The following is a 115,343-nucleotide window of genomic DNA, read 5'->3' as shown; positions in this document are numbered from 1 at the left end:
GACGTCACCATCAGGGTCAGCACCAGAATGATTTCATCGGTCAGCGACAGGTCAATACCGTACAACTGGGCGATAAAGATCGCCGCAATGCTCTGATACAGCGTTGAACCATCCAGATTGAACGAGTAGCCGGTTGGCACCACGAAGCTGGTGATCGCCTTCGGCGCGCCGTAGGCTTCCATCTTCTGCATGATGCGCGGCAGCACGGTCTCTGAGCTGGAGGTGGAATACGCCAGAATCAGCTCATCTTTCAGAATGCGCATCAGGGTCGTAATACGCAGCTTGCAGAAGCGCGCAACCGCACCCAGCACCACGAACGCAAAGAACAGAATCGCCACGTACACCAGCAGCACCAGCTTGGCCAGCGGGTAGAGCGAGGCAAAACCGAAGTTAGCAATGGTGACGGCAATCAGTGCAAACACCCCGACCGGCGCATAGCGCATGATCATGTGCGTCACTTTAAACATGGTTTCGGAAATGGAACGGAATACAGTCACCAGCGGATCGCGATGCTCCGACGGCAGCGCCGACAGTCCCATGCCAAACAGTACCGAGAAGAAGATAATCGGCAGCATGTCGCCTTTGACCAGCGAGGCGAAAATATTCTGCGGGATCAGCGACAGAATGGTCGTCACCAGGCCATGTGGCGCACCCTGCACGGCTTCCGTTGTGGCTTCGTATTTAGAGATGTCCACCGTTGCCAGCGTTGACATATCAATGCCGCTGCCGGGTTGGAATACGTTGGCCAGCGTGATGCCGACCACAATGGCAATGGTGGTAATCACTTCAAAATAGATGATGGTTTTCACACCAATCCGCCCGAGCTTTTTCGCATCCCCCACGCCGGCGATGCCGACAATCAGTGAGGAAATAACAATCGGCACCACAATCATCTTGATCAGATGAATAAAGATGTCGCCGGCAGGAGTAAGAATGTTAGTGATTAACCATTCACGATCGTCTGGCTGATTATGCAGCACGGTTCCGACGATAACGCCGAGAATCAGGGCAATCAGAATCTGCCACGCGAGGGTGAGTTTAAAACCTTTCATAACGCGTTATTTCCTCAGTTAAAACCCCTTTGCTCTGCTGCGAAGGTGCAGAAGACATTACACACAGGGAAGTGAGCAAAAGCCCGATAAAATAGAGGGTTATAATGGACTGCATCGGTTACCGCTGCGCCGGCATTATGCGCCCGCGCGATGATGCAGCCTGAGTTGATACCTGCTGAACAGGGCCGAGATAAGTACCATTTTCACTACGGTAAATGCAACCCCTGGGGCGATAGCTTAAATCCTGCACAGCCAGGCAGCATAAAATGCTGCTGACATGTGTCTGTCATAACTCGCTGTTATGAAAAGTGTTAATTCGATAATTTTCCGCATAGCTATTCAGGATTGCTGAAAAAATGCGCCGGTCTGTTTGCTGCTTATTTAACCGGCTGGTTCATAATTTTATTGATCCAGCCAGTGGTTTTGCCTCATTTCCTGCGCCGGTAAACAGATTGAATTGGGTGACTTTTCAGCCTTACACAAGGTCGTGATCCAGACTGCAAAACAGAAACAAAGCCCGGCCCCACTCTTCAATTAACCTTTGATTGACATATGATTAACATCTTCAAGGAGGTCAGCCATGAGCCAAATACACAAGCATCCCGTACCCGCTGCCATTGCAGCGAATGCCCTGATAAATGCCGATCAGTATGCGGCGCTGTATCAACAGTCGGTTGACGATCCTGAGGCCTTTTGGGGCGAACAGGGCAAAATCCTCGACTGGATGACGCCCTACAGCAAAGTGAAAAATACCTCGTTTGCCCCCGGCAATATTTCGATTCGCTGGTATGAAGATGGCGCGCTGAACCTTGCCGCCAACTGTCTCGATCGCCACCTGGCTACGCGCGGCGATCACCCGGCGATTATCTGGGAAGGCGATGACGCCAGCGAAAGCAAAACCCTGACCTTCCGTGAACTGCACGCCGACGTCTGCCGCTTCGCCAACGTGCTGACCGGCCTTGGCGTGAAGAAAGGCGATGTGGTGGCGATCTACATGCCGATGGTGCCGGAAGCCGCGGTCGCCATGCTGGCCTGCGCGCGCATCGGCGCCGTGCACTCGGTCATTTTTGGCGGCTTCTCACCTGAAGCGGTGGCCGGACGCGTAGTGGATTCCAGTGCAAAACTGGTGATTACCGCTGACGAAGGCGTACGTGCCGGACGCAGCATTCCGCTGAAGAAAAATGTGGATGATGCGCTGAACAATCCAAACGTCACCAGCGTGAAAAACGTGGTGGTGTTCCAGCGCACCGGCAAAGAGACCGGCTGGCGCGAAGGCCGCGATCTGTGGTGGCATGAACTGATGGCGAAAGCCAGCGATCAGCATCAGCCGGTAGCGGTCGAGGCCGAACATCCGCTGTTTATCCTTTATACCTCCGGCTCCACCGGCAAGCCGAAAGGCGTGCTGCACACCACCGGTGGTTACCTGGTGTATGCTGCCACCACCTTCAAATATGTTTTTGATTATCATGACGATGATGTGTACTGGTGCACCGCCGACGTGGGCTGGATTACCGGGCACAGCTATCTGATCTACGGTCCGCTGGCCTGCGGGGCCACCACGCTGATGTTCGAAGGCGTACCCAACTGGCCTCAGCCCAGCCGCATGGCGGAAGTGGTGGATAAACATAAGGTCACGCTGCTGTACACCGCGCCAACCGCTATCCGCGCGCTGATGGCTGAAGGTGATAAAGCGATTGCCGGCACCCAGCGCAGCAGCCTGCGCATCATGGGATCGGTCGGCGAGCCCATCAACCCGGAAGCCTGGGAGTGGTATTACAAAAAGATTGGCGACAGCCGTTGCCCGATCGTCGATACCTGGTGGCAGACCGAAACCGGCGGCTTTATGATTACGCCGCTGCCCGGTGCCACCGAGCTGAAGGCCGGCTCGGCCACCAAACCGTTCTTTGGCGTCCAGCCGGCGCTGGTGGATAACGAAGGTAATACGCTGGAAGGCGCCACCGAGGGTAACCTGGTGATCGTCGACTCGTGGCCCGGCCAGGCACGCACGCTGTTTGGCGATCACGATCGCTTTGAGCAAACCTACTTCTCGACGTTTAAAAATCGCTACTTCAGCGGCGACGGCGCGCGCCGTGACGACGATGGCTATTACTGGATCACCGGCCGCGTCGATGACGTGCTGAACGTCTCCGGCCACCGGCTTGGCACGGCGGAGATCGAGTCCGCGCTGGTCTCGCATCCGAAAATTGCCGAAGCCGCGGTGGTGGGGATTCCGCACAGCATTAAAGGCCAGGCGATCTATGCTTATATCACGCTGAATCACGGCGAAGAGCCGTCGCCAGAGCTGTACAGTGAGGTGCGCAACTGGGTGCGTAAAGAGATCGGCCCGATTGCCACGCCAGACGTGTTGCACTGGACCGATTCGCTGCCAAAAACCCGCTCCGGCAAAATCATGCGCCGCATTCTGCGCAAGATCGCCGCCGGCGATACCAGCAACTTTGGCGATACTTCAACGCTGGCCGATCCGGGCGTGGTGGAGAAATTGCTCGAGGAGAAACAGTCGATCACCATGCCATAACCGGCATTGACCCGGCGGAGAGTATCAGCCTGTCCCCGGCAGGCAGCTCTCCGCCCTTCCATCCTTACGCCGTATGCTTTTCACCATCGCACAACCTTTATAACTAGAATATTCAGCCAGTTAAATCACGTTGCCGTGAGTTTTCTGTCTGCCTTGCCTCTGGAGAAAATGTGATGAACGAAGCCCTGAACCAACAGGAAGCCGTCTGGCAACAAATCGAAAGCAATCCGCGTTTTCAGGAGCTGGTGCACAAACGTCAGTCGTTTGCGCTGCTGCTCAGCCTCATCATGCTGATACTGTACGTCGGCTTTATTCTGCTGATTGCCTTCGCGCCCGGCTGGCTCGGCACGCCCTTGCACGCCGGCACTAATGTGACGCGCGGCATCCCCATCGGCGTCGGCCTGATTGTGGTGTCGTTTCTGCTGACCGGCGTTTATGTCTGGCGCGCCAACGGCGAGTTTGATCGTCTGACCAAACAGATTGTCAGCGAGGTGAAATCATGAAGCGCCTGCTCTCCGCCTCGCTGGCTATCGTACCAGCCAGCGTATTTGCCGCCGATGCCATTACCGGCGCGGTGCAAAAACAGGCCACCAACTACGAAGCGATCATCATGTTCGTGGTCTTCGTGGCGGCCACGCTCGGCATCACTTACTGGGCCTCCAAACGCACCCGCTCGCGCAGCGATTACTACACTGCCGGCGGCAACATCACCGGTTTCCAGAATGGCCTGGCGATGGCCGGTGACTTTATGTCGGCCGCCTCGTTTCTCGGTATCTCCGCGCTGGTCTACACCTCCGGCTACGACGGGCTGATCTACTCGCTCGGCTTCCTCGTCGGCTGGCCTATGATTCTGTTCCTGATTGCCGAACGCCTGCGCAACCTGGGCCGCTATACCTTTGCCGATGTGGCGTCCTATCGCCTGCAGCAAAAGCCTATCCGCACCCTTTCCGCCTGCGGTTCGCTGGTGGTGGTGGCGCTGTATCTGATTGCGCAGATGGTGGGTGCCGGTAAGCTGATCCAGCTGCTGTTCGGTCTCGACTACCACATCGCGGTGGTGCTGGTCGGCATTCTGATGGTGTTGTACGTGCTGTTTGGCGGCATGCTCGCCACCACATGGGTGCAGATTATCAAAGCGGTGCTGTTGCTGTTTGGTGCCAGCTTCATGGCCATCATGGTGATGAAAGCCACCGGTTTCAGCTTTAATAGGCTGTTTACCGAGGCGATGGCGGTGCATCCGAAAGGAAGCGCGATCATGCAGCCGGGCGGTCTGGTGAAAGACCCGATCTCCGCGCTGTCGCTCGGTCTGGGCCTGATGTTTGGCACCGCCGGCCTGCCGCATATTCTGATGCGTTTCTTCACCGTCGCCGATGCGCGGGAAGCACGCAAAAGCGTGTTCTGGGCTACCGGCTTTATGGGCTACTTCTACTTCCTGACCTTTATTATCGGCTTCGGCGCGATTCTGCTGGTCGGCGCTAATCCGGCCTTCAAAGACGCCAGCGGCGCGCTGATTGGCGGCACTAACATGGCGGCAGTGCATCTCTCCAATGCGGTCGGCGGCAGCCTGTTCCTCGGCTTTATCTCGGCGGTAGCCTTCGCCACCATTCTGGCGGTGGTGGCCGGACTGACGCTGGCCGGCGCTTCGGCGGTGTCGCATGACCTGTATGCCAGCGTGATCCGCAAAGGTCAGGCCACCGAGCGAGAAGAGCTGCGTGTGTCGAAAATTACCGTGCTGGTGCTGGGCGTGGTGGCGATTGCGCTGGGCATTCTGTTTGAGAAACAGAACATTGCCTTCATGGTCGGCCTGGCGTTCTCTATTGCCGCCAGCTGTAACTTCCCGATTATTTTGCTGTCGATGTACTGGTCAAAGCTGACCACGCGCGGCGCCATGGTGGGAGGCTGGCTGGGCCTGCTGACGGCGGTGGTGCTGATGATTCTCGGCCCGACCATTTGGGTACAGGTACTGGGACACGCAACGCCAGTCTATCCGTATGAGTATCCGGCGCTGTTCTCAATGCTGGTCGCGTTTGTCGGCACCTGGCTGTTTTCCATTACCGATCATTCCCAGCAGGGGGCGCTGGAGCGGGCGAAATTCCGCGGACAGTTTATCCGTTCACAAACGGGCGTCGGCATTTCGCAGGGGAAAGCGCATTAAGATTGAAGCAGTGAGGTGATTGACCAGGTCGCCATTGAAGCGGTGCGGTAATTGACCAGGTCGCCATGAACGTAGTGCGGTGATTGACCAGGTCGCCATAAATGGCGACCCTACGGAATTTCGTAGGGTGCGCATTCATGCGCACCTGGTCCCGTCATCAGAAACGCAGCGATGCACCGACGTACGGGCCGTCGACCAGTACGTTATCTTTACGGTCGCCTTTGTTGTTCAGCTCAATGTACTGATAGCCAACACGCAGGTTCAGCAGCGAAATCGGCGTAAAGCTCAGGCCGCCTGAGGCTTCTTTATAGCTGTCCAGACGATCGGAGAACGCTTCCGGCGCATAGTAATATTCGCCGTACAGGCCCCACATGCTGTTGAAGTTATACTGCGCACCGGCACCCAGCGCCACGGTGAAGCCATCACGGCCATCTTCCGGATGGGTGAACAGCGCTTTCGCCGTTGGTGCCACGCGGAAATCACCCACATCCAGGTTATACCCCATACCAAGGCCGTAGGTGCTGCCGTCGTGATCGCTGCGCAGCCAGTTGCCTTTCAGAAACAGACCCGGTGAAGCGGTGCCGAGGCCAAGGTTCAGGTTGGTGCTGTGCTCACCCACGTCAACACTGCCCTCAATCGCCTGCGCGCCGCCGCTCAGCAGTGCCAGACCTAAAACGCTTCCCGTAACAAGTTGCTTAAACATAACAATCCACTCCATGAAGGACACATAATTCGGCGCAAAGGGTAAACAGCGCGGCGACGTGACACAACTTTATTTGGAAAGCTTTACGTAAAAATGGGTTACAGCGGGCAGAAACTGACCGCATCCGATAACACGCAGGACGATGCGGGCGCAGATTTGCTCGTCAGGCATGCCACAACAGCTGTCCCAGCAGCGGGGCCAGCAGCACCGTGAGCACGCCGGAGAGCATCATCACCAGGCTGGAGACCACGCCCTCCTGCTGGCCGAGCTGATAAGCGCGTGCCGTGCCGGCTCCGTGCGAGGCGGCGCCAAAGCCGGCGCCCTTCGCCACGCCCTGCTTAATCGCGATGCGTAAAAACAGCACGTCGCCCACCGCCATGCCAAACACGCCGGTAATCACCACGAACAGCGCGACCAAATCGGGCTGGCCGCCAATCGGCTGGGCCGCTGCCAGCGCAAAAGGCGTGGTGATGGAGCGCACCGCCAGGCTACGCTGGATGCTCTCCGGTAATGTCAGCAGCCGCGCCAGCCACACCGAACTGCACACGGCCACCAGCGTGGCGGTGATCACGCCCACGCTCAGCGACAGCCAGTGGCGACGGATAATGTGCAGGTTTTCGTAAACCGGCACCGCAAAAGCCAGCGTCGCCGGACCCAGCAGCCACAGCAGCCAGTGGCTTTCGGCGATGTAATCCTGCCAGCTGACGTGCGTCAGCAGCAGCAGCGCCACCAGCACCAGCGGCGTTAACACCAGCGGCATCAGCAGCAGCGTGGGCCTGCGCCGGTACAGGCGTTTGTTGAGGTAGTAAACCAGCAGCGTTAGCGCCAGACACAACAGGCTAATGATAAAGTCAGTCACGATTGCCCTGCTTACGCGCCGCGCGCGCCAGTTCGAAGCGGTATAAGCGATCGACCACCAGTGAGGTGGCCGCCAGCACCATCAGCGTACTGACGGCGATCACCACACAGATACGCCAGCCTTCACTGCGCAGCAGGTCGCTGTAATTCACCACCGCGACCACCGCCGGAATAAAAAACAGCAGCATTTCGGCCAGCAGCCAGTTGGCACCGGCTTTAACCCAGCGCAGCGGCACGATACCGCTGACGATCAACAGTAACAGCAACACCATACCCACGACGTTGGCCGGTAACGGCAGATGCAGCCAGCTCACCAGCTGACCACTGGCAATGAACAGGGCGATATACAGCACCAGCTGCAGCGGCACCGTGACGCGTTGCAGGATATCCGTGGTGCGCGGACGAAGCGCGGACGCCATTTCTCTCTTCCCGTTAAAAATTCAGAGTTTCAGTATAAATCCGTGCCAGAGTGTGAAAGAAATGAATTAAAATTATTCAAACTATGCCAAAAAGGAATGTTTATGGACGTGCGTGCCCTGCGTTACTTCACCGAAGTGGTGCGTCAGCAGAGCTTTACCCGCGCGGCGGAGAAGCTGTTCGTGACGCAACCCACCATCAGCAAAATGCTGCGCCAGCTGGAAGAAGAGCTGGGCTGTACACTGCTGCTGCGCGAGGGACGCAAGCTGCATCTCACCGACAGCGGCCAGGCGGTGTATCAGCGTGGTCTGGCGATTTTGCAGGAGTTTCATCAGCTGGAGGCGCAAATCAGTGACATCAACCAGCTGAAAACCGGTGAGCTGCGGCTGGGCATTCCGCCGATGGTCGGCATGCAGATTGCCGGATCGATCTCAGCGTTCCGCCGCCGCTATCCCGGCGTACAGCTGAAAATCTCCGAATTTGGTGGCCTGACGGTGCAGCAGGCGGTGCTGAGCGGCGGGCTGGATATTGCGCTGACCGCCCTGCCGATTGATGCGGAGCTGCCGCTGAATACGCTGGAACTGATGCGCCATCCGCTGTGCGTGCTGCTGCCGCGCAGCGCGCGCTGGCTCAACCGCACCAGCCTGACGCTGGCCGAGCTGGCTCAGCATCCCCTGCTGATCCTCAACGAAGAGTTTTCGCTTAACCGCCAGCTGATGAAAGCGTTTCAGCGCCAGGGAGTGATGCCGGATATCGCGCTGCGCAGCGCGCAGTGGGATTTTCTTGCCGCGATGGTGCAGGCGGATATGGGGCTGGCGATCCTGCCGGAGCCGATTTGCCAGCGGCTGGATAAACAGGCCTTGCTGTGGCTGCCGCTGGAGTCGGAGCTGCAGTGGCGTCTGGGGCTAATCTGGCGCGAAGGCAGTTATCTGTCGCGCAGCGCGCAGGCGTGGATTGCCTGCTGCCGCGAACACTGGCCGGATAACGCGCCACGGCTATCGCTGTAGCAAAGCGGCCGCCCTGTAGGTCAGGCGGCCGCGGGATCGGAGAGCAGCAAAACGCGGCGGCTATTCCTCTTTCTCTATCAGCAACGCTTCCAGCAGGTCGAGATCGCGCAGCAGGCGCTGCATGGTCTCGTTGGAGATCTGCTGGGTGGCGCGCAGATGATAAACCTCGGCACGTTCGGCGCGCAGCGCGGTCAGACGGAAACGGCGCTCCAGATTTTCCGCAAACAGCGCCTGCTCCATATCATCTTTGCCATCGACGCGACGACGCAGATTACCAATCACCCGCAGGCTGACCTCTTTCAGCAGCTCAGGATCGATGTTCTCTTCAGCGTCGTTTTCCAGCCGCTGCTCCATTTTGTGCAGGCTCTCGATCGCCACGCCGGCCATCGCAGCACGCGCACTCTGGATTTCGCGACGGTGCCCCACTTTGTCGTGGCTCTCCATGCCGCGCAGCAGAATCGGCAGCAGAATCACGCCGACAAACAGCGAGAACAGAATCACGCCGGTGGCGATAAACACCAGTTCGTAGCGCGCCGGAAAAGGTTCGCCGTTGCTGAGGAACAGCGGGATCGACAGCACACCGGCCAGCGTGATAGCACCGCGCACGCCGGCAAAAGAGGCGATCAGCAGTTCACGTAGCGAGTAGCTGGAAAACTCCAGCGGCTTCTTCTTCAGCAGGCGCAGGCTGGTGCGCTTCATGATCCACAGCCAGCCGAAGCGCACGATCATCAGCGCCGCATAGACCAGCCCGACGTCGGCGAACAGCATCCACAGCTCGACGTTAGGATCGGCGTTCGCCTGAGCAATCGAGGTGGAGAGAATGTCCGGCAGCTGCAGGCCCAGCATCAGGAACACCATGCCGTTGAACACAAACTCCAGCATCTGCCATACGCTGTTGGCGCGCAGGCGCATTGCCAGCGGTGCCTGACGGATGATGCCGGAACGGGTGATGGTCATACCGGCCGCTACCGCCGCCAGAATGCCGGAGACGCCGAGATGTTCAGCAATCAGGTAAGAGGCGAACGGCAGCAGCAGCAGCAGTACGGTTTGTGTTGCCGGATCGTCACCGCTCCAGCGGCTGAGCAGGCGCAGCGAACGACCGTACAGCCAGCAAACTGCGACACCGGCCACCAGGCCGCCAATCGCCACTTTAAGGAATTCGACGCTGGCGCCGCCCCAGGTGAACACCATGGTGCCCATCGCCACCGCGACGGCAAACTTGAGTGACACCAGGCCCGACGCGTCATTCATCAGCGCCTCGCCCTGGACAATCGACATGATCTTTTTCGGGATGCGCCCTTCGCCGACGATGCCGGAGAGCGCCACCGCATCGGTCGGTGACAGCACCGCCGCCAGCGCGAACGCCGGAATCAGCGGAATGCCCGGCACCAGCCAGTAAATCAGGTAGCCGATACCGACCACGGTAATCAGCACCAGCACCAGCGCCAGGCCGATAATTTCACGGCCGTGATGCAGAAACTCGTTGATCGGCGTTTTCCAGCCATCGGCAAACAGCAGCGGCGGAATAAACAGCACGAGGAACAGTTCGGGGTCAAAATCGACGTGCAGACCAAAGGTTGGCCAGGCCAGCAGCGCGCCGGCCGCGATCTGTACCAGCGGTAGCGGGATCTGAAACGGCAGGATACGTGCCGCAACGCCGGACAGCGAAACCACCAGCGTCATGATGAGAATAGTAAAGAAGATTTCCATGCTTTCCTTAGGCGAATCATATTAATCGAAGCGATGTTGCGTCGGAAAGTGTAAAACAAAACGCCGCCCGGCGGGGCTACCCGATGTGCGGCGTGTGCGATAAAGAGAATAATCCGGACTGACGCCCGGATTGCGGTCAGATAGCCCAGCCGCCCGCGTAGAACGCCACCAGCGCCACAGCAATCACCACCGTGCCAGCGTTGAGCTTGCGCCACTCGCCGGCAAACAGACGGCCAATCACCAGCGCGGCAAAGCCGAGCATGATGCCGGTGACGATGTTGCAGGTCAGTACGATGAATACCGCCGTCAGCAGGCCAGACATCGCATCGACGAAATCATTGAAGTCGATTTTGGCCACGTTGCTCAGCATCAGCAGGCCGACATACATCAGCGCGGGTGCGGTGGCATAGGCCGGAACCAGATAAGCCAGCGGCGACATAAACAGAATCAGCAGGAACAACAGACCCACGACGATCGCCGTCAGGCCGGTTTTACCGCCGGCGGCAGTACCCGCAGCGGACTCGATATACACTGCGGCGGGCGAAGCACCCACCAGTCCGGCAAACAGGCTGCTGATAGAGTCGGTGGTCAGCGCGCGACCGCCATTGATAATCTGGCCCTCTTTATCCAGCAGGTTCGCCTGCCCGGCCACCGCACGAATGGTGCCGGTGGCGTCAAACACCGCGGTCATCACCAGCGCCAGCACGCTCGGCAACACCACCGGCTGCAGCGCGCCCATGATATCCAGGCTAAACATCGCCGACTGGCCGCTGGCATCACGCAGGCTTGGCATGGCAAACAGCCCCTGCCACTTTACCGCCGGGTCGAAAATCAGCCCAAGCAGCGAAATCGCAATGATGGTCAGCAGAATGCCGCCCGGTACCCGCCGTTTTTCCAGACCAAAAATCGCCGCCAGCCCGATCAGCGCCATGATCACCGGGAAAGAGGTGAAGTGACCAAGCGCCACCGGCAGGCCTGCCGCCGGGTTTTTTACCACCAGACCAATGCCATCGGCGGCAATCAGCAGCAGAAACAGGCCGATACCGACGCCCGTGCCGTGCGCCACGCCCATCGGCAGGTTACGCAGAATCCACGCGCGAATGCCGGTCACGGAAATCAGCGTGAACAGCAGGCCCATCAGGAAGACCGCGCCCAGCGCCACCGGCACGCTAATGTGCTGGCCCAGTACCAGACTGAACGCGGTGAAGGCGGTCAGGGAGATGGCACAGCCAATCGCCATCGGCAGGTTGGCCCACAGTCCCATGATGAGGGAGCCAAAGCTGGCCACCAGACAGGTGGCGACAAACACCGCCGTCGGTGAGAAGCCCGCTTTACCGAGCATGCCAGGCACCACGATGACCGAATAGACCATCGCTAAAAAGGTGGTGAGGCCAGCCAGCACTTCCTGCCGCACGCTGCTGCCGCGTGCTGAAATGTGGAACCAGGCGTCCAGTTTTCCCCTGGCCGGGCGTGATTCGCCAGACATAGTTATTCCTCTGTGTTTTTTAAGATATAGGTCACCGCGCGGCTCGCGTTTGCGCATCATCCTGGTGAAGATGTCTCAGAGAGAAAAGCAGGCAAACGATTACGTGGCCGCGTATTCCAGGTCAAAAAGGGGTGCCGCAGAAAAAAGGCAAACGATTATCTGGCGTTTGGGGTGGCGTTTTCAACTGCTAATCACCTGGCAGGCAGGATAATGCGCAGCTCTGGCGCCATTATGGCTGGTGTTACGCTAGCGGGAGCAGGAAATCATGGAGGAAAAAGGCTGGCATTTCAGGTGGTTTGCTGCGGTGCCGCGACAGCGCGTCGCGGCATCCTGTATCGTCGCGTTACCGCTGCGCCTCAACCGTTATTGAACTGAATCGGGCCGCCCTGCTCCAGCGCGCGCTGCCACGCGGCCCGCTGCTGCATATTCTCCAGCCAGCGCGCCGTGGCGGGCATCTCACCCAGCGCGCCGCGCATCTGCAACGCCAGCAGCGGAAAACTCATCTGCACATCGGCAATGCTGAAGCGTGAACCGGCAAAAAAGCGCTGCTGGCTCAGATGCTGCTCAATCACGCGCCCGTGGAGCGCCAGCTGCTTGTTCAGCCACGCTTTCTGAATGCCTTTACTCAGCGCCACGCCAGCCGGGCGCAGCAGCCATGGCACCGGCTTTTTGCCCAGTTGCGCAAACACCAGCTTCATCACCAGCAGCGGCATCAGCGAACCTTCAGCATAGTGCAGCCAGTAGCGCGCCTGAATTTGCTCCTCTTCCTCATGCAGCGCCAGCAGATGCTCACTGTCGTACTTCAGCTGCAGATATTCGAGGATGGCGCCCGATTCGGCGATCACCCGATTGCCATCGGTAATCACCGGCGATTTCCCCAGCGGATGCACTTTCTTTAATTCGTCTGGCGCCAGCAGGGTATTTTCCCGCTGATAGCGTTTGATTTGATACGGCACCGCCAGCTCTTCCAGCAGCCACAGCACCCGATGAGAACGGGAGTTTTCCAGATGGTGAACGGTAATCATGCGCGATTCCTTGCTGCTAAGGGTTGGCATCTAGTATAGCGGATTAACGCTGCGGCTCGTCCTGTTGCGGATCGAGCAGGACCGCTCCGGAGCCCTGCTGCCCCAGACGGTCACCCGGATTGCGCAGTGGACAGTCGCGCATCGACAGGCAGCCGCAACCAATGCAGCCGTCCAGATCGTTGCGCAGACGCGTCAGGGTTTCGATGCGTTTATCCAGCTCTTCGCGCCAGTGCTGCGTCAGCGCGTCCCACTCCTGCGTCGACATGCGCTTATTCACCGGCACATGCATCAGGCTGTCGCTGACCGTCGCCAGCGGAATCCCGATGCGCTGGGCAATTTTGATGATCGCCACGCGGCGCAGCACATCACGGCTGTAGCGGCGCTGATTACCGCCATTGCGCGTGCTGCTGATCAAGCCTTTGCTTTCATAAAAGTGCAGCGCCGATACCGCCACGCCGCTGCGTTTCGCCACTTCGCCCGGCGTCAGCACCGGTTTCGGGTAATTGCGTTCTTTTTTCATTTAGGGCCTTTACCTCAAGTTAACTTGAGGAATTATACTCGCACCCCAGCAAAACAGCGAATTTCAAACCAGGCGATAACCTTGCAGAAGGAACAGGCTATGATGCAACAGGAAATCATCCATTCACTGACTAACTGGATCGATCAGAATCTGGATAAAACATTGTCGATTGATGAAGTGGCGGCAAAATCGGGTTACTCGAAATGGCACCTGCAGCGTATGTTCCGTACAGTTACGAAACAAACGCTGGGTGGTTATATTCGTGAACGCCGTCTCACGCTGGCCGCCGAGGCCTTGCGTCAGACGCAGCGTCCGGTATTCGACATTGCGATGCAGTACGGCTACGACTCGCAGCAGACGTTTTCACGCGTGTTCCGCCGTCAGTTCTCGCAAACCCCTACCGCTTACCGTCACAGCATGCGTCGCCAGGCGATGGTGCAGCGTCCGCGTCTGGTCAACTTTGACTGCAGCGAAGGCATGAACAGCTTTGCCCAGCGCACCACCGGCGAGTGCTGCCCGGTACGCTGAAGTCAGTGCGCCCCGCGCGGGCGCGCCTTTCCCCTTCTCTTCATCTTCCTCCAGCCCTTTCCTAGCCTGCCATACCAGGTCTAAATTTTGTTCAAATTTTCAAATCCAGTGATATAATGTGATCCAAGTCACAGATTCAAGCTGTATTAAGACGACAGAAGGGCTTCCCTGACCTCCCTTGTCTGCCGCCAGTGATGTCCGATGAATGTCAGGGATATTACTGATTTCAAGAGGTTTTTCGCCGATGGCTACGTTAACTACCAGTCTGATCGTCATGCGTTGGGAACTGCTCAGCGCGGTAATGATGTTCTTCGCCAGCACCATGAAAATTAAATTGCGGCAGAACAGCCACCACGTGATGGCGCTGATGTGCGGCGGCGTGGGCGTAGCGATGTCATGCTGGTTCGTTACCGGTCTGCTCGGCATTACGCTGAGCATGGAAAACGTGCATAACTTTATGTCCATCACCAAAGAGGCGTTTATTCAGGTGATGAGCCAGACACCAGCCGACTGGCCAATGCCGTAAACGCGGCGCATAAAAAACCCCGCTAAGCGGGGTTTTTTATTTTGCTGTGTGATTTCAAATTTTCTTCAATACGGCTGGAAGTGGTACTTCCGGCACCGTGACGTCCGATCTCTGCGTATCGCGACGATCCTGAATCCACATATCACCCATCATCTGATTGAGCCCCCGATCCAACCCGGTGACCAGCCCGGCGCCTGGCGTGAACGTCAGCTCACCGAAGTAGATCTGTTCGCCATCGATATACCAGTCCACACGCACATAATCGAAGTCGCTGGCCAGCGTTTTACTCAGCGCCAGCGCGTGCTGCAGCTGTGGCAGCAACGGTGACACATCCAGCCCGGTATCACGGATTTTGTGATACGCCTCGTTAAGATTGTTGACGTAAAAGTTCATCGACAGCAGCGGATTACAGCGGTTGTAGATCACCTGCAGCACATATTCAAAATTGCCGTCGCGCTTGTTGAACATGTGAAACTTGTAATCGATCGGCGCGGTTTTGCCATCGCCGATGTACTTCTCCACCAGAATGCGCGGCTTAATATAGCGATAGTGAATCTCGCGCGCCTCGTTGGCGAAATCGGTCTTCAGCCAGCGCTGGCAGTCGCTGATAATTTGCTGTTTTTTCAGCGCATCCGGTTCTTCCAGCAGGATCTCGACCATGTTGGAGCCGTGATTCGGCTTGATAACCGTGTTCTTCCAGCTCGGCAGCGTATGCAGTGAGTGCGGATCGCTGGTCTCATAAACCAGCGGAATCAGATACTCACTGCCCACCTTTTCGGCAATGTACTCACGCACCGAAAACTTGTCCGACAGGCGGCCATAGCACTGGTAGTCGCCGTAGACGAATTTGCGATACAGCACTTTCTCATTGAACACCTTCGGCTGACGCAGGTTCGGCAGCTTACGGAATTTGTGAAAGTAGTAAATGCGATCCTGGTACGCCCAGGGCATCTTTTTGATGAAATACTGTACGCTTCTTCTGAGTTCGTCTTTCAACCTGATCATATCTGACCTCATTTGTAGGTTTTGTAGTTGAGTGAGGAAACCTGAATTTTTTGGATGACGCCGTTTTTGAAGAAGTAATTCATTACAGTCAGGGACAGTAACTCCGTGATGAAGACGCTCCAGGCGGCACCCATGATGCCGTAGCCCTGGATCAGCCACCACGACAGCGGCAGGCTGATGACCATCAGACAAATGATCTTCTTCAACAGATAGTTAAACCCGCCCTCTTTCACCATGTAGCGATAAGCGACGGTCCCCATTGCCGAAAAGCAGGTTGCTAACGACAGTAACGTAATGAGACTTCCGGACTGTGTGTACTCGTGACCATATAAAGCGATGATGATTTTTTCGCCGTACAAGGCAATCACCGCTAATAACAGCAATGAAACTCCCATGACATAGCCGTTCAGCCGCGCGGTGAGCTTGATCGCGGCTGCTCCACGCTCGCGGAAAATCTCCGAGAAGCAGGAAGTGATGATGGCAACCGGGATAAAAATCCAGGAAGCCGAAATGGTATTCGCGGCGGCGAACAGGCCAAGGTCGCGCGCTGAGGCGATGCCCGCGAGGAACATCTGTGCGGCTTTCACCTGCACCGAGATAAAGATGCTGGAGATAGCCAGCGGCAGGCCGGCATACATCAGGTAGCGCAGGTAGGTGGTGCGCTTGTCCTGCGGCGGCGCCAGATCCTGATGTTCGCGATAGAAATTGACGCGCTTGATGGCGTACGGCACCAGCGTGACGGCCACAATCGAGGCGGTGAGCCACAGTGGATTGAGGTGCAGCCAGGCGATGGTGAAGCTCATGGCAAAGCCCAGCAGCAAGCCGGCCGAGTTGGCAATGGTATTGAGCCGCGACGCCAGCCGCGCATTGTTATACACGCTGAACGTGTCCTGGGTAACAAACACCGACGAGATAAACGAGGCCAGTGCAAACGCAAGGAAGTTTTCCTGCATGTTGTACCAGACCCAAATCAACACCGGGATTGATGTCAGCAACAGCAGCACCAGGCGCATGGTCCGCGCCACGGCCATCAACCGCAGGCCTTTCGGCGCACTTTTGCTGATGCGCTTGAACAGGATGGTTTCGGTACCAAAAATCGCCACGGTTTGCACCATGGAGAACAGCGAGGTCGAAAACGCCATTTGACCAAACACCGTTGGGCCAAAGGATTTTGCCACGTAGGAGGTCACAAATATGACGCCGAATACCGAGACGATCTTCTCAGACATCATCCAGGCGGCATTAGACATTACGCTCAATTTCATTGACTGGTCCTTAGTATTACGTACAGCAACTGCTTTTCGGTACAACGTCCTTGAAATGAATTAACAAGCGCTCAGTGGGCCTGACACAATTTAATAACTTCAAACCAGGCTGGTCCGAAAAATGAGACTCGCGTCAGAGTTTAGCGATTAAATTCAGGAAAATTCCGATTAAACCTGGTGCGAAGCCCGATGGATGTAAACGATTTCAACCCGAATTCAGGACAAAAGTTCACAGGCATATCCTGAGTTTTTTGCAAGCAGGCTATGCCGAATTTCCAATGATTGTCGTATTTTTCTGCATTTGGGATGGAATGAATCTATATCAAAAACCCAGCACCAGGAAGGCGTTCAATGGCATTCAGAATAAAATAAGATTTATCCCATGATGATATTTATTCTAAATAACTTAATTTAACCCTCGCAATTCTAATCGCGCACTTTAATACTGCATTAATACCGTTTTTGCAGTACCAGATATTAATACAGTAATTCTCATCCACTAATTGATAAGAAAGGTAAGAGCATTTATGAGAAAGTCACGATATAGCGAAGAGCAAATCACAAATGCCATTAAAGCTTCTGAAACGGGAGTGAAAGTCAGGGAGATTTGTGAGGAGCTGGGCATTTCCGAGGCCACCTTCTATAGCTGGAAGAAGAAGTTCTCCGGACTTTCTTCAGAGGAGGGTAGAAAAATCAAGGAGTTGGAGGATAAACTGCAGAACCTTACGCGCGAACTGCAGACCCTGAGCTCCGACAAGGAGATGCTGCAAAGCGTGCTGAAAAACTTCTTCACTACGAATGAAAAGCGTCAGGCGGTCAACTTCCTGCAAACCACTTTCGACATCGGTACCCGTCGCAGCTGTCGTTTACTGGATATTAGCCGTAGCGTTTATCATTACCCTTCCGGTTCCGATAATCGCTAATACCATTGAGGCCGATGTTATATGACTTAATGCTGAGATTTGTTCTTACCAGAAGAGATGAAGATCATTAAATTCGGCATTCGCTACATAACAATTCGAACCACTTTTTCCTGATGAATGCCATCACGGAATCACTTCCTTTTTTGCGGTAAAATTGATTCACACCAGCAAAAGCCTCGCGTTTCAAGCCATTTAGACTTAGCCCAATCTCATTTCGGTGAGATTGGTGCTTAGTCTATTACTTCACGATTACTAATAATCAGACCTGATCACAGACAATTCTGTTAAGCGTTAATGAACAACACGGTGTAACCGCTCACACATTGGCTCAGTTTTAAACTGGATCTGGCCGCTGCGTTTATGATCGCTTTGGCGATCAGCGCTAGTCGGCTAACTCTTAAACCACACCAGGAATACTCCGGTTCAAAAACGTTATGATGTTTAAACTATAAAGCCGAAAAACGGTTATCCACGGTAAATACTGCGCTTAAATCCATCGTCATCTTTAATCTTTTTTTCTGGCAGCTGTTGGGAATCATTCTTAACAATGCCGGTAACGCTTAAGGCTAAGGTGGCTTCTCACGCTGGATTTTCAGTGCCACAGCCGGGTAAAAATCCGACTGGCGGAGAGTTTTTTACGCGCTAAACCGGCGAATTGTTGCCCGATATGCGCTTTTTTTATCCCACCGGAATGCTAAAAGGCAGCTAAAGTCGACCTTTTACCGTGCTGACGGCAGGGAGTTTTATAGCGGAAGAGAATGAAAACCGGGCAGCCGTAGCGCTGCTCGGTTATATAGCGTGCGCGTGGCGGCCAGTATCAGGTCACTGAGGCGGGATTATCGGCTGGTCAAATTCCTAAAATATCAGAGGAAAGCGCTGCTGAGTGGATGACTCAGCAGCAGGGCAGGGTTAAGGAAGTGCGGTCAGCCGCTGCGGTTTAATGCGCATGGCATAGATCACGCCAACGATCAGACAGCCGATACCGATGCTGGTGAGCAACGGTGGCCAGCTCTGGCGGTAAATAAAGGTCCACAGCAGGCCAGAGAGCGTTTCGAATACGATGAGCGGCCCCATCACTACCGTTGGCAAACGCTGACTGGCGGCATTCCAGCACAGCGCCGCCAGCCATGAGCAGAACAAACCAATCGCCAGCATCAGCCAGATAAAGCGCGCCGGCTGCGGGCCGAACGGCAAAGCGAAATCGGGCTGCTGCCAGTGAATCTGCAGGCTCACCAGCCCATAAAACACCAGCGCCAGCGGCAATGTCACCAGCCCCTGCGCGGTGGCCCAGCTCGACGGTTTGTGCTGAGGATGTTCGCGCAGCCAGCGCGCATTGCGCAGCGGATACCAGGTCCAGCACACCACTGCCAGCACCGCCAGCAGCAGGCCACTCAGGTAGCCCCAGAGATCAAATGCCGGCCCCTGCCCGTGCAGTTCCGCCGCGTTGACGCAGCCCAGACCGGCAGCAATGATGACCAGCGCGGGCATCAGCCGGCGCCATGGCAGACCTCCTTCGAGATGGCCGTAACAGAGGTTAGCGGTGACGGTGATCACCACCGGCAGCGTGCCGATGATCATGGTGGAGACCGGTGCGCCGGTGCGCTGAATCGCGCTGGCGAGGCAGGCATAATAGAGCAGATTGCCCACCAGCGACAGCTTCACCGCCTCCGTCCAGTCCGGACGCGTCAGCTGTTTTAGCCGGCGCCGGCTGAGCCACGCCAGCGGCAGCACCACCAGACCAAAGGCAACATAGCGACCCGCTGATTGCAACGTGCCCGGATAATCGGGTATCAGCAGCGGCCCGACAAAAATCATGCCCCACATCAGCCCTGCCGCGAGGGCAAACACTATTCCTGCAAACATACACCTTTCCTTTATCTTTAATGCGCCACAGTGTGGCGCAGGAAAAGGTGAAAGGCTTGTAGCAGATTGCGGTTAACGTCCGCTGAACACCTGCTTTTGATAGCGTCCCGGCGTGATGCCGTAACGATGGGCAAACGCCCGCGTCAGATGCGCCTGGTCGGTGAGGCCAACCGCCGCCGCCACGCTCGCGGCGCTCTCGCCCTGCGCCAGCCGCTGCTTGGCCTCGAACAGGCGGAAGGCCATCAGCATTTGATGGGGAGTGACGTGAAAGTGTTGTTTGAAACTGCGCAGAAAATGCCACGGCGACAGCGATACCAGCGCCGCCAGCTCCTCCAGCCGCACCGGCTCTGCCAGGTTATCGCGCAGCCAGGCTTTTACCACATCAAAGCGGTGGGCGCCTTCGCGCGGCCGCGCGACGCCCTGCTGCGCCAGCGGACGCAGCCACTCCAGCAGATCCAGCAGCGCGCCCTGCCGCTCCAGCGCACTTTGCGCCTGCCACATCTGTGCCAGCGCGTGAGAGAAAGGTTGTGCCAGACGCGCATCGGTGCGCAGCGCATCGCTAAACCACCAGTTGCGATCGCCGGTCAGCCGATCCATCTCCGCCGGATCGATATAGATCATGCGATAACGCCAGCCTTCAGCGCAGGCCGATTCACCGGTGTGCAGTTCATCGGGATTCATCATCACCAGCGAATGCACCGGCGCGACATAATTGGTGCCGCGGTAACGAAAGCGCTGCGCGCCGGATTCAATGGTGCCAATCCCGAAGGCTTCGTGGGTATGGGGCTCAAAAGCGTAGCGGGAGATGTGCGCCTGATAAAGCTCAATGCCCGGCAGCTCAGCAAAGTGCTGAAACTGCGCACGATCCTGCTCACAGGGAAAGACTTCGGGAACCACCGTCACCACACACCTCCATACGCTATCAGGCAGTAAGCATGCGCGGCGCGCACAAAAAAAGCAAAGCCCAATCGCTTTACGCGCCTGGCCCTTCAGCGCGACACTGGGGCCTGACCTATAAAGGAGGCGACAATGGCACAACGGGTGGTAATGGTAGTGGATATGCAAAATGGCGTGCTGGCAACGCCGCGTTACGACCGCGCCGGACGCTGCGCGCGCATTAATCAGCTGATGGCCGCCGCCGATCAGGTCATTTTTATTCAGCATAGCGGGCCGGATTTAGCCGCTGACTCCGCAGACTGGCAAATAGTCGCCGAACTGGAACAACCCGCCGGCGCGCTTTACATCACCAAAACCGCCTGCGACAGCTTCTGGCAAACCGGGCTCGCGGCGCAGCTTGAACAGCATCAGATTGAAAGCTTTGTCATTTGCGGCTGCGCCACCGATTATTGCGTCGATACCACCATCAAAGTCGGGGCCAGCCTTGGCTATCACGTCACCGTGGCGGCCGATGCCCACACCACCGCCGATCGCACACATGTGTCGGCGCAGCAGCTTATTAATCAGCACAACGAAGTGTGGGCGGATTTGATCATGCCGGGCAATCCGGTGCGGGTTAAAACCACGGAAGAATTACTGCGGGAGTGGCGCGCGCATTAAGGGTTGCGCTATTGAAATAATCTGACAAGTGTCAATAATAGAGCATGACACTTGTCTGTATGGAGTTTCTCACATGCGAGCTTATATTCCTCAGCCTGGAGCCAATGACAACACGCTGTGGCGGGTTGCAGGCCTGCCTCCACGTGGTATTGAGTTAACGCGTATGCTGGAAGCCGGTTTGCCGGTGGCCGTCATTGATGATATCCGTCACTGGTCGGCCATGACGCGCGCCGAAATCATGAAGGTCACAGGGATTAATGAACGCAACATTGCCCGTCGTAAAAGCACGGGTAAAAGTCTGTCACCCGACGAGAGTGAACGTGTCGCCCGCTTCGTCCGCGTGATGGATGCCGCCGTTCAGCTTTTTGCTGGTAATAAAGAAGAGGCCACCCAGTGGCTGAGCCGGCCGGTGAAAGGGTTAGGCAATGTTGCGCCCATCACCTTACTGACGACGGAGAGCGGTGCGCTGGATGTGCTCGATCTGATCGGCCGTCTGGAGCACGGTGTTTTCTCGTGATTTTTTATCGGCTGACGAAGAGCCAGTATGCGGCTGAAGCCTGGTCCGGTTATGGGGCAAAACAGTATGGTGGACGCTGGAATCATAAAGGCTATCCCACCGTTTATGTTGCCACGTCGGTGTCACTCGCAGCACTGGAAGTGCTGGTCCATATCGGAAGAGAGTCGGTGCTGGATGAGTACACCTTACTCAGTATCGACATCCCGGATGCAGAAGTTGCCTATCTTGCTGAAGCATTTTTGCCGCCGGACTGGCGTCATGATCCAGCGCCACTGTCGACAATGGATCTCGGCACCGGCTGGCTGCAATCCGCTGAAGGTGCCGCGCTGATGCTACCTTCCACGATTATCCCGATGGAAAACAACGCCATCCTGAACCCTCTCCATCCTGCATTTAGTGACTATCTGCCGGGTGTGAAAGCGTTACCGTTTATGTTTGATCGCCGGCTTATCAGGACATAAAAAAACCCTCGCAGAAGCGAGGGCTGGATAATGCGTGGATCGGTACGCCAATCAGAACGGGATATCGTCGTCGAAATCCATTGGTGGTTCGTTGTTCGCCGGTGCGCTCTGCTGCTGTGGACGCTGCTGCGCGCCGCCGCTGAACTGGTTGCCCCCACCCTGTGGCTGCTGCGGCTGGCCCCAGCCGTTATTGTTGCCGCCGCCCTGGCCGCCCATCGGTGCGCCACCGCCGTTGCCGCCCTGCTGACGACCACCCAGCATCTGCATGGTGCCGCCCACGTTCACGACCACTTCGGTGGTGTATTTGTCCTGACCGCTCTGGTCCTGCCATTTACGGGTGCGCAGCTGGCCTTCAATGTAGACCTGCGAACCTTTACGCAGATATTCGCCGGCGACTTCAGCCAGCTTGCCGAACAGCACGACGCGGTGCCACTCGGTGATCTCTTTGTTTTCACCGGTTTGCTTGTCGCGCCAGCTCTCTGACGTGGCCAGCGTAATGTTGGCTACCGCGCCACCATTCGGCATGTAGCGCACTTCCGGATCCTGACCCAGATTCCCGACAAGAATCACTTTGTTTACGCCACGACTGGCCATGTTGCTGTCTCCCGATGAGTTAATGCTAAAAGTCTAAGCGAAAAATTGTATCACGTCACAATGACGCTTCCCACTTTCGAGCGGGATTCCAGTTTTTCGACCGTGACAGGATAGCAAAAACACTGGATATTTATTCAGTTTATTTTTTGTGCCATAATGATGCGTTTCTGCTGGTCGTGCTGGCAAGGCATGGCGAGCGTTGCCTAATCCGGGAAAGGTGAATGGATAAGATTGAAGTCCGCGGTGCTCGCACCCATAATTTGAAGAATATCAACCTGATCATCCCACGCGACAAGCTCATTGTAGTGACCGGTCTGTCGGGTTCCGGTAAGTCTTCGCTGGCGTTTGATACGCTGTATGCCGAAGGCCAGCGCCGCTATGTTGAATCGCTTTCTGCCTATGCGCGCCAGTTTCTTTCCTTAATGGAGAAACCGGACGTAGACCACATCGAGGGGCTGTCGCCTGCCATTTCCATTGAGCAGAAATCGACGTCACACAACCCGCGCTCGACCGTCGGCACCATCACTGAAATTCATGACTACCTGCGTCTGCTGTTTGCCCGCGTGGGTGAACCGCGCTGTCCGGATCACAACGTCACGCTGGCGGCACAAACCGTCAGCCAAATGGTCGATCAGGTCCTGGCGCAGGAAGAGGGTCGGCGCCTGATGCTGCTGGCGCCGGTGGTAAAAGACCGCAAAGGCGAGCACACCAAAACGCTGGAAAATCTGGCGGCGCAGGGCTACATCCGCGCACGTATTGATGGCGAAGTGTGCGATCTGTCGGATCCACCCAAGCTGGAGCTGCAGAAGAAACACACCATTGAGGTGGTGATCGATCGTTTCCGCGTGCGTGACGATCTGGCGACGCGTCTGGCCGAATCCTTTGAAACGACGCTGGAACTGAGTGGCGGCACGGCGATCGTCGCGGATATGGACGATCCCGATACCGAAGAGATGCTGTTCTCAGCTAACTTTGCCTGCCCGGTATGCGGTTACAGCATGCGCGAGCTGGAGCCGCGCCTGTTCTCGTTCAATAACCCGGCCGGTGCCTGCCCGACCTGTGACGGCCTCGGCGTTCAGCAATATTTCGATCCCGATCGCGTGGTACAAAATCCGGAGCTGTCGCTGGCCGGTGGCGCCATTCGCGGCTGGGATCGCCGTAACTTCTACTATTTCCAGATGCTGCGCTCGCTGGCGGAACATCTGGATTTCGATGTCGAAGCGCCGTTCAATAGCCTGAGCGAGAAAGCGCGCGAAGTGATTCTGTACGGCTCCGGCAAAGAGAACATTGAGTTCAAATATATCAACGATCGCGGCGATACCTCGGTGCGTCGTCATCCGTTCGAAGGCGTGCTGCATAACATGGAGCGCCGCTACAAAGAGACGGAATCCAACGCGGTGCGCGAAGAGCTGGCGAAGTTTATCAGCAACCGCGCCTGCGCCAGCTGCGAAGGGACGCGCCTGCGTCGTGAAGCGCGCCATGTGTTCGTGGAAGACACCAACCTGCCGACCATCTCGGATATGAGCATCGGCCACGCTATGGACTTCTTCCGCAATCTGAAGCTGAGCGGCCAGCGCGCCAAAATCGCCGAGAAAGTGCTGAAGGAAATTGGCGACCGTCTGAGCTTCCTGGTCAACGTCGGCCTGAATTATCTGTCGATGTCGCGTTCAGCGGAAACACTGTCCGGCGGTGAAGCACAGCGTATTCGTCTGGCGAGCCAGATTGGTGCCGGTCTGGTTGGCGTCATGTACGTACTGGATGAACCGTCCATCGGTCTGCATCAGCGCGACAACGAACGCCTGCTGTCGACGCTGATTCACCTGCGCGATCTCGGTAATACCGTGATCGTGGTTGAGCATGATGAAGACGCGATTCGCGCCGCTGACCATATTATTGATATCGGTCCGGGCGCTGGCGTGCACGGCGGCCAGGTGGTAGCCGAGGGCGATGTGCATGCCATCATGGCGCACGAAGATTCTCTCACCGGTCAGTTCCTCAGCGGCAAGCGTGAAATCGCGGTGCCGGCAGAGCGGGTGAAAGGCGATCCGTCCAAAGTACTGAAACTGAGCGGCGCGCGCGGTAATAACCTCAAGGATGTCACGCTGACGGTTCCGGTTGGGCTGTTTACCTGTATCACCGGCGTGTCCGGTTCCGGTAAATCGACGCTGATTAACGATACGCTGTTCCCGATTGCGCAGCGCCAGTTGAATGGTGCCACCAGCGGTGAAGCTGCGCCGTATCGCGAGATCGCCGGGCTGGAGCACTTCGATAAAGTGATCGACATCGATCAGAGCCCGATCGGCCGTACCCCGCGCTCAAACCCGGCCACCTACACCGGGATTTTTACCCCGGTGCGTGAACTGTTTGCCGGCGTGCCGGAAGCGCGTTCGCGTGGCTACAATCCGGGCCGCTTCAGCTTTAACGTGCGTGGCGGGCGCTGTGAAGCCTGTCAGGGCGACGGCGTAATCAAGGTCGAAATGCACTTCCTGCCGGACATTTATGTGCCGTGCGATCAGTGCAAAGGCAAACGCTATAACCGCGAAACGCTGGAGATTAAATACAAAGGCAAGAGCATTCACGAAGTGCTGGAGATGACCATCGAAGAGGCGCGTGAGTTCTTTGATGCGGTACCTGCGCTGGCGCGTAAGCTGCAAACGCTGATTGATGTCGGCCTGTCGTATATTCGTCTTGGCCAGTCGGCAACCACGCTGTCCGGCGGTGAAGCGCAGCGCGTTAAACTGGCGCGTGAGCTGTCGAAGCGCGGTACCGGTCAGACGCTGTACATTCTCGATGAACCGACCACCGGCCTGCATTTTGCCGACATCCAGCAGCTGTTGGAAGTGCTGCATCAGCTGCGCGATCAGGGCAATACCATCGTGGTGATTGAGCACAACCTCGACGTGATCAAAACCGCTGACTGGATTGTCGATCTCGGTCCGGAAGGCGGCAGCGGCGGTGGTGAAATCCTGGTGGCCGGCACGCCGGAAACCGTTGCACAGTGCGAAAAATCGCATACTGCACGCTTCCTCAAGCCGATGCTGAAAAAATAGGTTTAACGCGCCGCACCCGCTGTTGCGGCGCGTTTTTTCTGATCTCGCCACGGCTCACCGCTCCGGTTGCTTACCAGCCGGTGCCATTGTCTGAATGCCTTAGCAAATGCAGAAACAGGCAAGAAACAGACAACTTCAGGCATATACGCATCGCGTCCCGCTGACTATTCTTACTGCGTTCCTTTTGGCGCCGCTGACGCGCCTCTATCCTTCAGTGTCATCACTGAACGGACCCCTCGCAAAAAATACTCACGACACATCTGACTGGAGACACCATGAATATTACGCATGCCTATGCCGCACAGGACGCGAAAGCCAAACTCGCCCCGTTCGATTATAAGCCGCGCGAACTGCGCGCTCATGATGTGCAGATTGAAGTGTTGTACTGTGGCGTCTGCCACTCGGACCTGCACCAGGCGCGCAACGAATGGCGCAACACCGTATTCCCGGTGGTGCCAGGCCATGAAATCGTGGGTCGCGTCACCGCCGTTGGCGCGCATACGCACAAATATAAAGTGGGCGATTTAGTCGGCGTCGGCTGTATGGTCGACTCCTGCCGCAGCTGCCCAAGCTGTCAGGAAGGACTCGAGCAGTACTGTGAAAACGGCTTTGTTGGCACTTACAACGGCCAGGATCGTGAAACCGGCGCCATCACCTACGGCGGCTACTCCACCAGCATGGTGGTTGATGAAAGCTTTGTGCTGCGCGTACCGGAAAACCTCGATCTGGCAGGCGTTGCGCCGCTGCTGTGCGCCGGTATCACCACCTATTCCCCGCTGCGTCACTGGAATGTCGGTCCCGGCAAAAAAGTCGGTATCGTTGGTCTGGGCGGCCTCGGCCATATGGGCGTGAAGATTGCGCATGCGATGGGCGCGCACGTGGTGCTGTTCACCACTTCACCGTCAAAAATTGAAGACGGCAAACGCCTCGGCGCTGACGAAGTGGTGATTTCGAAAGAGGCTGACCAGATGGCACAACATACCAACAGCTTCGACTTCATCTTAAATACTGTCGCCGCGCAGCACGATCTCAACCCGTTTATCGCCCTGCTGAAGCGCGACGGCAACATGACGCTGGTCGGCGCGCCGGAGCACGATCACCCGGCGCCACAGGTATTTAACCTGATCCTAAAGCGTCGCAGCATTGCCGGTTCACTGATTGGCGGTATCGCCGAAACCCAGGAGATGCTGGATTTCTGCGGCAAGCACGGCATCACTTCGGATATCGAGCTGATCGCCATGAACCAAATCAACGACGCCTACGAGCGCATGCTGAAAAGCGACGTGAAGTATCGCTTCGTGATTGATATCAACACCCTGCGTGAAGAGTCTGCGGCTTAATCAGCGCGTCTCATCATCATGGCTGACGCCCGCCGCGCGCGTGGCGTCAGCCTGTTGCCATGACGCATCAACCAGATAGTAAATCTGCGAATCCTTCAGCGATCCATCCAGCCACAGCGTGCTCCAGTGCGACTTATTGAGATGTTCACTGGGAAACACATCGTGGTGTTCATCGCGCAATAACTCCGCCAGCGCGGGCGAGGTCTTCAGCGACAACGCCGGTCGCCCTTCAACGTCATGCACCATGGCAAACAGCACGCCATCGCTCTTCACCTGGGTTGCGTCCCACTCATCTTTATAACTTTGTGAAGCGCCCGGTTTGCTCATGCAGTAGGTCAGTAAATCCGACGTGTTCATGTTTTATTCCCCTTGTAAGGTGGCGACGATGCGCCGCGCGCCGCCGTGTACCCGATGTTCGCCCAGCCAGATCCCCTGCCAGGAGCCGAGCAGCAGTTTGCCGCGGCTGACCGGGATCAGCAGCGATACGCCAAGTAGTGACGATTTGATGTGCGCCGGCATGTCATCAGCGCCTTCATAGTCGTGCTGGTAGGGCGCATCCTCTGGAACGTGCCGCAGAAAGTGCTGCTCCATGTCGCTGCGCACCGTAGGATCGCAATTTTCATTGAGCGTCAGCGACGCTGAGGTGTGCTGCAACAGCAGATGCAGCTGGCCGATGCGCAGGTCCGTTAAGCCATTAAGCTGGCCGACAATCTCGTCGGTAATCAGATGAAAGCCGCGCGCCTTCGCGCTCAGCGTGAGAGTTTGTTGCTGCCACATGCCACATTCCTGGGTTAAACCGTTTACTTAAGTGTGCAGCATGTCGGCGAAAGGTAAACCCTTCAGCGGGAAAAAGCGGCAGAGCGCTTGCTCTGCCGCCGGCACATCAGTCGCTTAGCTTGTCAGCCAGCGCTTTTACCGTGGTGATATCGTCCTGCGTTACCGCCGCCAGACGCGTGCCGTACTCGCTATCGGCCTTATAAAAGAACGAGAGCATCGCCAGCCGGCTTTGCGCGTCGGCGCTTTTCAGCGCGCCACCGAGCGAGGTGATCAGATCGCCACGCTCTTTCGCGTTAAAGGTACGATACAGCTCCCCTGCCTGGCGGAAATTCTGCGGTTTGGCGATCATCGCCTGCTGCGTACTGCCGCTAAGCGGTGTATGGCTGTAACGCGCGCTTTGCAGCTCTTCACGCGGATAGATGCGGCTTGGCTGGTAATTAACGCCCTTGTCATCGGCGTTACCGCTGTCCATCAGGCCATCCTGATTGCCGTTGCTGACCGGTACACGCGGCGCATTGACCGGCAGGCTGAGGCCGTTAGCGCCCACGCGGTACAGCTGGGTATCAGCATAGGAAAACAGGCGGCCCTGCAGCAGGCGATCTTCAGACGGCTCAATGCCCGGCACCAGATTGGACGGCGCCATCGCCACTTGCTCGGTTTGCTGGAAGAAGTTGTCGACGTTGCGATTCAGCACCATCTGCCCGATTTTCACCTCTGGCACGTTCGGCCAGATTTTGGTGGAGTCGAGCGGATTGAAATCGAACTTATCCAGTTCGCTGGCTTTAATGGTCTGAATGTAGAGATCCCACTTCGGAAACGCTTTGCGGTTAATCGCCGCCACCAGATCTTCAGTCATGTGGCTGTAGCTGCGGCCCTGGATCGCTGCCGATTCAGCCGGATCGAGGTTGCGTTCGCCCTGCAGCGTTTTCCAGTGAAACTTCACGTAGTGCACTTCGCCCTGGCTGTTCACAAACTTGTAGGCGTGCACGCTGTTACCGTCCATTTCGCGATAGGTCGCCGGCGTGCCCATGTTGGAGAACAGCATGGTGAGCGCGTGCGTGGCTTCCGGTACGTGGGAGAAGAAGTCGAAGGTGCGCGCATCGTTATCGAGGTTAGTGCGCGGATCCGGTTTAAAAGCGTGCACCATATCCGGGAACTTGATCGCATCGCGGATGAAGAACACTGGCAGGTTGTTGCCCACCAGATCCCAGTTGCCCTGGCTGGTATAGAATTTGGTGGCAAAACCACGCGGATCGCGCAGCGTTTCCGGCGAATGCTTGCTGTGCACCACGCTGGAGAAGCGCACAAAGACCGGCGTCACCGTTCCCGGTTTAAACACCTCAGCGATAGTCAGATCGCTGATATCTTTGCTGGCGCGAAATTCACCGTGCGCGCCGGTGCCACGTGCGAGCACCACACGTTCCGGAATACGTTCACGATCAAAACGCTGCAGCTTTTGAATCAGCTGCACGTCCTGTAACAGCACCGGGCCATTGGCGCCGGCAGTTTGTGAATTCTGGTTATCGCCGACCGGCGCGCCGTTATCACGCGTCAGCTCAACGGCCGCAGCAGGCAGTGCGAGCGCCAGCGTCATGGCAATGCAGAGGGGTTTCAGTGCGGAAGGGAAATAGCTCATGGGCGGTTCCTTATTGTGATTGGCGAGCGCTCTGGCAGTGCGCCAAAGCGCGCCGGCAAAAAATAGCGCCCTCACTAACAGGAACACACAAGACCCGTCCCGATTACCCGGGGTTAAGGTGTTATACCCATGCGGAATGCGGCCGCCAGCCAGCATGGCCGGCAAAGAGAAGCGTGGAAAAGCGGGGTGCGGCAGAAGGTACAGCGGGAACAGACAATGCGTGGATGGCTGAACGAGTGCCTGCCAGCCGCGTGGCTGACAGGCACCGCGACAATTACATTACGGCAGCAAACGCCTCAGCCACCTGATTGACGTTGCGGCTGTTGAGACCGGCGACACACATGCGGCCGCTGGCGATCAGGTACACGCCGAACTCTTCGCGCAGGCGGTCCACCTGCTGCGCGCTCAGGCCGGTGTAGCTGAACATGCCGCGCTGCTTCAGCAGATAATCAAAGTTTTTGCCGGGCAGTTTACTGTTCAGCACATTGACCAGCACCTGGCGCATTTCGATGATGCGCAGGCGCATCGCTTCCACTTCCGCCAGCCAGTTGTTCAGCAGCGCTTCGTCGTTCAGCACGCAGGAAACCACCTGAGCACCGAAGTTCGGCGGGCTGGAGTAGTTGCGACGCACGGTCGCTTTCAGCTGACCCAGCACGCGTGCCGACTCTTCTGCGCTGTCGCAGACAATCGACAGGCCGCCAACGCGCTCACCGTACAGCGAGAAGATTTTCGAGAAGGAGTTGCTCACCAGCGCCGGCAGGCCCGCCGCGGCAATCACGCGAATCGCGTAAGCGTCCTCTTCCATACCGGCACCAAAGCCCTGGTAGGCGATGTCGAGGAACGGAATCAGCTCCTGCGCTTTCAGGACCTCAACGGTTTGATCCCACTGCGCGTTGGTCAGATCCGCACCGGTCGGGTTGTGGCAGCACGGATGCAGCAACACGATGGATTGCTTCGGCAGCGTTTTCAGTTTGGCGATGAAGGCATCGAACTTCACGCCGTTGGTGGCGTCGTCGTACCACGGGTAGGTGTTAACGTTAAAACCGGCACCGTTAAAGATCGCCACATGGTTTTCCCATGTCGGATCGCTGACCCATACGCTGGCGTCCGGGAAGTAACGCTTCAGGAAATCTGCGCCCACTTTCAGCGCGCCGGAGCCGCCCAGCGTCTGGATGGAAGCAATGCGCCCCGCCTGCAGCATCGGGTGCTCTTTACCAAACAGCAGCGGCGCAATGGCGTTACGGTACGGACCCAGCCCTTCCATTGGCAGATAGAGCGAAGCCTGATGTGGCTGCGCCTGCAAACGCTCTTCCGCGGCGGCCACCGCCTGCAGCTGAGGAATGATGCCGGCTTCGTTGTAATAGAGGCCGATGCTCAGATTCACCTTGTGGTCACGCGGGTCCTGTTTGAAGGTTTCCATCAGCGACAGAATCGGATCGCCAGCATAGGCATCAACGTTTTGAAACACGGTGCAGATCTCCATGATTATTCATAAATGTGTGGGTCGACGTCATCAAACAAAATAGCGGCCGGGACGGTGATTCATGGCGATGATGAGATTGAGCATCACCGCGCCGGCGATGGAGGCCAGCAGCATCGGCAGCGATACCACAAAAAGCGAGGCCAGTACCACACAGGTATCCAGCGCCATTTGCAGTTTGCCGGCGCGCAGACCAGAGCGATCCTGCAGCCAGAGCGCCAGAATATTGATACCACCGAGGCTGGCTTTGTGACGAAACAACACTATAAACCCAATCCCCATCACCACGTTACCGAACAATGTCGCATAAAACGGATTTAGCGCAGAAAAATGGATAAACAGCGGGTGCAGATGGGTGAACAGCGATACCAGCCCCACCGCACAGAAGGTTTTCAGGGTAAATTCCCAGCCCATGCGACGAATGGCCAGCCAGTAAAACGGCAGGTTAATCAGAAAGAAGGCGCTGCCGAACGAGAGCGGCGACAGGTAGCTGATGAGAAAAGCCACGCCCGCCGTACCGCCGGTCAGCGCGCCCGCCTGTTTCAGCAAAATGACGCCAAACGACACCATCAGCGTGCCAAGCACGATAGCCAGCGCATCTTCTGTACGGGTGTGGGGAATGCGGGAAGGTTGTACAGCGTTATCCATGGCGCGATCTCTTTGCAAATGATGGCGTTCATTTGCAAAAAACGCACCACATCGGCGGCTTCCTGTCGCCGCCGATGGGTGCCAGCGATTATCCAATTGATAACTAAGGCGCTTTATTGCAGGTTTATGTGCATCAATCTTCCGTAAAATAATCGATTCATGCACAAATTCGGTTTCTGGTGCGCGCTTTACGCGAAAAATGGCAGGAATCTGCACCACACTGGCACATCATGCACTCTTTTGGCGCACTTTGTGCTCGGGGATCATCATCAAACCGTTCTCTTTTAAACGATTGAGTACCACCGAGGTTTTCACGTGCGCCACGCTTTGATGGCCAGCGACGAGCTGACTGATCAGCGCGCTCAGCGCCGCTAAATCGGCCACCGCGACTTTTAACAGATAGTCGGCGTCGCCGGTGGTTTTGAACGCGTCGACAATCGCCGCTTCCTGCTCCACCATGCGGTGAAAACTCTCTTCGTAATCGGGCGTGTGATTTTTCAGTCGCACCTCGATCAAGCCGACCATGCCCAGCCCTACCGCGTCCGGCGAGAGCCGTGCGTGATAGCCGAGAATAAGATTTGCCTGTTCGAGATTAATGCGCCGGCGTGAACATTGCGACGCCGAAAGTCCGACTAAATCACTGAGTTCCTGGTTGGTAAGGCGGCCGTTAGATTGTAGTAGTGTCAGTATCTTAAGGTCGTAATCGTCTACCTGAGTCATTCTGTGTCCACAGCGTTATAGGATTCGCTTTGCTACAGATAACCTGATAATTGACGAGGTTGTCCAACACTATTTTCTGATGACGTGAAATGCATGCACAAATCGTGCATGCAACTGTGGAAGCGCGATTATTCGTCGTCGTATTGCGGTCCGGCGTAGTTATCAAAGCGTGACCACTGGCCGTTGAACGTCAGACGTACTGTGCCGATCGGACCGTTACGCTGTTTACCGATGATGATCTCGGCGATGCCTTTCAGATCGCTGTTTTCGTGATACACCTCGTCACGATAGATGAACATGATCAGGTCCGCATCCTGCTCGATCGATCCCGATTCACGCAGATCCGAGTTAACCGGACGCTTATCGGCGCGCTGCTCCAGCGAGCGGTTAAGCTGCGACAGCGCCACCACTGGTACATTGAGCTCTTTCGCCAGCGCTTTAAGCGAGCGTGAGATCTCGGCGATCTCCAGCGTACGGTTGTCGGAGAGCGCCGGTACGCGCATCAGCTGCAGGTAGTCGATCATGATCATGCTCAGGCCGCCGTTTTCACGGAACACGCGGCGCGCGCGTGAACGCACTTCGGTAGGCGTCAGGCCGGACGAGTCATCGATGAACATGTTCTTCTTTTCTAACAGGATGCCCATGGTGGCCGAGATGCGCGCCCAGTCTTCATCCTCCAGCTGACCGGTACGGATACGCGTCTGATCAACGCGCGACAGCGAGGCCAGCATACGCATCATCAGCTGTTCGCTGGGCATCTCGAGACTGAAAATCAGCACCGGTTTGTCTGTCAGCATGGCGGCGTTTTCGCACAGGTTCATGGCGAAAGTGGTTTTACCCATCGACGGACGCGCCGCGACAATGATCAGATCTGAACCCTGCAGACCGGCGGTTTTCTTGTTGAGATCCTGATAGCCGGTATCGACGCCAGTCACGCCATCGTGCGGCGTTGACACCAGCGCTTCAATGCGCGATACCGTCGCTTCGAGGATCTGCTCGATATTTTGCGGGCCTTCATCCTTATTGGCGCGCTGTTCGGCAATTTTAAAGACGTTGGATTCAGCAAAATCCAGCAGCTCTTCGCTGCTACGGCCCTGCGGATCGTAACCAGCATCAGCGATCTGGTTAGCCACCGAAATCATCTCACGCACCACCGCACGTTCACGCACGATGTCGGCATAAGCACCGAGGTTTGCCGCACTTGGCGTATTTTTTGCCAGCTCGGCCAGATAGGCAAAGCCGCCGGCCATCTCCAGCTCACCGCGCGTTTCCAGCGACTCTGACAGGGTGATCAGATCGATGGGCTGACCGGCTTCCAGCAGGCGCTGCATTTCAGAGAAAATCATGCGGTGCGAGCGATTGAAGAAGTCTTCCGCGACCACGCGCTCGGAGACGTTATCCCAGCGTTCGTTATCCAGCATCAACCCACCGAGCACCGACTGCTCCGCTTCGAGAGAGTGCGGCGGCATTTTCACGCCTTCGAGCTGCCGATCGCGGGGTTCGTTCGATTTGTTGGTGGGTTTATTTCCTGCCATAGTGAATGCATTACCGATCGTGAAAGGGACGCGCAAGTATACCGTCCCAGGATGAACAATCACAGGAGTCAGAATGGCAAAGCGAATTCAGTTCAACCAGCACGGCGGCCCGGAAGTATTGCAATGGGTCGATTTCACACCAGCCGATCCCACCGACCATGAAGTTCAGGTGGAGAACAAGGCGATTGGTATTAACTATATCGATACCTACGTGCGCAGCGGATTGTATCCGGTCTCCTCGCTGCCGTCCGGCCTCGGCACTGAAGCGGCAGGCATCGTGAAAAAAGTGGGCAGCGCGGTTTCGCGTTTCAAGCCGGGCGATCGCGTGGTGTATTGCCAGGCCGCGCTGGGTGCCTACAGCGAGCTGCACAATGTGGCAGAAGATCGGCTGGTGATTCTGCCGGACAGCATCAGCTTTGAGCAGGCTGCGGCCTCTTTCCTCAAGGGCCTGACGGTGCAGTATCTGCTGCGTCAGACGTACAAAGTAAAAGCCGATGAAATTTTCCTGTTTCATGCCGCCGCGGGCGGCGTGGGCCTGATTGCCTGCCAGTGGGCGAAAGCGCTGGGCGCGCATTTGATTGGCACCGTCGGGTCTGCGGAGAAAGCGCAGATCGCCAAAGATGCCGGCGCCTGGGCCACCATCAATTATCGCGAAGAGGATATCGCCCAGCGCGTCAGCGAACTGACCAACGGTGAAAAAGTGGCGGTAGTGTACGACTCAGTGGGCAAAGATACCTGGGAACCGTCCCTCGACAGCCTGCGCCGCCACGGCCTGATGGTGAGCTTTGGTAATGCCTCCGGCCCGGTGACCGGCGTTGACCTCGGCATTCTTAACAAGAAAGGCTCGCTGTTTGTCACCCGCCCTTCCCTGTTTGGCTATATCACCAACCGTGAAGAGCTCGATCGCGCCAGCGGCGAACTGTTTTCGCTTATCGCCAGCCGCGCTATACAGCTTAACGTGCCGGAGCAGCAGAAATTTGCTCTGAGCGATGCAGTGCGTGCGCATCAGGTGCTGGAGAGTCGTGCCACTCAGGGTTCCAGCCTGTTAATTCCCTGATAGCAGAAATGATGAAGGGCTTCCCGAAGGAAGCCCTTTTCTTTCTTTTTTATAGTTCGCGCTGGTGTAGGGACAGCGGCGATGAATTCGTCTGAATTTCTTTACCTATCCTGACAGAAAACATAAGTAAAAAATATGTTTAATTGCGAATTCGTACTAAGCAATCACCAACTCTGTGATCGTAACCGCATTTAGCGCCAGCTTCTCTTCTCTAAGTCGCTGATTTTCCTTTTCAGCCGGTTAAGTTTCACCTCTCCCTGCGGCGTGGTAAATGCGCGATACAGCCACACGGCGACCACCGCCAGCACCAGCCACGGCAACAATTTTATAACAAGCGCAAACAACCCGCCGAGAAACATCACCACGGTGGCTACCAGCAGCGCGGCGATCACGCCCAGCAGCGATACGCCTGTCAGCAGCAGCATCATAAAAAAGCCGATAACGAATAATATTTCCACGAGCGCTCTCCTGCATCAGTAATGCAGAAGGTATTACAAGATACGTGCCAGGTCGTAACGATCGCTAAGCCATTGAATTATCGCTTTGATGCAGGACAGAGGGGACGTTGATTTGGTGAAATTGACTAACTGGTGGTGAATTAAAAACCGCACGATGAAACCGTGCGGCTTAAACCGTCCTGTCAGCCTGACCAGGCCGGCTCGCGGGATCAGGCTTCCTGCACGATGCGGTCGGCCACCAGCGCCAGCGCCGCTTCCAGCACGCGGACGTCGGCGCCCGGTTTGTGGGCATTTTCGCTCAGATGACGGCGCCACTGGCGCGCGCCGGGAATGCCCTGGAACAGGCCCAGCATGTGGCGCGTAATGTGTCCCAGATAAGTGCCCTGAGCCAGTTCGGCTTCGATGTAAGGATACATGGAACGCACCACGGCGACCGGATCGGCCACCGGTGTCTCGCGGCCAAACAGCTGGCGATCAACCTGCGCCAGAATGCCGGGATTTTGATAGGCCTCGCGCCCCATCATCACGCCGTCCAGGTGCTGCAGATGCGCTTTGGCCTCATCGAGCGTCTTAACGCCGCCGTTGATCGCCATGGTCAGCGCCGGGAAATCCCGCTTCAGCTGGTAAACACGCGGATAATCGAGCGGTGGAATTTCACGGTTCTCTTTCGGGCTGAGACCCGATAGCCACGCTTTACGCGCATGAATAATGAACGTATCACAACCGCCCTGCTGCGCCACGGTGCCGACAAAATCGCACAGGAAGGCGTAGCTATCCTGGTCGTCAATACCGATGCGGGTTTTCACCGTGACCGGAATGCTGACCACATCGCGCATCGCTTTGATACAGTCCGCGACCAGCGCCGCCTCACCCATCAGGCACGCGCCAAAACGGCCGTTCTGTACCCGATCGGACGGACAACCGACGTTCAGATTGATCTCATTGTATCCGCGCGCTTCAGCCAGCTTTGCACAGGTTGCCAGCGCGGCCGGATCGCTACCGCCCAGCTGCAGCGCCAGCGGATGCTCCGCCTCGCTATAGGCCAGATAGTCGCCTTTGCCGTGGATGATGGCGCCGGTGGTCACCATTTCGGTGTACAGCAGCGTGTCGCCGCTCAGCTGACGGTGAAAATAGCGACAGTGACGGTCGGTCCAGTCCAGCATCGGGGCGATGGAGAAACGTTGCGAAGAGAATGTATCGGTCATGAAACGCAGTAAATCCGCAGTTAAGTGATGAGAAACTGCGCAATGATATCACAGCTGTGACGGGCGACACAGCCGCCCGTCATCGTGTGGTCAGAAGTTAAACCCGAGCTGCACCATGGCGCCCCAGGTATTGTCTTTGCCGACCGAACCGGCCAGGTCCAGATGCACCGCGTTGTTGAACGGCGACACGCCGAGACCGGCCGTAAACACATCGGTGTCATTCGACTTCATATCCGCGCGATAGCCGGCACGCAGCGCCAGCCAGTCCAGCACGCGATATTCACCACCCACGCCAGCGTACTGACTACTCTCCTGCGATTTAAAACGTTTGGTTTCCGTCAGATCAACATCGCCGGTCAGGGTAAAGGGTCCGCGATTCCACGCCAGGCCGGTGGTTACCAGTGGGCGAATCTGATACGTATCGCGATAGCCGTTAACCTCTTTGGTGTCGATATCGCGCGAGACCAGGTTCTGCCCGGTCACGCCGAAGGTCCAGTTCTCCGCGAAGTCGGTAGCGATACCGGCATCGACGTTGAAACCGGTATCGGTGCTGCGATAGCGGCTGTCGTTAATATCATTCTTGTCGTAGTTATAAACGCTGGCGGTGTAGTTATACAGCCAGGTTTTCTGCAGCTTTGGCGTGACGCCAACGGAGACCGGGTGACCGGCGATGGTGAACTCGTGCGCCATTGCGACGCCGTAATCGGTGATCAGGGCAGCCAGGCCGTTGGCACTGGAGCGCAGATTATTTTGGTCGCCCGGCAAGGGAATGCGGCCATTTGCGACCTGATCCAGATAATCAATATCGCTCTGTACCACGTTAGCGCGGATGTGTGCTGTGCCGTAGGCTTTGGTGATGAAGGCGAAAGGAAGGGTCTCGTTAGGAATGCTGACGGCTAACGCCACGCCTGCGGTGCCATTCGCTTTATCACCGCGCAGATCGCGCAGCTGATTGGCCATATCACCTGCCGCCGCTCTGACCTGAGGCGCGCCATTGATGATCTCCGGCAGCGTGATGTTGTTGATCACGTCACGATAGCGGTCCACCGTATCAGTAATTTCGTCTACGCGATCCACTAATTTGTCTTTGTCAGTAATCTGCACACCGGCTGAAGGAAAAATGATGCTGACGTTATCTTCAGGCTGCGCTTTGGTCATCAATGCCGGGTTAGCCAGCACTGCCGAGCTCCAGGTTGAGGAAGCGACACCGGTTCCCCCCATGGCATCGTTACGCGCATCGTACCAGGTGCCAGCAGCAAATGCTGATGTGGTAACAAATACCGCATTAAAACCAACAACATAAGCAATTTTCTTGCGTCTGAATAATGTCTTCACCATGAGTCTGCCATCACCTTTTAATTGTCGTGGACTGTCTCTACGACTGAATAGTTTATTAGCCCTATTCTGAACGCTGGCTAACGCTTTATTGCTGTGAATTGAAAGGAATTAGCATTGCTATTCGCAGAATTGGTCACGCCCGCACCATTCTGCTGTTGTTTTATGCAGAAATATGAACGTCAGCTAAATTGATGCCAGAAATTACTTAAAACCTTTTGAACCATAGCCACTAAGTCAGTGAGTTGCAAAGCAAAAAGATGGGTTAACCTGTGAGAAAAAACTCAGGAAGGAAAAACATGGCTTAACAGAAGGAGGTACCAGGACGTAACGCGGCAGATAAGTGGCTGAAAGCCGGACATTTCCTGGATGATATAAGGTAAAAAAGCAATGGCAGCAGCGTAAAAGTTTGTGTGATAAAATAACATCACCCATCACCTGGAGAATGCTTATGCCAAACCTCACGCCCGAACAACTGCTCACGCAGGCTGAATCTCTGTGCCTTGACCGTGGCGTGCGCCTCACTACGCAGCGCGCAGAAGTGCTGCGCCTGATGGCGGAGCAGAACGGTTCCATTAGCGCTTACGATTTGCTGGACCAGCTGCGCATCAGTGAACCCCAGGCGAAACCACCGACTATTTATCGCGCGCTGGATTTCCTGCTGGAGCAGGGATTTATTCATCGGGTGGAGTCAAATAACAGTTATGTGGTGTGCCACCATTTCGACGAGCCGGCGCACACATCGGTGATGCTGGTGTGCGACAACTGTGCCGCCGTCAGTGAGAAGCACGCGCACGGCGTGGAAAAGATCATCGCCGGGTTGGCCGATCAGGCAGGTTTTACCTTACGTCATAGCGTTATTGAGGCGCACGGCCTGTGTGAAAACTGCGCCGAAGTGGCGGCCTGCACGCAGCCGGGTAGCTGTCATCACGATCATGAAGTGGAAAGTAAGAAGAAGGTGCGTAAAGGGTAACTGGCACCTCCGTGTGCCAGGCCGATCGTAACGATCAGCGGGTAGGAGCATCATCCTTAAAGCGGGAGACTTACCAGCGGTAATCTTTGTTTTGACTTTCCCAGTCTTTCAATTCACGTTCAGCTTCATCTTTGGCGTAACCGTAACGTTCCTGGATTTTACCCACCAGCTGATCGCGTTTCCCTTCGATCACGGTCAAATCGTCATCGGTCAACTTGCCCCATTTCTCTTTAAACTTCCCTTTAAACTGCTTCCAGTTTCCGCTCGCTTCGTCTTTGTTCATAACAATCCTCCACGTCTTCCTGAGTGAGATGGTGTATTTCTCATGTAATGCCGGAAATAACCATATAACGCGCTACTTATCTGCGCCGCTTGAGATAATTATAGTAGCCGCTTCGGATTGTGCACGGAATTACAGATTATTCTGGTGCCTGCGCTGCGCTTATGGCTGACTGAACCAGCTGTCACGCTGCCAGTGGCGGCGCCACATCCATCCCAGAGTCAGGCCGCGCAGCGCCAGAAACACCGTGATCGCCAGCCATAAACCGTGATTCCCTAACCACGGCAGCGTTAGCAAAGTGATACCGAAACCGGCTGCTGCCATGATCATGCTGTTACGCATTTCGCGGCCGCGCGTAGCGCCAATGAACATGCCGTCCAGCAGATAACACCAGACGCCGACCAGCGGTAAAATTACCTGCCACAGCAGAAAGCGATCGGCCATCTCACGCAGCGGCTGCAGCGAGGTAAGCAGCGCAACAATGTGCGGCCCGCTGAGCGCATAAATAAGCGCAAACAGCAGCGCAACGATACCCGCCTGGCGACAGGCGGCATGCCAGATCAGCAGCAGCCGGCTGCGATCTTTTGCCCCTACCGCTTCACCCGAGCAGGCTTCCACCGCGTAAGCAAAGCCGTCCAGCGCATAGGCAGTAAACGTCAGGAACATCAACAGCACCGCATTAACCGCGACCACATCCGGTCCGATGCGTGCACCCAGCAGGGTCAGCGAGGCGAAGCAGATCTGCAGCATGAGCGAGCGCAGCATGATGTCGCGATTAAGGCGAAATAACCGCGCCGCGTCACCGCGCCAGCTGTTTTTCAGTAGTTTGAAATCGATGCCGCGCAGTTTCAGCACGCGCGCCACCATCCATAATCCCACTGCCAGCGTCACGTATTCGGCCAGCGCCGTGGCGGCGGCGGCACCGGCAACGCCCCAGTGCAATTTCAGCACCAGCAGCAGATCGAGCAGGATGTTGACCAGGTTTCCGACAATCAGCAGAACCATCGGCGCACGCGCATACTGCACGCCCAGCAGCCAGCCGAGAATCACCAGGTTAGCCAGCGTAGCCGGTGCGCTCAGCCAGCGGATTTCAATGAAGATCTGCGCCTGCTGCTGGACTTCCGCGCTGCCGCCCATCAGCGTTGCCGCCAGGCTACTGGCAGGAGAACGCAGCAGCGCCAGCAGCAACCCGGCGGCCAGAGCGATCAGCAGCGGCTGCATCAGTGCGCGCGCCAGTGCCTGTTTATCGCCGGCCCCGAACGCCTGCGCGGTTAAACCGGTGGTGCTCATACGCAGAAACAGCAGCAGCATAAAGATGAAGCTGGTTGCCGTGGTGCCTACGGCCACGCCGCCGAGGTAGATCGGGCTATCAAGATGGCCAATCACGGCGGTATCGACCACGCCGAGCAGCGGCACGGTGATATTGGAGAGGATCATTGGCAACGCCAGTCGCCACAGCGCTTTATCAGAAGAGGAAAATAGCTGCATCAGCCCCATCCCGAGGGTTACGGTAGTCGGCCTGAGCGAGCGCCTTACGGGCCGGGAACAAAAGTATGATTAAAGCAGACTGCGGCCAGCGCGCGTGCGCCGCCGCAGCGGGGGAGATCAACCGGGTTTCAGAGCCACTCGCCGTTGCGCACGATGCCTACGGCCAGCCCTTCCACGGTCAGCGACTGTTCACGGGTATCCACGACAATCGGCTGGAAATCATTGTTTTCCGGCAGCAGCTGGACAATCGCGCCCTGCTTCTTCCAGCGTTTCACCGTGACTTCATCATCAATACGCGCAACCACCACCTGGCCATTGCGCACTTCCTGTGTTTTATGCACCGCGAGCAGATCGCCGTCCATAATGCCGATATCTTTCATCGACATACCGCTGACGCGCAGCAGGAAATCGGCAGAGGGTTTGAACAGGTTGGCGTCGACCTGATAGTGGGCTTCGATATGTTCCTGCGCCAGCAGCGGTTCACCGGCGGCAACGCGACCGATCAGTGGCAGCCCTTCACTCGCCTCTTCTTCCATCAGCAGGCGGATACCGCGCGATGCACCGGAGACGATTTCAATGACACCTTTACGCGCCAGCGCTTTCAGGTGCTCTTCAGCAGCGTTAGGCGAGCGGAAGCCCAGTTGCGAAGCAATTTCAGCACGCGTTGGCGGCATGCCGGTCTGATTAATATGGTCGCGAATCAGGTCATAGACCTGTTGCTGCCTGCTGGTTAACGCTTTCATCCCGCCCCCTGGTTGTTTATACAGTCGCTGTGAGTATATACAGGTATTGGCGAAATGAAAACCGAAACAGAGGGAAAAATCAGCGGCTTGATGAATGTGGAATGTTTATCGCAAATGCGACCAAAGCAGCGCGATCCAGACAAACAGAGCCAGTAAGATAGCCAGCAGTACCGCCGCCGAGCCCATGTCTTTGGCGCGTCCCGCCAGCGGATGGCGCTCCTGACCGATGCGGTCCACCACGGCTTCGATGGCACTATTAAGGATCTCAACAATGACCACCAGCACCACCGAGCCAATCAGCAACACACGCGTGATGGCATCGACATCCAGCCAGCAGGCAATGGCAACCGCGACCAGTGCGGCAACCGCCTCCTGGCGAAAAGCGGCTTCATGCTGCCAGGCGGCGCGCAGCCCCTGCCAGGAATAACCGGCGGCTTTAATGATTCTCAGGAAACCGGTGACGTTATTTGCCATGTTGTGGAACCCTTAACTGTTTTTGACGTCAATGTCTGGGCGCGCGAGGTGGCACAGCCACAGATCTTCGCCGCACTTTCTGGTATGCTTGCCGCGCTTTGCTAACAAGAGGCTTCAAGTTGTCTATGTCAGGTTGGCGTAAACTCTATTACAAATTGTTGAATTTACCACTCTCTATTTTGGTAAAAAGTAAGGTCATTCCGACCGATCCGATCTCGGAACACGGTATCGATCCGACCCGTCCGGTGATGTATGTTTTGCCTTATGATTCAAAGGCGGACCTGCTCACGCTACGCGCACAGTGCCTGAAGCACGACCTACCGGATCCGCTGGCGCCGCTGGAGATTGACGGCACCCTGCTGCCGCGCCACGTATTTATTCACGATGGGCCGCGCGTCTTCCCCTATTTCGTGGCGAACCCGGAGTCGGTCAAGCTGTTCCATGACTACCTCGATCTGCACCGCAACAATGCGGCACTGGACGTACAGATGCTGCCGGTTTCCGTGATGTTTGGCCGTGCGCCAGGCCGTGAAATTCAGGGCGAACCGACGCCACATCTGCGTATTCTTAACGGTATACAGAAGTTCTTTGCCATCCTGTGGCACGGTCGCGACAGCTTTGTCCGCTTCTCGCCCACGGTTTCGCTGCGTCAGATGGCCACCGAACACGGTACCGATCAGTCGATCGCGCAGAAGCTGGCACGTGTCGCGCGCATTCATTTTGCCCGCCAGCGGCTGGCAGCCGTCGGCCCGCGTCTGCCGGCACGCCAGGATCTGTTCAATAAGCTGCTGCAATCCAAAGCGATTGAGAAAGCGGTTGAAGACGAAGCGCGCAGCAAGAAAATTTCGCATGAAAAAGCGCAGCAGAACGCCATCGAAATGATGGAAGAAGTGGCGGCGGATTTCTCGTACGAAGCGATCCGCGTGACTGACCGTGTGATGGGCTGGCTGTGGAGTCGGCTCTATCAGGGCATTAACGTGCACGGCGGCGAACGCGTGCGCCAGCTGGCGCAGGATGGTCACGAAATTGTTTACGTGCCCTGCCACCGCAGCCACATGGATTATCTGCTGCTGTCCTACGTGCTCTATCATCAGGGCCTGGTGCCGCCGCACATTGCTGCCGGTATCAATCTCAACTTCTGGCCAGCCGGACCGATTTTCCGTCGCCTCGGTGCCTTCTTTATTCGTCGCACCTTTAAAGGCAACAAGCTCTACTCCACGGTGTTCCGCGAGTATCTGGGCGAGCTGTTCAGCCGCGGCTATTCTGTTGAGTATTTTGTTGAAGGCGGGCGCTCGCGTACTGGCCGTCTGCTCGACCCGAAAACCGGCACGCTGTCGATGACGTTACAGGCGCTGCTGCGCGGCGGCAGCCGTCCTATCACCTTTGTGCCGATCTACATCGGTTACGAGCACGTGATGGAAGTCGGCACTTATGCCAAAGAGCTGCGCGGTGCCGCAAAAGAGAAAGAGGGCTTCATGCAGATGGTGCGCGGCCTGCGCAAGCTGCGTAACCTCGGCCAGGGCTATGTGAACTTCGGTGAGCCGCTGTCGCTGGTTAACTATCTCAACAAACAGGTACCGGAGTGGCGCGAAGCGATTGACCCTATCGATCCTCAGCGTCCGGCGTGGATGACGCCGGTAGTGAACGATATCGCGGCACGTCTGATGGTACGCATCAATGAAGCCGGCGCGGCCAACGCCATGAACCTGTGCGTGACCGCGCTGCTGGCATCGCGTCAGCGTTCGCTGACGCGTGAACAGTTGACGGAACAGCTGGAGTGCTATACCCAGCTGCTGCGCAATGTGCCGTACTCACCCGAGTCAACCGTGCCGGATCTCAGCGCTGAAGCGCTGCTCGATCACGCCATGGGCATGAACAAGTTCGAGACCGAGCAGGACAGTATTGGCGAGATCATTATTCTGCCGCGCGAGCAGGCGGTGCTGATGACCTACTACCGCAACAACATCCACCATATGCTGGTGATGCCGTCGCTGATTGCCGCTATCGTGCAGCAGCATCGGGAGATCAGCGAGGCGGAACTGCTGCGTCAGGTCAGCCTGGTCTATCCGATGCTGAAGAGCGAACTGTTCCTGCGCTGGGACAGTGCCGAACTGCCGGCCCTGCTGAATGCGCTCTGCGCCGAAATGGCGCGGCAGGGGCTGATCACCGTGCAGGAAGGCCAGCTGAAAATGAGTGCGGCACGTTATCGTACGCTGCAGCTGCTGGCGGCCGGGATCCGTGAAACGCTGCAGCGTTTCGCCATTACCTTCGCCATTCTCAGCGCCAAGCCGACCATTAACCGTGGCACGCTGGAGAAAGAGAGCCGCACGCTGGCTCAGCGTCTGTCAGTGCTGCACGGTATCAATGCGCCGGAGTTCTTCGACAAGGCGGTCTTTACCGCGCTGGTGCTGTCGCTGCGTGATGAAGGCTATATCAGTGATTCCGGTGATGCGGATGCTGAACGTACCAATATGATGTGGCAGATGCTGGCCGAACTGGTCACCAGCGATGTCCGTCTGACCATTGAGAGTGCCGTAGCGCACGACTAATGGGCGACTGAAAACCGCGGCTCATCTGTCACACGCCAGATTGCGCCGCGGTTTTTGTTGTCAGAATTCAGGCGTGAAAAGAACGCGCTTCCCACTACGGCGACCGGCGCGCCGCCGGGGTTAATCACCCCATCATCAGAACAGCGCAACAAACGGCTGGGTATTAAGCAGCACGCCAATAAACAGCACCAGGCCAACGTAGTTGTTGTTGAGGAATGCCTGGAAGCACAGCTCACGTTCACGCCCGGCAATCAGTTTCTGCTGATGCACAAACAGCCCGCCCGCCAGCAGCAGCGACCAGTAAAACGCACCGTTCAGATGCAGTAAAATGCCCACCAGCGCCATCAGGCCCAGCGCGGCCAGCTGTAACAGCCCGATAATCAGCTTGTCGTAACGCCCAAACAGAATCGCCGTGGATTTCACGCCAATCTTCAGATCGTCGTCGCGGTCAACCATGGCGTACTGGGTGTCATAAGCCACCGTCCAGCAAATATTGGCAAGAAACACCAGCCAGCAGACAAAAGGTAAGGACTCACTAACCGCCGCCCAGCCCATCGGAATCGCCCAGCCAAACGCTGCGCCCAGCACCACCTGCGGCAGATGGATATAGCGCTTCATAAAGGGATAAACCCACGCCAGCGCCAGCCCGCCAAATGACAGCAGAATGGTCATGCGGTTCATGGTCAGCACCAGCAGGAACGCCAGCAGACCGAGGCCGGCGAACAGCAGCTTCGCCTCTTTCTCCGTTATCGCGCCGCTGGCTAACGGTCGCGCGGCGGTGCGTTTCACGTGGCCGTCGACGTTACGGTCGGCATAATCGTTGATCACGCAGCCCGCCGCACGCATCACAAACACGCCGAGGACGAACACCACCAGCACCGACAGCGGCGGAATCGCCATGCCGGATAGCCACAGCGCCCACAGCGTCGGCCACAGCAGCAGCAGCGTGCCAATCGGTTTATCAATACGCATCAGGCGACTATAGGCCTGCCATTTGCTCATCGTTAAAGTCTTTTGCACGGGGCGTTATCCTTGCTTCAGCGCGCGGTACAGCGGCGACGCCGGTAAAAACAGTTCAGTTAACAGCAGCGGTTTTCCGGACAGGCGCAGCCGCGAGCGGCGTCCCCACAGGTCATCAATCTGGCCCGGATCGATAAAATCGCGGCTCAGCGTCGAGGAGGAAAACAGATAGCGTCCCAGCGGTCGCGTGCCGAGATTTTGCAGCATCTGTTCCGGGCCGTTCAGCGTGCTCTCCGGCACCACGGTACGGCCAATCAGCCAGGGTTCATTGTCACCGCACAGCACGATTTCACGCAGCCAGAAGCGCGTGTCGGCAGGCAGAAACGCCGCTTCCTGCGGCATCTCATCGGCGGTAATGAACGCTTCCCGCAGCAGTTGTACGGTAACCTGCTGGCAGTGCTGCTCAAAGCGGCGCGTCATTGAGTCTTCTTCCAGCAGCCAGTCAAGCAGCGGCGGTGAAAGTAACGGGGAAGAGGCTGGCAGCCAGTGCAGTGCGCGTAACTGGCGCAGCGCGTCATGCGACATCAGGACATCTCCGGTAAAAAAGTTGCCCTAGTGTAGCGCACCGCGCTCAGCGTGACACATCTGCTTGTGCCACGCTGGCGTCGCGGGAGGAATTACTCGCGTTTCAGGCGGTTACTGTTGGCCAGCCACAGCGTCACCACCAGAATCAAAATGGCCGCCGAGTAGCACAACGTATCGAAAGGATTTTTATGGTCGACAATGATCAGACGAATAATCGCCGTGATACCGATATAGACGAAGTAGCGCAGCGGAAAGTGAAAGCCGGACTGAAAATACTTCACAATCAGCGCGATAAACTCGAAATAGAGAAAGTAGATCACAATGCCTTCGATCAGCAGATACGAGGACGCCTGCTCACCGGTGCTGAACAGCACATTCGCCAGGTGAATGGTCTCTTTACCAAGAAACACCACCAGAATAACGGCCAGAATCACCAGGCCAATGTTCAGTACCCACTGTAATACCGAAGCAATAAGCTGCCCCGCCGCTGGTTTTGTTGTCATTATTTTGCGCCTCAGATGACGAGATTCTTCTGGCGCTATCATGCTGTAATGTGATCTAAATCACAATACATCACACCTCAACATCAACGCACAGCGCGTCATAACGCCAGTACTCGCAGTCGCAGTCAATCACCCGCTTATGCTGGTCACGGTTGATACGCGTAATCAGCAGGCCGGGCGTACCGCTCGCCACATTGAGTGCTGGCGCCGCCCGTGCCGGTAGCGGGCCGGGTACAATAGTAAATCGCGCACCGCCGTAGTGAATGCCGTAGCGCTGGTCATACAGATCGGTCAGCGAGCGGGTGAGATCTTCACGCAGCAGACCGGGAAAGAAGGCCGGATTGAGGTAATGCTCGACGTACAGCACTGCGCGGCCATCTATGCGGCGCAGGCGGCGAATGCGGTACACCTGATCGCCTTCCAGCAGTTGCAGATGGCGCGCAATTGCCAGCTGCGCCGGCACCTCGCGCGCCTCCATCACCTCAGTGCTGGCAATGCGCCCCTGCTGCAGCGCCATGGCGTGAAAGTGGCTGTGATGTGCCGGGTTATAGATGAGGCGCGGCGGCGCAATAAACCAGCCGCGCCGTAGTTCGCGGTAGATGACGCCCTGCGCTTCCAGCAGGCCAAGCGCTTCACGCAGCGTGATGCGCGTGGTGGAATATTGTTCGCTCAACGCGCGCTCGGCCGGTAATCGTCTGGTGACAAACTCTCCGTTTTCAATCCGTTCGCATAGTGCGGCGGCGATCACATCTGCGGTTTTCGACGACATTTTTTTAGCCTCATTTTGGGGCAAATCTGCACTATGACAGTTCGATGACTACAATGTGACAAGGCACATCCCACGCTTTAGCGCGCTGTAACCGCATGTGGAACGACGCGCCACATCCCATTTCAACACCCCGGTCATAAAACCTTCATCTATCCGGGCTACATTGGCTCGGTTCTTGCTGGACTAGACCACGACGACCCACAACTTACACCCGGAGCAATCGAGATGAAAGCGTTTATCTCTTCTGTAGTAGCCAGTGCCGTTCTGCTTGCGCTGCCCGCCGCGCATGCCGCCGATAACGATGTTGCCGCGCTGGAAAAAGCCGCGCGCGCTGAAGGCCAGGTGAACAGCGTCGGTATGCCTGACACCTGGGCTAACTGGAAAGATACCTGGAACGATCTCAGCACCAAATACGGTCTGAAGCACAGCGATACCGATATGTCTTCGGCGCAGGAGCTGGCGAAGTTTGCCGCCGAGCAGGATAACGCCAGCGCCGATATCGGCGACGTGGGCGCCGCTTTCGGTCCGATTGCCGTCGCCAAAGGCGTGGCGCAACCCTACAAACCGACGCACTGGGATCAGATTCCGGCATGGGCGAAAGACGCCGATGGCAACTGGATTCTGGCCTACACCGGCACCATCGCTTTCCTGATCGACAAGCAGCAGGTGAAAGACGCACCGCACAGCTGGGCCGATCTGAAAAAAGGTAAGTATGTGGTCACTATCGGCGACGTCGGCACGGCAGCTCAGGCGGCAAACGGCGTCCTCGCAGCCAGCTATGCGCTGGGCGGTGACGAGAAGAACATCAAGCCGGCGCTGGCGTTCTTTGGCGAGCTGGCGAAACAGGGCCGCCTTGGCGTGACCGACCCGGTAATAGCCAACATCGAAAAAGGTGAGATTCAGGTCGCCGTGGTGTGGGACTTCAACGGTCTGAACTACCGCGACCAGATTGATAAAAATCGCTACGAAGTGGTGATTCCGTCGGACGGGTCCGTGACTTCTGGCTACACCACCATTATCAACAAAAACGCCCGCCACCCGAACGCGGCGAAGCTGGCGCGTGAATACATTCTGTCGGATGAGGGCCAGATCAACCTGGCGAAAGGCTATGCGCGCCCAATTCGCGCCGAGCATTTAACGCTGCCGGCAGACGTGCAGGCCAAACTGCTGCCGCAGTCGGAATATAAAAATGCCCGTCCGATCAAAGATCAGGCTGCCTGGGATAAGACCTCAAAACTGCTGCCGCGCCTGTGGCAGGAGAATGTGGTTATTAACATGAAGCAGTAACGCAGACGTTTTGCCAGTCGCACATACCGTTGCGGCGCGATGTATCGCGCATCCGTTTTCCGGCAATGCGCAATACATTGCGCCGGTACCTATCACCAATTTTTACAGGGTGCGCATTCATGCGCACCTGAGGGAGCGGGGATGAAAACAATCCTGGTGGTACTCGATGGGCTGAGTAATCAGGTGGCGCAGCACGCCATGGGCTATCTGTTTGCCGAATGCAAACAGGGCAACGGCCACTATTACACGTTAACCTGCGAACTGCCGTCGCTGTCGCGTCCGCTGTACGAATGCATTCTGACCGGCATTCCGCCGGTGCGCAGCGGCATCATTCACAACGGCGTCAATCGCCTGAGCAATCAGCGCAGCATCTTCCACTACGCGCGCGACGCCGGACTCACTACCGCCGCTGCCGCTTATCACTGGGTGAGCGAACTGTATAACCGCTCGCCGTTCAACGCCGCGCGCGATCGCCACACTAACGCGCCCGACCTGCCGATCCAGTACGGCCATTTCTACTGGGACGACGGTTACCCCGACTCGCATCTGTTTGAGGATGCCGAAAGCCTGCGCCTGCAGCACGATCCCGATTTCCTGCTGATTCACCCAATGAACATCGACGATGCCGGGCACAAGCACAGCCTGTCATCACCGCAGTACCGTAACCGGGCACGAATGGCGGATGGCTATCTGTCGCAGTGGATGCCGGGCTGGCTGGCCGCCGGTTATCAGGTGATTGTCACTGCCGACCACGGCATGAACGACGATCGCTCGCACGGCGGTATTCTGCCGGAAGAGACGCAGGTGCCGCTGTTTGTTTTTGGCCGCGGCTTCTCGCTGCAGCCCGACCTGGAACCGCAGCAAACCGACCTGTGCGGCACCGTCTGCACCCTGCTCGGCGTCCCGCACGACAAACCGCTGTGTCGCGGTCTGCTGGTGGAGCCGCGCTGATGAAGGGCAAAACCCTGGCCTCGCTGTTGCTGCTGCCGTTCGTGCTGTTCTGGATCGCCTTCCAGCTCGCGCCGTTACTGTGGATTGCCATCAACAGCTTCTGGAGCGATATCAACGAGCGCTGGGGCATCGATAACTACAGCGATATCCTCACTTCACCGTTCTACCTGCAGGCTTTTCGCCTGTCGCTGGATATTTCGCTGTGGTCGAGCGTTTACGGCCTGCTGATCGCGCTGCTTGCCGGTTATTCGCTGCACAAGCTCGGCACCGGGCGTTTTCAGCGCTTTTTGCTGTCGTTCACCAATATGACCAGCAACTTCGCCGGCGTGCCGCTGGCCTTCGCCTTTGTCATCCTGCTCGGACTGAACGGCTGCCTGACGCTGCTGCTGCGCCACTACGGCTGGCTGGACAGCTTTAAGCTGTTTTCGCGCGACGGCATGGTGCTGGTTTACACCTGGTTCCAGATTCCGCTCGGTATTCTGCTGCTCTACCCGGCGTTTGACGGGCTGCGGAAAGACTGGGAAGAGTCGGCGGCACTGCTCGGTGCCAGCCGCTGGCGCTACTGGTGGCACATCGGCCTGCCGATTCTGTTTCCGGCACTGCTCGGCACCTTTGTAATTTTGCTGGCCAACGCGCTGGGCGCCTACGCCACCATTTACGCGCTGACCACCGGCAACTTCAACGTGGTGCCGGTGCGCATCGCCGCACTGGTATCAGGCGATATCTCGCTCGATCCCAATACCGGCGGCGCGCTGGCGATGCTGCTGGTGCTGATTATGGCGCTGATTACCGTGGTGCAGCAGTATCTGGTGCGTCGCAGCTATCTGCATGCCCGCGTACAGGAGTCCTGACATGTCTCGCGTCGAAAAACTCTACCATCGCCTGATTGTCTGGCTGCTGCTGATCGTGCTCGCCGCACCGCTGCTGGCGACGCTGCTGTACGGCATCTCCAGCGAGTGGAGCGATACCATTCTGCCGCAGGGCTTTACCCTGAAGTGGCTGACGCAGTTGTGGAGCGATCCGCGCTTCCTCACCGCGCTCGGTCATTCGCTGCTGATCTGCGTGGGTGCGCTGCTGTTCTCCCTGCTGCTGGTGCTGCCTGCGATGTTTGTGATCGCTTACTACTATCCAAAACTGGACGCGGTGATGAACGTGCTGATTCTGATGCCGTTTGCCGTGCCGCCGGTAGTCTCGTCGGTCGGGCTGCTGCAGCTCTACTCCTCGGGCCCGCTGATGCTGACCGGCACGCCGTGGATTCTCATCGGCTGTTACTTCACCATTGCGTTGCCGTTTATCTACCGCGCCATTGCCAACAATATGCAGGCCATCAACCTGAAAGAGCTGATTGACGCGGCTCATCTGCTGGGCGCCAGCACCTGGCAGGCAGCCCTGTTTGTGGTGCTGCCAAATCTGCGCAAAGGGGTGTTCATTGCCGTGCTGCTCTCCTTCTCCTTTCTGATTGGTGAGTTTGTCTTTGCTAACCTGCTGGTCGGCACCCGCTATGAAACGCTGCAGGTTTATCTCTACAACATGCGCAACGGCAGCGGGCATTTCACCAGCGCGCTGGTGATCTCTTATTTTGCGGTTGTCCTGCTGGTCACCTGGCTGGCCAATGCCCTCAATCCTGAACGAGGCTGACCATGAGTTACCTGAACGTTACCCAACTGAATAAAAGCTACGGCCCGACCACCATTTTTGAAAACATCGATTTCAGCGCCGACGAAGGTGAGTTTGTCACCCTGCTCGGCCCGAGCGGCTGCGGCAAGTCAACACTGCTGCGCTGCATCGCCGGCCTGACCGATGTCGACAGCGGCACCATTCTGCTGCAGGGCCAGGATCTGGTGCCGCTGCCGCCGCAGAAACGTACCATTGGCATGGTGTTCCAGAGCTATGCGCTGTTTCCCAATATGACGGTAGAGAAGAACGTCGCGTTTGGCCTGAAGATGCAGAAACTGCCCGCCGGCGAGATTCAGCAACGCGTGATGGAAGCGCTGGCGCTGGTGGAGCTGACCGACTTCGCGCGCCGCTATCCGCACCAGCTGTCGGGTGGTCAGTGTCAACGCGTGGCGCTGGCGCGTTCGCTGGTGACGCGGCCGCGTCTGCTGCTGCTGGATGAACCGCTGTCGGCGCTGGACGCCCGCATTCGCCGCCATCTGCGCGAGCAGATTCGCCACATTCAGCAGGAGCTGAAGCTAACCACCATTTTTGTCACCCACGATCAGGAAGAGGCGCTGACGCTGTCGGACCGTATTGTGCTGATGAACCGCGGTCGCATTGTGCAAAACGGCAACGCGGAAACGCTCTATACCCAGCCGGTGGATCTGTTCGCCGCGGGCTTTATTGGCAACTACAACCTGCTGAGTGCCGAACAGGCAACGCAGCTGACCGGTCAGCCGTTCAGCAGCCAGGTGGCGATTCGTCCGGAATCCATCCTGCTGTGCGCACCGCAGGCAGGCATCGCGGCCACCATTCTCAGCCATAGCCTGCTCGGGAACGTGATCCGCTATCGCGTGCTGGCAAATCAGGTCGAGTTGTCGGTGGATGTGCTCAACCGCAGCGTGGCAGATTTACACCCCGCCGGCATGCAGATTGGACTACAGTTAGAGATGTCGACGTTGCGCCAGGTCGCTTAAATTAAACGAAAAATTGGCAACGCAGCGCGACGCAGGTATTTATCGGCTGTGCTTATCGCCAGGCAGGCAGCCGCCTGTTTTCTGCCTGGCGCATAGGAGCCTTTATTCGTGCTAACCCTGCTTAACCTTCTCTCCGCCGTCGCCCTGCTGGTATGGGGCACCCACATTGTCCGCACCGGCGTGATGCGCGTGTACGGTGCCGATCTGCGTCGCGTGTTAAGCCGCAGCGTGGAAAAAAAACCGATGGCGTTTCTTGCCGGGATTGGCGTTACCGCGCTGGTGCAGAGCAGTAACGCCACCACGTTGTTAGTCACCTCGTTTGTGGCGCAGAATCTGGTCAGCCTGACGCCCGCGCTGGTGGTGGTGCTGGGAGCTGACGTCGGTACCGCCATCATGGCGCGCATCCTGACCTTCGATCTCTCCTGGCTGTCGCCGCTGTTTATCTTTTTTGGCGTGGTATTTTTCCTCAGCCGCAAACAGACGCGCGCCGGTCAGATCGGACGCGCGGCCATCGGCCTCGGGCTGATTCTGCTGGCGCTGCAGCTGATTGTCGCCGCCGCCAAACCCATTACGCAGGCCGCTGGCGTACAGGTGCTGTTCTCGACGCTGACCGGCGATATCATGCTGGATGCGCTGATTGGCGCGGTATTCGCCATCATCAGCTACTCCAGCCTGGCTGCGGTGCTGATTACCGCCACGCTGACCGCCACCGGCGTTATCTCGTTCAAAGTGGCGCTGTGTCTGGTGATTGGCGCTAACCTCGGCAGCGGCTTGCTGGCGATGATCAACGCCAGCGGATCGAATGCAGCCGGCAAGCGGGTGGCGCTCGGCAGCCTGTTGTTCAAGCTGATTGGCAGCATCGTTATTTTGCCGTTTGTCGATTACATCGCCGATCTGCTGGATAAGCTGCCGGTTAACGATGAAGAGATGGTGATCTTCTTCCACGTGTTCTACAACCTGGTGCGCTGTCTGGTGATGGTGCCGTTTGCCGAACCGATGGCGCGCCTGTGCCGCCGCATGATCGCCGACGATGCGGAAAACCAGACCCATCTCAAGCCTAAGCACCTCGACAGCAGCGCGCTGGATACCCCGGCGCTGGCGCTGGCCAACGCGGCGCGGGAAACGCTGCGCATTGGCGATGTGGTGGAGCAGATGCTGGAGAGCTTCAACAAGGTGGTGATGGGCGAACTGCGCGAGGAGCGCGCAGTGCGGCGGCTGGATGATGATGTGGATGTGCTGTACACCGCCATTAAGCTCTATCTGGCGCGCATGCCGAAGGAGGACCTGGCGGAAGAGGATTCACGCCGCTGGGCCGAGGTGATTGAGATGGCGCTGAATCTGGAGCAGGCAGGCGACATTATTGAACGCATGAGCGCCGACGTGGCGGACAAATCGCTGCAGGCGCGCCGGGCGTTTTCGCCGGAAGGACTGGAAGAGCTGAATTCGCTGCAGGAGCAGGTGTTAAGCAACCTGCGCCTGAGCCTGTCGGTGTTTCTGTCGCACGACGTCACCAGCGCGAAGCGCCTGCGCCGTGCCAAGCACCGTTTCCGCATCCTGATTCGCCGTTATTCCCACGCCCACGTCGAGCGCCTGCACCGGCAGAATGTGCAAAGCATCGAAACCAGTTCGCTACATTTAGGTTTGCTGGGAGATATGAAGCGCCTGAATTCGCTGTTCTGCGCGGTAGCGTACACCGTGCTGGACCAGCCGGACGATGAGCGCGAGGTGGATTGATCATTTTTACAACGCGCGATAAATCGCGCCGCTACAGGCTGTGCATTAATCTGTAACGGCGCAATTTATTGCGCATTGCCATTACGACAACAAACTAAACGCGATCATCCCGACGATGGCGCCGGTGGTGCCGAGAATCGTCTCCATCAGCGTCCAGGTCTTCAGCGTCTCGCCTTCGGTGGCACCGGTGAAGCGGCCAAACAGCCAGAAACCGGCATCGTTGACGTGGCTGATAATAATCGAGCCGCCACCGATGCAGATCGACAGCGCCGCCAGCTGCGCACCGCTGTAATGCAACGGTTCAATCACCGGCATCACCAGCCCGACGGTGGTTAAACAGGCCACCGTGGCCGAGCCCTGAATCACCCGAATCGCGCCGGAGAGAATAAAACAGGCCAGCGCAATCGGCATGCCGGCACCGGTCAGCGCGTGGCCCAGCACCGGGCCAACGCCGGAATCCACCAGCACCTGTTTGAACACGCCGCCCGCACCAATCACCAGCAGGATAATCCCCGCCGGTTGCAGCGCGCTGCCGCATACCTGCATCACCTTCTCTTTATCCATGCCCTGACGGTAAGCCAGGCCGTAAATCGCTACCAGCAGCGCCAGCAGGATGGCGGTAAACGGATGGCCGATAAACTCCAGCCACGCATACAGACGTGAATCCGGTGTGGTAAAGCGCGCGCCGATGGTTTTCAGCCCGACCAGCAGCAGCGGGAACAGAATCAGCGACAGGCTAAAGCCAAACGACGGCAGCTGGCCCTCGCTGACGTCCGGCTGATGATCTTCCGGCGGCGCGCTGAACGTCACATGGCGCGCAATCAGGTTGCCGAACAGCGGACCGGCAATCAGCATGCCGGGGATCGCGGCGCACAGCCCCAGCAGGATCATCCAGCCAAAGTCAGCGTGCATCTGCGCCGCCAGCAGCATCGGTGCCGGTCCGGGCAGCAAAAAGGCAGCCGCGGCGGCGACACCGGCAAACAGCGGGATCACCAGTTTGACCAGATTATCGTGGGTACGGCGTGCCACCGCGAAGGCGATGCTGATCAACAACACTACAGCCACTTCAAAGAACAGCGGCAGCGCACAGATCAGCCCGGCAATGCCCATTGCATAATGCGCGCGCCGCTCGCCAAAGGTTTTCAGCATGCGAATGGCGATCTGATCGACCGCACCGGTTTCGTGCAGAATTTTGCCGAACATGGCGCCCAGCGCCACCACAATGGCGAGAAAGCCGAGCGTGCCGCCCATGCCCTTTTGCATGGTCTCAGCAATTTTATCCAGCGGCATACCGGAGAACAGACCGGCACCCATCGACACTAACATCAGAGCGACAAAGGCGTGCATACGCGCTTTCATCACCAAAAACAGCAGCAGCAGGACAGAGCCTGCTGCGGTTAACACCAGCGTTGCGGTACTCATGACTAGCCCTTGTTGATTGCGCCCTCGATGGTCGCAACCGTGGCCGCAACTACCTCATCCAGTGAGTGATTGATATCGACAACCAGCACATCCGGCTCGTCGGCACCCGGTTCCTGCAGGGTTTCAAACTGTGTCACCAGCATCTGCGGTTTGAAGAAGTGGCCTTTGCGCGCCTTGAGACGAGACTCAATGGTGGCAAAATCGCCCTTCAGATAGATGAATTTCAGGTTGTGATTGCCCTGACGCAGGATGTCGCGATAGGACTTTTTCAGTGCCGAACAGACGATAATCGAGATCGCCTGGGTGCGCTGCATTGCGAACGCCGCATCATTCAGCGCCTGCAGCCACGGCTGGCGATCGTCGTCGTTCAGCGGATGGCCTTCCGCCATTTTGGTGATGTTGCTGCGCGGATGCAGGAAATCACCATCCAGAAACGCGGTGCTGAGCTGATGAGACACCTGATTGGCGACGGCAGACTTTCCGCTGCCGGAAACACCCATCAGGATAAAGACGTGGTGCGATGGAGATGGCGTGGTCATGGTTTTGCGCTCCGGCAGGTTAAGCTGCCAATGTTACCGATAACAATTTTGATTGCCATTGTCCGAGCGCGCTCAGACGCTGGCAACCCTTGTCAGGCGGAAAAGCACGAAAGTGTGAACTGACTCAAAAAATCGCCAAAATCAGATGCTGCCACCTTCGGCAATCTCAAAACCGACATCCAGCGGCGCGGTCACGCTGCGATCGCCGCCAATCCGCGCCAGCAGCATGGCGGCTGATTCACGCCCCATGCGTTCGCGTGGCGTCAGCACCGTAGCCAGCCGCGGATTGACCACCTGCGTGATGTCGTGGCCGTGAAAACCGGCGATCGCCATCTGCTCCGGCACGCGCAACCCCTGGCGCTGGCACTCAAACATCGCGCCTACCGCCAGGTCATCATTGGTACAGAACAGGCTGTCAGTGTGCGGATAGCGCTTCTGCGCCTCGCGCAGCAACTGGGCACCGGCGCTGAAGGAGGAAGCATCTTCCATCATGACGCTGTGTGGTGTCAGCCCGGCTTCGCGCATCGCCTGTTCGTAGCCCTGCTGCTTTTGCAGCGTACGCTCATCAAGGCGCGCGCCCAGATAGACGGTGTGACGATGGCCTTTCCTGAGGATAGCATGCGTCATCTGCCGCGCCGCCTCGACGTTATCGAAGCCCACGGCCATATCAAGACACGGCGTGACGCAATCCATCATTTCGATCACCGGAATGCCCGCCACTTCCAGCATGCGCAGCGTGCCCGGCGTGTGGGAACGTTCAGTGAGGATCACGCCATCAATGTTCCAGCCCAGCAGCGAACGCAGCTGCAGCTCCTCTTTGTGCGGGTTATAGCCGAAGTGCGCCACCAGCGTCTGATAGCCCGCTTCATCGGTCACGGTTTCAATGCCGCGCAGCACGTCGGCAAACACCTGGTTGGTGAGCGAGGGCAGCAGCACGCCAATCGCGCGGCTGGTGGCGTTAGAGAGCATGTCGGGCGCACGGTTGGGGATATAGCCGAGTTCATCCAGCGCCACGGCGATTTTATCGCGCAGCGCCGCAGAGACCTGATCGGGGTTCCGCAAATAGCGGCTGACGGTCATTTTTGTGATGCCGACGCGATCGGCAACATCCTGTAATACCGGTCTTTTCTTCTTCATCGTGTGCGCCTGAGGTCAGAGATACGCTGAGTTTATCATTTTTTTGTCATGTTATGCCGTTGCGGCCACGGAAGGAGAAGAGGGATAAAGTGTCGAGGACGGCGTTCGCCTGAGGCGCAGGCAAAAAAAAGCCAGCACCCGAGCTGGCTAAGAAACACTGGAAGCAATGTGAGCAATGTCGTGCTTACCCGGTTTGTCAGGAGACGCAGCCGGATTCGCGTTGACAATAATAATCATTATCATTCGCGTCTGTAAAGCCCTTTCCCGATTTTTTTACCGTTGACGTTGCGCGCGAATTCCCTGATGTTAAAGGGGATTTCATTCACTGATTGCAAGGAGCTGCTTTATGAGTCAGGTTACTGTTCGTCACGCAACGCCCGAAGATGCCGCCGTTCTGACGCGTATCTATAGCCAGCCGGAAACTCAGGCGGGCACGCTGCATCTGCCGTATCAGTCACCGTCACTCTGGCAGGAGCGGCTCGCGAATCCCCGTCCCCATGTCACCATGCTGGTGGCCTGTATTGACGGGCAGGTTGTCGGTCAGCTGACGCTGGAAGTTATGGCGGTGGCACGCCGCCGTCACTGCGCCACTATCGGCATGGGCGTTGATCCGGCATTCCATCGGCGCGGCGTGGGTAAAGCGCTGATGGCGGCGATGGTGGATCTGTGCGACAACTGGCTGCAGGTCACGCGGATTGAACTGACAGTGTTTGCGGATAACCACCAGGCCATGGGTTTGTATCAGCAGTTTGGTTTTGAGATTGAAGGTACCGCCAGAGGTTTCGCGGTCCGCGACGGCCAGATGATCGATACGCACTACATGGCGCGTCTGAAAGGGAATGCGCGATGAATCGCGCCGCTACCGGCCGGTGCACGGTGAGGTAGCGGCGCAATTTATTGCGCGACGTTAATACCCGGCACTCAAATCATCCACCGAGCGCGGGTCGGACGCGCCGTAGCGCATGCCGTCCGGGCCAATCATGATGCTCTGCGTGCTGCCCATCGCCGGCAGCACTTTCACATGCTGACCTTTTGCTTCCAGCAGACGCAGCGTATCCGGGCTGAAGCCCTTCTCGACGCGCAGCTGATCCGGCAGCCACTGATGGTGGAAGCGCGGCGCATTGGTAGCTTCCGCCACGTTCATGCCGAAATCGATACTGTTCACCACCATTTGCAGCACGGTGGTGATAATCCGACTGCCGCCCGGGCTGCCGGTGACCAGCCAGGTTTTACCGTCTTTCGCCACAATGGTTGGCGACATCGATGACAGCGGACGTTTGGCCGGCTGAATCGCGTTCGCCTCACCGCCCACCAGGCCATAGACGTTTGGCGTGCCCGGCTTGGCAGAGAAATCATCCATTTCATTGTTCATCAGAATGCCGCTGTTACCGGCCACCACGCCGCTGCCAAAGTAGGTGTTCAGCGTGTAGGTCACCGCCACCGCGTTTCCGTCTTTATCCACCACCGAGAAGTGAGTGGTTTGATTGCTCTCGTACGGTGCCAGCTTGCCGGGCTTGATGTCGGCTGAAGGGCGCGCCTTGTTGACGTCAATCTGCTGAGCCAGCGTTTTGGCGTAGGCTTTGCTGGTCAGCGCCTGCTGCGGCACCTTAACGAAGTCGGGATCGCCGAGATACTCGGAGCGGTCGGCGTAGGCATATTTTTCCGCTTCGGCCATAACCTGCATCGCGTCCGCGCTGCCGAAGCCCCATTTCGCCAGGTCGAAGTTTTCCAGGATATTGAGGATCTGCACAATATGAATGCCGCCGGACGACGGTGGCGGCATGGAGAACACCTCGTAGCCACGGTAGCTGCCGCTTACCGGCTTGCGTTCCACTGCGCGGTAGGCCGCCAGATCCGCCTTGCCAATCAGTCCGCCGTGCTGCGCCATTTCGGCAGCGATCTCATCGGCAATTTTGCCTTTGTAGAAAGCATCCGGCCCCTGCTGAGCAATCAGCTGCAGGCTGTGCGCGAGGTTTTTCTGCACCAGGCGATCGCCCTTCTGGTAAGGCTGACCGTCGGCTTTGTAGAAAATGGCGCGACTGTTGTCGTGGTTGATCAGGTTCTCTTTACCGTAGGTAGCGAGATCGTCAGCCAGCGCATCGTTAACGATGATGCCGTCGCGCGCCAGTTTGATCGCCGGCGCCAGCAGCGTGCTGAGCGGCAGCGTGCCGTACTTCTGCGCCGCCAGGGCAAAACCGGCTACGGTTCCCGGCGTGCCCGAAGCCAGATGAGAAGTGAGTGATAACTTACTATCCGCATTGCCTTGCTTATCCAGGAACATATCGCGCGAGGCACGCGCCGGCGCCATCTCGCGGAAATCGATGGCGGTGGTGCGGCCGGCAGCGGTGCGCAGCAGCATAAAGCCGCCACCGCCCAGGTTGCCCGCCTGCGGGTGGGTGACCGCCAGCGCAAAGCCCACCGCAATCGCTGCATCTACCGCGTTACCCCCCTGTTTGAGGATATCGACGCCCACCCGGGTTGCCATGGCGTCCACTGATGCAACCATCCCGTGCTGCGCTTTCACCGGATGAAAGGTGTCGCTGTAGACGCCATATGACACCGGCGGTGCGCTGGCTGGCGCCGCCTGCGCCCCCTGCACCACGGTAAAACTCATTAACAGCGCCCAGCCGAACTGGCGCACACCGTTATGTATCCTCATCCCGCCACCATCCTTTCAGTTGTTTACATTTGTTATTGATTGCTGCAAGTGTTTGCAAATACTGTAAAAAAGATAGCAGTTAAGCCAAATTAGGTGCACTCCTGGTTTTGGGGTTTGTGATATCGCATAAACTTATGGTTGCGGCGGTTGCTGCCGGGTGGCGAGCAACCTCACACAGCAGGCCGCACTGATGGAGGAACACCATGAAAAAATGGCTGATTGTTATCGCGGCACTGATGCCGCTGAGCGGCATGGCGAACATGCTGAACAACACTAACCAACCGAATCAACCCGGCTATAACCCAAGCCAGCAGCGGATGCAGACGCGCATGCAGGTCCAGCAGCAGCAACAGCAGCAGCAGTTGCGTCAGGATCAGCAGCAGCAAAATCAGGAGATGCAGCGTAAGCTGCAGGAGCGGCGCGATAGCGCCCGGCAGCGCGTGATTCAGTCGCAGCCGGGCCAGCAGAACAGCAATACACAAACGCAGTACGGCAATTAACGGAAGTCCGGGCCGATAGCATCAATGCGATCGGTACAGATGGCATCCACGCCCCAGCTCAGCAGCTCGCGCGCCCGCGCGGGCTGATTCACGGTATACACCAGAATACGCAGACCGGCGGCTTTAAGCGCGGCGGTGCGTCCGGCGTCCAGTAAGCGATGATTTAAATGGATGGAGACGCAGTCGAGCGCGGCGGTAAGCGTCTGCCAGTCGTCGTGCCACTCATCCAGCAGCAGGCCGCGCGGCAGCTCCGGCGCGGCCTGCATCGCCGCTTCCAGCGCCGCGTACGAGAACGAGGACAGCAGCGGTGCCGTTTGTCCCTGCCACAGCGTTCGTGCGGCCAGCGCCACATCACGTCCGGTTTCCACCTCTGTACCGCTGCTGGGTTTGATCTCAATGTTGGCCATCATCTGATGCTGGCGGCAGCGCGCGGCCACCTCGCTCAGCAATGCCAGCGGTTCACCGTCAAATTCACGGCTAAACCAGCTGCCGGCATCCAGCTGCGCCAGCTGCTGCCACGGCAGATCGCCCGCCACGCCCCAGCCGTTGCTGGTGCGGTCCAGCGTGTCATCGTGCAGCAGGAAAATCTGCTTATCCTGTGACAGTTTGGCGTCGAATTCGATCATGGTATGACCGTAGTGCGCGCCAACATCAATCGCCGCCAGGGTGTTTTCCGGGGCCAGCTTGCCGCCGCCGCGATGCGCAACAATGTGCGGATAGGGCCATTTTTTTACACTCATTCCAGACGCTTTCCATGGGTAGAATCGAAGAAGTGTAACGCATCTGGCGGCAGTTGTAGCCACAGGCTGCTGCCAGCCTGCGGCCGCTCGCTATGCGGCAAACGCACCACCAGCCGCGTGTTGCCAATGTGGCCATGCGCAAGATTGTCCGCGCCGAGGATCTCCAGCGTATCCACCACCAGCGGCACACCGCCGGCCTCACGGCTGCTGAGCTGAATATGCTCGGGACGAATGCCGAGCGTCAGCGGACGGTTGGCCCATCGCGCTTTGCCTGCGCCGAGCGGCAGGCTGTTGAGCGCGTCGAGCGTAAAGCGCGAGCCATCGCTGTTAATCTGACCGGGTAGCAGGTTCATCGCCGGCGCGCCGATGAACGACGCAACAAACTGACTGGCCGGACGCTCATACACCTCCACCGGGGTGCCCACCTGCTCCACCACGCCTTTATTCATCACCATCACGCGCTGCGCCAGCGTCATGGCTTCAACCTGATCGTGCGTGACGTACAGGCTGGTGGTTTTCAGCCGGCGGTGCAGTTGCTGCAGCTCCAGACGCATCTGCACGCGCAGGCGCGCATCCAGGTTCGACAGCGGCTCATCAAACAGAAACACCGCCGGTTCCCGCACGATGGCGCGGCCCATGGCCACGCGCTGACGCTGGCCGCCGGAGAGCTCGCGCGGACGGCGCTGCAACAGGTGATCAAGCTCCAGACTGCGCGCCGCATCCATCACCCGCTGGGTAATCTGTTCCTTGCCCATGCCGCGGATTTTCAGGCCGTAAGCCATGTTTTCTCCCACCGTCATGTGCGGGTAGAGCGCGTAATTCTGGAATACCATGGCGATGCCGCGATCTTTCGGCTCCATGTCGGTGACGCGCCGATCATCGATGTAGATATCGCCTGACGTGACGCGCTCCAGCCCGGCCACCATGCGCAGCAGCGTCGATTTTCCACAGCCGGATGGGCCGACCATCACCATAAATTCACCGTCATTGATGGTGATGTTCAGCGGCTGAATGATTTGGTTTTTGCCGTCATACGATTTCGTCACGGTCTGAAGGGTTACCGCTGCCATCTATTTCTCACTCTCCACCAGGCCACGCACAAAAGCGCGCTGCATCACAAGCACCACCACCACCGGTGGGATCAGGGTTAATAACATCGCCGCCATCACTTCGTTCCACTGCGTCGGACCGCCGCTGGTGTTGATCATACTTTTCACCCCCGCCACGGCAGTGCTCAGGCCGGCATCGTTGATGATCAGCAGCGGCCACAGATACTGGTTCCAGCCGTAAATAAAGGTGATGACAAACAGCGCGGCGAGATTGGTTTTTGACAGCGGCAGCACGATATCCCAGAAAAAACGCATCGGACTGGCGCCGTCAATGCGCGCCGCTTCAATCAGCTCATCCGGCAGCGACATAAAAAACTGGCGGAACAGGAACGTGGCGGTCGCGGAGGCCATCAGCGGCAATGTCAGACCGCTGTAACTGTCCAGCATGTGCAGCGTGGAGATCACCTCCACCGTCGGGAAAATACGCACTTCTACCGGCAGCATCAGGGTGATAAAGATCAGCCAGAAAAACAGCGTGCGCAGCGGAAAGCGAAACCACACCAGCGCAAAAGCCGACAGCATCGACACCGTGATTTTGCCCACGGTGATGCCCAGCGCCATGATCAGGCTGTTCAGCATCATCAGGCCAAACGCCGCGCTGCCGTTGACGCCATCGCGCCAGATGTGGGTGATGTTGTCGATGAGATGCGGGCCCGGCACCAGCGTCATCGGCACCTGATACACCGCGTTGTTATCCAGCGTCGCGGCGACAAACGCCACGTAAAGCGGGAACAGAATGGTCAGCACCCCCAGCGCCAGCAGCGTGTGGGCGAAGATATCCAGCCCGCGTCGGTTTTCAATCATTGGTATTGCACCTTACGCTCGACAAAGCGGAATTGCAGAATGGTCAGCCCGATGACCAGCAGCATCAGCACCACCGACTGCGCGGCGGACGACGAGAGATCGAGTCCGGTGAAGCCTTCGCGGTAGATTTTGTAGATCAGCGTGGTGGTGGCCTGTACCGGCCCGCCGCCGGTGGCGGCATCGATCACCGGGAAGGTGTCGAAAAAGGCGTAAACCAGATTCACCACCAGCAGGAAAAAGCTGACCGGCGTAATCAGCGGCAGCGACAGATTAAAGAAACGGCGCACCGGTCCGGCACCGTCAATCGCCGCGGCTTCCACCAGCGATTTAGGAATGGACTGCAGCGCGGCAAAGAAAAACAGGAAGTTGTAGCTCATTTGCTGCCAGATCGACGCAAGTACAATCAGGAACATCGCCTGACCGCTGTTCTGCGCATAGTTCCAGTTGTAGCCAAGCTGGTTCAGCAGATGGCTGAACAGCCCCAGCCCCGGATTGAACAGGAACATCCACAGCACCGCCGCAACTACCGGCGCCACCGCATACGGCAGCAGCAGCAGCGTCTGATAAAGCTTTTTCAGCCGGATAACGTAATCCACCAGTGCCGCCAGCAGCAGCGAGAATGTCATGCCGCATACCGTCACCAGCGCGCTAAACACGAGGGTGGTCCAGAACGAATCAAGGTAGTAGTCGTCACTGAACAGGCGGCGGAAGTTATCAAGGCCAACAAAGGTGCTGGAGATGCCAAACGGATCGATGCTTTGCAGCGAGTACCACAGCGCCTCTCCGGCGGGCCAGAGAAAAAAGATCGCGGTGATCGCCAGCTGCGGGGCCACCAGCAGATACGGCAACAAACGGGCACGGAAAACCGGACGTGATGATGAAGACATAGCAGGCTCGTCAGAAAGAGACAGCGGGACGGACTTACCCGTCCATCCCGCCATTACGGAATTACTTCACTTGCTGTTCAAAGCGACGCAGCAGTTCGTTGCCGCGTTTCACCGCGTTGTCCAGCGCTGCCTGTGGCGACTGTTTGCCGGTCCACACGCCTTCCAGCTCTTCGTCGACGATGGTACGAATCTGCGGCATGTTGCCCAGACGCATCCCTTTGGTGAACGGCAGCGGATCTTTATTCAGCATCTGCCGCGTGGCGATGTCGGCGCCCGGGTTTTTGTCATAAAAGCCCTGCTGTTTGGTCAGCTCATAAGCCGCGGTGGTGATCGGCAGATAACCGGTTTTCTGGTGCCATTCTGCCGCAATATCCGGCTGGGCGAGGAACTTCATGAACTCCGCCGCGCCTTTGTACGTCGCTGCATCTTTGCCTTTCATCACCCACAAGCTGGCGCCACCGATAATGGCGTTCTGCGGTGCGTTCGGCACGGTGTCATCGTACGGCATCATGCCCACGCCAAAGTTGAATTTGGCGTAATGCTTAATGTCGGCCAGCGAACCGGATGAGGCGGTGGTGATACCGCAGTCGCCGTTATAGAACTTGGACGTCGACTCGTCTTTACGGCCAAAGTAGGTGAAATCACCTTTCTTATTCATCTCTTCCAGCAGCTGGATGTGGCGCACCTGCACGGGTTTGTTGAACTCCAGCACCGCGTCGGTACCGTCAAAGCCGTTGTTTTTGGTGGCAACCGGCAGGCCATGCCAGGCGCTGAAGTTTTCGATCTGAATCCAGCCCTGCCAGCCGCTGGCATAGCCGCAGCTCATGCCGGCTTTACGCAGCGCGGCGGCATCCTGCGCCAGCGCCTGCCAGGTTTTCGGTGGCTGATCCGGGTTGAGACCGGCTTTTTTGAACGCGTCTTTGTTGTAGTACAGCACCGGCGTGGAGCTGTTGAACGGCTGCGAGATCAGCTGGCCGTTGCTGTCGCTGTAGTAACCGGCAACCGCAGGAACAAACTGTTTCGGATCCATCGGCACGCCGGCGTCTTTAAACACTTCATGCACCGGCACGATGGCTTTAGAGGCCATCATGGTGGCGGTGCCCACTTCGTAAACCTGCAGAATGGCCGGTGCCTTACCGCTGCGCACCGCAGCGATACCCGCGGCCAGGCTCTGCTCATAGTTGCCTTTGTAGGTCGGAACGATTTTGTAATCCGGGTGAGCCTGGTTAAAACGCTGTGCCAGAGAATCGACTTCTTTGCCTAACTCGCCTTCCATTGAGTGCCAGAAAGGGATTTCGGTAGCAGCCAGCGCATTACCGCTGATCGCCAGACCGAGCAGCAGACTCATCAGGCGGGGACGAAGCGTAAAAGCGGACATAAGGGTTTCCTGTGCTTGTGGCGCGCGCGATATCACGCATTTTTTGTTCGCGAAGTAACATGACACGGGGAAATGACGGAAAAATAACAGGATTATGACGGGAATATGACGGGGTTAGTGCGCGCTGATGCCCTCACCCCGGCCCTCTCCCACGGGGAGAGGGGGATAAAAGGCGGTGCGCTGATGCCTTCTTCTGCAGGGCGAGAGAAGTCCGGGAGGATGCCAGGATAGCAACCTGGTCTGAAAAACGCTGCCGTACGGTTCCCTCTCCCGCGTGCGGGAGAGGGTTAGGGTGAGGGCAAAACCGCACCAACGTCATGACCAAAGCCAGGTCAGGCGCCTAAATACGCGCTTCTCACCGCTTCATTGGATAACAACGCTTCACCGCTATCCTCCAGCACCACGTGACCGTTCTCCAGCACGTAGCCGCGATCGGCCAGCTTCAGCGCCTGGTTGGCGTTCTGCTCGACGAGGAAGATGGTCATGCCCTCTTTACGCAGCTGTTCGATGGTGTCGAAAATCTGCTGGATAATGATCGGCGCCAGACCCAGCGATGGCTCGTCCAGCAGCAGCAGGCGCGGCTGGCTCATGAGCGCGCGGCCAATCGCCAGCATCTGCTGCTCACCGCCGGACATGGTGCCGGCGCGCTGCACTTTGCGCTCCGCCAGCCGGGGGAACAGCTGATAAACGCGCTCAATGCGCTCCTGATACTGCTGACGCGTCGCGAAGAAACCGCCCATCGCCAGGTTCTCTTCCACCGTCATGCGCGAAAACACGCGCCGGCCTTCCGGTACGATGGCAATCGCTTCACGCATGATTTTTGCCGTCTGCCAGTCGGTAATGGTTTTGCCATCAAAGGTGATGGTGCCACTGGTGGCGCGCGGTTCGCCACACAGCGTACCGAGCAGCGTGGTTTTGCCTGCGCCGTTAGCGCCAATCAGCGTCACGATTTCGCCCTGGCTGATGTGCAGATTAATGTTATGCAGTGCCTGAATCGGGCCATAGTGCGCACTGACGCCCTGTAAAGTTAAAATCGGGTTCGCCATGTTACGCCTCACCTAAATAAGCACGGATCACATCCGGGTTGTTACGCACTTCTTCCGGCGTACCGTTGGCCAGCGGCGTTCCCTGATTCACCACATAAATGCGGTCAGAAATGCCCATCACCAGTTTCATATCGTGTTCAATCAGCAACACCGTCACCTTGTGTTCGCCGCGCAGTTCAGCGATCAGCTCATCCAGCTCGTGCGTTTCGCGCGGGTTGAGGCCGGCCGCCGGTTCGTCGAGCATCAGGATTTCCGGACGCGTCACCATGCAGCGGGCGATCTCCAGCCGGCGCTGCTGGCCGTAAGCCAGATTGCCGGCCTGGCGGTTAGCCAGCTCCAGCAGGCCAATGCGCTCCAGCCAGCTGGCCGCACGGTCCAGCGCTTCGCTCTCGCCGCGCCGGAACGCCGGGGTTTTAAACAGCCCGGAGAACACGCCGCTTTTCAGATGCTGATGCTGCGCCACCAGCAGGTTTTCAATCACCGTCATCTCACGGAACAGGCGCACGTGCTGAAAGGTCCGCACCACGCCCATGCGCGCAATCTTCTGCCCCGGCAGGCCCTGCAATGGCTGATCGCGCAGTTTGATGGTACCGCCCGTTGGCTTATAGAAACCGGTCAGGCAGTTGAATACCGTGGTTTTCCCCGCCCCGTTGGGGCCAATCAGCGAGACGATCTCCTGCGGATGCAGTTCCAGCGCCACGTTGTTGACGGCCAGCAGGCCGCCGAAGCGCATCATCAGGCCTTCAACGGCTAATAAAGGCTGACTCATGCCTGCTCTCCTTGTTTTGCCTGTTTCAGCTTCAGGTGCGGACGCTTCATCGGCAGGAGCCCCTGCGGACGCCAGATCATCATCAGCACCATCAACCCACCGAGCACCAGCATGCTGTACTCGTTCAAATCACGCATCAGCTCGCGCGACACCACCAGCAGAATCGCGGCCAGGATCACCGCCAGCTGCGAACCCATGCCGCCCAGCACCACAATCGCCAGCACAAACGCGGACTCGACAAAGGTGAAAGATTCCGGGCTGACAAAGCCCTGACGCGCGGCAAACAGCGTACCGGCGAAACCGGCAAACACCGCGCTGATGGTAAAGGCCGTCAGCTTGATGCGCGTTGGGCTAAGACCGAGCGAACGGCAGGCGATCTCATCTTCGCGCAGCGCTTCCCACGCTCGGCCCAGCGGCATGCGCAGCAGACGATTGATGACGAACAGCGTCAGCACCACCAGCAACAGCGCCACCAGATAAAGGAAAATCACGCGGTGATTGGGATCGTACGCCAGGCCCGTCAGATCGTGGAAGGTGGTCCAGCCGCCTTCACTGACGCGCCGGCCAAATTCAATACCAAACAGGCTCGGCTTGGGAATCTGCGCGATTCCGTTGGGACCGCCAGTGATTGATGTGCTGTTCAGCAGCAGAATACGCACGATCTCACCAAAGCCGAGCGTCACAATCGCCAGATAGTCACCGCGCAGCCGCAGCACCGGGAAGCCCAGCAGCAGGCCAAAGGCACCGGCAACAATGCCGGCCAGCGGCAGACTTTCCCAGAAGCCAAAGCCATAATAGTGATTCAGCAGCGCAAAGGTGTAAGCACCGATGGCGTAAAAGCCGCCGTAGCCCAGCACCAGCAGGCCGGACAGGCCCACTACCACATTCAGGCCGAGGCCGAGCATCACGTAGATCAGCGTCAGGGTGGCGATATCCACGCTGCCGCGCGACACGAAGAAGGGCCAGGCGACGGCGGCAACAATCACCAGCAGCATCAGCAGTTTTTGCTTTGGTGTCGAACCGTCAAAACCCGGCAGCACCAGCCCTTTGCCACTGCGTTTGAGCTTGCCCTGCAACAGCGGACGCAGCAGCTGGAACACAAACACCACTGCGCAGCCGAGGAAGATCCAGTTCCAGCGCACGGCACCCGCATTCGCCACCACCAGTTTGGTACCGTCGAGATCGAGGCGCATGCCCATAAAGAAGCTGGCGAGCACCAGCAGCATCACCGTGGAGACCACGGCGTTAACCAGACCGAGGCGTTTCATACTTTCTCCACCTCCGGACGGCCAAGGATACCGGTTGGCATCACCAGCAGCACCACGATCAGCAGCGCGAACGACACCACGTCTTTATATTCGGTCGACAGATAGGCTGATGTCAGCGCTTCCGCAATGCCCAGCACCAGGCCGCCAATCATCGCGCCCGGAATGCTGCCGATGCCGCCCAGTACCGCCGCGGTAAAGGCTTTCATGCCGGCCATAAAGCCGATGAACGGGTTAATGGAGCCGTAAAACTGCCCCAGCAGCACGCCAGCCACGGCCGCCATCGCTGCGCCGATCACAAAGGTCAGTGAGATGACGCGGTCGGTGTTGATGCCCAGCAGGCTGGCCATTTTCAGATCTTCAGCGCAGGCACGGCAGGCGCGGCCCATGCGCGAATAGCGGATGAACAGCGTCAGCGCCAGCATCGCGAGGAAGGTGACGACCCAGATAACCAGCTGCATGGTGGTGAGCGTGGCGGCAAAGCCGTTGCTCTCACCCAGCGTCCACTGGCCGGTGATCAGGCTGGGCAGCGCCAGATCGCGCGAGCCCTGCGTCAGGCTGACGTAGTTCTGCAGAAAGATCGACATACCAATCGCCGAGATCAGCGCGATCAGGCGTTTGGAGGAGCGCACCGGCTTATACGCCACGCGCTCGATGCTCCAGCCGTAGGCGCTGGAGATAATCACCGCCATCACGAACCCGGCGGCAATCATCAGCCACGAGGTGTCGATACCCATCATCATCAGGGCGGCGATCACGATAAAGGAGACATAGCTGCCGATCATGTATACCTCGCCGTGGGCGAAGTTGATCATGCCGATGATGCCGTAAACCATGGTGTAACCGATGGCGATCAGCGCGTAGGTGCTCCCGAGGGTGACCCCGTTGAACATCTGCTGAATGAAATAGAGAAACTGCTCGGACATAGTGAGGACCTGCATGTAAACGGGAAATCCCCGGTGCGTTCGGCACCGGGTTAGGGTGAGAGCACCACGTCGCAGCGCCTCATTCAGCGCGCGTGCGCGGTGCCGCACCCTGCCCTCGCCCATCAGGAGAGGGACAATTCAGGAGCGTGCTTACTTAACTGCGGTAGAAGAACCGTCTTTGTGCCATTTGAAGACGCCAAATTCGAAGCCCTTCAGATCGCCCTTCTGGTCCCAGCTCAGGTTACCCATCACGGTGGGTACCGGCGCACCCTCTTTCAGGTTTTTAGCAATCGCATCAGGCTCATCGCTTTTGCTGCGCTCAATGCCCGCCACCAGTGACTGAATAGCCGCATAGGTGGTCCAGACGAACGGGCCGGTTGGATCTTTGCGGTTTGATGCGCTGTTGGCTTTGATCGCGTCCACAATCGCTTTGTTGTCTGGCAGCTGGTCGTAGCGCTTCGGCAGCGTCACGTACAGGCCTTCAGAGGCGTCACCCGCGATGTTAGACAGGGAAGCGTTGCCGACCCCTTCTGGTCCCATAAAGCCGGCTTTCAGACCGGCCGTTTTAGCCTGACGCAGAATCTGGCCCAGCTCCGGGTAGTAACCGCCGTAGTAAACGAAGTCAACGTTCTCTTTCTTCAGGCGCGCAATCAGCGTGGAGAAGTCTTTATCGCCAGCGGTGATCCCTTCGAACAGCACTACGTTGCCGCCTTTCGCCTTCAGGGTTTTCTGCACGGATTCCGCCAGGCCCTGACCGTACTGCTGCTTGTCATGTACCACGGCAATACGTTTTGGTTTGATCTGATCGAGGATGTAGTTGGCAGCGGTCGGGCCCTGATCGGAATCCAGACCGGTGGTACGCATCACGTCGGCATAGCCGCGCGCGGTCAGTTCAGGCGCGGTAGCCGCCGGGGTGATCATCAGAATGCCTTCATCGTTATAAATGTCTGATGCGGGCTGAGTGGAGGAGGAGCACAGGTGGCCGATAACGTATTTGATGCCGTCATTGACCACTTTGTTGGCCACCGCAACCGCCTGTTTCGGGTCACAGGCGTCGTCATATTCTACGCCGACCAGCTTGTCGCCGTTTACGCCGCCTTTGGCGTTGATGTCCTTGATCGCCTGGGCCGCACCGGTGAACTGCATGTCACCGTACTGCGCCACCGGGCCGGTTGCCGCACCGACAATCGCAATTTTGATGTCTTTCGCCAGTACCGCATGGCTCATCGCCAGCGCTACGCAACCCGCCAGTAATGCGCGTCCTTTACTCATTTTCATGCGAACTTCCCCATCTGTTGTGTCGTGTCTGTTGTGATTGGTTATTTATCTGCCAGTCAAAGAGCAAAACTGATTTGAGAATAATGAGTTAGCGCTCTTTTCTGGCATTTTTTGTTAAGAAGGCTTTATTTTTCAGGTTATTAAACAGGAACTTTCTTCTGTAAATCAACTGACATATTCAGTAAAAGCTGACGGGAACAGCAGATTACTCTGGTTTTTATGGCCGGTTTTTCACCACCTGGCCAGCGCGTTATGCTGGCTTTTTCAGCGATCGATGCGGGCTTACTCCACAATCCTGGCAAAGTGGCTGGCATTTGACCTCTTTTCATCGCAAAAAAGTGACAGCGCTCTGACTGTCTAAATTCGCTACACTAAGGCCTTTCTGCCAGTACAGGTAAGGGTTATGAAGCTCACTATTCAGCGCATCAGCACGCTGACGCCGCAGGATCGACTGGACTTAGCCAAAGTCTGGCCGCAGCAGGATATCGCGCAGCTGGAAGCCAGCCTCAGTGAAGCGCAGCGGCTGTATGCAGCGCGCTTTAACGATCGCCTGCTCGGCGCGCTGCGGCTGGAGATTCGCGGCACGCTGGGCAAGATTACGCAGCTGGAAGTGCGTGAAGTCACGCGGCGGCGCGGCGTAGGGCAGTATCTGCTGGAAGAGACGATAGCGCAGAACAGCGCGCTGGATCACTGGTGGGTTGCCGATGACGGCGAAGACGATCAGCGCGTACGCGCGGCGTTTATGCAGGCGTGTGGTTTCCGCGCGCAGAGCGACGGGTGGGTGCGTTAAGCGGCGATTTTACGCCGTGCAGAGTGGTGCGCATGGATGCGTATGTGGCGCAGGAGCGTGATTAACGGTGCGCATGAATGCGCACCCTGCGGGGATTGCGAACGAGTGTACAGATTGCGTGGGGTCGTGATTAACGATGCATATGCATGCGTGTCCTGTAGGGTCGCCATTCATGGCGACCGTGCTGTAATCCGCACAGGTCATACGTCATCGCCGGTTATTGCGCGCATAAAAAAAGGCGACCCGGTGGTCGCCCCCTTTATCTGTCAGCCGTTAATCAGGCTTCAATCGCCATACGCAGTTTCTTCATGGCGTTCTTTTCCAGCTGACGCACGCGCTCGGCAGACACACCGTACTGGTCGGCCAGCTCCTGCAGCGTGGTTTTGTTGTCATCATCCAGCCAGCGGGCGCGGATAATGTGCTGGCTACGCTCATCGAGGCTCAGCATTGCATCGCTCAGCTTGTCAGCGGCATGCGCATCCCAGTTATCTTCTTCAATGCCGTCGGCAAAGTCAGAGGTTTTATCCTGCAGATACAGCACCGGTGCCATCGGCTTGCCTTCGCCCGCATCGTCATCAGACGACATGTCGAAGGTCATATCCTGGGCCGCCATCCGCGACTCCATTTCCAGCACGTCTTTGCTGCTGACACCCAGCTCGCGCGCCACCATTTCGACTTCATCCTGATTGAACCAGCCGAGACGCTGCTTGGTTTTACGCAGGTTAAAGAACAGTTTGCGCTGTGCTTTGGTGGTGGCAACTTTCACGATACGCCAGTTACGCAGCACGTACTCGTGAATCTCCGCTTTGATCCAGTGCACGGCAAACGACACCAGACGCACCCCGACTTCCGGGTTGAAGCGACGCACCGCCTTCATCAGGCCGATGTTACCTTCCTGGATCAGGTCCGCCTGCGGCAGGCCGTAACCGGAATAGTTACGAGCGATATGAACAACAAAGCGCAGGTGAGACAGGATCAGCGTCTTAGCTGCATCCAGATCGCCCTGGTAATGCAGCCGCTCAGCCAGTGCTTTTTCCTCTTCTGCCGTTAATACCGGCCAGTTGTTAGCAGCCCGGACGTAAGATTCCAGGTTGCCCAGAGGAGCAATCGCTAAAGTTTGCATTTCTTTGGTCATTCAAACCCTCACAAATTCAATGGACTTGCTGCTCGTTTCCCTGCGCAGCCGTTACATTATGTCAACGACGCGTGAAAACCAAAAGCAATCTGTGCTACTTGGACGTCAAAGTTATCCACAAGTTCAATTATAGCAGTGAATATTTTACACACAGATGACGGCGGGGGAAATCGGAGAAATCCTCTGCTCCCAGGTCGTCGGCAGCAGAGGAAGAGTATATCAAAAAATCGTTGCTATGGGTTACTGCGGCGTAAAACGACGTAAATGTTGCACCGTCGCCAGCCAGGCGGCAATCCAGCCGATGATGGCCGCGATTAACAGCAGCAGCAGACCTTCATCCCATGAAAAGCCCTCCAGCGCGAAGCTGGTGCCGAAGACAGAGGCGACCTGCGCCACCACCGACTGCAGGCGCAGCACCAGCACTTCCGACAGAATCAGCGACAGCACCGCACCGCTGAAACCGAGCAGCGCGCCGCCGTAGAGGAAGGGCCGCAGAATAAAGCCATCGGTCGCGCCAATCAGCTTCTGCACGTTGATGGTGTCGCGCCGGGCAAAAATGCTCAGACGCACGCTGTTGCCAATCACCAGGAACACCGCCACCACCATCAGCAGGCCGATCATTGACGCCACCTGCCCCACCAGCCCGGTGAGCGCGGCTAAACGCGCAAACCAGCTGTCATCCATGCGCACCTCATCCACGCCCTGCACTTTCGCCACGCGATCGCGCAGATTGGCCATGGTATCGGAGTTCTGGAAGTTCAGCTTCGGCGTGATGATCGCCACCGCCGGCAGTGGGTTCTGCTCCAGCATATCCATCGCACCACCAAAGCCGGACCAGTTGCGGAACTCGCTTTGCGCCTCTTCACGCGTCAGGTAGTTCACCTTGTCCACGCCATCAAGCTTTTTCAGCTCGGCGGTCACGTTCTCTGCCGCCGTGTCATCCAGCGCTTTGTCGAGGTAAACCGTCAGCTGCGGGGCCGGGTACCACTGCGCGGCGGCCTGGCTGACGTTTTTCCACACCATGTAGCACACGCTGGGCAGCGTCAGCGAAATCGCGATCACCATTACCGTCAGCAGCGTCGCCAGCGGCTGACGATACATGTCGGACAGCGTACCGCGCCACGCGTAGCGCCACTGCTCCTGCCAGCCGCCTTTCAGCGCTTTGCTCTTTGACGGCTGCTTCGCCGTTTTCGGCGCAGCCGGACGCTTGTTACGTTTATTGACCATCGTGGCCTCCGTGCAGACGTCCCTGATTAAGCGTCATCACGCGATAATTGCGGCGTGCGATCAGCCCGATGTCGTGCGTCGCCATCAGTACCGTAACGCCCACGCGGTTGAACTCTTCAAACAGGCGCAAAATATCTTCTGACAGCGCGTTATCGAGGTTACCGGTCGGTTCATCCGCCAGCAGCACCGCCGGTTTATTCACTACCGCGCGGGCAATGCCGACGCGCTGCTGTTCACCGCCAGAGAGCTGAATCGGATAACTTTTTGCTTTGTCGAGCAGGCCGACTTTGTCCAGCGCCGCCGATACGCGACGGCGAATATCCTCGCCGCTGGCGCCGGAAATAATCAGCGGGATCGCCACGTTGTCGTAGACCGAACGATCCATCAGCAGGTGGTGATCCTGGAAAATCATGCCGATCTGGCGGCGCAGGAAAGGCACTTCGCTGTGACGCAGCCGGGAAATATCGTGACCGCTGAACCAGATTTGCCCGGCGCTCGGGCGCTCAATGCCACAAATCAGCTTCAGTAAGGTACTTTTCCCCGCGCCTGAGTGGCCGGTCAGAAACGCCATCTCACCGGGACGCAAATGGAAATCCACGCCCTGCAGCGCCTGGCGTCCTCCCAGATAAGCCTTACTGACCTCTTCAAAGCGAATCATGCCAATTATTCCTCTCGGGCAAACAGTGCCTCAATAAAGTCGGCGGCCTTAAACGGCCGTAAATCTTCGATGCCTTCCCCGACACCGATATAACGAATCGGAATGCCAAACTGATCGGCCACCGAGAAGATCACGCCACCTTTTGCGGTGCCGTCGAGCTTGGTCAGGGTGATGCCGGTCAGGCCGACCGCTTCGTGGAACAGCTTCGCCTGGCTGATGGCGTTCTGGCCGGTGCTGGCGTCAATCGTCAGCATCACCTCATGCGGTGCCTCTTCGTCCAGCTTCTTCATCACGCGGGTGATTTTTTTCAGCTCTTCCATCAGGTGCGCTTTGTTCTGCAGGCGGCCGGCGGTATCGGCGATCAGCACGTCAACGTGGCGCGATTTCGCCGCCTGGATGGCGTCAAAAATGACCGACGCAGAATCCGCGCCCGTATGCTGCGCGACCACCGGAATTTTGTTGCGCTGGCCCCAGACCTGCAGCTGCTCTACCGCCGCCGCGCGGAAGGTGTCCCCCGCCGCCAGCATGACGGACTTGCCCTGCGCCTGATACTGACGCGCCAGCTTACCGATGGTGGTAGTTTTACCCACGCCGTTAACGCCGACCATCAGGATAACGAACGGCGTTTTGCCCGCCACGTCCAGCGGAGCATCGACCTTTTCCAGAATGCCGGCCATTTCAGCCTTCAGCAGGCCATACAGCGCTTCGGCATCGCGCAGCTGCTTACGGCTGGCCTGTTGCGTCAGGCTGGTGATGATGCGGCGCGTGGTTTCCACGCCGACATCGGCAATCAGCAGCTGCTCTTCCAGCTCTTCAAACAGCTCGTCATCGATTTTTTTGCCGCGGAACAGGCTGATAAAGCCGGATCCGAGGTTTTCACGCGTTTTGACCAGGCTGCGTTTCAGGCGGGCAAAGAAGCCCTCTTTGGTGGGGCGCTCCTGCTCCTGAGCCACAATCGGCGCGGCCGCCAGCGGCAGATCGCTCACGGTGTCTGTCGCCACGCGCTCTTCAGCCGCGTCTTCGGCATAGGTTTCCGCTAACGCCAGCGCTTCCAGCTCTTCATCGCTCAGCGGTGCGTCTGCGTCCTCTGCGTCCTCTGGCTGAGGCGCCTCAGATAAAACCGGTGCTTCAATAATCAGTTCTTCAGCCTGCGGTTCCTCTTCAACCGGCATCAGCTCCGGCTGCGGATGATCTTCCGGCAGTACCTCTTCTTCAATCGCGCTGACGGCAGCGGTTTCTGCGTCATCAGCGTTAGCGTCGGATTCGGCAGCGGTTTCTGCCTCCGCAACGGGATGCATTTCAACTTCGGCGTGAACCGGCGATTCGGCCTGCTGTTCTGCCACCTGTTCAGTGACGATCACGGTTTCGGCGGCCTGCGCTTCGGCGCTTGCTAACGCGCTCTCTTCAGCGGCGGGTGCCGGTTGATCGGTCGGCTGCTGCTGCGCCTGCTCTTCCGCTGGCTGCTGCTCTTCTTTGCCAAAGCCCAGCCAGGAAAAAAAGCCGCGTTTTTTCTCTTTTGCCATTGTGTGACCACACTCCTCGATGGCTTATTCCCGGTAGCACGCTGTTCCCAGGGGATAAAAAATTCACTTTTTCGCGCGTGAGCGGCGTAAAAATCAGGCAATTACGTCCGCTTTATCAACTTAGTAGTCTAACACTTTCCTGCCAGCGCACCACAGCACCCTTTTTTAACGTTTCTTCTGCCTGCTACGCCCGTTAAACTACGCAACAAATTATGACGAGTTGTGAGCGAAATGAGTAAATCCCCCCGCAACAGCGGCGCGGCAGGCCAGATTCGCCTGATTGGCGGACAGTGGCGCGGCCGCAAATTGCCGGTGCCGGACAGCGCCGGCCTGCGCCCGACCACCGATCGCGTGCGTGAAACGCTATTCAACTGGCTGGCGCCGGATATCCAGCAGGCGCGCTGCCTCGATTGCTTTGCCGGCAGCGGCGCGCTGGGTTTAGAAGCGCTGTCGCGCTATGCCGCCTCCGCGACCCTGCTGGAACTGGAACGTCACGTGGCGCAGCAGCTGACGCAAAACCTGCACACGCTGCGTGCCAGCAACGCCAGCGTCGTCCAGACCAATACGCTGCAGTGGCTAAGCCAGCCTGGCGAGCCATTCGACGTGGTGTTTGTTGATCCGCCGTTCCGCAAAGGCCTGCTGCAGGAGACACTAACGCTGCTGGAGAACAATGGCTGGCTCGCCGCCAATGCGCTGATTTATGTTGAGAGCGAAGTGGAACACGGCACCCCGCTGGCACCGGCTAACTGGGACCTGTATCGCGAGAAGATTGCCGGTCAGGTGGCCTATCGCCTCTATCAACGCCAACAGGAGACCGATGATGTGGCTTAATCTGGGACGTTTGCTGATGATTTGCGTCTGGGCATTTCTGCTGCTTAACCTGGTGCACCCTTTCCCGACGCCGCTGCGCTACTTTGTCCACGTTGCGCTGTTCTTTATGGTGGTGATGCACGGCCTGCAGCTGGTGCTGCTGCGTGCCACGCAACCAAAGGAAGCGCCAAAGCTGAGCCGCGCCACGCAGGCGAAAATCTTCTTCTTTGGTGTATTTGAGCTGCTGGCGTGGCAGAAAAAGCACTATCCGTCGTAACGTAAGACAGCGCGCGCGGCTTCAGCCCCGTGCGCTTTAGTGCCTATTGCGCCGGGGTAAAGCTGACAAAGCGCGTGCCCTGCATTTTCAGCTCACCCTTCACGCCTTTGTCCATCTGGTGATAATCGCTGGCGCTGACGTTGACCTTAAAATCACCGGCGCCGTTCAGCGGATGGAACCAGGCTTCATACTTCATCTCTTCCGCCACAATCTCTTCGCGCTGACGCGAACGGCGATTGGGGGCCGGGAACTCTCGCTTGGTTTTCACTTCCACACTCATTGAGCGCACCGGTGAAGCGTCGTTGACCGCGGCTTCGCGGCGCTGCTTGATAAACTGACGGGTTGCCAGGATGGCAATTACAGCCAGGACGATAAAAAAGATTAGCGGTGGTTTGCTCATGTTTTCTCTCGCACTTTACGTCGGGGGTTAACAGATAAAAGACGCCAAAGCATACAACCAGAGTTGCCCGATTGTCACATTTGCCGCCAGTAACTTAAACTGAGATCGCGATTTTGGGAAAATTCATCAATGTGGGCGACACGTTCACAAAAGGGAGAAAAAATGCTTTGGTCTTTCCTTGCAGTCCTTTTTTCCGGTTGGCTGTATGTCGATGCCTCCTACCGCGGCCCGCAGTGGCAGCGCTGGCTGTTCAAACCCGTTACGCTGCTGTTGCTGGTTGCCTGGGCGTGGCAGGCTCCCACGCTTAACACCACCGACTACCTGATTCTGGCTGGCCTGGTCGCTACGCTGGTGGGCGATGCGTTAACCCTGCTGCCGCGTCAGCAGATGCTATATGCGCTCGGCGCCTTTTTCCTTTCGCATCTGCTGTACACCATCAGCTTTGCCGCGCACATGACCATGAGCTTCTTCTGGCCGATTCCGCTCACCTTCCTGGTGATTGGTATCATCGTGATCGCCATCATCTGGTCAAAACTGGATACGCTGCGCTGGCCGATCTGTACGCTGATTGGCATGACGCTGGTGATGAACTGGATGGCGGCGGAAAATTACTTCTTCCGTCCGACCGATTACAGCTTCTCGCTGCTGGTGGGTGCCGTGCTGCTGTTGCTGGCTAACATCGTGTGGTTTATCTCGCACTATCGCCGTCGCTTCAGCGCTGACAGCGCCATCGTTGCCGCCTGCTACTTCGCCGGTCACTTCATGATTGTGCGTTCACTGTGGCTGTACTGAAAAAAGTGACCTCATCGCTTGACTCTGGAGTCCACTCCAGAGTGTAGCATGCAGACTGCGGGCATCGGCCCGCTTCTGCAACCGGAGGTCACATGCATCAACATGCCCACTCTTGCCGCTGTGGCAAATCACACCGTCAGCCAAAACCGCTATGTGCGGTACGCAGCGTTCAGCCTGCATCCCTGAAGATTTCTGCCGCACAGCCGGTGGCCGCGTCCAGTGATTGCGGCTGCTGCACCAGCGATGACGACAGTCCCGGCGGCGGCGACGCCGACAGCGACAGGCGCGCGTCCGCGCCCTATCAGTTCCGCTGGCAGATTGCCGGCATGGACTGCCCGAGCTGCGCCCGCAAAATCGAAACCGCCGTGCAAAAGCTGCCGCAGGTCGCCAGCGCGCGGGTGATATTCGCCAGTGAAAATCTGCTGGTGGAGGCGCACAGCGATATTCGTCCGGCTATCGAACAGGCCGTTAACCACGCCGGCTTTAGCCTGAAATCCACTGAGAACCCCGCACCGGCGGCGCGCCGCTGGCGCGATAATGCCTCGCTCATACTGCTCACGCTGTTGATGATCGCCAGCTGGCTGCTGAGCCAGCTCACGCCGCTGTGGGGCGATCGCCTGTTTGTGCTTACCACGCTGGTCGGTCTGGTGCCGGTAGCCCGCAGCGCGTGGCAGGCCATACGCAGCGGCTCACCGTTCAGCATTGAAACCCTGATGACCCTCGCCGCCGCGGGCGCGCTGGTGATTGGCGCCCACGCCGAAGCTGCCATGGTGTTGCTGCTGTTTCAGCTGGGAGAACGGCTGGAAGCCTATGCCGCCGCGCGGGCGCGCCGTGGCGTCACCGCGCTGATGGCGCTGCGTCCGGACACCGCCACGCGCGTCAATGGCACACAGCGTGAGCAGGTGGCACTGGCGGCGCTGCAGCCCGGTGATGTGATTGAAGTAGCGGCAGGCGGTCGTCTGCCCGCCGATGCCGAGCTGCTGCACGCCAGCGCCAGCTTTGATGAAAGTGCGCTGACCGGCGAATCGCTACCGGTGGCCCATCAGCCGGGCGATGCCGTGATGGCAGGTGCCACCAGCGTGGATCGGCTGGTGACGCTGCGCGTGACCTCACAGCCGGGCCACAGCGCTATCGACCGCATTCTGCAGCTGATAGAAGAAGCTGAAAGTCACCGCGCGCCGGTGGAGCGTTTTATCGATCGCTTCAGCCGCCTCTACACGCCGGCCATCATGCTGCTGGCACTGCTGGTGATGGTGCTGCCGCCGCTGCTCGGATTAGGCGCCTGGCTGCCGTGGATCTACAAAGGGCTGACGCTGCTGCTGATTGGCTGTCCGTGCGCGCTGGTGATCTCCACGCCTGCCGCTATCACTTCCGGCCTGGCGGCGGCGGCTCGCCAGGGCGCGCTGATTAAAGGCGGCGCGGCGCTCGAACGCCTCAGCCGGGTGCAGGCGCTGGCGTTTGATAAAACCGGCACCCTGACCGCCGGTAAACCGCAGGTTACCGACGTGCAGCCGTTTGGCGCGGATGCACAGCAACAGCTGCTCAGCCTCGCGGCCGCTATCGAGCAGGGCTCCGGCCATCCGCTGGCGCGGGCGATAGTGGCGGAAGCGCAGCGCCAGCAGCAGGTGATTCCACCGGCGCAGCATCAGCAAACGCTGGCCGGCAGCGGCATTCGCGCACAAATCGACGGCGTGATGCATCAACTGCTGGCACCGCGTGATGCGGCGGCGCTGAGTGACGCGCAGCAGCAGCAGATTGCGCAGCTGGAGGCACAGGGCAAAACCGTGGTGGTGCTGTTGCGCGAAGCACAGCCGCTCGGGCTGCTGGCGCTGCAGGATTTGCTGCGCGAGGAGGCCCGCAGTGCGCTGGCGGCGCTGCAGGCGCTGGGGATTCGCAGCGTGATGCTGACCGGCGATAATCCGCGCGCCGCCGCCGCGATTGCCGCCGAACTCGGCATCAGCTATCGCGCCGGTCTGTTGCCTGCGGATAAGGTAGCCGCCGTGCGTGAACTGGGCGAACAGCAGCCGCTGGCGATGGTCGGCGATGGCATCAACGATGCGCCAGCCATGAAGGCCGCGACGCTGGGGATTGCCATGGGCAGCGGCACTGATGTGGCGCTGGAAGCGGCCGATGCGGCTCTGACGCAAAATAACCTGGCGATTCTGCCGCGCACCGTGCAGCTGGCACGCCGCACGCGCGCCATTATCCGTCAGAATATTGCGCTGGCGCTGGGGCTGAAGGCGATTTTCCTCGTCACCACGCTGCTCGGTTTTACCGGCCTGTGGCTGGCGGTGCTGGCCGATTCGGGTGCCACCGCGCTGGTCACCGCCAACGCGCTGCGCCTGCTGCGTCAGCGCTGAGGCGGGCGGATGCCGCGATCAGGCATCCGCGCCTTTCTGGATCAGATACTGGTACGGCAGGCTCTCGGTCTGCTGTGCCAGCAGCTGATGCTCCATAAAGCGGCAGAAGCCGGGAATATCACGCGTGGTCGCCGGATCGTCGGCGATGATCAGCAACGTTTCGCCCGCCTGCATGGTACGCACGGTTTTGCGCACCATCATCACCGGCTCCGGGCAGCGCAGCCCAAGCGCATCAAGCGTATGGTCCGCAGCGGAAAAAGGATCGCTCATGATTCTCTGTCTTTATTCAGGGTGGGCGCTCATTCTAACGCGCTACAGCGCGCGCGCAAGGCGAGAACGATTGCGTTAAAATTAACCATTGCATTTGTTGCGCAACACGCTAAGATGCCGTCCGATTTTTTATTAAGCAATACCAGACATCCCCAGGATCGTTGGCTTTTCTGCAAGGCGGCAAGTGCGCGTATCCCCGGGAGCTTACTAAAGTAAGTGACCGGGGTACGCAAGCGCGGCCAACGCAGCAAAAATGCCAACGATGAAGGGGATTGGGTTCCCTCACCCCATTTTTAAAAAAAGGCCTTTATGATCAACTTCTCTGCTCGTCAGCGTATGCATGCGCTATTCTGGCTATCGCTGTTTCACCTGCTGGTGATTACCTCCAGTAACTATCTGGTGCAGCTGCCGGTCGCGATTTTCGGCTTCCACACCACCTGGGGTGCGTTTAGCTTCCCGTTTATTTTTCTCGCCACCGATCTCACCGTGCGTATTTTAGGCGCACCGCTGGCACGGCGCATTATCCTTGCGGTGATGATTCCGGCGCTGTTTATCTCCTACATCGTGTCGTGCGTGTTTTATCAGGGCGCGTGGCAGGGCTGGGCCTCGCTGCAGGAGGTCAATCTGTTCGTGGCGCGTATCGCCTGCGCCAGCTTTATGGCCTATGCGCTGGGGCAAATCCTTGATGTGCACGTGTTTAACCGCCTGCGAAAACTGCCGCAGTGGTGGATTGCGCCTGCCTGCGCCATGTTCCTCGGCAATATCAGCGATACGCTGGCCTTCTTCTTTATCGCCTTTTATAAGAGTCCGGACCCGTTCATGGCCAGCCACTGGGTGGAGATCGCACTGGTGGATTACAGCTTCAAAGTGCTGATCTGCATGGTTTTCTTCCTGCCTGCTTACGGTGTTTTGCTCAATGCGGCACTTAAGCGCCTGGCGGAACGTTCGGCTCAGCGCCAGATGAATTTCGGCTAATTGAACGTAGACGAAACGCCACGGCACGCTAAGATTTCCTGACAAAGCGCTGATTGCTTTTAAGCACCGATTCCGTTTTGATAACGGCTGATGGAAACCTTACGAAGGGATAAGAATGCGTAACTTAGTGAAATATGCGGGCATCGGCCTGCTGGTGTTAGGCCTGGCGGCGTGTGATCAGAAGAAAGACGACACGGCGGCAAACAGCAACGGCACCAGCGCCAGTCAGTCAGCACAGACAGTAAACCTGATGGACGGTAAGCTGAGTTTCAGCCTGCCAGCAGGCATGTCAGATAAGAGCGGCAAGCTGGGTTCGGAATCCACCAATATGCACGTGTATGCCGATGAAACCGGCCAGCGCGCAATTATCGTGATTGCGGGCGATCCGACCAGTGAAGCACTGGATGCGCTGGCTCAGCGTCTGGAGCAGCAGCAGCGCAACCGCGATCCGCAGCTGCAGGTGGTGTCGAACAAAGCGGTGACGCTGAAAGACCAGCCGGCACAGCAGCTGGATACGGTGATTTCCGCCAATAACCAGACCTCCTGGTCCTCGGTTATTCTGGCGAAGGTGGACGGTAAACTGCTGACGCTGCAGATCACCCTGCCCGCCGACAATCAGCAGCAGGCGCAGAGCGATGCCGATGCGATTGTGAAGAGTATTACTCTGAAGTAAGTTTGCACCAACGGTAGCGGCGCGATTTATCGCGCGTTGTTAAAAACCGCGCAATAAATTGCGCCGCTACAGAATGTGCCTCGTTTACAACCTCACCGGCGAAATATGCCAGATCTCATCCGCGTACTCCTGAATGGTACGGTCGGCGGAGAAATAGCCCATATTGGCGATGTTCAGCGCCGCACGCCGCTGCCACTCTTCCGGCTGACGATAGAGCTTATCCACCTTATCCTGGGTATCCACGTAACTGCGGTAATCCGCCAGCAGCTGATAATGATCGCCAAAGTTGACCAGCGCGTCGAACAGGTTACGGTAGCGCCCTGGCTCCTGCGGGCTGAAGACGCCGCTGGCGATTTGCGTCAGCGCCTGGTGCAGTTCCGCATCCTCTTCATAGTATTTGCGCGGGTTATAGCCCTCAGTGCGCAGCTTCTCCACCTGCGGCGTGGTGTTGCCGAAGATAAAGATATTCTCTGCGCCGACGTGCTCGCGCATCTCCACGTTGGCCCCGTCCAGCGTACCGATGGTCAGCGCGCCGTTTAGCGCAAATTTCATGTTACTGGTGCCGGAGGCTTCGGTGCCGGCGGTAGAGATCTGCTCGGAGAGATCCGCCGCCGGAATGATGATCTGCGCCAGGCTGACGCCGTAGTTAGGGATAAACACCACCTTCAGCTTGTTCTTCACCTGCGGATCGTTGTTGATCACGTTGGCAACATCGTTGATCAGGTGAATGATGTGCTTGGCGACGTAATAGGCCGACGCCGCTTTCCCGGCGAAGATATTGACGCGCGGCACCCACTCTGCGGTCGGATCGGCTTTGATACGGTTGTAACGCGTGATGACGTGCAGCACGTTCAGCAGCTGACGTTTGTATTCGTGAATACGCTTGATCTGCACGTCGAACAGCGCCTGCGGATCCAGCACGATATCCATATTCTTCGCCACCCATTCCGCGAGGCGCTTCTTGTTGGCGAACTTGGCGTCGGCGACCTGTTCAATAAACGCCGGATAGTCAATGTGCGGCACCAGCTCGCTCAGCTGAGCCAGATCGGTACGCCAGGTGCGGCCAATGGCGTCATCCAGCACCTCAGACAAGGCCGGGTTGGCCAGCGCCAGCCAGCGGCGCGGCGTCACGCCGTTGGTTTTATTGCAGAAGCGCCCCGGGAACAGGCGGGCAAAATCGGCGAACAGCGACTGTACCATCAGATTAGAGTGCAGCTCCGACACGCCGTTGACCTTGTGGCTAACCACCACCGCCAGCCACGCCATGCGGATGCGGCGACCATCGTTTTCGTCGATGATCGAGATGCGCGCCATCAGATCCCAGTCGTCCGGATAGTAGTCCTGAATGGTCTTCAGGAAGTAGTCATTGATTTCGAAGATGATGCTGAGGTGACGCGGCAGGATCTTGCCGATCATGTCCACCGGCCAGGTCTCCAGCGCTTCGCTCATCAGCGTATGGTTGGTGTACGAGAACACCTGGCAGGTGACTTCAAAGGCGTCGTCCCAGGTAAACTTGTGCTCATCAATCAGCAGACGCATCAGCTCGGGAATCGCCAGCACCGGATGGGTATCGTTGAGGTGGATGGCAATTTTGTCGGCCAGGTTGTCCCAGGTTTCATGCATCTGCCAGTGGCGATTGAGGATATCCTGCACCGTGGCGGAGACGAGAAAATACTCCTGGCGCAGACGCAGCTCGCGCCCGGAGTAGGTCGAGTCGTCGGGATAGAGCACGCGCGACACGTTCTCCGAGTGGTTTTTATCTTCCACCGCCGCGAAGTAGTCGCCCTGATTAAACTTGCCGAGGTTGATTTCGTTACTGGCCTGCGCGCCCCACAGCCGCAGCGTGTTGGTGGCATCGGTGTCGAAGCCAGGGATGATCTGATCGTAGGCCATTGCTACGATCTCTTCGGTCTCAACCCAGCGCACCCGGCTGCCTTCATGCTGCAACCGCCCGCCAAAACGCACTTTGTAGCGGGTGTTAAAGCGCTGGAACTCCCACGGGTTGCCGTACTCCAGCCAGTAATCCGGCGATTCACGTTGCTGGCCATCAACAATGTTCTGTTTGAACATGCCGTAATCGTAGCGGATGCCGTAGCCGCGTCCGGGCAGGCCCAGCGTGGCCAGCGAGTCGAGGAAGCAGGCCGCCAGCCGGCCAAGACCGCCGTTGCCGAGCCCGGGGTCGTTCTCTTCTTCCATCAGCTCGCTGAGGTCGAGTCCCATCTCATCCAGCGCCTGGTTGAGATCGTCATAGATACCCATCGCCAGCAAGGCATTGCCCAGCGTGCGCCCCATCAGGAACTCCATCGACAGGTAATAAACCTGGCGCACATCCTGCGACAGCTGCGCACGGCTGGAGCGCAGCCAGCGCTCCACCATGCGATCGCGTACCGCCAGCAGCGCGGCGTTCAGCCACTCATGCTTGTTGGCGATCGACGGATCTTTACCAATGGTAAACATCAGCTTATAGGCGATTGAGTGCTTGAGGGCGTCAACCGTCAGCGTGGGTGAGGCATAGGTGAAAGGTGCGTTCATATGCGGTATCCCAATCTCTCATTACAGCAAGCGTTGATAAAGATCGCGGTAGGCTTGTGCTGCCACCTGCCAACTAAAATCCATCCCCATCGCCTGGCGCTGAACATAACGCCAGAGTGAAGGACGGGACCATAAAACAAAAGCACGACGAATCGCGCGCAGCAGTGACCAGGCATTGCTGTCTTCGAAGCTGAAGCCGCTGGCTACGCCGTCGGCGAGGTTTTCCAGCGAGCTGTCCTGTACGGTATCCGCCAGTCCACCGGTGCGCCTGACCAGCGGCAGCGTGCCATATTTCAGACCGTACAACTGCGTCAGACCGCACGGTTCGAAACGGCTGGGCACCATAATGACGTCCGCACCACCGACAATGCGGTGCGAGAACGCTTCGTGATAACCAATTTGCACGCCGACGCTGCCCGGATGCTCAGCGGCTGCGGCGAGGAAGCCCTGCTGCAGTTCCGCATCGCCCTGACCCAGCAGTACCAGTTGCCCGCCCTGCGCCAGCAGTCCCGGCAGTGCTTCCAGCACCAGATCCAGCCCTTTCTGTTTGGTTAAACGGCTGATAACGCAGAACACCGGCACTTTGTCATCAACCTTCAGCCCCATGGCAATCTGCAGCTGACGTTTATTCTCCGCTTTGCTCTCCAGCGTGTCGCGGTCGTAGCGGGCGGTGAGCAGCAGGTCGTGTGCCGGATCCCAGATGCCGGGATCGACGCCGTTGAGAATCCCGCTCAGCCGTCCTTCGCGCAGCCGCTGCTCCAGCAGCGCTTCCATGCCGTAGCCAAACTCCGGCCGGGTGATCTCCAGCGCATAGGTCGGGCTGACGGCAGTTATATGATCGGCATAAAACAGGCCGGCCTTTAGGTAAGAAATCTGGCCGTAGAATTCCAGCCCGTGCATTTCAAAATAGGCGCGCGGGATCTGGATCTCGTCCAGATGCCGCGCGGAAAACAGCCCCTGATACGCCAGGTTATGCACGGTAAACACCGTTTTCGCCGGACGTCCGCGTGCGGCGATATAGGCCGGAGCCAGACCGGCGTGCCAGTCGTGCGCGTGCACGATGTCCGGCTGCCAGTAAGTATCCAGCCCGCTGGCAAGCTCAGCCGCCATCCAGCCGAGCAGCGCAAAGCGCAGGTAGTTATCGACATAGGCAAACTGCGACGTATCGTGGTACGGGCTGCCGGGACGATCGTACAGTCCCGGCGCATCTATCAAATATATCCCCACGCCGTTGAAGGGCCCAAACAGCAAGCGGACCGGCCCGGCAAAGGTTTGCAGCTCCGCCACCACTTCGGTATCAGGAATCCCTTTACGCAGATCCGGAAACGCCGGAATCAGCACCCGCGTGTCCATACCTTCGGCAATTTGTGCCTGAGGCAATGCGCCGACGACATCAGCCAGTCCGCCGGTTTTTAGCAGCGGGAAAAGCTCTGAACAGACATGTAAAACCTGCATCCTGAACCCCTATTGTGTTATCGCCCGCGTTCCACGCGGCAATGTTCTTTGCCTTTCGTCACTTACTGACCCGCAGCGGCCAATTTGGCCAGCATGGCGCGCGTCACCAGTACGATGCCCTCTTCTGAACGGTAAAAACGGCGACTATCCTCATCCGGATTTTCGCCAATCACCATGCCTTCCGGAATGACGCAGGCACGGTCTATGACGCAGCGACGCAAACGGCACGATCGCCCGATAACCACATCGGGCAGCAGCACCGCCGAATCAATATTGCAAAACGAGTTAACGCGCACGCGCGGGAACAGCACCGAATTCACCACCACCGAGCCGGAGATAATGCAGCCGCCGGAGACCAGCGAATTCATGGTCATGCCGTGACTGCCGGATCGATCCTGGACAAATTTGGCCGGCGGCAGCGGCTCCATGTGGGTACGAATCGGCCATTCGTGGTCATACATATCGAGTTCGGGCGTCACCGAGGCCAGATCGAGGTTGGCGCGCCAGTAAGCTTCCAGCGTACCGACGTCGCGCCAGTAAGGTTCCGCGTTTTCGTCGTTCTGTACGCACGACAGCGTAAAGGAGTGCGCATAGGCTTCGCCGCTGGCGACGATCTTCGGCAGCAGATCTTTACCGAAATCGTGGCTCGAATCGGCGATCTGCAAATCCTCCTCCAGCAGCTCATAGAGGTAATCGGCGTTGAACACGTAAATGCCCATGCTGGCCAGCGCTTTGCTGTCGTCGCCCGGCATGGACGGCGGCTGCGCCGGTTTCTCAACGAAATCGATTACATTGTTGTCCGCATCGACTGCCATCACGCCAAATGCGGTGGCCTCATGCAGCGGTACGGGCAGACAGGCGATGGTGCACTTAGCGCCACGATCGGCGTGGTCGAGCAGCATGCGCGAGTAATCCATTTTGTAGATGTGATCCCCGGCGAGAATCACGATGTACTGCGCGTTATAGCGGCGAATGATGTCGAGATTCTGCGTGACCGCATCGGCGGTACCGCGATACCAGTGTTCGGTCGAGGCGCGCTGCTGCGCCGGCAGCAGATCGACAAACTCATTCATCTCTTCGTTGAACAATGACCAGCCGCGCTGAATATGCTGCGTCAGCGTATGTGACTGATATTGGGTGATGACGCCGATGCGCCGAATCCCGGAGTTGATACAGTTGGAGAGCGCAAAGTCGATGATGCGGAACTTGCCGCCGAAGTGCACGGCAGGCTTGGCGCGTTTGGCGGTAAGATCTTTCAGGCGCGTACCGCGCCCGCCAGCAAGGATCAGGGCAACCGTCTGTGTAGGGAGCTGGCGCGCCAGCATCAGGGGGTCGTTTCTATCTAATTTCACCATGTCTGACTCCTTATGATTGCTTTAGGAACACACACACGCCGTGTGCGGGCCCGTGCCAGACAGTTGTCAGGATGGGGTTATCTTCCCCGGCGAAAGGAGGAATGGCTCGCCATTCTCCGTCTGGTAAGGCAAGGTCACTCACCGAATCCGTGGCGTTTATCGTTAGTAACCAGCGGCCGGAGAGCAGGATCTGCAGTCTGTGCATCCCCTGTTCCCACTCATCCCTTTCCAGTGGTTTGCCGCTGGCATTCAACCACTGCACGTTGCCATCGCCCTCCTGCCACCAGCTGTCCTGCGTCAGCGCGGGAATATGCTGACGCAGCCGGATTAACGCGGCAGTGAAGTCGACCAGTCCAAAATCATCCTGTTGCCAGTTCAGCCAGGTGAGTGGGTTATCCTGACAGTACGCATTATTGTTGCCGTGCTGACTGTGACCGCGTTCGTCACCGGCCAGCAGCATCGGCGTGCCCTGCGCCAGCAGCAGCGTGGTCAGCAATGCGTGCACGCTGCGCCGCCGCCGCTCGACCACATCGAAGTTGCCCTGCAGCCCTTCAAAACCATGGTTATGGCTGAAATTACTGCTGCTGCCGTCGCGATTGTCCTCGCCGTTGGCCTGATTATGCTTCTGGTTATAACTCACCACGTCACGCAGCGTGAAGCCGTCGTGCGCGGTGATCAGATTAATGCTGGCGTGCGGCAGACGCGCCGCGCGCTGAAATACATCGCTGGAGCCGGCAAAGCGGCGGGCAAAATCACCGTTACTCAACTCACCGTGCAGCCAGTAGCGGCGCGCCGTATCGCGAAAGTGGTCGTTCCATTCGGCGAAGCCCGGCGGAAAGTTGCCCACCTGATAGCCGCCGGGGCCGATATCCCAGGGTTCAGCGATCAGCTTCACCTGCGACAGCACCGGACAGGCCTGCATGGCCACAAACAGCGGTGCATCCTGGCGATAATCCGGCGTGCGCCCGAGCACGCTGGCGAGATCGAAACGAAAGCCATCAACGTGGCAGGTTTGCACCCAGTAACGCAGCGCGCCCAGCGCCCAGTCAAGCACCTGCGGATCGCTGAGGTTCAGCGTATTACCGCAGCCGGTCCAGTTGTGATATTCACCGTTATCGCCCAGCCAGTAATAGCTGGCGTTGTCGACGCCGCGCAGCGACAGTGTCGGGCCAATCTCTTCCAGCTCGGCGCTGTGGTTGAACACCACGTCCAGAATCACTTCAATGCCCGCCGCGTGCAGCGCTTTTACCGCCTGCTGAAACTCCTGCAGCGGCGTCTGGCCCGCTTCACCCGCCGCGTAATGCGGATGCAGCGCCCACAGCGCAAACGGGTTGTAGCCCCAGTAGTTGCTCAGGCCGAGCCGTTGCAGGCGCGGCTCGCTGGCAAACGCGGCTATCGGCAGCAGCTCCAGCGCGGTGATACCCAGCCGGCGCAGATAGCTCACCATAGCAGGATGCCCCAGCGCCGCATATGTCCCGCGTAGCCTTTCCGGAATTTCCGGATGCTGCTGCGTCAGGCCGCGTACGTGTGCCTCGTAAATCACCGTCTTGCCCCACGGCGTGCGCGGCGCACAATCGTCCTGCCAGTCAAAATCGTCGGCGATCACCAGCGATTTGGGCGCAACGCCAGCGCTGTCGGCATCATCCTGCTGCCACTCTCCACCCAGCAGGCGCGCGTCGTCTGGCACCGCGCCGCATACCGCTTTGGCACAGGGATCGACCAGCAGTTTGGCCGGATTGAAACGATGACCGCGCTCTGGCTGCCACGGCCCATGCACGCGGTAGCCATAGCGCTGGCCCGGCTTTAGCGCCGGAACATAGCCATGCCAGATGTCACCGCTGCGCGCCGGCAGAGGAAAACGCTGCTCACTCCCCTGTTCATCAAACAGGCACAGCTCCACCCGCTCCGCGTGGCGCGAGAACAGCGTAAAGTTGACGCCGCGCCCGTCATAATGGGCACCCGGCGGTACCGGCTGGCCCGGCTGGAGCATCAATCGCCCTCCCGCACCAGCCACAGCGTGGCGAGCGGCGGCAGCGTCAGGCTTAGCGACTGCGCGCGCCCGTGGCTGGCGATGTCATCGGTATGCACGATACCGTGATTACGCAGATCGCTGCCGTGATAATCATGCTGATCGGTGTTCAGCACTTCGCGCCAGCCGCCACGCTGATTCACGCCGAAGCGATAGTTGTGACGCGGCACCGGCGTAAAGTTACTGGCGACAATCAGTTCGTTGCCCTCGCGGTCGCGGCGCACAAACACAAAGACCGAGTTTTCGTGATCGTCGACCACCAGCCACTCGAAGCCGCTGGCATCAAAATCGAGCTGATAGAGCGGCGAAAAGTGGCGATAGCTGTGGTTCAGGTCACGTACCAGTCGCTGCACGCCGTGGTGCCAGTTATCCAGCCCCTCCAGCAGATGCCAGTCGAGGCTGGTGTCGTGGTTCCACTCGCGTCCCTGAGCGAATTCATTGCCCATAAACTGCAGTTTTTTGCCGGGAAAGCCCCACATCCAGCCGTAATAGGCGCGTAGGTTGGCAAACTTCTGCCAGGTATCACCCGGCATGCGGTCGAGGATCGACTTTTTGCCGTGGACCACTTCGTCGTGCGACAGCGGCAGCACGAAGTTTTCCGTGTAGTTGTACAGCATGCCGAAGGTCATCAGCTGATGATGGTAGCGGCGATGCACCGGATCGAGCTTCATGTAGTCGAGGGTGTCGTGCATCCAGCCGAGGTTCCATTTGAACCAGAAGCCCAGGCCGCCATCTTCGGATGGCCGCGTCACGCCGGGATAATCGGTAGACTCTTCCGCCACGCTGATGCTGCCGGGTGCGGCACGGCCCAGCGTGCGGTTGGTATGGCGCAGGAAGGCGATGGCTTCGAGATTTTCACGGCCGCCAAACTGGTTAGGTACCCACTCACCCTCTTTGCGGCTGTAATCGCGATAGATCATCGACGCCACCGCATCGACGCGCAGGCCATCAATGCCGAAGCGCTCCATCCAGTACAGCGCATTGCCGGAGAGATAGTTGCTGACCTCGCGCCGGCCAAAGTTGTAGATCAGCGTATTCCAGTCCTGATGGTAGCCTTCGCGCGGATCGCTGTGCTCGTACAGCTCGGTGCCGTCGAATTTGGCCAGACCGAAATCATCACTCGGGAAGTGGCCCGGCACCCAGTCGAGCAGCACATTGAGGCCCGCTTCGTGCGCGGCGGCGATGAAGTGCCGAAACTCATCGCGCGTGCCGAAGCGGCGCGTCGGCGCATACATGCCAAGCGGCTGATAGCCCCAGCTGCCGTCAAACGGATGCTCGTTAATCGGTAACAGTTCGATATGGGTAAACCCCATCTCTTTGACATAAGGAACCAGCTGTTCGGCCAGCTCTTTGTAACTCAGCCAGAAATTGTTGTCGGTGTGACGACGCCACGAACCGAGATGCACTTCGTAGATGGAGATCGGCTGGTCAAAGCCGTTGGCGAGCTTGCGCTGCGGCTGCATCTCGAGCTTCGGCGGCAGGCCGCAGATCATCGAGGCGGTCTGCGGGCGCATTTGCGCCTCGAAGGCGAACGGATCGGCTTTGATGCGCATCTGACCGTGCGCATCAATGATCTCGAATTTGTACAGCTGGCCATTAACCGCGCCGGGGACAAACAGCTCCCAGATGCCGAGTTCGCGGCGGAAACGCATCGGATGGCGGCGACCATCCCAGAAATTAAACTCGCCCACCACCGAAACGCGCTGCGCGTTCGGGGCCCAGACGGCGAAGCGCGTACCGGCGACGCCATCAATGGTGGTGCCGTGCGCGCCGAGCGTTTCATACGGCCGCAGGTGCGTGCCTTCGGCCAGCAGCCAGGCATCCATCTCCGCCAGCAGCGGGCCAAAGCGGTAGGCATCGTCGATCAGGTTTTGCTGGCCGTGCCAGTTGACTGCCAGCTGGTAGCGAAACAGGTTTTTACGGCGCGGGATCACGCCGCTGAAGAAGCCGCGAGAATCAAGACATTTAAGCTGGGCGCATTTGCGGCCGGTGTTGGTTTCAATCACCCAGACTTCGGATGCATCCGGTAACAGCGCGCGCACTTCAAGACCTTGTGTGGTCTGGTGCATCCCCAGTACTGAGAAGGGGTCGGCATAATTCCCGGCGAAAAGGGCATTGATCGCATGGCGATCGGGAAGCTCTGACATGACTTTCTTCCTATGATTTTTTGCGCAGGCGACCGGAGAGACAGGATTGTCGCTATAGGTGCGCTGCTTTTCATGAGCCATACATACAGCAGCAAGGAAGGACACCCTCCGTGGGAAAGATCCTGGCCGTGTACAACAACTATTCCATTCGCAAAGTAAAAACAGTTAACAACCGGCACATCACTGTTAAATCATAGCTTGGGGTTGGCAGAAGCCAGGATGGAACGCAAAAAATTGTTATCGGGCGAGCAAAAAGGGGAAGCTGATCACTTGTCGGGCGCAATTTGGGTTAAGTTTTGCACTCCCGTGGAAAGAAAAAAGGCCGGGAAACCCCGGCCTGTCTGGATTCGCGCTGCGCTTAGTCGATCAGCAAACGCAGCATGCGACGCAGCGGTTCGGCAGCGCCCCACAGTAACTGATCGCCGACGGTAAAGGCCGACAAATACTCCGGCCCCATGTTCAGCTTACGCAGACGGCCCACCGGCGTGGTCAGCGTACCGGTCACCGCAGCAGGCGTCAGTTCACGCATGGTGATGTCGCGATCGTTCGGCACCACTTTCACCCACTCGTTGTGCGCGGCCAGCAGCTGTTCGATTTCGTTTAGCGGCACATCTTTCTTCAGCTTCAACGTGAACGCCTGGCTGTGGCAGCGCAGCGCGCCGACGCGCACGCACAGGCCATCGACCGGAATGGTATGACGGGTCGAGAGAATTTTGTTGGTCTCCGCCTGGCCTTTCCACTCTTCGCGGCTCTGGCCGTTGTCCAGCTGCTTGTCGATCCACGGGATCAGGCTGCCGGCCAGCGGTACGCCGAAGTTGTCGGTCGGCAGCGTGCCGGAACGGGTAAAGTCAGTCACGCTGCGCTCGATGTCGAGAATGGCGGAGGCCGGATTTTGCAGCGAAGTCGCAACGTGGTCGTGCAGCATGCCCATCTGGGTCAACAGTTCGCGCATATGGCGCGCGCCGCCGCCGGAGGCCGCCTGATACGTCGCGACGGAGGCCCATTCGAGCAGGTCGTTAGCGAACAGTCCGCCCAGCGACATCAGCATCAGGCTGACGGTGCAGTTACCGCCGACAAAGGTTTTGATGCCGCTGTCGAGGCCCTGACGAATCACCTGATGGTTGACCGGATCAAGAATAATGATGGCGTCATCTTTCATGCGCAGCGTGGAGGCCGCATCAATCCAGTAGCCCTGCCAGCCGCTCTCACGCAGCTTCGGGTAGACTTCACTGGTATAATCGCCGCCCTGGCAGGTGATGATGATATCCAGCGCCTTCAGCGCCTCAATATCAAAGGCATCCTGCAGCGCACCGGTTGACTTGCCGCCAAACGTCGGCGCAGCCTGACCCAGTTGCGAAGTGGAGAAGAAGACCGGATTGATCACATCGAAATCGCGTTCTTCGCTCATACGTGACATCAGCACAGAGCCGACCATGCCACGCCAACCAATAAAACCTACATTCTTCATTTTCTGTCCGTCTCAGGAACTCGGGCCGGGGCCTGGGTGGTGCGAAAAAAGACCAGCGCCAGCAATGCGCCAGTCTGCGTAATAATCAGGTTTACCTATGACCCACAACTCTACAAAATGCAGCACTTCTGGCAAGTGAATTAATTCGATTGCGCTAACTTTTTCAGCAGTACAACTTATAACGGCTGTGGCCGACCTGAAGGGATGGTTTACCTCTGATGACTGAAATGATATCCGCGACCATACTGTTGCTGTTGATTATGGACCCGCTGGGCAACCTGCCGATTTTCATGTCGGTGCTGAAGCACCTGGAGCCGAAGCGCCGCCGCGTAGTGCTGATGCGCGAGATGCTGATCGCCTTGATTCTGATGCTGCTGTTCCTGTTCGCCGGTGAACGCATTCTGGCGTTTCTTAATCTGCGCACCGAAACGGTATCGATTTCCGGCGGCATCATTCTGTTTCTGATCGCCATTCGCATGATTTTTCCGTCCGGCGAGACCAGCACCAGCGGCCTGCCCGCCGGCGAAGAGCCGTTCCTGGTGCCGCTGGCGATCCCGCTGGTCGCCGGACCCTCGCTGCTCGCCACCCTGATGCTGCTGTCACATCAGTATCCCAATCAGATGACGCACCTGGTCGGCGCCCTGCTGATTGCCTGGGGCGTCACGGTGGTGATTCTGCTGATGTCCGGCCTGTTCCTGCGCCTGCTGGGGGATAAAGGCGTCAACGCGCTGGAGCGATTAATGGGTTTGATCCTGATTATGCTGGCGACGCAGATGTTCCTGGACGGGATTCGGGTTTACCTGAAGTTATAGCGTTTCGCATGCTGGCGGCGCTAATTAATAATACCAGGAATAGCATGATTCAACACATGTTATAGTCTGGTATTTAATAGACAACATACAGGTTCACAACACGCGTTATCCGTTTTATCGTAAAATCGCTATTTTACGTGTTTTTCGACAGTGAACAGCTTGCGGTCTCTCATCTTTTTTGTGGTGGTTAGAATAAAATGGCGCGGACTCTCTTACTAACATCCATAAAGAATGGATTGATTAAGACGTTTGATTATAGTGGCAAAGATAGCCGCTTATGCTATATCATTTTTATGATGTTCCAGATTATCTGGTTTTGTTGTTATCTCAGTGTGTTCGCTTCATCCACGAATGAAATAGCATGGATTCCTTTACTGCTTTTCGTTCTGCCATCACTGGCTTGTGGCAGCAGAAGAATAAACGATGCGGGATATTCACGGGGAGTGTTTATTCTTTTGATCGTTGCGCCTTATTTACTGTTTCCCTTTCTGGCTTTTCCTGCATCAGTAAAAAAAGAATAAAACGGGCCGGCCCGTGTAGGGGTTCCTGGTGCTTGCATATTTATATGAGGTAAGAATTAGTGCGCCAGTGGAATATTGTTGAATGACGATTTATGACGCCACGCTGTCCGTTGCGTGTTTGCGGTCGCCATGAATGGCGCCCCTACAAAGTTATCGCACGTTTTGCAGAGGGCGCATTTATTGCCCCTCTGCAAGGTTATCGCGTGTTTTTTGTAGGGTGCGCATTTATGCGCACCGGCATCAACAGGACGATGGTGCGTGACCGATCGTCATTGATGACCACCGGTACGCATGCCCCGTTATTTCTGTTTCTTCTCAATTGTTTTACCCGACCAGTAACCCGCCAGCAGCGAACCGGAGAGGTTGTGCCACACCGAGAACAGTGCGCCGGGCAGTGCGGCCAGCGGTGAGAAGTACAGTTTGCCTAGCGTGGCCGCCAGTCCGGAGTTCTGCATACCGACTTCCAGCGCCAGCGTGCGGCAGGTGGATTCGTCAAAGCCAAACAGCTTGCCACCCCAGTAGCCGCCGAGCAGCCCAATGGCGTTGTGCAGGATTACCGCCGCGATCACCATCAGCCCTACCGAGCCGATAAAGCCCTGGCTACCGGCGACCACCGCGCTAATGATCAGCAGAATACACACCATCGAAAACGCCGGCAGATACGGCTCAACGCGGCGCACCACGCTGTTCATGGAGTGGTGAATAATCAGGCCAAGCCCAATCGGGATCACCACGATTTTGACGATGCTGAGCAGCATGCCCACCACATCGACCTGAATGTGGGTATCTACGTAGAAGCGCGTCAGCAGCGGCGTCGCGAACACGCCCACCAGCGCCGAAACCGACGAGATGGTCACCGACAGCGCCACGTCGCCCTTCGCCAGATAAATCATCACGTTCGAGGCTGTCCCGCTGGCCACGCTGCCGACCAGAATCATCCCGGCGGCCAGATCCGGCGGCATCTGGAACAGTTTCGCCAGCGCCCAGGCCGCCAGCGGCATTACCAGATAGTGCAGGAACGTGCCGGCAATCACCGGTGCCGGACGCACCAGCACGCGTTTGAAATCGTCAATGTTGAGCGTCACGCCCATGCCGAACATGATCAGCATCAGCAGGTAGGTTACCCACGGCCCGATGCCGAGGAAGGTGGACGGCGAATAATAGGCTGCAACGGACAGCAGTACGGCCCAGAGCGGAAACAGGCGGGTGAGTTTGGCGAGCATGAAGAAATGTCCTTAGCGTTTTACTTAATTGGTTTTTTGCCACAGATGAAACGGCGCGCGGGGAACGACCGCAGCGACCTGCGCCGGATCATAACATTTCATTATCATAAGCGTGGCCGACGACAGAAAATGCCTATCGGCTGCTAAAGATCGCCGGGCAGGCATAGGCATTCCGCTGGCATTTGTCCGAAATAGCGTCAGGCTGAACGGCAGAAATAAAAAAAGCCGGACATTGTCCGGCTTCAGGTGACTTATGCGTCAATTAAGATTCGAACAGATTCTTATGCAGCGCGCGCACCACCTCTTCCGCGTCCGGCGTTGGCACCAGGAAGCACAGGTTGTAGCTGCTTGCGCCGTAGCAAATCATGCGCAGGTTAAACGGCTCCAGCGCGCCGAATACCTCTTTGCCGACGCCGCAGGCTTTCGACAGGTTGTTGCCGATGATCGCCACCAGCGCCAGATTCTCTTCCACTTCCACCCGGCACAGGGAAGAGAGCTCGGTCAGCAGCGCCTGGGTCAGCAGACTGTCGGCGGTGCTGGTTGAACCGGTGGTATCCAGCGTCAGCGCCACGCTCACTTCCGAGGTGGTAACCAGATCAACCGAAATACTGTGGCGTGCCAGGATAGCAAACACTTCCGCCAGGAAGCCGTGCGCGTGCAGCATGTTCAGGCTGTGCAGCGTCAGCAGCGTCTGTTTGCGCCGCAGCGCCAGCGCGCGGAACAGCGGTGGATTTTTGGTTTCGTTGCAGACGCGCGTGCCGCCCGCCGCCGGATCTTTACTGGAGCCGACAAACACCGGAATATCACTGCGCACCGCCGGCAGCAGCGTCGCCGGATGCAGCACTTTCGCGCCGAAGATCGCCATCTCCGCCGCTTCTTCAAAAGTGATCTCTTCGATGCGTTTCGCCTGCGGCACCACACGCGGGTCGGTGGTGTAGATGCCCGCCACGTCGGTCCAGATATCCACACGCGTCGCCTGCAGCGCTTCGCCGAGCAGCGCGGCGGTGTAATCGCTGCCGCCGCGGCCCAGCGTGGTGGTGCGGCCTTTGCCTTCGCTGCCAATAAAGCCTTGCGTGATCACCAGCGCTTCTGCAGTGCGCGGCTGCAGCTGAGCCGCTGCCAGCGTTTTCAGCTCGGCCACATCCGGCTCGGCGCGGCCAAAACGGTCGCTGGTGCGCATCACTTTGCGGACGTCAAACCACTCGGCATTTACCTGGCGCTCGCGCAGGATCTCGACGAACAGCAGGCTCGACATCAGTTCGCCGTGGCTCACCAGCTCATCGGTCAGCGCAGTCGAACGGGCTAATGCCGCCGCTTCCGCCAGCATGATGATGTTCTCCAGCATGCGATCAATCTCCTGACGGATGACGTCCGGCGACTGCAGGCGATCGATGATGGCATATTGAATAGTGCGGATTTGATCCAGCAGATAAGCGCGCTGCTCGAGTTCCTGGCCTTCAGCCAGCGAAACCAGCAGGTTAGTCACGCCCGCCGAGGCAGAGAGCACCACCAGACGGGTATTGGCATCAGACAGCACGACGTCCGCGCTGCGGTTCATGGCATCGAAATCGGCAACGCTGGTGCCGCCAAATTTTGCCACGATCAACGATTGAGACATGTAACAAAACCTCGTGTCAGGTTATCTCCTCCCATTCGCGGAAGAGAAGATCGGGTAACAGCCTTGGCACAAGAGAAGAGCAGAATTGGACAGACAAGATCAGGAGATGAGTCACCAAAAGCACTTCACCTTGCGAAACGTCCGACTGCGGACGCTTCTGGTGACAACCCAGAGGATTCAGCCCCTGCAGCCGACAGCACAACACTCCGCGTGTTGCACCACCTCGGCGTCGCACCCCCTGATGTGTTCTCGCTGGATACGGATCCTCAAACACACTGCCTGGGCGACGCGCCTCTTCTGGCTTGCACCCGGAGGTGCAAGTCGCGCGCACAAAATACTGATTAATTGTTCCGCTGTCCAGCCTTGCGGCGCCGGGAAAATTCATTTTTACACTTATGCAGCGCATTGCTAAACAAACCCGGAAGCCGCCAGCCGCCTAAAGTAGTCAGCGGTGCGAAAAAACCGGTGTTTAGCTGATGCCGCGCAGAGTAATGCGCGGCGAACCGGCCGACAATCGCCGCCGGATTTACCTGAAACGCTGCGGCTGGCGTCACAAATTTTTTCCTTTCAGTTGCAACTGTGGTCATACTGAAACGCGTGCAAGCCGTAACAAATGCTCAGCATGCCGGGCCAGACAGGATGCGCCCGGATGGAATGACGGTTCTTATATCAACAAGAGTGTTGCCATGAAAAATATCAATCCGACACAAACCGCAGCCTGGAAAGCGCTGCAGCAGCATTTTGATCAGATGAAATCGGTAGAGATAGCCGACCTGTTTGCGCAGGATGCCGATCGTTTTGCGAAATTCTCTGCCACCTTTGATGATCAGATGCTGGTGGATTTCTCAAAAAACCGCATCACCCAGGAAACCCTCGACAAACTCCAGGCGCTGGCGAAAGAGACCGATCTGGCGGGCGCCATCAAATCCATGTTCTCCGGTGAGAAGATTAACCGCACCGAAGATCGCGCCGTGCTGCACGTGGCCCTGCGCAACCGCAGCAATACGCCGATCCTCGTGGATGGCAAAGATGTAATGCCGGAAGTGAACGCGGTGCTGGCGAAGATGAAAGCCTTCTCAGAGCGCATCATCAGCGGCGAGTGGAAAGGCTACACCGGCAAGCCGATTACTGACGTGGTGAACATCGGTATCGGCGGTTCAGACCTCGGCCCATTCATGGTGACCGAAGCGCTGCGTCCGTATAAAAACCACCTCAACATGCACTTTGTTTCCAACGTTGATGGCACGCACATTGCCGAAACGCTGAAACCGCTTAGCCCGGAAACCACGCTGTTCCTCGTGGCGTCGAAAACCTTTACCACGCAGGAAACCATGACCAACGCCCACAGCGCGCGCGACTGGTTCCTGAACACCGCCGGCGATCAGCAGCACGTGGCGAAGCACTTTGCCGCGCTCTCAACTAACGCGAAAGCGGTCGGCGAATTTGGTATTGATACCGCCAACATGTTCGAGTTCTGGGACTGGGTCGGCGGCCGCTACTCACTGTGGTCCGCGATTGGTCTGTCGATCATCCTGTCCATCGGCTTCGAAAACTTCGAACAGCTGCTGAGCGGCGCGCATGCCATGGACCAGCACTTTGCGAACACGCCAGCGGAGCAAAACCTGCCGGTGCTGCTGGCGCTGATCGGTATCTGGTACAACAACTTCTTCGGTGCCGAAACCGAAGCGATTCTGCCGTACGACCAGTACATGCACCGTTTTGCCGCTTACTTCCAGCAGGGCAACATGGAGTCCAACGGTAAGTACGTCGACCGCGACGGCAACCCGGTGGATTACCAGACCGGTCCGATCATCTGGGGTGAACCCGGCACCAACGGGCAGCACGCGTTTTATCAGCTGATCCATCAGGGTACCAAGCTGATTCCATGCGACTTCATTGCGCCGGCGCAGACCCACAACGCGCTGGCCGATCACCACCAGAAACTGCTGTCCAACTTCTTTGCTCAGACCGAAGCGCTGGCGTTTGGTAAAGCCCGCGAGGTGGTAGAGAAAGAGTTTACCGATGCCGGTAAATCGGCGGAGTCCGTCGCGCATATCGTGCCGTTCAAGGTGTTTGAAGGTAACCGCCCGACCAACTCGATTCTGCTGCGTGAAATCACTCCGTTCAGCCTCGGCGCGCTGATTGCGCTGTACGAGCACAAGATCTTCACTCAGGGCGCGATTCTCAACATCTTCACCTTCGATCAGTGGGGCGTTGAGCTGGGCAAACAGCTGGCTAACCGCATTTTGCCGGAGCTGGAAAACGATGCGCAGATTAACAGCCACGATAGCTCCACCAATGGCTTAATTAATCGCTACAAATCCTGGCGTTAATTTCACCCCCAGGCTCATCAGGCGGCAGCACATGCCGCCTTTTTTTTGTTCCGATCAACTGCCCCGCGGCAAATAAGCGGATTTTGCTGCCACGCTGCGGTTAGATAATTCTTAAAATGCCCTAAGGAAAATCGGAAGATGCCATCATGCGTGGCGGGCTTATCTGATAAAAATTGGATCTGATTTGTCCACCTCACCCACCTAAGCAACTGATTAAATTTGCCTTTCTATTTTAACCCTTTCAGGAAAATCTGATTATTCCTATTCCGTGCCATTTTTTAATGCAAAAGTGAAAAATGCTGCTGTGCCATAATGTCCTGTGCAAATATTCCAGCCAGCGAAAAAAGCGCAATTAAAAAAAGCAGCTAACGCCAATTCGCCTTATTTATCACCAGAAATGTCCTGCTTAATCCCCCTCTTTTTCTGGCGCTGAACTCTGGTAATTTGTTGCCCTATACTGAACGCGCCTTCAAGGCTGCCCTGAATACTTCCCCGCTGTCGCCCGGCGGCCCGGGAAACATTATTGCGCGCTGACCACGGTTAGCCAGCTGCATGCGGCCCAGCGGCCATCGGACGGCAGCGTACGGTATGACGGGTAATATCCTTCATTCACGTTTTATCAAGATGCAGGAAACGTTGTTATGAAAAAACTGATGGTTGCCGGTGCAGCCTTACTTTACGTTGCCGTTTCTTCCGCTGCGATTGCCGCACCGGAAGAAGCCGGTGCTGCAGCAGGCGCGCAGGCGGGAGCAATCTCGACCGGTGCGACCACCGCTGTGGGTATCGGCGCACTCGGTGCGTTAGTGGGTCTCGGCGTTGCCGCTGCTGGCGGTGGCGACGGTGCAAATACCGGTACAACAACCACTACCACAACGAGCACCACTCGTTGATGTAGCACCTTTAAACATAACCACACAGTCGTGTGGTTATTTTTTGTTTTTTTGCCTCTATTGAGACAGGGATACACAGTGCGCCGACTCTCTTTGCTGCTTCTTTGCCTGTTGCTGCAGGCTTGCACACAAACGCAAAAAGGCCTCGAACAGACCGTGATGCTCGCCATCAGCGGTCCGGACGATGTCACCGTCAGCGATGAACAAATCGCTAATCTGCCCTATGCCAGCCTGTATGCGCGCGTCGACAACGGTCCGCGCATCTTTGTGGTGCTGGGCTACCTGGAAAACGGCCAGCAGAAATGGGTAACCCAGGATAAAGCCATGCTGGTGATGCAGCACGGCCGCCTGGTGAAAACCCTCGGCCTGCGCGACAACCTGCAGGCCGTCAGTAACCTGGCGCAGGATCCGCTGGCCGATGCGCTGCGGCTGCAAAATGGCGCGCAATGGACGCGCGTCGTGCAGTGGCGCGAGCAGGACAACGTGCGCGCCGCCACCGCCCACTCCACCTTTCAGCGCGGCGACGATGAAGTGCTGAACCTCGCCGGCGAGCGGGTTCCCTGCCGCGTCTGGCACGAAACGGTAGAGATGGAGAGCCCCGGCGTCAGCTGGCAGAACACCTTCTGGATCGATAACCGCGACGGTACAGTGCTGCAGGCGCAGCAGATGCTGGCGGCTGACCAGTTCCCGATTGCAACCACCCTTCTGAAGCCGGCGAAATCATGAAAAAAATCAATTCTTTGCTGGCGGCACTCGCCCTCGCGGCGGCCAGCCACGCGCTGGCGGATAGCCAGGTGACGGTACACCCTGCGCACGATCAGCGCAGTTTCCAGATCGATCATGTCAGCACGCTGAGCGAACTGGTAACGAACCCGGCGCTGCACAGCTGGTGGCCGGGCACGGTGATTGCCGAACGCGGTGCGACCGCCGTGGCGCAGCAGCAGCACGCTCAGCTGCTGGCGGATCTGCGCGCCTGGCAGGCCGACAGCGGTACTTCACTGGCCGCAACCATCGGCAGCGTAATCCAGCAGCTCAGCGCCCTGCAGGTTACCGGGCGCCAGTTTACTTCGCTCGATCCCGACTGGGTGCGGCTGCGTCCGGAAGCCAACCGTAAACTGCAGGGCAGCTACGACCTGTACATCGTGGCAGCGCCGACGCAGGTACGGGTGATGGGCGCACTCAGCCATCCCGGCAGTGAGAGCTGGCAGCCAGGACGCACGGTGCGTGACTATCTCGCGCCGCATGCGCGTTTATCGGGTGCCGAACGCAGCGTGGCCACGGTGATTGCGCCGTCAGGTGAGACGCAGCAGGTGCCGATCGCTTACTGGAATCAGCGGCATGTTGAAGTCGAGCCTGGCAGCATCATCTGGCTGGGCTTTTCCACATGGAGCCTGCCCTGGGGCCAGCCTGATTTGAATGCGCGCATGCTTTCCGTTCTGACTCACCGGATGCCAGACTGATGAAAAAACAATTACTCCTCAGCCTGTTGGCTGCTTCTGTCGCCGCCGCATGCCAGGTGCAGGCGGAAACCTGGCCGGAACCGGTCGGTCCTTCACAATCTGATTTTGGCGGCGTGGGCCTGATGCAAACGCCGACCGCGCGCATGGCAAAAGAGGGCGAATTTAGCCTGAACTTCCGCGATAACGATCAATATCGCTACTATTCTGCGTCATTGCAGCTGTTCCCGTGGCTGGAAACCACGGTGCGCTATACCGACGTACGCACCCGTCGCTACAGTGCGGTGGAAGGCTTCAGCGGCAACCAGAGCTATAAAGACAAAGCCTTCGACCTGAAGCTGCGCCTGTGGCAGGAGAGCTTCTGGCTGCCGGAAGTGGCGGTCGGTTCGCGCGATTTGGGCGGTACCGGCCTGTTCGACAGTGAATATCTGGTGGCGAGTAAAGCCTGGGGACCGTTTGATTTCAGCCTCGGGCTGGGCTGGGGCTATCTCGGCAACAGCGGCACCATCAAAAACCCGTTCTGCTCCTACAGCGATAGCTTCTGCAGCCGCACCGGCGGCGGTTCGGCGGGTTCCATTAACGGCTCGCAGATGTTCCACGGCCCGGCGGCACTGTTTGGTGGCATCGAATACCAGACGCCGTGGCAGCCGCTGCGTCTGAAGCTGGAGTATGAAGGCAACGATTATCAGGACGATTTTGCCGGCCGGCTGGAGCAGCGCAGTAAGGTCAACGTTGGCGCAATCTATCGCCTTACCGACTGGGCGGATATCAACGCCAGCTACGAGCGCGGCAATACATTTATGTTTGGCGTGACCGTACGCACCAACTTTAATTCCTTACACCAGTCGCACCTTGATAGCGCAAAACCGGCTTATCAGCCACAGCCGCAGGGCGATCTGCTGCAGCCGACGGTGGTCGCTAATCAGCTTACCGATCTGAAATACAATGCCGGACTGGATGGTCCGCGCATCCAGACCAAAGGCCGCACGCTATACGTTTCCGGTGAGCAGACCAAATATCGCGACACGCGCGAAGGCGTTGACCGCGCTAACCGCATTATCATGAACAATCTGCCGGCTGGCATTGATACGATTGAAGTCACCGAGTCGCGCTTTAACATGCCGCAGGTCACCACGCGCACCGATGTGGTCAGCCTGAATAACGAACTGCGCGGCTATCCGCTCGGCCACGAGCAGCCGCTGCAGCAGACGCGTGAAGAACCGATCGATCCGGGCACCACCGAACAGGGCTATTTCATCCGTAAGGATCGCCTCAACTACAGCCTGTCGCCGGTGCTGAACCAGTCGGTCGGCGGTCCGGAAAGCTTCTACATGTACCAGCTCGGCGTAATGGGCAATGTCGATTACTGGCTGACCGATCACTGGCTGATTGGCGGCAGCCTGTTTGGCAACATCGCCAATAACTATGACAAGTTCAACTACAACGGCGCGCCGGCCGACTCGACGCTGCCGCGCGTGCGCACCCACATTCGCGACTACGTGGAGAACAACGTTTACGTGAATGATCTGCAGGCCAACTACATGCGCTATCTCGGCAATGGCTTTTACGGCCAGGTGTACGGTGGCTATCTGGAAACCATGTATGGCGGCGTGGGCGGCGAGCTTTTGTATCGCCCGGTGGACAGCAACTGGGCTTTCGGTCTCGATGCGAACTACGTGAAGCAGCGTGACTGGGACAACATGATGCAGTTCACCGACTACAAGGCGCCGACCGGGCACCTTACCGCTTACTGGCGTCCGTGGTTCATGCAGGATGTGCTGGTGAAAGCCAGCGTCGGTGAATATCTGGCGAAGGACAAAGGGGTCACGCTGGATGTGTCGAAGCGCTTTGACAGCGGCGTAATGGTCGGCTTCTACGCCACCAAAACCAACGTGTCAGCCGAAGCGTATGGCGAAGGGGATTTCACCAAAGGTTTCTATATTTCGATTCCGATGGATCTGTTTACCGTCTCGCCAACCCGTGGCCGTGCGCAGGTGAACTGGGTGCCGCTGACGCGTGACGGTGGTCAGATGCTGGGCCGTAAGTACCAGCTGTACGATCTGACCGCCGATCGCGATGCGCGTTTTAATTGAATTGCAGCGCGGGGTTAAACCCGCGCCATTTAACGGTGCGCATTAATGCGCACCCTACGTGAACCATGTAAGGTCGCCATTGATGGCGACCGCCTGCCAGCATTTCATTGCGCGCGCTCTGCGCCGGCAATTCATCAATCCGCGTCGTAGCCTAAATTCGGTGCCAGCCAGCGTTCCACGTCGCTGACGCTCATGCCTTTACGCGCCGCGTAATCTTCCACCTGGTCGCGCTGAATCTGCGCCACGGCGAAATATTTACTCTCCGGATGACTAAAATACCAGCCGGACACCGCGGCACCGGGCCACATGGCAAAAGATTCGGTCAGTTTCATGCCGGTGTGATGCTCCACATCCAGCAGCTGCCAGATTTGTGCCTTCTCAGTGTGTTCCGGACAGGCCGGATAGCCCGGCGCCGGACGAATGCCCTGGTAATTTTCGCGAATCAGCTCGTCGTTGCTGAGATTTTCATGGGCGGCATAGCCCCAGATCACCTTACGCACGCGCTCATGCAGGTATTCGGCAAACGCCTCCGCCAGGCGATCCGCCACCGCTTTCACCATGATTTTGTTGTAATCATCGTGCTGCTGGTCGAACGCCGCCGCCAGCGCATCCTCCTCCAGCCCGCCGGTGACGGCAAACGCGCCGAGATAATCCGCTTTACCACTGGATTTCGGCGCCACGAAGTCCGCCAGACAGTAGTTGGCGAAGTCGGTTTTTTCCGTTTGCTGACGTAAATGATGGCTGACGCACAGCACTTCGTGCCGGGTCTCGTCACGGTAGATTTCAATGTCGTCGCCAACCCGGTTAGCCGGGAAAATACCGACCACGCCGCGCGGCCTGAGCGTACCCTGCGCGCTGAGGTTGTCCAGCATCGCATTGGCATCGGCAAACAGCCGCGTGGCTTCTTCGCCCACCACCTCATCTTCCAGGATACGCGGATATTTGCCGGCCAGCGACCAGGTCATAAAAAACGGCGTCCAGTCGATGTAGTTGCGCAGCGTATCGATACTGGCCTCCACTGCGCTGACGCCGGTACGATGCGCCACCGGTGGCGTGTAGCGTTGCCAGTCAATGACGTAATGATTATCGCGCGCGGCCTGCAGCGTGACCGGCGGCGTACGCGGCTTTTTACGCGCGTGCTGAATCCGCACGGTTTCGTACTCTTTACGCGTGCGCGCCACGAACGCCTCTTTCAGCGTGGGCGACAGCAGCGAAGAGACCACGCCGACGGTACGCGAGGCGTTCTGCACATAAACCGTCGGGCCGCTGTAATTCTGCTCAATCTTCACCGCCGTGTGCGCTTTCGAGGTGGTGGCCCCGCCAATCAGCAGCGGCAGCGTAAAGCCCTGGCGCTCCATCTCTTTCGCCACGTTCATCATCTCGTCGAGCGACGGGGTAATCAGGCCGGAAAGTCCGATGATGTCGGCGTTTTCCTCACGCGCGGTTTTCAGGATTTTGTCGCCCGGCACCATCACGCCCAGGTCGATGATTTCGTAGTTGTTACACTGCAGCACCACGCCAACAATATTTTTGCCGATGTCGTGCACGTCGCCTTTTACCGTCGCCAGCACGATTTTACCGTTGCTGCGGCCGGCCTCTTTGCTCGCCTGGATAAAGGGTTCGAGGTAGGCCACCGCCTGCTTCATCACGCGCGCCGATTTCACCACCTGCGGCAGGAACATTTTGCCCTCGCCAAACAGATCGCCGACCACATTCATGCCGGACATCAGCGGCCCTTCAATGACTTCAATCGGCCGTGCCGCGGCCTGGCGCGCCTCTTCGGTGTCCTGCTCGATAAACTCGGTGATGCCTTTCACCAGCGAATATTCCAGCCGCTTCACCACGTCCCAGCTGCGCCATTCGGCCTGCTGCTTGTCCTGCTCACCCTCGCCTTTGTTGCCGCGATACTTCTCCGCCAGCGCCAGCAGTCGCTCGGTGCCATCGTCGCGCCGGTTGAGGATCACGTCCTCAACCGCATCGCGCAGCTCCGCCGGCAGATCGTCATAAATCGCCAGCTGACCGGCGTTGACGATGCCCATGTCCATGCCGTTGCGGATGGCGTAGTAGAGGAACACCGCGTGAATCGCCTCGCGCACCGGTTCGTTACCGCGGAACGAGAACGACACGTTGGAGACGCCGCCGGAGATCATCGCATGCGGCAGTTCGCGTTTGATGTCTTCACAGGCACCGATGAAATCCATCGCGTAGTTGTTGTGCTCTTCGATGCCGGTGGCCACGGCAAAGATATTGGGGTCGAAAATAATGTCTTCCGGCGGGAAACCGACCTCTTCAGTGAGGATTTGGTAGGCGCGGCGGCAGATCTCAATTTTGCGCGCGCGGGTGTCCGCCTGGCCCACTTCGTCGAACGCCATCACCACCACCGCCGCGCCGTAGCGCCGCACTTTGCGCGCGTGCGCAATAAACGGCTCGACGCCCTCTTTCATCGAGATGGAGTTGACGATGCCTTTGCCCTGAATGCACTGCAGGCCTTTTTCAATCACCTCCCATTTCGAGGAGTCGATCATGATCGGCACACGCGCGATATCCGGCTCACCGGCAATCAGGTTGAGAAAGCGCACCATGGCCGCTTCCGCGTCCAGCATGCCTTCATCCATATTGATATCGATAATCTGCGCGCCGTTTTCCACCTGCTGGCGCGCCACGTCCAGCGCTTCGTTGTACTTCTCTTCTTTAATCAGGCGCTTAAATTTGGCCGAGCCGGTCACGTTAGTGCGCTCACCCACGTTGACGAACAGTGAATCGGCCTGAATATTGAGCGGTTCGAGGCCAGACAAACGGCAGGCGACGGCTATTTCCGGTAGCGGCCGCGGTGGCACGCCCTCGACCGCTGCCGCCATCGCCGCAATGTGTTGCGGCGTGGTGCCACAGCAGCCACCGATAATGTTGAGGAAACCGGCGCGCGCCCACTCGCCAATCTGCGCCGCCATCGTCGCCGCATCAAGGTCATATTCGCCGAAGGCATTTGGCAGACCGGCGTTGGGGTGGGCGCTGACATAGCCTTCCGCAATGCGCGACAGCTCCTGCACATACTGGCGCAGTTCGTCCGGGCCAAGCGCGCAGTTGAGGCCGAACGACAGCGGCTCCGCGTGGCGCAGTGAGTTGTAGAATCCTTCCGTGGTCTGGCCGGAGAGCGTACGGCCTGACGCATCGGTAATGGTGCCGGAGATCATCAGCGGCAGCGTCACGCCCATCGCTTCCATCTCACTCTGTACCGCATAGATCGCCGCTTTGGCATTCAGGGTATCGAACACCGTTTCGATCATGATGATGTCAGCACCGCCGCTAATCAGCGCATGGGTCGATTCGCGGTAGGCGTCCACCAGCTGATTGAAGGTGATGTTACGAAACGCGGGATCGTTGACGTCAGGCGAGATCGAGCAGGTGCGGTTGGTCGGGCCGAGCACGCCAGCAACGTAGCGCGGGCGATCGGGCGTTTTTGCCGTCCACGCGTCGGCGCAGGCGCGCGCCAGTTTCGCCGCTTCGAAGTTGATCTCCGCCGACAGCGCGGCCATTTCATAGTCGGCCATGGCAATCGGGGTGGCGTTGAAGGTGTTGGTTTCGAGAATATCCGCACCAGCCGCCAGGTAAGCATCGTGGATTTCGCGAATGACGTCCGGCTTACTCAGCACCAGCAGGTCATTATTGCCTTTCACATCGCACGGCCAGTCAGCGAAGCGGCTGCCGCGAAAATCCTGCTCATCCAGTTTGTAACTCTGGATCATGGTGCCCATGCCACCGTCCAGAATCATGATGCGTTGTGCCAGCTGCTGCTGTAGCGTTGCGGTTTTATTGCTCACTCTTGCCCCATCCACGTCATTACGCTGGCTAAATGCCAGCCAGTCATACTGGCACAACTTTCAAATGAGCAAAAGTCACCCGTTTGCGGCCACCGGCGGCAAAATGACCAGCAGATCCGACCAGTCAGCCAGCGTTTGCATTCATACCATTAAAAACGAAAATGGTTTCCATACCTGCAATGACTGTGGAGATGTTATGGCAACCCCTGCGCCCGCGAAACGCGGCAAAAAACCCCGTACGGCTCCGGCGGCCAGTGCCCCTGCCGGCGGCCAGGTACAATCTCTGACGCGCGGGCTGCGTTTGCTGGAGCTGATTGCCGAATCACACGGTAGCGTGGCGCTGACCGAGCTGGCGCAACAGGCCGGGCTTCCCAACTCCACCACTCATCGCCTGCTGACCACCATGCAGCAGCAGGGATTTGTGCATCAGGTGGGCGACCTCGGTTTATGGACCATTGGCGCTCATGCCTTTGTGGTCGGCAGCAGTTTTCTGCAGAGCCGCAATCTGCTGGCGATTGTGCACCCGATTCTGCGCCGGCTGATGGAAGAAGCTGGCGAAACCGTGAATCTGGCGGTGCTGGATCTCAGTGATTATCAGGCGGTGATTATTGACCAGGTACAGTGCACCCAGCTGATGCGCATGTCAGCGCCGATTGGCGGCAAGTTGCCGATGCATGCGTCCGGTGCCGGCAAAGCGTTTCTCGCTCACCTTAGCGATGATCAGGTCACCGCCCTGCTGCATCAGAAGGGATTACATCATTACACGCCGAAAACCCTGATGTCGCCGCATAGCCTGAAGGAGAATCTGGCGCTGATCCGTAAGATGGGTTTTTCGCACGACGATGAGGAGCACGCGCTCGGCCTGCGCTGTGTGGCGGCACCGATTTATGATGAACACGGCGAACCGTTTGCCGCCATCTCCATCTCCGGCCCGCTGGCGCGCATGACCGACGACCGCATTACCGAACTCGGGGCGCTGGTGATCCGCGCGGCGAAGCAGGTAACACTGAGCTATGCCGGCCGCTAGGCGGCCACTGACGCGTAGCGCGCGCTGAAACGCTGTCCGGCGCGCCACGCCATCACCTCTTCAATATGCCCGGCACGGATCCGCGTCTGCAGTGCGCGCCACCAGCCGGGATCGAACAACTGCGGATGCAGCGCCTGCAGCAGTTTTCCGGTCGCCGGTTCGCTGCACAGCGCGTAGCGGAAGGTTTCCGGAAACACATCATCCGGCCCGACGCTGTACCACGGCTCGGCCTGCAGCTCATCTTCTTCGTAACGCGCCGCCGGAACATCGCGGAACACCAGCTCGGTCATCGGGCGGATTTCATCATAGTCGTAAAACACCACGCGGCCATGGCGCGTCATGCCGAAGTTTTTAAACAGCATATCGCCGGGGAAGATATTGGCCGCCGCCAGCTGACAAATCGCATCACCGTACTCCTCAATGGCGTGCTGGCGCTGTTCCGGCGTCGCCTGCATCAGCCACAGGTTAAGCGGCTGCATGCGACGCTCCAGCCATAAGTGGCGGATGATCACTACGTCATCGCGCAGCTCGATTTTTTCCGGAATCTCGCGCTCAAATTCCGCCATCAGCGCCGCCGGAATGCGCGCGCGCGGGATAGCGAAATGCTCAAACTCCTGGGTGTCAGCCATGCGCCCGACGCGGTCATGCTCTTTGACCAGCCGGTAACAGGCGCGCACCTGCGCATCCGTCACCTCTTTTTGCGGCGCGAAGCGATCTTTAATCACCTTAAATACCCGATCAAAACCGGGCAGCGTGAATACCAGCATCACCATACCGCGCACGCCGGGTGCGATGGTGAATGCTTCCTGACTATGCGCCAGGTAATCTAAATATTCGCGATAGCATTCGGTTTTGCCGTGTTTCTGGCAGCCAATCGCCATATAGCGCTCGGCGAGGGTTTTGCCCGGCAAAATCGGCTGCAGCCAGGCCACCAGCGCGGCTGGCACCGGCGCGTATACCATGAAATAGGCGCGGGCAAAGCCAAACACGATGCTGGCGTCATTGCTGTCGGTGAGACAGGTATCAATCCACAACCGGCCGGCGTCATCGCGCTGGATCGGCAGCAGACACGGCACGATTTCGCCCGCGCTCAGCTGCAGCCGCGCCACAATCCAGGCGGTTTTGTTGCGATAAAACAGCTCGCTGGCGACGTCCAGTGTGGCATTGGCCAGCTGTGCCGCGCTGAACTGCTCGTGCAGATGGCGCACAATCCAGCCGATGTCGCGCGTCTGATCCTGCCACGTCAGCCGCAAGGGAATGTCATTCAATACCTGACGCAGCGTCTCATGCCAGCTGTGCTGCGACCGGTACAGGCGCGACAGCGGTCGCTGCGCCGGTGGTGCGGGCGCGTACGGCTGTGACGGCAGGATAAACAGCCGCTCAGGCAGTAAGTGGCTGTGCCCCAGCAAGCGACAATAGACAGAATTAAAAAAGCTTTCGGCAATTTCATGACGCGGATAGCCCGGCAGCAGCGTGGCATAGTGGCTTTTTACCCGCAGCCAGAAGGCATCATCCCAGTCGGCCATCTCGTTGAGGATGCGCAGCTGATTGGCGACCAGCCCGACGTGATGATCGTACAAATGGATACGCGCTTTCATCGCCTGCTGCACCGCCTGCCAGTCCGCCTGTTCAAAGCGCTGCTGCGCGCCTGCGGTAATATCGAGAAAGCGGCCGTACTGCGCATCAAAACCCTGCAGAATCGTGTGGGCGATAAGGGATTCTCTCGGTGACATCGGCAATCTCCGGCAAGCGTGAGCCAGTGAAACGGTGCGCCATGCTGCGCACCGCGAGTACGCTGATCAGAACTGTGCGGCTTCGGTGGAGCCGGTCAGCGCGGTGACCGACGAGCTGCCGCCCTGAATCACCGTGGTGATGCGATCGAAATAACCGGTGCCCACTTCCTGCTGATGCGCAGAGAAGGTGTAGCCGCGTTCGCGTGCGGCAAATTCCGGCTGCTGCACCTTTTCCACGTAGTGGCGCATACCTTCGCCCTGCGCATAAGCGTGCGCGAGGTCGAACATGTTGAACCACATGCTGTGAATGCCGGCCAGAGTGATGAACTGAAAGCGGTAGCCCATCTCGCTCAGCGCCTGCTGGAAGCGGGCAATGGTGCGATCGTCGAGATTCTTCTTCCAGTTAAACGAAGGCGAGCAGTTGTAAGCCAGCAGCTTGCCGGGATACTGCGCGTGAATCGCCTCGGCGAAGCGCTGCGCCAGCGCCAGATCCGGCGTGGAAGTTTCGCACCACAGCACATCGGCATACGGCGCATACGCCAGGCCACGGGCTATCGCCTGTTCGATACCGGCATGGGTGCGGAAGAAGCCTTCAGCGGTCCGTTCCCCGGAAATAAACGGCGCATCACGCTCGTCGCAATCGGAGGTGATCAGGTCGGCAGCGTCGGCATCGGTGCGTGCAATCAGCACCGTGGGCACATCCATCACATCGGCCGCCAGCCGCGCCGCCACCAGTTTCTGAATCGCTTCCTGCGTCGGCACCAGCACCTTGCCGCCCATGTGCCCGCACTTCTTCACCGCCGCCAGCTGATCTTCAAAGTGCACCGCGCCGGCGCCGGCCTGAATCATCGCTTTCATCAGCTCAAAAGCATTGAGCACCCCACCAAATCCGGCTTCCGCATCGGCGACAATCGGCAGGTAGTAATCGATAAAGCCGTCATCGTCCGGCGACAGTCCGCTCGCCCACTGGATTTGATCGGCGCGCTGAAAACTTTGGTTAATACGTTCCACCACGTTCGGCACCGAATTGACCGGATACAGCGACTGGTCCGGATACATCTGCCCGGCCAGGTTTGCATCGGCCGCCACCTGCCAGCCGGAGAGATAAATCGCCTCAATGCCGGCTTTCGCCTGCTGCACCGCCTGTCCGCCGGTCAGGGCACCGAGGCTGTTGATATAGCCTTTGCGCGCGTCACCGTTCAGGAGTGCCCACAGCTTTCTCGCGCCGCGATCCGCCAGCGTGCAGGCGGGATTAACGGAGCCGCGCAGGTTAATGACCTCTTCGGCGCTGTAAGGACGGGTAATGCCCTGCCAGCGTGATGCCAGCCAGCTATTTTCCAGTTGAGCGATCTGTTGGGTACGATTTGACATAGCAGTATCTCCAGAGTCAGGGCAGCAGGCGGTAGCCCGGCAGGGTGAGGAAAGGAACCAGTTGTTCGTCGGTGGTGATTTGCGCCATCAGCGCAGCCGCATCTTTGTAGCGACCGGCGTCAAAGCGCGTGTCGCCCAGGCTGTGGCGCAGGGCCGCCAGCTCTTCATCCAGAAACTGTTCGAACAGCGCGGCGGTCACCAGCTGACCATCGCTGAGGATTTGCTTGTGGTGAATCCACTGCCAGATGGAGGTGCGGGCAATCTCCGCGGTAGCGGCATCCTCCATCAGCCCATCAATAGGCACGCAGCCATTGCCGCTGATCCACGCTTCCAGATACTGCAGCGCAACACGGATGTTGGCGCGCATCCCGGCTTCGGTGCGCTGACCACGGCACGGGCGCAGCAGGCGCTCGGCGGTGATCGGCGTATCCTGTTCACGACTGACGTGCAGCTGATTGGGGCGATCGCCCAGCTGACGGTCAAACTCCGCCATGGCGATGTCTGCCAGACCGGGATGTGCGACCCAGGTACCGTCATGGCCGTTGCCCGCTTCACGCGCTTTGTCCTCCTGCACTTTCTGCATCACCCAGGCGTTGCGTTCAGCGTCTTTGGCCGGGATGAGCGCCGACATGCCGCCCATCGCCAGCGCACCGCGCCGGTGGCAGGTTTTGATCAGCAGGCGCGAATAAGCCTCGAGGAACGGCTGGTCCATGCTGATCTGCTGACGATCCGGCAGAATGCGGTCACCATGCTGGCCCAGCGTTTTGATGTAGCTGAAGATGTAATCCCAGCGACCACAGTTGAGGCCAACCACGTGATCGCGCAGTTCCCACAGGATCTCATCCATCTGGAATACCGCGGGTAGCGTCTCGATCAGTACCGTGGCTTTGATGGTGCCGCGCGGCAGATCGAAACGATCTTCACTGAAGCGGAAGATTTCCCGCCACCATGCCACTTCCGCCGCATGCTCGGTTTTCGGCAGATAGAACCACGGACCGTGGCCCTTCTCCAGCAGCGCGGTGACGTTGTGAAACAGATAGAGCGCAAAGTCGAATAACCCGCCGGGAATGGCCCGATCGCGCCACTCAACATGCTTCTCATCCAGATGTAAGCCGCGAACCCGGCACATCAGCAGCGCCGGATCGGATCGTAACTGGTAGATCTTGCCGTTTTCGCTGGTGAAGCTCAGCGTGCCGTTAACCGCATCGCGCAGCGCCAGCTGGCCATCAAGCAGTTTTTGCCAGGTCGGTGCCAGCGAATCCTCAAAATCGGCCATGAACACTTTGACGTTAGCGTTCAGCGCGTTGATCACCATTTTGCGATCTGGCGGACCGGTGATTTCGACGCGGCGATCGCGCAGCAGCTGAGGAATGGGTCTCACCTGCCAGTCACTTTGCCGAATGGAAGCGGTTTCCGAATCAAAGTCTGGCAACGCCCCCTGATCGTAGCGCTGCTGGCGCTGCTGACGCGCTTTCAGCAGACGCTCGCGCTCGGGTGCAAAGCGCACTACCAGCGAGTGCAGGAAATCAATGGCTTCGGGCGTGAGCAGCTGCTTTTCCGCGTGGGTAAAGGGCTGGCTAAAGGTCAGTGTCGGGCTGATAACCGTGTCTGTCATGCGGGCTGCCTCCTGGTTTGATCCTTTTTCTAACAACAGGATCGGGCTGTAGGGTGTTTTTTAACCGGCAAGATCAGAGCATAATCATTTTTATTTTAATTTCAAAAACTATTTCCATTTTAGTGTTTATTGGATTTTATTTATCTGATTTAACTGTAATTTAATCTCACGAAATAAAGGCAATACGTTCCATCATAGAAAAAAGGCAAAAAAAAGCCGCGACAACACGCGGTTGTCACGGCAGGTTTAAACGCGTTGTTAGCAGGCGTTTTACTCGAGCGTTGGATTCATGTGGCGCAGATCGAATGGCGTAATCTGGTAGACGTAGTAGTTGAGCCAGTTGGAGAACAGCAGGTTGCCGTGGCTACGCCAGGTGGCGCGCGGCGGCAATTCCGGGTTGTCCTGCGGGAAGTAATTGAACGGTACCTCAGGGTGCAGGCCGGCCTCGTAGTCCCGATGGTACTCACCCGACAGCGTGAGAGCGTCATATTCCGGATGGCCAGTGACAAAGGCCAGCCGTTTGTCTTTACTCGCCATCAGATAGGCACCGGTGCTCTCTGATTCGGCAAACAGCTCGAGATCGGTGTAGTCGCGGATCAGCTGGCTGGGAAAATCAGCATAACGTGAATGCGGCGCCAGGAAGTTGTCATCAAAACCGCGCGTCAGCAGCGCGTGCGGATGAAGGATCTGATGCTCATAGACGCCAGACAGCTTGTTCTGTCGCGTCTGTTTAGGAATGCCATACAGGATGTTAAGCGCCGCCTGCACCGCCCAGCAAACAAACAGGGTAGAAGTGACGTGCTCTTTCGCCCAGTGCAGCACGCGCTGAATCTGTGGCCAGTAGGCAACATCATTGAAATCAACCAGCCCCAGCGGCGCACCGGTGACAATCAGGCCGTCAAAGTTATCGTTAGCGATATCGTCGAAGTTGCAGTAGAAGTTGTTCAGATGCTCGCTTGGTGTGTTGCGCGACTCGCGACTGTCGATGCGTAACAGCTGGACATCGATCTGCAGCGGCGAGTTAGAGAGCAGGCGCAGAAACTGGTTTTCCGTTTCAATTTTTTTAGGCATCAGGTTAAGGATCAACACTTTAAGCGGACGAATCTCCTGAACACTGGCGCGCGATGAGGTCATGACAAAGACATTCTCATTACGCAAAAAATTCACTGCCGGTAATTCGTCGGGGATCCTGATTGGCATAACCTGCTGACCTCTTGCTGATAACCATATAAACGTTTAGACATCCAGATGCCCGAGATTAGCCTGGCTGCCGCTGGATGTCGAGTCTTCATGCGGTTTATGAAAATGTTTCAGCATTGAACGGCAATAGCCGCGAGCGCCGCGCGGTGAGCAGCAGCAATAAGGTCGGGAAAAGAGCGCGTTAGAATTTTTTCAGGGTTAAATAAGTCGTTATGGAGGGGTTTTTTGGCAGGAAATTTGCCGGAGTACGGACGTAAAAAAGCCCCGGACTCTCGTCCGGGGCTTCTTCACTGGTTTGATGCCTGGCAGTTCCCTACTCTCGCATGGGGAGGCCCCACACTACCATCGGCGCTACGGCGTTTCACTTCTGAGTTCGGCATGGGGTCAGGTGGGACCACCGCGCTGTTGCCGCCAGGCAAATT

At 57.9% G+C, this 115,343-nt stretch carries 103 protein-coding genes, 1 rRNA gene and 1 riboswitch (1 of these 105 running past the window's edge); of the genes, 38 read left to right on the top strand and 66 right to left on the bottom strand.

Annotated elements, in window-relative coordinates; all coding sequences use genetic code 11:
• Positions 1-1,052, bottom strand: the 5' portion of a protein-coding gene (gltP, locus tag F3I21_RS13665; protein ID WP_058757544.1) for a glutamate/aspartate:proton symporter GltP. 250 nt of this gene lie to the left of the window's left edge; the window shows 1,052 of its 1,302 coding nt (coding positions 1-1,052); the start codon lies at positions 1,050-1,052; its stop codon lies beyond the left edge, outside the window.
• A gap of 580 nt (positions 1,053-1,632) precedes the next feature.
• Here gltP and acs point away from each other — a divergent pair.
• The 3 genes from acs (at position 1,633) to F3I21_RS13650 (ending at position 5,740) form a co-directional block, all read left to right on the top strand.
• A complete protein-coding gene (gene acs, locus F3I21_RS13660; protein WP_150059155.1) occupies positions 1,633-3,588 on the top strand; it encodes an acetate--CoA ligase in 1,956 nt (651 codons plus the stop codon).
• A 173-nt stretch (positions 3,589-3,761) separates the two neighbouring features.
• A complete protein-coding gene (locus F3I21_RS13655; RefSeq protein WP_058757546.1) occupies positions 3,762-4,091 on the top strand; it encodes a DUF485 domain-containing protein in 330 nt (109 codons plus the stop codon).
• Complete coding sequence (locus F3I21_RS13650) at positions 4,088-5,740, top strand: cation acetate symporter (protein ID WP_150059154.1); 1,653 nt, start codon at positions 4,088-4,090, stop codon at positions 5,738-5,740. Before F3I21_RS13655 ends, F3I21_RS13650 begins: the two co-directional genes overlap by 4 nt.
• Positions 5,741-5,897: 157 nt before the next feature.
• Here the strand turns inward: F3I21_RS13650 and F3I21_RS13645 are convergent, their stop codons facing one another.
• The 3 genes from F3I21_RS13645 to F3I21_RS13635 form a co-directional block, all read right to left on the bottom strand.
• Positions 5,898-6,443 carry a YfaZ family outer membrane protein gene (locus F3I21_RS13645; RefSeq protein WP_031279754.1) on the bottom strand — a complete coding sequence of 182 codons (546 nt, stop codon included), beginning with the start codon at positions 6,441-6,443 and terminating at the stop codon, positions 5,898-5,900.
• 163 nt (positions 6,444-6,606) lie between these two features.
• On the bottom strand, positions 6,607-7,302 hold the full coding sequence (locus F3I21_RS13640) for an LrgB family protein (RefSeq protein WP_021507825.1): 696 nt from the start codon (positions 7,300-7,302) through the stop codon (positions 6,607-6,609).
• On the bottom strand, positions 7,295-7,720 hold the full coding sequence (locus F3I21_RS13635) for a CidA/LrgA family protein (RefSeq protein WP_150059153.1): 426 nt from the start codon (positions 7,718-7,720) through the stop codon (positions 7,295-7,297). Before F3I21_RS13635 ends, F3I21_RS13640 begins: the two co-directional genes overlap by 8 nt.
• A 102-nt stretch (positions 7,721-7,822) precedes the next feature.
• Between F3I21_RS13635 and F3I21_RS13630 the strand changes: the two genes are divergently transcribed.
• Entirely contained in the window at positions 7,823-8,725 is a 903-nt protein-coding gene (locus F3I21_RS13630) for a LysR family transcriptional regulator (protein ID WP_021507827.1), read from the top strand.
• A 60-nt stretch (positions 8,726-8,785) separates the two neighbouring features.
• On the opposite strand, the gene F3I21_RS13625 is transcribed toward F3I21_RS13630, so the two are convergent.
• From F3I21_RS13625 to soxR, 4 genes are all read right to left on the bottom strand, one after another.
• Entirely contained in the window at positions 8,786-10,435 is a 1,650-nt protein-coding gene (locus F3I21_RS13625; protein ID WP_021507828.1) for a Na+/H+ antiporter, read from the bottom strand.
• Between the two features lie 136 nt (positions 10,436-10,571).
• A complete protein-coding gene (locus tag F3I21_RS13620; RefSeq protein WP_058757550.1) occupies positions 10,572-11,921 on the bottom strand; it encodes an NCS2 family permease in 1,350 nt (449 codons plus the stop codon).
• Between the two features lie 356 nt (positions 11,922-12,277).
• Complete coding sequence (locus F3I21_RS13615; RefSeq protein WP_021507831.1) at positions 12,278-12,946, bottom strand: glutathione S-transferase family protein; 669 nt, start codon at positions 12,944-12,946, stop codon at positions 12,278-12,280.
• Between the two features lie 43 nt (positions 12,947-12,989).
• Entirely contained in the window at positions 12,990-13,466 is a 477-nt protein-coding gene (soxR, locus tag F3I21_RS13610; protein ID WP_150059152.1) for a redox-sensitive transcriptional activator SoxR, read from the bottom strand.
• Between the two features lie 99 nt (positions 13,467-13,565).
• Here soxR and soxS point away from each other — a divergent pair, with 99 nt between their 5' ends.
• Both soxS and F3I21_RS13600 read left to right on the top strand, forming a co-directional pair.
• Positions 13,566-13,994 carry a superoxide response transcriptional regulator SoxS gene (gene soxS, locus F3I21_RS13605; protein WP_058757551.1) on the top strand — a complete coding sequence of 143 codons (429 nt, stop codon included), beginning with the start codon at positions 13,566-13,568 and terminating at the stop codon, positions 13,992-13,994.
• Positions 13,995-14,238: 244 nt separating this feature from the next.
• Positions 14,239-14,520: a YjcB family protein gene (locus F3I21_RS13600; protein WP_010618515.1), complete on the top strand. Its 282-nt coding sequence runs from the start codon at positions 14,239-14,241 to the stop codon at positions 14,518-14,520.
• Positions 14,521-14,574: 54 nt separating this feature from the next.
• On the opposite strand, the gene F3I21_RS13595 is transcribed toward F3I21_RS13600, so the two are convergent.
• Positions 14,575-15,525, bottom strand: coding sequence for an ATP-grasp fold amidoligase family protein (locus tag F3I21_RS13595; protein ID WP_031279756.1), 951 nt, complete (start codon positions 15,523-15,525; stop codon positions 14,575-14,577).
• Between the two features lie 8 nt (positions 15,526-15,533).
• The gene (locus F3I21_RS13590; RefSeq protein WP_058757552.1) at positions 15,534-16,790 is read right to left on the bottom strand and encodes a polysaccharide biosynthesis C-terminal domain-containing protein; all 1,257 of its coding nucleotides are present in this window, start codon (positions 16,788-16,790) and stop codon (positions 15,534-15,536) included.
• 527 nt (positions 16,791-17,317) lie between these two features.
• On the opposite strand from F3I21_RS13590, the gene F3I21_RS13585 reads away from it, so the two are divergent.
• Positions 17,318-17,713 (top strand): transposase, encoded by a 396-nt coding sequence (locus tag F3I21_RS13585; protein WP_031279757.1) that lies wholly within the window; start codon positions 17,318-17,320, stop codon positions 17,711-17,713.
• Positions 17,714-18,622: 909 nt separating this feature from the next.
• Here the strand turns inward: F3I21_RS13585 and F3I21_RS13580 are convergent.
• Together F3I21_RS13580 and F3I21_RS13575 are read right to left on the bottom strand one after the other, a co-directional pair.
• A complete protein-coding gene (locus tag F3I21_RS13580) occupies positions 18,623-19,576 on the bottom strand; it encodes a DMT family transporter (RefSeq protein ID WP_150059151.1) in 954 nt (317 codons plus the stop codon).
• Positions 19,577-19,648: 72 nt separating this feature from the next.
• Positions 19,649-20,479, bottom strand: coding sequence for an AraC family transcriptional regulator (locus F3I21_RS13575; RefSeq protein ID WP_058757554.1), 831 nt, complete (start codon positions 20,477-20,479; stop codon positions 19,649-19,651).
• 126 nt (positions 20,480-20,605) lie between these two features.
• On the opposite strand from F3I21_RS13575, the gene F3I21_RS13570 reads away from it, so the two are divergent.
• From F3I21_RS13570 to F3I21_RS13560, 3 genes are all read left to right on the top strand, one after another.
• Positions 20,606-21,133: an isochorismatase family protein gene (locus F3I21_RS13570; protein ID WP_150059150.1), complete on the top strand. Its 528-nt coding sequence runs from the start codon at positions 20,606-20,608 to the stop codon at positions 21,131-21,133.
• 73 nt (positions 21,134-21,206) lie between these two features.
• Positions 21,207-21,650: an antitoxin Xre-like helix-turn-helix domain-containing protein gene (locus tag F3I21_RS13565; protein WP_141496166.1), complete on the top strand. Its 444-nt coding sequence runs from the start codon at positions 21,207-21,209 to the stop codon at positions 21,648-21,650.
• Complete coding sequence (locus tag F3I21_RS13560; RefSeq protein ID WP_088515717.1) at positions 21,647-22,111, top strand: RES family NAD+ phosphorylase; 465 nt, start codon at positions 21,647-21,649, stop codon at positions 22,109-22,111. The genes F3I21_RS13565 and F3I21_RS13560 overlap by 4 nt, the downstream gene beginning before the upstream one ends.
• Before the next feature lie 51 nt (positions 22,112-22,162).
• Here the strand turns inward: F3I21_RS13560 and ssb1 are convergent, their stop codons facing one another.
• The gene (ssb1, locus tag F3I21_RS13555; protein WP_021507842.1) at positions 22,163-22,705 is read right to left on the bottom strand and encodes a single-stranded DNA-binding protein SSB1; all 543 of its coding nucleotides are present in this window, start codon (positions 22,703-22,705) and stop codon (positions 22,163-22,165) included.
• A gap of 221 nt (positions 22,706-22,926) precedes the next feature.
• Here ssb1 and uvrA point away from each other — a divergent pair, with 221 nt between their 5' ends.
• On the top strand, positions 22,927-25,755 hold the full coding sequence (gene uvrA / locus F3I21_RS13550) for an excinuclease ABC subunit UvrA (protein ID WP_150059149.1): 2,829 nt from the start codon (positions 22,927-22,929) through the stop codon (positions 25,753-25,755).
• A gap of 275 nt (positions 25,756-26,030) precedes the next feature.
• Positions 26,031-27,095: an NAD(P)-dependent alcohol dehydrogenase gene (locus tag F3I21_RS13545; protein ID WP_058780888.1), complete on the top strand. Its 1,065-nt coding sequence runs from the start codon at positions 26,031-26,033 to the stop codon at positions 27,093-27,095.
• Here the strand turns inward: F3I21_RS13545 and F3I21_RS13540 are convergent, their stop codons facing one another.
• From F3I21_RS13540 to dnaB, 7 genes are all read right to left on the bottom strand, one after another.
• Positions 27,096-27,452, bottom strand: coding sequence for an MmcQ/YjbR family DNA-binding protein (locus F3I21_RS13540; RefSeq protein ID WP_021507845.1), 357 nt, complete (start codon positions 27,450-27,452; stop codon positions 27,096-27,098).
• Positions 27,453-27,455: 3 nt separating this feature from the next.
• On the bottom strand, positions 27,456-27,872 hold the full coding sequence (locus tag F3I21_RS13535) for a secondary thiamine-phosphate synthase enzyme YjbQ (RefSeq protein WP_150059148.1): 417 nt from the start codon (positions 27,870-27,872) through the stop codon (positions 27,456-27,458).
• 106 nt (positions 27,873-27,978) lie between these two features.
• Positions 27,979-29,466 (bottom strand): catalase, encoded by a 1,488-nt coding sequence (locus F3I21_RS13530; protein WP_370515554.1) that lies wholly within the window; start codon positions 29,464-29,466, stop codon positions 27,979-27,981.
• A 316-nt stretch (positions 29,467-29,782) separates the two neighbouring features.
• Positions 29,783-30,976 carry an amino acid aminotransferase gene (locus F3I21_RS13525; protein ID WP_031279758.1) on the bottom strand — a complete coding sequence of 398 codons (1,194 nt, stop codon included), beginning with the start codon at positions 30,974-30,976 and terminating at the stop codon, positions 29,783-29,785.
• A 45-nt stretch (positions 30,977-31,021) separates the two neighbouring features.
• Positions 31,022-31,636 (bottom strand): YitT family protein, encoded by a 615-nt coding sequence (locus F3I21_RS13520; protein ID WP_021507849.1) that lies wholly within the window; start codon positions 31,634-31,636, stop codon positions 31,022-31,024.
• Positions 31,637-31,864: 228 nt separating this feature from the next.
• Complete coding sequence (locus F3I21_RS13515; RefSeq protein WP_058757562.1) at positions 31,865-32,356, bottom strand: Lrp/AsnC family transcriptional regulator; 492 nt, start codon at positions 32,354-32,356, stop codon at positions 31,865-31,867.
• A 128-nt stretch (positions 32,357-32,484) separates the two neighbouring features.
• Positions 32,485-33,891 carry a replicative DNA helicase gene (gene dnaB, locus F3I21_RS13510; protein ID WP_021507851.1) on the bottom strand — a complete coding sequence of 469 codons (1,407 nt, stop codon included), beginning with the start codon at positions 33,889-33,891 and terminating at the stop codon, positions 32,485-32,487.
• Positions 33,892-33,964: 73 nt separating this feature from the next.
• Here dnaB and F3I21_RS13505 point away from each other — a divergent pair, with 73 nt between their 5' ends.
• Positions 33,965-34,948 carry a quinone oxidoreductase gene (locus F3I21_RS13505; protein WP_058757563.1) on the top strand — a complete coding sequence of 328 codons (984 nt, stop codon included), beginning with the start codon at positions 33,965-33,967 and terminating at the stop codon, positions 34,946-34,948.
• Between the two features lie 191 nt (positions 34,949-35,139).
• Here F3I21_RS13505 and pspG read toward each other — a convergent pair whose 3' ends face one another.
• The 3 genes from pspG to traF form a co-directional block, all read right to left on the bottom strand.
• Positions 35,140-35,406, bottom strand: coding sequence for an envelope stress response protein PspG (gene pspG / locus F3I21_RS13500; RefSeq protein ID WP_058770016.1), 267 nt, complete (start codon positions 35,404-35,406; stop codon positions 35,140-35,142).
• A 209-nt stretch (positions 35,407-35,615) separates the two neighbouring features.
• The gene (dusA, locus tag F3I21_RS13495) at positions 35,616-36,611 is read right to left on the bottom strand and encodes a tRNA dihydrouridine(20/20a) synthase DusA (RefSeq protein ID WP_150059146.1); all 996 of its coding nucleotides are present in this window, start codon (positions 36,609-36,611) and stop codon (positions 35,616-35,618) included.
• Between the two features lie 90 nt (positions 36,612-36,701).
• Positions 36,702-37,949, bottom strand: a complete 1,248-nt coding sequence (gene traF, locus F3I21_RS13490) for a conjugal transfer protein TraF (protein WP_088515724.1) — start codon at positions 37,947-37,949, stop codon at positions 36,702-36,704.
• A 448-nt stretch (positions 37,950-38,397) separates the two neighbouring features.
• Here traF and zur point away from each other — a divergent pair, with 448 nt between their 5' ends.
• On the top strand, positions 38,398-38,919 hold the full coding sequence (gene zur / locus F3I21_RS13485; protein ID WP_150059145.1) for a zinc uptake transcriptional repressor Zur: 522 nt from the start codon (positions 38,398-38,400) through the stop codon (positions 38,917-38,919).
• A 70-nt stretch (positions 38,920-38,989) separates the two neighbouring features.
• Here the strand turns inward: zur and F3I21_RS13480 are convergent, their stop codons facing one another.
• The 4 genes from F3I21_RS13480 to F3I21_RS13465 form a co-directional block, all read right to left on the bottom strand.
• On the bottom strand, positions 38,990-39,202 hold the full coding sequence (locus F3I21_RS13480; protein ID WP_021507857.1) for a CsbD family protein: 213 nt from the start codon (positions 39,200-39,202) through the stop codon (positions 38,990-38,992).
• A 159-nt stretch (positions 39,203-39,361) separates the two neighbouring features.
• A complete protein-coding gene (dinF, locus tag F3I21_RS13475) occupies positions 39,362-40,687 on the bottom strand; it encodes an MATE family efflux transporter DinF (RefSeq protein ID WP_088515746.1) in 1,326 nt (441 codons plus the stop codon).
• Positions 40,688-40,815: 128 nt separating this feature from the next.
• Entirely contained in the window at positions 40,816-41,430 is a 615-nt protein-coding gene (gene lexA / locus F3I21_RS13470; protein ID WP_031279762.1) for a transcriptional repressor LexA, read from the bottom strand.
• A 105-nt stretch (positions 41,431-41,535) separates the two neighbouring features.
• Positions 41,536-41,904: a diacylglycerol kinase gene (locus F3I21_RS13465; protein ID WP_150059144.1), complete on the bottom strand. Its 369-nt coding sequence runs from the start codon at positions 41,902-41,904 to the stop codon at positions 41,536-41,538.
• A 125-nt stretch (positions 41,905-42,029) separates the two neighbouring features.
• Between F3I21_RS13465 and plsB the strand changes: the two genes are divergently transcribed.
• Entirely contained in the window at positions 42,030-44,453 is a 2,424-nt protein-coding gene (plsB, locus tag F3I21_RS13460; RefSeq protein WP_059009901.1) for a glycerol-3-phosphate 1-O-acyltransferase PlsB, read from the top strand.
• A 135-nt stretch (positions 44,454-44,588) separates the two neighbouring features.
• Here the strand turns inward: plsB and ubiA are convergent, their stop codons facing one another.
• The 4 genes from ubiA to F3I21_RS13440 all read right to left on the bottom strand — a co-directional run bounded on the left by ubiA (position 44,589) and on the right by F3I21_RS13440 (position 47,270).
• A complete protein-coding gene (gene ubiA, locus F3I21_RS13455) occupies positions 44,589-45,455 on the bottom strand; it encodes a 4-hydroxybenzoate octaprenyltransferase (RefSeq protein ID WP_190286102.1) in 867 nt (288 codons plus the stop codon).
• A 24-nt stretch (positions 45,456-45,479) separates the two neighbouring features.
• Positions 45,480-45,998 carry a chorismate lyase gene (ubiC, locus tag F3I21_RS13450; RefSeq protein WP_010616617.1) on the bottom strand — a complete coding sequence of 173 codons (519 nt, stop codon included), beginning with the start codon at positions 45,996-45,998 and terminating at the stop codon, positions 45,480-45,482.
• A 92-nt stretch (positions 45,999-46,090) separates the two neighbouring features.
• Positions 46,091-46,501, bottom strand: coding sequence for a phosphate-starvation-inducible protein PsiE (gene psiE / locus F3I21_RS13445; protein ID WP_141496159.1), 411 nt, complete (start codon positions 46,499-46,501; stop codon positions 46,091-46,093).
• Between the two features lie 70 nt (positions 46,502-46,571).
• Entirely contained in the window at positions 46,572-47,270 is a 699-nt protein-coding gene (locus tag F3I21_RS13440) for a UTRA domain-containing protein (protein WP_021507862.1), read from the bottom strand.
• Positions 47,271-47,495: 225 nt separating this feature from the next.
• Between F3I21_RS13440 and F3I21_RS13435 the strand changes: the two genes are divergently transcribed.
• The 6 genes from F3I21_RS13435 to F3I21_RS13410 all read left to right on the top strand — a co-directional run bounded on the left by F3I21_RS13435 (position 47,496) and on the right by F3I21_RS13410 (position 53,875).
• Positions 47,496-48,557 (top strand): ABC transporter substrate-binding protein, encoded by a 1,062-nt coding sequence (locus F3I21_RS13435; RefSeq protein WP_150059142.1) that lies wholly within the window; start codon positions 47,496-47,498, stop codon positions 48,555-48,557.
• Between the two features lie 141 nt (positions 48,558-48,698).
• A complete protein-coding gene (locus F3I21_RS13430) occupies positions 48,699-49,508 on the top strand; it encodes an alkaline phosphatase family protein (protein WP_150059141.1) in 810 nt (269 codons plus the stop codon).
• A complete protein-coding gene (locus tag F3I21_RS13425; protein WP_021507865.1) occupies positions 49,508-50,359 on the top strand; it encodes an ABC transporter permease subunit in 852 nt (283 codons plus the stop codon). The genes F3I21_RS13430 and F3I21_RS13425 overlap by 1 nt, the downstream gene beginning before the upstream one ends.
• A gap of 1 nt (position 50,360) precedes the next feature.
• A complete protein-coding gene (locus F3I21_RS13420; protein WP_058757571.1) occupies positions 50,361-51,146 on the top strand; it encodes an ABC transporter permease in 786 nt (261 codons plus the stop codon).
• A gap of 2 nt (positions 51,147-51,148) precedes the next feature.
• Complete coding sequence (locus tag F3I21_RS13415; RefSeq protein ID WP_150059140.1) at positions 51,149-52,141, top strand: ABC transporter ATP-binding protein; 993 nt, start codon at positions 51,149-51,151, stop codon at positions 52,139-52,141.
• Positions 52,142-52,249: 108 nt separating this feature from the next.
• On the top strand, positions 52,250-53,875 hold the full coding sequence (locus tag F3I21_RS13410; protein WP_031279764.1) for a Na/Pi cotransporter family protein: 1,626 nt from the start codon (positions 52,250-52,252) through the stop codon (positions 53,873-53,875).
• Positions 53,876-53,956: 81 nt separating this feature from the next.
• Here F3I21_RS13410 and gntU read toward each other — a convergent pair whose 3' ends face one another.
• From gntU to gntR, 3 genes are all read right to left on the bottom strand, one after another.
• On the bottom strand, positions 53,957-55,297 hold the full coding sequence (gntU, locus tag F3I21_RS13405; protein ID WP_021507994.1) for a gluconate transporter: 1,341 nt from the start codon (positions 55,295-55,297) through the stop codon (positions 53,957-53,959).
• 2 nt (positions 55,298-55,299) lie between these two features.
• Positions 55,300-55,836: a gluconokinase gene (gene gntK, locus F3I21_RS13400; RefSeq protein WP_010615889.1), complete on the bottom strand. Its 537-nt coding sequence runs from the start codon at positions 55,834-55,836 to the stop codon at positions 55,300-55,302.
• A gap of 141 nt (positions 55,837-55,977) precedes the next feature.
• Complete coding sequence (gntR, locus tag F3I21_RS13395) at positions 55,978-56,973, bottom strand: gluconate operon transcriptional repressor GntR (RefSeq protein ID WP_021507996.1); 996 nt, start codon at positions 56,971-56,973, stop codon at positions 55,978-55,980.
• A 346-nt stretch (positions 56,974-57,319) separates the two neighbouring features.
• Between gntR and F3I21_RS13390 the strand changes: the two genes are divergently transcribed.
• Positions 57,320-57,823: a GNAT family N-acetyltransferase gene (locus F3I21_RS13390; RefSeq protein ID WP_058770006.1), complete on the top strand. Its 504-nt coding sequence runs from the start codon at positions 57,320-57,322 to the stop codon at positions 57,821-57,823.
• A gap of 57 nt (positions 57,824-57,880) precedes the next feature.
• On the opposite strand, the gene ggt is transcribed toward F3I21_RS13390, so the two are convergent.
• The gene (gene ggt / locus F3I21_RS13385) at positions 57,881-59,632 is read right to left on the bottom strand and encodes a gamma-glutamyltransferase (RefSeq protein WP_150059139.1); all 1,752 of its coding nucleotides are present in this window, start codon (positions 59,630-59,632) and stop codon (positions 57,881-57,883) included.
• 203 nt (positions 59,633-59,835) lie between these two features.
• Between ggt and F3I21_RS13380 the strand changes: the two genes are divergently transcribed.
• Complete coding sequence (locus F3I21_RS13380) at positions 59,836-60,132, top strand: DUF2756 domain-containing protein (RefSeq protein WP_058757576.1); 297 nt, start codon at positions 59,836-59,838, stop codon at positions 60,130-60,132.
• Here F3I21_RS13380 and ugpQ read toward each other — a convergent pair.
• The 10 genes from ugpQ to F3I21_RS13330 form a co-directional block, all read right to left on the bottom strand.
• Complete coding sequence (ugpQ, locus tag F3I21_RS13375) at positions 60,129-60,872, bottom strand: glycerophosphodiester phosphodiesterase (protein ID WP_150059138.1); 744 nt, start codon at positions 60,870-60,872, stop codon at positions 60,129-60,131. The two genes, F3I21_RS13380 and ugpQ, sit on opposite strands and share 4 nt — an antisense overlap.
• Entirely contained in the window at positions 60,869-61,942 is a 1,074-nt protein-coding gene (locus F3I21_RS13370) for a sn-glycerol-3-phosphate import ATP-binding protein UgpC (RefSeq protein ID WP_021508001.1), read from the bottom strand. Before F3I21_RS13370 ends, ugpQ begins: the two co-directional genes overlap by 4 nt.
• Positions 61,943-62,785 (bottom strand): sn-glycerol-3-phosphate ABC transporter permease UgpE, encoded by an 843-nt coding sequence (ugpE, locus tag F3I21_RS13365; protein ID WP_021508002.1) that lies wholly within the window; start codon positions 62,783-62,785, stop codon positions 61,943-61,945.
• The gene (gene ugpA / locus F3I21_RS13360) at positions 62,782-63,672 is read right to left on the bottom strand and encodes a sn-glycerol-3-phosphate ABC transporter permease UgpA (RefSeq protein WP_031279792.1); all 891 of its coding nucleotides are present in this window, start codon (positions 63,670-63,672) and stop codon (positions 62,782-62,784) included. The genes ugpE and ugpA overlap by 4 nt, the downstream gene beginning before the upstream one ends.
• A 61-nt stretch (positions 63,673-63,733) precedes the next feature.
• Positions 63,734-65,050 carry a sn-glycerol-3-phosphate ABC transporter substrate-binding protein UgpB gene (ugpB, locus tag F3I21_RS13355; RefSeq protein ID WP_058757579.1) on the bottom strand — a complete coding sequence of 439 codons (1,317 nt, stop codon included), beginning with the start codon at positions 65,048-65,050 and terminating at the stop codon, positions 63,734-63,736.
• Between the two features lie 332 nt (positions 65,051-65,382).
• On the bottom strand, positions 65,383-66,096 hold the full coding sequence (gene livF / locus F3I21_RS13350) for a high-affinity branched-chain amino acid ABC transporter ATP-binding protein LivF (RefSeq protein ID WP_010615896.1): 714 nt from the start codon (positions 66,094-66,096) through the stop codon (positions 65,383-65,385).
• 1 nt (position 66,097) lies between these two features.
• Positions 66,098-66,865, bottom strand: a complete 768-nt coding sequence (gene livG / locus F3I21_RS13345; RefSeq protein ID WP_021508005.1) for a high-affinity branched-chain amino acid ABC transporter ATP-binding protein LivG — start codon at positions 66,863-66,865, stop codon at positions 66,098-66,100.
• Positions 66,862-68,133 (bottom strand): high-affinity branched-chain amino acid ABC transporter permease LivM, encoded by a 1,272-nt coding sequence (locus F3I21_RS13340; protein WP_058780903.1) that lies wholly within the window; start codon positions 68,131-68,133, stop codon positions 66,862-66,864. Before F3I21_RS13340 ends, livG begins: the two co-directional genes overlap by 4 nt.
• Positions 68,130-69,056, bottom strand: a complete 927-nt coding sequence (livH, locus tag F3I21_RS13335; protein ID WP_010615899.1) for a high-affinity branched-chain amino acid ABC transporter permease LivH — start codon at positions 69,054-69,056, stop codon at positions 68,130-68,132. The genes F3I21_RS13340 and livH overlap by 4 nt, the downstream gene beginning before the upstream one ends.
• Before the next feature lie 150 nt (positions 69,057-69,206).
• Positions 69,207-70,334, bottom strand: coding sequence for a branched-chain amino acid ABC transporter substrate-binding protein (locus F3I21_RS13330; protein ID WP_021508007.1), 1,128 nt, complete (start codon positions 70,332-70,334; stop codon positions 69,207-69,209).
• Positions 70,335-70,737: 403 nt separating this feature from the next.
• Between F3I21_RS13330 and panM the strand changes: the two genes are divergently transcribed.
• Positions 70,738-71,124, top strand: a complete 387-nt coding sequence (gene panM, locus F3I21_RS13325) for an aspartate 1-decarboxylase autocleavage activator PanM (RefSeq protein WP_021508008.1) — start codon at positions 70,738-70,740, stop codon at positions 71,122-71,124.
• A 277-nt stretch (positions 71,125-71,401) separates the two neighbouring features.
• Here the strand turns inward: panM and rpoH are convergent, their stop codons facing one another.
• The 4 genes from rpoH to ftsY form a co-directional block, all read right to left on the bottom strand.
• Positions 71,402-72,259 (bottom strand): RNA polymerase sigma factor RpoH, encoded by an 858-nt coding sequence (rpoH, locus tag F3I21_RS13320; protein ID WP_021508009.1) that lies wholly within the window; start codon positions 72,257-72,259, stop codon positions 71,402-71,404.
• A 240-nt stretch (positions 72,260-72,499) separates the two neighbouring features.
• Positions 72,500-73,486, bottom strand: coding sequence for a permease-like cell division protein FtsX (gene ftsX, locus F3I21_RS13315; protein ID WP_021508010.1), 987 nt, complete (start codon positions 73,484-73,486; stop codon positions 72,500-72,502).
• A complete protein-coding gene (gene ftsE, locus F3I21_RS13310) occupies positions 73,476-74,144 on the bottom strand; it encodes a cell division ATP-binding protein FtsE (RefSeq protein WP_021508011.1) in 669 nt (222 codons plus the stop codon). The genes ftsX and ftsE overlap by 11 nt, the downstream gene beginning before the upstream one ends.
• A gap of 5 nt (positions 74,145-74,149) precedes the next feature.
• Positions 74,150-75,667 carry a signal recognition particle-docking protein FtsY gene (ftsY, locus tag F3I21_RS13305; RefSeq protein WP_058780904.1) on the bottom strand — a complete coding sequence of 506 codons (1,518 nt, stop codon included), beginning with the start codon at positions 75,665-75,667 and terminating at the stop codon, positions 74,150-74,152.
• A gap of 231 nt (positions 75,668-75,898) precedes the next feature.
• Here ftsY and rsmD point away from each other — a divergent pair, with 231 nt between their 5' ends.
• Together rsmD and F3I21_RS13295 are read left to right on the top strand one after the other, a co-directional pair.
• Positions 75,899-76,498: a 16S rRNA (guanine(966)-N(2))-methyltransferase gene (rsmD, locus tag F3I21_RS13300; RefSeq protein ID WP_058780905.1), complete on the top strand. Its 600-nt coding sequence runs from the start codon at positions 75,899-75,901 to the stop codon at positions 76,496-76,498.
• On the top strand, positions 76,488-76,754 hold the full coding sequence (locus tag F3I21_RS13295) for a DUF1145 family protein (protein WP_021313674.1): 267 nt from the start codon (positions 76,488-76,490) through the stop codon (positions 76,752-76,754). Before rsmD ends, F3I21_RS13295 begins: the two co-directional genes overlap by 11 nt.
• Before the next feature lie 43 nt (positions 76,755-76,797).
• Here the strand turns inward: F3I21_RS13295 and F3I21_RS13290 are convergent, their stop codons facing one another.
• Complete coding sequence (locus tag F3I21_RS13290; protein ID WP_021508014.1) at positions 76,798-77,154, bottom strand: DUF2500 domain-containing protein; 357 nt, start codon at positions 77,152-77,154, stop codon at positions 76,798-76,800.
• A gap of 162 nt (positions 77,155-77,316) precedes the next feature.
• Here F3I21_RS13290 and F3I21_RS13285 point away from each other — a divergent pair, with 162 nt between their 5' ends.
• Together F3I21_RS13285 and F3I21_RS13280 are read left to right on the top strand one after the other, a co-directional pair.
• A complete protein-coding gene (locus F3I21_RS13285; RefSeq protein WP_021508015.1) occupies positions 77,317-77,946 on the top strand; it encodes a lysoplasmalogenase in 630 nt (209 codons plus the stop codon).
• 92 nt (positions 77,947-78,038) lie between these two features.
• Positions 78,039-80,306, top strand: a complete 2,268-nt coding sequence (locus F3I21_RS13280) for a zinc/cadmium/mercury/lead-transporting ATPase (protein ID WP_150059137.1) — start codon at positions 78,039-78,041, stop codon at positions 80,304-80,306.
• 18 nt (positions 80,307-80,324) lie between these two features.
• Here F3I21_RS13280 and tusA read toward each other — a convergent pair whose 3' ends face one another.
• A complete protein-coding gene (gene tusA / locus F3I21_RS13275) occupies positions 80,325-80,576 on the bottom strand; it encodes a sulfurtransferase TusA (protein WP_021508017.1) in 252 nt (83 codons plus the stop codon).
• A 309-nt stretch (positions 80,577-80,885) separates the two neighbouring features.
• On the opposite strand from tusA, the gene F3I21_RS13270 reads away from it, so the two are divergent.
• Positions 80,886-81,551: a 7-cyano-7-deazaguanine/7-aminomethyl-7-deazaguanine transporter gene (locus F3I21_RS13270; RefSeq protein WP_150059136.1), complete on the top strand. Its 666-nt coding sequence runs from the start codon at positions 80,886-80,888 to the stop codon at positions 81,549-81,551.
• Positions 81,552-81,666: 115 nt separating this feature from the next.
• Positions 81,667-82,224 (top strand): DcrB family lipoprotein, encoded by a 558-nt coding sequence (locus tag F3I21_RS13265; RefSeq protein WP_150059135.1) that lies wholly within the window; start codon positions 81,667-81,669, stop codon positions 82,222-82,224.
• A gap of 84 nt (positions 82,225-82,308) precedes the next feature.
• Here the strand turns inward: F3I21_RS13265 and glgP are convergent, their stop codons facing one another.
• The 6 genes from glgP to asd all read right to left on the bottom strand — a co-directional run bounded on the left by glgP (position 82,309) and on the right by asd (position 93,210).
• Entirely contained in the window at positions 82,309-84,756 is a 2,448-nt protein-coding gene (gene glgP / locus F3I21_RS13260; protein WP_141496149.1) for a glycogen phosphorylase, read from the bottom strand.
• A 21-nt stretch (positions 84,757-84,777) separates the two neighbouring features.
• A complete protein-coding gene (glgA, locus tag F3I21_RS13255; RefSeq protein WP_058757589.1) occupies positions 84,778-86,211 on the bottom strand; it encodes a glycogen synthase GlgA in 1,434 nt (477 codons plus the stop codon).
• Positions 86,212-86,273: 62 nt separating this feature from the next.
• A complete protein-coding gene (gene glgC / locus F3I21_RS13250; RefSeq protein WP_058757590.1) occupies positions 86,274-87,566 on the bottom strand; it encodes a glucose-1-phosphate adenylyltransferase in 1,293 nt (430 codons plus the stop codon).
• A 10-nt stretch (positions 87,567-87,576) separates the two neighbouring features.
• Positions 87,577-89,556: a glycogen debranching protein GlgX gene (gene glgX / locus F3I21_RS13245; protein ID WP_058780908.1), complete on the bottom strand. Its 1,980-nt coding sequence runs from the start codon at positions 89,554-89,556 to the stop codon at positions 87,577-87,579.
• Positions 89,556-91,742 carry a 1,4-alpha-glucan branching enzyme gene (glgB, locus tag F3I21_RS13240; RefSeq protein ID WP_150059134.1) on the bottom strand — a complete coding sequence of 729 codons (2,187 nt, stop codon included), beginning with the start codon at positions 91,740-91,742 and terminating at the stop codon, positions 89,556-89,558. The genes glgX and glgB overlap by 1 nt, the downstream gene beginning before the upstream one ends.
• A 358-nt stretch (positions 91,743-92,100) precedes the next feature.
• On the bottom strand, positions 92,101-93,210 hold the full coding sequence (gene asd / locus F3I21_RS13235) for an aspartate-semialdehyde dehydrogenase (protein WP_150059133.1): 1,110 nt from the start codon (positions 93,208-93,210) through the stop codon (positions 92,101-92,103).
• Positions 93,211-93,428: 218 nt separating this feature from the next.
• Between asd and F3I21_RS13230 the strand changes: the two genes are divergently transcribed.
• Together F3I21_RS13230 and F3I21_RS13225 are read left to right on the top strand one after the other, a co-directional pair.
• Entirely contained in the window at positions 93,429-94,022 is a 594-nt protein-coding gene (locus F3I21_RS13230) for a YhgN family NAAT transporter (protein WP_031279795.1), read from the top strand.
• A 197-nt stretch (positions 94,023-94,219) separates the two neighbouring features.
• Entirely contained in the window at positions 94,220-94,543 is a 324-nt protein-coding gene (locus F3I21_RS13225; RefSeq protein ID WP_072209939.1) for a DUF805 domain-containing protein, read from the top strand.
• A gap of 299 nt (positions 94,544-94,842) precedes the next feature.
• Here F3I21_RS13225 and panS read toward each other — a convergent pair whose 3' ends face one another.
• The 3 genes from panS to F3I21_RS13210 all read right to left on the bottom strand — a co-directional run bounded on the left by panS (position 94,843) and on the right by F3I21_RS13210 (position 97,971).
• Complete coding sequence (gene panS / locus F3I21_RS13220; protein ID WP_021508027.1) at positions 94,843-95,766, bottom strand: ketopantoate/pantoate/pantothenate transporter PanS; 924 nt, start codon at positions 95,764-95,766, stop codon at positions 94,843-94,845.
• 262 nt (positions 95,767-96,028) lie between these two features.
• Positions 96,029-97,384 carry a lysine-sensitive aspartokinase 3 gene (lysC, locus tag F3I21_RS13215; protein ID WP_021508028.1) on the bottom strand — a complete coding sequence of 452 codons (1,356 nt, stop codon included), beginning with the start codon at positions 97,382-97,384 and terminating at the stop codon, positions 96,029-96,031.
• 110 nt (positions 97,385-97,494) lie between these two features.
• A riboswitch (Lysine riboswitch) is annotated at positions 97,495-97,689 on the bottom strand.
• Positions 97,690-97,725: 36 nt separating this feature from the next.
• Positions 97,726-97,971 carry a hypothetical protein gene (locus tag F3I21_RS13210; protein WP_150059132.1) on the bottom strand — a complete coding sequence of 82 codons (246 nt, stop codon included), beginning with the start codon at positions 97,969-97,971 and terminating at the stop codon, positions 97,726-97,728.
• Positions 97,972-98,070: 99 nt separating this feature from the next.
• Here F3I21_RS13210 and pgi point away from each other — a divergent pair, with 99 nt between their 5' ends.
• The 5 genes from pgi (at position 98,071) to F3I21_RS13185 (ending at position 104,157) form a co-directional block, all read left to right on the top strand.
• Positions 98,071-99,717: a glucose-6-phosphate isomerase gene (pgi, locus tag F3I21_RS13205; protein ID WP_021508030.1), complete on the top strand. Its 1,647-nt coding sequence runs from the start codon at positions 98,071-98,073 to the stop codon at positions 99,715-99,717.
• Between the two features lie 641 nt (positions 99,718-100,358).
• The gene (yjbE, locus tag F3I21_RS13200; protein ID WP_021508031.1) at positions 100,359-100,607 is read left to right on the top strand and encodes an exopolysaccharide production protein YjbE; all 249 of its coding nucleotides are present in this window, start codon (positions 100,359-100,361) and stop codon (positions 100,605-100,607) included.
• 78 nt (positions 100,608-100,685) lie between these two features.
• Positions 100,686-101,333 carry a YjbF family lipoprotein gene (locus F3I21_RS13195; RefSeq protein ID WP_058757594.1) on the top strand — a complete coding sequence of 216 codons (648 nt, stop codon included), beginning with the start codon at positions 100,686-100,688 and terminating at the stop codon, positions 101,331-101,333.
• The gene (locus F3I21_RS13190) at positions 101,330-102,067 is read left to right on the top strand and encodes a capsule biosynthesis GfcC family protein (protein ID WP_150059131.1); all 738 of its coding nucleotides are present in this window, start codon (positions 101,330-101,332) and stop codon (positions 102,065-102,067) included. The genes F3I21_RS13195 and F3I21_RS13190 overlap by 4 nt, the downstream gene beginning before the upstream one ends.
• Complete coding sequence (locus F3I21_RS13185) at positions 102,067-104,157, top strand: YjbH domain-containing protein (RefSeq protein WP_150059130.1); 2,091 nt, start codon at positions 102,067-102,069, stop codon at positions 104,155-104,157. Before F3I21_RS13190 ends, F3I21_RS13185 begins: the two co-directional genes overlap by 1 nt.
• Positions 104,158-104,291: 134 nt before the next feature.
• Here F3I21_RS13185 and metH read toward each other — a convergent pair whose 3' ends face one another.
• Positions 104,292-107,975: a methionine synthase gene (metH, locus tag F3I21_RS13180; protein WP_150059129.1), complete on the bottom strand. Its 3,684-nt coding sequence runs from the start codon at positions 107,973-107,975 to the stop codon at positions 104,292-104,294.
• 196 nt (positions 107,976-108,171) lie between these two features.
• Here metH and iclR point away from each other — a divergent pair, with 196 nt between their 5' ends.
• A complete protein-coding gene (gene iclR, locus F3I21_RS13175) occupies positions 108,172-109,002 on the top strand; it encodes a glyoxylate bypass operon transcriptional repressor IclR (RefSeq protein WP_058757603.1) in 831 nt (276 codons plus the stop codon).
• On the opposite strand, the gene aceK is transcribed toward iclR, so the two are convergent.
• The 5 genes from aceK to rrf form a co-directional block, all read right to left on the bottom strand.
• Positions 108,999-110,735 carry a bifunctional isocitrate dehydrogenase kinase/phosphatase gene (gene aceK / locus F3I21_RS13170; protein WP_150059128.1) on the bottom strand — a complete coding sequence of 579 codons (1,737 nt, stop codon included), beginning with the start codon at positions 110,733-110,735 and terminating at the stop codon, positions 108,999-109,001. The two genes, iclR and aceK, sit on opposite strands and share 4 nt — an antisense overlap.
• Before the next feature lie 66 nt (positions 110,736-110,801).
• On the bottom strand, positions 110,802-112,106 hold the full coding sequence (gene aceA / locus F3I21_RS13165; RefSeq protein ID WP_058757599.1) for an isocitrate lyase: 1,305 nt from the start codon (positions 112,104-112,106) through the stop codon (positions 110,802-110,804).
• 16 nt (positions 112,107-112,122) lie between these two features.
• Entirely contained in the window at positions 112,123-113,721 is a 1,599-nt protein-coding gene (gene aceB, locus F3I21_RS13160; RefSeq protein ID WP_150059127.1) for a malate synthase A, read from the bottom strand.
• Between the two features lie 270 nt (positions 113,722-113,991).
• Complete coding sequence (gene metA, locus F3I21_RS13155; RefSeq protein WP_031279798.1) at positions 113,992-114,921, bottom strand: homoserine O-succinyltransferase; 930 nt, start codon at positions 114,919-114,921, stop codon at positions 113,992-113,994.
• A gap of 300 nt (positions 114,922-115,221) precedes the next feature.
• A 5S ribosomal RNA gene (gene rrf, locus F3I21_RS13150) occupies positions 115,222-115,337 on the bottom strand.
• Positions 115,338-115,343: the final 6 nt, after the last annotated feature.

The sequence above is a fragment of the Pantoea sp. B_9 genome (assembly GCF_008632015.1).
Taxonomy (GTDB): Bacteria; Pseudomonadota; Gammaproteobacteria; order Enterobacterales; family Enterobacteriaceae; genus Pantoea; species Pantoea dispersa.
This window is presented reverse-complemented; position numbering and strand designations above follow the sequence as displayed.

Coding starts and splice junctions, on each gene's coding strand:
- pgi (WP_021508030.1), top strand. CDS start 98,071: ATGAAAAATATCAATCCGACACAAACCGCAGCCTGGAAAGCGCTGCAG.
- F3I21_RS13655 (WP_058757546.1), top strand. CDS start 3,762: ATGAACGAAGCCCTGAACCAACAGGAAGCCGTCTGGCAACAAATCGAA.
- ggt (WP_150059139.1), bottom strand. CDS start 59,632: ATGAGGATACATAACGGTGTGCGCCAGTTCGGCTGGGCGCTGTTAATG.
- F3I21_RS13230 (WP_031279795.1), top strand. CDS start 93,429: ATGACTGAAATGATATCCGCGACCATACTGTTGCTGTTGATTATGGAC.
- F3I21_RS13615 (WP_021507831.1), bottom strand. CDS start 12,946: ATGATTACCGTTCACCATCTGGAAAACTCCCGTTCTCATCGGGTGCTG.
- iclR (WP_058757603.1), top strand. CDS start 108,172: ATGGCAACCCCTGCGCCCGCGAAACGCGGCAAAAAACCCCGTACGGCT.
- ugpA (WP_031279792.1), bottom strand. CDS start 63,672: ATGTCTTCATCATCACGTCCGGTTTTCCGTGCCCGTTTGTTGCCGTAT.
- ugpQ (WP_150059138.1), bottom strand. CDS start 60,872: ATGAGTGTAAAAAAATGGCCCTATCCGCACATTGTTGCGCATCGCGGC.
- F3I21_RS13270 (WP_150059136.1), top strand. CDS start 80,886: ATGATCAACTTCTCTGCTCGTCAGCGTATGCATGCGCTATTCTGGCTA.
- dnaB (WP_021507851.1), bottom strand. CDS start 33,891: ATGGCAGGAAATAAACCCACCAACAAATCGAACGAACCCCGCGATCGG.
- F3I21_RS13650 (WP_150059154.1), top strand. CDS start 4,088: ATGAAGCGCCTGCTCTCCGCCTCGCTGGCTATCGTACCAGCCAGCGTA.
- F3I21_RS13595 (WP_031279756.1), bottom strand. CDS start 15,525: ATGATCAGGTTGAAAGACGAACTCAGAAGAAGCGTACAGTATTTCATC.
- F3I21_RS13545 (WP_058780888.1), top strand. CDS start 26,031: ATGAATATTACGCATGCCTATGCCGCACAGGACGCGAAAGCCAAACTC.
- soxR (WP_150059152.1), bottom strand. CDS start 13,466: ATGAAAAAAGAACGCAATTACCCGAAACCGGTGCTGACGCCGGGCGAA.
- F3I21_RS13210 (WP_150059132.1), bottom strand. CDS start 97,971: ATGACCACAGTTGCAACTGAAAGGAAAAAATTTGTGACGCCAGCCGCA.
- gntU (WP_021507994.1), bottom strand. CDS start 55,297: ATGAGTACCGCAACGCTGGTGTTAACCGCAGCAGGCTCTGTCCTGCTG.
- glgA (WP_058757589.1), bottom strand. CDS start 86,211: ATGCAGGTTTTACATGTCTGTTCAGAGCTTTTCCCGCTGCTAAAAACC.
- F3I21_RS13630 (WP_021507827.1), top strand. CDS start 7,823: ATGGACGTGCGTGCCCTGCGTTACTTCACCGAAGTGGTGCGTCAGCAG.
- F3I21_RS13420 (WP_058757571.1), top strand. CDS start 50,361: ATGTCTCGCGTCGAAAAACTCTACCATCGCCTGATTGTCTGGCTGCTG.
- livH (WP_010615899.1), bottom strand. CDS start 69,056: ATGTCCGAGCAGTTTCTCTATTTCATTCAGCAGATGTTCAACGGGGTC.
- zur (WP_150059145.1), top strand. CDS start 38,398: ATGCCAAACCTCACGCCCGAACAACTGCTCACGCAGGCTGAATCTCTG.
- ubiC (WP_010616617.1), bottom strand. CDS start 45,998: ATGTCGCATGACGCGCTGCGCCAGTTACGCGCACTGCACTGGCTGCCA.
- lysC (WP_021508028.1), bottom strand. CDS start 97,384: ATGTCTCAATCGTTGATCGTGGCAAAATTTGGCGGCACCAGCGTTGCC.
- tusA (WP_021508017.1), bottom strand. CDS start 80,576: ATGAGCGATCCTTTTTCCGCTGCGGACCATACGCTTGATGCGCTTGGG.
- F3I21_RS13620 (WP_058757550.1), bottom strand. CDS start 11,921: ATGTCTGGCGAATCACGCCCGGCCAGGGGAAAACTGGACGCCTGGTTC.
- uvrA (WP_150059149.1), top strand. CDS start 22,927: ATGGATAAGATTGAAGTCCGCGGTGCTCGCACCCATAATTTGAAGAAT.
- aceA (WP_058757599.1), bottom strand. CDS start 112,106: ATGTCAAATCGTACCCAACAGATCGCTCAACTGGAAAATAGCTGGCTG.
- ssb1 (WP_021507842.1), bottom strand. CDS start 22,705: ATGGCCAGTCGTGGCGTAAACAAAGTGATTCTTGTCGGGAATCTGGGT.
- ftsY (WP_058780904.1), bottom strand. CDS start 75,667: ATGGCAAAAGAGAAAAAACGCGGCTTTTTTTCCTGGCTGGGCTTTGGC.
- F3I21_RS13425 (WP_021507865.1), top strand. CDS start 49,508: ATGAAGGGCAAAACCCTGGCCTCGCTGTTGCTGCTGCCGTTCGTGCTG.
- F3I21_RS13635 (WP_150059153.1), bottom strand. CDS start 7,720: ATGGCGTCCGCGCTTCGTCCGCGCACCACGGATATCCTGCAACGCGTC.
- F3I21_RS13430 (WP_150059141.1), top strand. CDS start 48,699: ATGAAAACAATCCTGGTGGTACTCGATGGGCTGAGTAATCAGGTGGCG.
- F3I21_RS13295 (WP_021313674.1), top strand. CDS start 76,488: ATGTGGCTTAATCTGGGACGTTTGCTGATGATTTGCGTCTGGGCATTT.
- glgB (WP_150059134.1), bottom strand. CDS start 91,742: ATGTCAGAGCTTCCCGATCGCCATGCGATCAATGCCCTTTTCGCCGGG.
- F3I21_RS13225 (WP_072209939.1), top strand. CDS start 94,220: ATGGCGCGGACTCTCTTACTAACATCCATAAAGAATGGATTGATTAAG.
- F3I21_RS13580 (WP_150059151.1), bottom strand. CDS start 19,576: ATGTTTGCAGGAATAGTGTTTGCCCTCGCGGCAGGGCTGATGTGGGGC.
- F3I21_RS13515 (WP_058757562.1), bottom strand. CDS start 32,356: ATGACTCAGGTAGACGATTACGACCTTAAGATACTGACACTACTACAA.
- F3I21_RS13280 (WP_150059137.1), top strand. CDS start 78,039: ATGCATCAACATGCCCACTCTTGCCGCTGTGGCAAATCACACCGTCAG.
- aceK (WP_150059128.1), bottom strand. CDS start 110,735: ATGTCACCGAGAGAATCCCTTATCGCCCACACGATTCTGCAGGGTTTT.
- glgP (WP_141496149.1), bottom strand. CDS start 84,756: ATGAACGCACCTTTCACCTATGCCTCACCCACGCTGACGGTTGACGCC.
- ubiA (WP_190286102.1), bottom strand. CDS start 45,455: ATGAGCAAATGGCAGGCCTATAGTCGCCTGATGCGTATTGATAAACCG.
- panS (WP_021508027.1), bottom strand. CDS start 95,766: ATGCTCGCCAAACTCACCCGCCTGTTTCCGCTCTGGGCCGTACTGCTG.
- yjbE (WP_021508031.1), top strand. CDS start 100,359: ATGAAAAAACTGATGGTTGCCGGTGCAGCCTTACTTTACGTTGCCGTT.
- F3I21_RS13535 (WP_150059148.1), bottom strand. CDS start 27,872: ATGTGGCAGCAACAAACTCTCACGCTGAGCGCGAAGGCGCGCGGCTTT.
- F3I21_RS13585 (WP_031279757.1), top strand. CDS start 17,318: ATGAGAAAGTCACGATATAGCGAAGAGCAAATCACAAATGCCATTAAA.
- livG (WP_021508005.1), bottom strand. CDS start 66,865: ATGAGTCAGCCTTTATTAGCCGTTGAAGGCCTGATGATGCGCTTCGGC.
- ugpE (WP_021508002.1), bottom strand. CDS start 62,785: ATGATTGAAAACCGACGCGGGCTGGATATCTTCGCCCACACGCTGCTG.
- F3I21_RS13570 (WP_150059150.1), top strand. CDS start 20,606: ATGGCACAACGGGTGGTAATGGTAGTGGATATGCAAAATGGCGTGCTG.
- F3I21_RS13600 (WP_010618515.1), top strand. CDS start 14,239: ATGGCTACGTTAACTACCAGTCTGATCGTCATGCGTTGGGAACTGCTC.
- ftsX (WP_021508010.1), bottom strand. CDS start 73,486: ATGGTCAATAAACGTAACAAGCGTCCGGCTGCGCCGAAAACGGCGAAG.
- F3I21_RS13285 (WP_021508015.1), top strand. CDS start 77,317: ATGCTTTGGTCTTTCCTTGCAGTCCTTTTTTCCGGTTGGCTGTATGTC.
- psiE (WP_141496159.1), bottom strand. CDS start 46,501: ATGACAACAAAACCAGCGGCGGGGCAGCTTATTGCTTCGGTATTACAG.
- F3I21_RS13480 (WP_021507857.1), bottom strand. CDS start 39,202: ATGAACAAAGACGAAGCGAGCGGAAACTGGAAGCAGTTTAAAGGGAAG.
- F3I21_RS13185 (WP_150059130.1), top strand. CDS start 102,067: ATGAAAAAACAATTACTCCTCAGCCTGTTGGCTGCTTCTGTCGCCGCC.
- F3I21_RS13435 (WP_150059142.1), top strand. CDS start 47,496: ATGAAAGCGTTTATCTCTTCTGTAGTAGCCAGTGCCGTTCTGCTTGCG.
- F3I21_RS13330 (WP_021508007.1), bottom strand. CDS start 70,334: ATGAAAATGAGTAAAGGACGCGCATTACTGGCGGGTTGCGTAGCGCTG.
- F3I21_RS13505 (WP_058757563.1), top strand. CDS start 33,965: ATGGCAAAGCGAATTCAGTTCAACCAGCACGGCGGCCCGGAAGTATTG.
- F3I21_RS13370 (WP_021508001.1), bottom strand. CDS start 61,942: ATGGCAGCGGTAACCCTTCAGACCGTGACGAAATCGTATGACGGCAAA.
- traF (WP_088515724.1), bottom strand. CDS start 37,949: ATGGTGAAGACATTATTCAGACGCAAGAAAATTGCTTATGTTGTTGGT.
- F3I21_RS13415 (WP_150059140.1), top strand. CDS start 51,149: ATGAGTTACCTGAACGTTACCCAACTGAATAAAAGCTACGGCCCGACC.
- asd (WP_150059133.1), bottom strand. CDS start 93,210: ATGAAGAATGTAGGTTTTATTGGTTGGCGTGGCATGGTCGGCTCTGTG.
- aceB (WP_150059127.1), bottom strand. CDS start 113,721: ATGACAGACACGGTTATCAGCCCGACACTGACCTTTAGCCAGCCCTTT.
- F3I21_RS13625 (WP_021507828.1), bottom strand. CDS start 10,435: ATGGAAATCTTCTTTACTATTCTCATCATGACGCTGGTGGTTTCGCTG.
- livF (WP_010615896.1), bottom strand. CDS start 66,096: ATGGCGAACCCGATTTTAACTTTACAGGGCGTCAGTGCGCACTATGGC.
- plsB (WP_059009901.1), top strand. CDS start 42,030: ATGTCAGGTTGGCGTAAACTCTATTACAAATTGTTGAATTTACCACTC.
- glgX (WP_058780908.1), bottom strand. CDS start 89,556: ATGCTCCAGCCGGGCCAGCCGGTACCGCCGGGTGCCCATTATGACGGG.
- lexA (WP_031279762.1), bottom strand. CDS start 41,430: ATGAAAGCGTTAACCAGCAGGCAGCAACAGGTCTATGACCTGATTCGC.
- panM (WP_021508008.1), top strand. CDS start 70,738: ATGAAGCTCACTATTCAGCGCATCAGCACGCTGACGCCGCAGGATCGA.
- F3I21_RS13590 (WP_058757552.1), bottom strand. CDS start 16,790: ATGAAATTGAGCGTAATGTCTAATGCCGCCTGGATGATGTCTGAGAAG.
- F3I21_RS13380 (WP_058757576.1), top strand. CDS start 59,836: ATGAAAAAATGGCTGATTGTTATCGCGGCACTGATGCCGCTGAGCGGC.
- F3I21_RS13540 (WP_021507845.1), bottom strand. CDS start 27,452: ATGAACACGTCGGATTTACTGACCTACTGCATGAGCAAACCGGGCGCT.
- acs (WP_150059155.1), top strand. CDS start 1,633: ATGAGCCAAATACACAAGCATCCCGTACCCGCTGCCATTGCAGCGAAT.
- F3I21_RS13440 (WP_021507862.1), bottom strand. CDS start 47,270: ATGTCGTCGAAAACCGCAGATGTGATCGCCGCCGCACTATGCGAACGG.
- dinF (WP_088515746.1), bottom strand. CDS start 40,687: ATGCAGCTATTTTCCTCTTCTGATAAAGCGCTGTGGCGACTGGCGTTG.
- F3I21_RS13265 (WP_150059135.1), top strand. CDS start 81,667: ATGCGTAACTTAGTGAAATATGCGGGCATCGGCCTGCTGGTGTTAGGC.
- rsmD (WP_058780905.1), top strand. CDS start 75,899: ATGAGTAAATCCCCCCGCAACAGCGGCGCGGCAGGCCAGATTCGCCTG.
- F3I21_RS13530 (WP_370515554.1), bottom strand. CDS start 29,466: ATGACGCTGGCGCTCGCACTGCCTGCTGCGGCCGTTGAGCTGACGCGT.
- dusA (WP_150059146.1), bottom strand. CDS start 36,611: ATGACCGATACATTCTCTTCGCAACGTTTCTCCATCGCCCCGATGCTG.
- ftsE (WP_021508011.1), bottom strand. CDS start 74,144: ATGATTCGCTTTGAAGAGGTCAGTAAGGCTTATCTGGGAGGACGCCAG.
- soxS (WP_058757551.1), top strand. CDS start 13,566: ATGATGCAACAGGAAATCATCCATTCACTGACTAACTGGATCGATCAG.
- metA (WP_031279798.1), bottom strand. CDS start 114,921: ATGCCAATCAGGATCCCCGACGAATTACCGGCAGTGAATTTTTTGCGT.
- F3I21_RS13645 (WP_031279754.1), bottom strand. CDS start 6,443: ATGTTTAAGCAACTTGTTACGGGAAGCGTTTTAGGTCTGGCACTGCTG.
- ugpB (WP_058757579.1), bottom strand. CDS start 65,050: ATGTCCGCTTTTACGCTTCGTCCCCGCCTGATGAGTCTGCTGCTCGGT.
- gntR (WP_021507996.1), bottom strand. CDS start 56,973: ATGAAGAAGAAAAGACCGGTATTACAGGATGTTGCCGATCGCGTCGGC.
- F3I21_RS13390 (WP_058770006.1), top strand. CDS start 57,320: ATGAGTCAGGTTACTGTTCGTCACGCAACGCCCGAAGATGCCGCCGTT.
- F3I21_RS13565 (WP_141496166.1), top strand. CDS start 21,207: ATGCGAGCTTATATTCCTCAGCCTGGAGCCAATGACAACACGCTGTGG.
- F3I21_RS13340 (WP_058780903.1), bottom strand. CDS start 68,133: ATGAAACGCCTCGGTCTGGTTAACGCCGTGGTCTCCACGGTGATGCTG.
- rpoH (WP_021508009.1), bottom strand. CDS start 72,259: ATGACCAAAGAAATGCAAACTTTAGCGATTGCTCCTCTGGGCAACCTG.
- F3I21_RS13520 (WP_021507849.1), bottom strand. CDS start 31,636: ATGGATAACGCTGTACAACCTTCCCGCATTCCCCACACCCGTACAGAA.
- F3I21_RS13290 (WP_021508014.1), bottom strand. CDS start 77,154: ATGAGCAAACCACCGCTAATCTTTTTTATCGTCCTGGCTGTAATTGCC.
- F3I21_RS13190 (WP_150059131.1), top strand. CDS start 101,330: ATGAAAAAAATCAATTCTTTGCTGGCGGCACTCGCCCTCGCGGCGGCC.
- glgC (WP_058757590.1), bottom strand. CDS start 87,566: ATGGTGAAATTAGATAGAAACGACCCCCTGATGCTGGCGCGCCAGCTC.
- F3I21_RS13465 (WP_150059144.1), bottom strand. CDS start 41,904: ATGGCAAATAACGTCACCGGTTTCCTGAGAATCATTAAAGCCGCCGGT.
- gntK (WP_010615889.1), bottom strand. CDS start 55,836: ATGACCACGCCATCTCCATCGCACCACGTCTTTATCCTGATGGGTGTT.